General features: G+C 39.5%; 122 protein-coding genes, 2 rRNA genes and 1 pseudogene (2 of these 125 only partly in view). 52 read left to right on the top strand and 73 right to left on the bottom strand.

The genetic code is table 11. The features are described 5' to 3' along the window. Window positions 1-46 carry the end of a transcription elongation factor GreB gene (gene greB, locus INP94_RS03760; protein ID WP_005697419.1) on the top strand. 431 nt of this gene lie to the left of the window's left edge, so only the last 46 of its 477 coding nucleotides appear in the window; its start codon lies beyond the left edge, outside the window; the stop codon is at window positions 44-46. 67 nt (window positions 47-113) lie between these two features. Here the strand turns inward: greB and INP94_RS03755 are convergent, their stop codons facing one another. The 6 genes from INP94_RS03755 to trpS form a co-directional block, all read right to left on the bottom strand. Continuing rightward, window positions 114-2,879, bottom strand: a complete 2,766-nt coding sequence (locus INP94_RS03755; protein ID WP_197544067.1) for an autotransporter outer membrane beta-barrel domain-containing protein — start codon at window positions 2,877-2,879, stop codon at window positions 114-116. A gap of 421 nt (window positions 2,880-3,300) precedes the next feature. Beyond that, entirely contained in the window at window positions 3,301-4,017 is a 717-nt protein-coding gene (deoD, locus tag INP94_RS03750) for a purine-nucleoside phosphorylase (RefSeq protein ID WP_197544066.1), read from the bottom strand. A 128-nt stretch (window positions 4,018-4,145) separates the two neighbouring features. Continuing rightward, entirely contained in the window at window positions 4,146-5,393 is a 1,248-nt protein-coding gene (locus INP94_RS03745) for a NupC/NupG family nucleoside CNT transporter (RefSeq protein ID WP_197544065.1), read from the bottom strand. A 106-nt stretch (window positions 5,394-5,499) separates the two neighbouring features. Further along, the gene (locus tag INP94_RS03740; RefSeq protein ID WP_197544064.1) at window positions 5,500-6,288 is read right to left on the bottom strand and encodes a 4Fe-4S cluster-binding domain-containing protein; all 789 of its coding nucleotides are present in this window, start codon (window positions 6,286-6,288) and stop codon (window positions 5,500-5,502) included. Window positions 6,289-6,320: 32 nt separating this feature from the next. Then, entirely contained in the window at window positions 6,321-6,611 is a 291-nt protein-coding gene (locus tag INP94_RS03735) for a YfcZ/YiiS family protein (RefSeq protein WP_049385111.1), read from the bottom strand. Between the two features lie 55 nt (window positions 6,612-6,666). After that, window positions 6,667-7,671 (bottom strand): tryptophan--tRNA ligase, encoded by a 1,005-nt coding sequence (gene trpS / locus INP94_RS03730; RefSeq protein ID WP_049367590.1) that lies wholly within the window; start codon window positions 7,669-7,671, stop codon window positions 6,667-6,669. Window positions 7,672-7,811: 140 nt separating this feature from the next. Between trpS and hflD the strand changes: the two genes are divergently transcribed. Both hflD and purB read left to right on the top strand, forming a co-directional pair. Continuing rightward, window positions 7,812-8,435 (top strand): high frequency lysogenization protein HflD, encoded by a 624-nt coding sequence (gene hflD, locus INP94_RS03725; RefSeq protein WP_005694773.1) that lies wholly within the window; start codon window positions 7,812-7,814, stop codon window positions 8,433-8,435. 16 nt (window positions 8,436-8,451) lie between these two features. Further along, the gene (gene purB / locus INP94_RS03720; RefSeq protein ID WP_197544063.1) at window positions 8,452-9,819 is read left to right on the top strand and encodes an adenylosuccinate lyase; all 1,368 of its coding nucleotides are present in this window, start codon (window positions 8,452-8,454) and stop codon (window positions 9,817-9,819) included. Between the two features lie 101 nt (window positions 9,820-9,920). On the opposite strand, the gene INP94_RS03715 is transcribed toward purB, so the two are convergent. Then, window positions 9,921-10,334, bottom strand: coding sequence for a PACE efflux transporter (locus INP94_RS03715; protein ID WP_197544062.1), 414 nt, complete (start codon window positions 10,332-10,334; stop codon window positions 9,921-9,923). A 61-nt stretch (window positions 10,335-10,395) separates the two neighbouring features. Then, a complete protein-coding gene (locus INP94_RS03710; RefSeq protein ID WP_197544061.1) occupies window positions 10,396-11,451 on the bottom strand; it encodes an extracellular solute-binding protein in 1,056 nt (351 codons plus the stop codon). Window positions 11,452-11,609: 158 nt separating this feature from the next. On the opposite strand from INP94_RS03710, the gene INP94_RS03705 reads away from it, so the two are divergent. Further along, window positions 11,610-12,905, top strand: a complete 1,296-nt coding sequence (locus INP94_RS03705) for an NAD(P)/FAD-dependent oxidoreductase (protein ID WP_197544060.1) — start codon at window positions 11,610-11,612, stop codon at window positions 12,903-12,905. Between the two features lie 52 nt (window positions 12,906-12,957). Here the strand turns inward: INP94_RS03705 and asnC are convergent, their stop codons facing one another. Next, complete coding sequence (gene asnC / locus INP94_RS03700; RefSeq protein WP_005694780.1) at window positions 12,958-13,410, bottom strand: transcriptional regulator AsnC; 453 nt, start codon at window positions 13,408-13,410, stop codon at window positions 12,958-12,960. A 156-nt stretch (window positions 13,411-13,566) separates the two neighbouring features. Between asnC and asnA the strand changes: the two genes are divergently transcribed. Next, window positions 13,567-14,559, top strand: a complete 993-nt coding sequence (gene asnA, locus INP94_RS03695; protein ID WP_197544059.1) for an aspartate--ammonia ligase — start codon at window positions 13,567-13,569, stop codon at window positions 14,557-14,559. A gap of 64 nt (window positions 14,560-14,623) precedes the next feature. Here asnA and INP94_RS03690 read toward each other — a convergent pair whose 3' ends face one another. From INP94_RS03690 to glpA, 4 genes are all read right to left on the bottom strand, one after another. Beyond that, on the bottom strand, window positions 14,624-15,715 hold the full coding sequence (locus INP94_RS03690; RefSeq protein ID WP_197544058.1) for a YdcF family protein: 1,092 nt from the start codon (window positions 15,713-15,715) through the stop codon (window positions 14,624-14,626). Window positions 15,716-15,785: 70 nt separating this feature from the next. Then, a complete protein-coding gene (gene glpC / locus INP94_RS03685; RefSeq protein ID WP_197544057.1) occupies window positions 15,786-17,063 on the bottom strand; it encodes an anaerobic glycerol-3-phosphate dehydrogenase subunit GlpC in 1,278 nt (425 codons plus the stop codon). A 9-nt stretch (window positions 17,064-17,072) separates the two neighbouring features. Then, on the bottom strand, window positions 17,073-18,362 hold the full coding sequence (gene glpB, locus INP94_RS03680; RefSeq protein ID WP_197544056.1) for a glycerol-3-phosphate dehydrogenase subunit GlpB: 1,290 nt from the start codon (window positions 18,360-18,362) through the stop codon (window positions 17,073-17,075). Further along, on the bottom strand, window positions 18,352-20,043 hold the full coding sequence (gene glpA / locus INP94_RS03675; protein WP_197544264.1) for an anaerobic glycerol-3-phosphate dehydrogenase subunit A: 1,692 nt from the start codon (window positions 20,041-20,043) through the stop codon (window positions 18,352-18,354). The genes glpB and glpA overlap by 11 nt, the downstream gene beginning before the upstream one ends. A gap of 291 nt (window positions 20,044-20,334) precedes the next feature. Here glpA and glpT point away from each other — a divergent pair, with 291 nt between their 5' ends. From glpT to glpQ, 3 genes are all read left to right on the top strand, one after another. Beyond that, entirely contained in the window at window positions 20,335-21,777 is a 1,443-nt protein-coding gene (glpT, locus tag INP94_RS03670; protein ID WP_049371945.1) for a glycerol-3-phosphate transporter, read from the top strand. A 93-nt stretch (window positions 21,778-21,870) separates the two neighbouring features. Further along, window positions 21,871-22,782: a hypothetical protein gene (locus INP94_RS03665; RefSeq protein WP_197544055.1), complete on the top strand. Its 912-nt coding sequence runs from the start codon at window positions 21,871-21,873 to the stop codon at window positions 22,780-22,782. Window positions 22,783-22,799: 17 nt separating this feature from the next. Next, entirely contained in the window at window positions 22,800-23,885 is a 1,086-nt protein-coding gene (gene glpQ, locus INP94_RS03660; RefSeq protein WP_065286233.1) for a glycerophosphodiester phosphodiesterase, read from the top strand. 180 nt (window positions 23,886-24,065) lie between these two features. Here glpQ and INP94_RS03655 read toward each other — a convergent pair whose 3' ends face one another. The 4 genes from INP94_RS03655 to purL all read right to left on the bottom strand — a co-directional run bounded on the left by INP94_RS03655 (window position 24,066) and on the right by purL (window position 31,648). Beyond that, complete coding sequence (locus INP94_RS03655) at window positions 24,066-25,229, bottom strand: hypothetical protein (RefSeq protein ID WP_111406965.1); 1,164 nt, start codon at window positions 25,227-25,229, stop codon at window positions 24,066-24,068. A 225-nt stretch (window positions 25,230-25,454) separates the two neighbouring features. Beyond that, entirely contained in the window at window positions 25,455-26,084 is a 630-nt protein-coding gene (locus tag INP94_RS03650; protein WP_111406966.1) for a YkgB family protein, read from the bottom strand. Between the two features lie 573 nt (window positions 26,085-26,657). After that, window positions 26,658-27,689 carry a Clp protease/crotonase-like domain-containing protein gene (locus tag INP94_RS03645; protein ID WP_197544054.1) on the bottom strand — a complete coding sequence of 344 codons (1,032 nt, stop codon included), beginning with the start codon at window positions 27,687-27,689 and terminating at the stop codon, window positions 26,658-26,660. Between the two features lie 65 nt (window positions 27,690-27,754). Continuing rightward, window positions 27,755-31,648: a phosphoribosylformylglycinamidine synthase gene (gene purL, locus INP94_RS03640; protein ID WP_197544053.1), complete on the bottom strand. Its 3,894-nt coding sequence runs from the start codon at window positions 31,646-31,648 to the stop codon at window positions 27,755-27,757. Between the two features lie 174 nt (window positions 31,649-31,822). On the opposite strand from purL, the gene INP94_RS03635 reads away from it, so the two are divergent. The 4 genes from INP94_RS03635 to INP94_RS03620 all read left to right on the top strand — a co-directional run bounded on the left by INP94_RS03635 (window position 31,823) and on the right by INP94_RS03620 (window position 36,196). Then, window positions 31,823-32,623 carry a class I SAM-dependent methyltransferase gene (locus tag INP94_RS03635; RefSeq protein WP_197544052.1) on the top strand — a complete coding sequence of 267 codons (801 nt, stop codon included), beginning with the start codon at window positions 31,823-31,825 and terminating at the stop codon, window positions 32,621-32,623. 135 nt (window positions 32,624-32,758) lie between these two features. After that, entirely contained in the window at window positions 32,759-33,556 is a 798-nt protein-coding gene (locus INP94_RS03630) for a Slam-dependent surface lipoprotein (RefSeq protein ID WP_197544051.1), read from the top strand. 226 nt (window positions 33,557-33,782) lie between these two features. After that, on the top strand, window positions 33,783-34,697 hold the full coding sequence (locus INP94_RS03625; protein ID WP_197544050.1) for a transferrin-binding protein-like solute binding protein: 915 nt from the start codon (window positions 33,783-33,785) through the stop codon (window positions 34,695-34,697). A 65-nt stretch (window positions 34,698-34,762) separates the two neighbouring features. Further along, the gene (locus tag INP94_RS03620; RefSeq protein WP_197544049.1) at window positions 34,763-36,196 is read left to right on the top strand and encodes a surface lipoprotein assembly modifier; all 1,434 of its coding nucleotides are present in this window, start codon (window positions 34,763-34,765) and stop codon (window positions 36,194-36,196) included. A 108-nt stretch (window positions 36,197-36,304) separates the two neighbouring features. Here the strand turns inward: INP94_RS03620 and proS are convergent, their stop codons facing one another. From proS to truD, 6 genes are all read right to left on the bottom strand, one after another. After that, a complete protein-coding gene (gene proS, locus INP94_RS03615; RefSeq protein WP_197544048.1) occupies window positions 36,305-38,020 on the bottom strand; it encodes a proline--tRNA ligase in 1,716 nt (571 codons plus the stop codon). A 95-nt stretch (window positions 38,021-38,115) separates the two neighbouring features. Beyond that, on the bottom strand, window positions 38,116-39,351 hold the full coding sequence (gene nlpD / locus INP94_RS03610; RefSeq protein ID WP_197544047.1) for a murein hydrolase activator NlpD: 1,236 nt from the start codon (window positions 39,349-39,351) through the stop codon (window positions 38,116-38,118). Window positions 39,352-39,374: 23 nt separating this feature from the next. Further along, window positions 39,375-39,563: a hypothetical protein gene (locus INP94_RS03605; protein ID WP_049380765.1), complete on the bottom strand. Its 189-nt coding sequence runs from the start codon at window positions 39,561-39,563 to the stop codon at window positions 39,375-39,377. Window positions 39,564-39,579: 16 nt separating this feature from the next. Further along, window positions 39,580-40,155, bottom strand: a complete 576-nt coding sequence (locus INP94_RS03600; protein ID WP_049376021.1) for a YqaA family protein — start codon at window positions 40,153-40,155, stop codon at window positions 39,580-39,582. A gap of 51 nt (window positions 40,156-40,206) precedes the next feature. Continuing rightward, a complete protein-coding gene (surE, locus tag INP94_RS03595; protein ID WP_049364714.1) occupies window positions 40,207-40,947 on the bottom strand; it encodes a 5'/3'-nucleotidase SurE in 741 nt (246 codons plus the stop codon). After that, window positions 40,947-41,969 (bottom strand): tRNA pseudouridine(13) synthase TruD, encoded by a 1,023-nt coding sequence (truD, locus tag INP94_RS03590; RefSeq protein ID WP_197544046.1) that lies wholly within the window; start codon window positions 41,967-41,969, stop codon window positions 40,947-40,949. The genes surE and truD overlap by 1 nt, the downstream gene beginning before the upstream one ends. A gap of 205 nt (window positions 41,970-42,174) precedes the next feature. Here truD and rraB point away from each other — a divergent pair, with 205 nt between their 5' ends. The 3 genes from rraB to slyD all read left to right on the top strand — a co-directional run bounded on the left by rraB (window position 42,175) and on the right by slyD (window position 44,062). Continuing rightward, window positions 42,175-42,603, top strand: coding sequence for a ribonuclease E inhibitor RraB (gene rraB / locus INP94_RS03585; RefSeq protein ID WP_049363970.1), 429 nt, complete (start codon window positions 42,175-42,177; stop codon window positions 42,601-42,603). A gap of 62 nt (window positions 42,604-42,665) precedes the next feature. Next, window positions 42,666-43,379, top strand: a complete 714-nt coding sequence (locus INP94_RS03580; RefSeq protein ID WP_049373058.1) for an SIMPL domain-containing protein — start codon at window positions 42,666-42,668, stop codon at window positions 43,377-43,379. Window positions 43,380-43,423: 44 nt separating this feature from the next. Further along, complete coding sequence (gene slyD / locus INP94_RS03575) at window positions 43,424-44,062, top strand: peptidylprolyl isomerase (RefSeq protein WP_197544045.1); 639 nt, start codon at window positions 43,424-43,426, stop codon at window positions 44,060-44,062. A 71-nt stretch (window positions 44,063-44,133) separates the two neighbouring features. Here the strand turns inward: slyD and INP94_RS03570 are convergent, their stop codons facing one another. After that, window positions 44,134-44,466 (bottom strand): winged helix-turn-helix transcriptional regulator, encoded by a 333-nt coding sequence (locus INP94_RS03570; protein WP_197544044.1) that lies wholly within the window; start codon window positions 44,464-44,466, stop codon window positions 44,134-44,136. A 137-nt stretch (window positions 44,467-44,603) separates the two neighbouring features. Here INP94_RS03570 and INP94_RS03565 point away from each other — a divergent pair, with 137 nt between their 5' ends. Both INP94_RS03565 and INP94_RS10925 read left to right on the top strand, forming a co-directional pair. Then, window positions 44,604-45,413 carry an amidohydrolase family protein gene (locus tag INP94_RS03565; protein ID WP_111387094.1) on the top strand — a complete coding sequence of 270 codons (810 nt, stop codon included), beginning with the start codon at window positions 44,604-44,606 and terminating at the stop codon, window positions 45,411-45,413. A gap of 79 nt (window positions 45,414-45,492) precedes the next feature. Next, window positions 45,493-45,894, top strand: a complete 402-nt coding sequence (locus INP94_RS10925) for a transposase (RefSeq protein ID WP_197544263.1) — start codon at window positions 45,493-45,495, stop codon at window positions 45,892-45,894. Between the two features lie 183 nt (window positions 45,895-46,077). Here the strand turns inward: INP94_RS10925 and hslU are convergent, their stop codons facing one another. Further along, window positions 46,078-47,412, bottom strand: coding sequence for an ATP-dependent protease ATPase subunit HslU (gene hslU, locus INP94_RS03555; protein ID WP_197544043.1), 1,335 nt, complete (start codon window positions 47,410-47,412; stop codon window positions 46,078-46,080). 9 nt (window positions 47,413-47,421) lie between these two features. Continuing rightward, entirely contained in the window at window positions 47,422-47,952 is a 531-nt protein-coding gene (gene hslV, locus INP94_RS03550; protein ID WP_005695137.1) for an ATP-dependent protease subunit HslV, read from the bottom strand. A gap of 219 nt (window positions 47,953-48,171) precedes the next feature. On the opposite strand from hslV, the gene aphA reads away from it, so the two are divergent. The 4 genes from aphA (at window position 48,172) to INP94_RS03530 (ending at window position 52,283) form a co-directional block, all read left to right on the top strand. Beyond that, complete coding sequence (aphA, locus tag INP94_RS03545; RefSeq protein WP_014064597.1) at window positions 48,172-48,879, top strand: acid phosphatase AphA; 708 nt, start codon at window positions 48,172-48,174, stop codon at window positions 48,877-48,879. 118 nt (window positions 48,880-48,997) lie between these two features. Next, entirely contained in the window at window positions 48,998-50,608 is a 1,611-nt protein-coding gene (locus tag INP94_RS03540; RefSeq protein WP_197544042.1) for a DNA recombination protein RmuC, read from the top strand. 82 nt (window positions 50,609-50,690) lie between these two features. Further along, entirely contained in the window at window positions 50,691-51,248 is a 558-nt protein-coding gene (locus INP94_RS03535; RefSeq protein ID WP_197544041.1) for a TIGR00645 family protein, read from the top strand. 216 nt (window positions 51,249-51,464) lie between these two features. Continuing rightward, window positions 51,465-52,283, top strand: a complete 819-nt coding sequence (locus INP94_RS03530) for a DUF4189 domain-containing protein (RefSeq protein WP_232087416.1) — start codon at window positions 51,465-51,467, stop codon at window positions 52,281-52,283. A gap of 49 nt (window positions 52,284-52,332) precedes the next feature. Here the strand turns inward: INP94_RS03530 and hslR are convergent, their stop codons facing one another. Beyond that, a complete protein-coding gene (gene hslR / locus INP94_RS03525; RefSeq protein WP_049368084.1) occupies window positions 52,333-52,728 on the bottom strand; it encodes a ribosome-associated heat shock protein Hsp15 in 396 nt (131 codons plus the stop codon). 64 nt (window positions 52,729-52,792) lie between these two features. On the opposite strand from hslR, the gene nudE reads away from it, so the two are divergent. From nudE to INP94_RS03445, 16 genes are all read left to right on the top strand, one after another. Next, window positions 52,793-53,341: an ADP compounds hydrolase NudE gene (nudE, locus tag INP94_RS03520; RefSeq protein ID WP_070776250.1), complete on the top strand. Its 549-nt coding sequence runs from the start codon at window positions 52,793-52,795 to the stop codon at window positions 53,339-53,341. A 114-nt stretch (window positions 53,342-53,455) separates the two neighbouring features. Beyond that, on the top strand, window positions 53,456-55,456 hold the full coding sequence (locus INP94_RS03515; protein ID WP_197544039.1) for an OPT family oligopeptide transporter: 2,001 nt from the start codon (window positions 53,456-53,458) through the stop codon (window positions 55,454-55,456). Between the two features lie 50 nt (window positions 55,457-55,506). After that, a complete protein-coding gene (locus INP94_RS03510; protein ID WP_197544038.1) occupies window positions 55,507-55,911 on the top strand; it encodes an HI_0559 family membrane protein in 405 nt (134 codons plus the stop codon). 9 nt (window positions 55,912-55,920) lie between these two features. After that, window positions 55,921-56,727, top strand: coding sequence for a 3'(2'),5'-bisphosphate nucleotidase CysQ (gene cysQ / locus INP94_RS03505; RefSeq protein ID WP_197544037.1), 807 nt, complete (start codon window positions 55,921-55,923; stop codon window positions 56,725-56,727). A gap of 72 nt (window positions 56,728-56,799) precedes the next feature. After that, window positions 56,800-58,281 carry a glucose-6-phosphate dehydrogenase gene (gene zwf, locus INP94_RS03500; RefSeq protein WP_049369898.1) on the top strand — a complete coding sequence of 494 codons (1,482 nt, stop codon included), beginning with the start codon at window positions 56,800-56,802 and terminating at the stop codon, window positions 58,279-58,281. Between the two features lie 65 nt (window positions 58,282-58,346). Further along, entirely contained in the window at window positions 58,347-59,045 is a 699-nt protein-coding gene (gene pgl, locus INP94_RS03495; protein WP_197544036.1) for a 6-phosphogluconolactonase, read from the top strand. A gap of 27 nt (window positions 59,046-59,072) precedes the next feature. After that, entirely contained in the window at window positions 59,073-60,101 is a 1,029-nt protein-coding gene (locus INP94_RS03490) for a DUF1176 domain-containing protein (protein WP_197544035.1), read from the top strand. A gap of 71 nt (window positions 60,102-60,172) precedes the next feature. After that, window positions 60,173-61,228 carry a DUF1176 domain-containing protein gene (locus INP94_RS03485; RefSeq protein ID WP_197544034.1) on the top strand — a complete coding sequence of 352 codons (1,056 nt, stop codon included), beginning with the start codon at window positions 60,173-60,175 and terminating at the stop codon, window positions 61,226-61,228. A 70-nt stretch (window positions 61,229-61,298) separates the two neighbouring features. Further along, window positions 61,299-62,333: a DUF1176 domain-containing protein gene (locus INP94_RS03480; RefSeq protein WP_197544033.1), complete on the top strand. Its 1,035-nt coding sequence runs from the start codon at window positions 61,299-61,301 to the stop codon at window positions 62,331-62,333. 71 nt (window positions 62,334-62,404) lie between these two features. Continuing rightward, on the top strand, window positions 62,405-63,427 hold the full coding sequence (locus tag INP94_RS03475) for a DUF1176 domain-containing protein (RefSeq protein ID WP_197544032.1): 1,023 nt from the start codon (window positions 62,405-62,407) through the stop codon (window positions 63,425-63,427). Between the two features lie 72 nt (window positions 63,428-63,499). Beyond that, window positions 63,500-64,558 carry a DUF1176 domain-containing protein gene (locus tag INP94_RS03470; RefSeq protein ID WP_197544031.1) on the top strand — a complete coding sequence of 353 codons (1,059 nt, stop codon included), beginning with the start codon at window positions 63,500-63,502 and terminating at the stop codon, window positions 64,556-64,558. Between the two features lie 35 nt (window positions 64,559-64,593). Then, a complete protein-coding gene (locus tag INP94_RS03465) occupies window positions 64,594-64,986 on the top strand; it encodes a GNAT family N-acetyltransferase (RefSeq protein WP_197544030.1) in 393 nt (130 codons plus the stop codon). A 66-nt stretch (window positions 64,987-65,052) separates the two neighbouring features. Continuing rightward, window positions 65,053-65,385 carry an avidin-fold protein gene (locus tag INP94_RS03460; RefSeq protein ID WP_197544029.1) on the top strand — a complete coding sequence of 111 codons (333 nt, stop codon included), beginning with the start codon at window positions 65,053-65,055 and terminating at the stop codon, window positions 65,383-65,385. 98 nt (window positions 65,386-65,483) lie between these two features. After that, window positions 65,484-66,938, top strand: coding sequence for a decarboxylating NADP(+)-dependent phosphogluconate dehydrogenase (gene gnd / locus INP94_RS03455; protein WP_197544028.1), 1,455 nt, complete (start codon window positions 65,484-65,486; stop codon window positions 66,936-66,938). A gap of 79 nt (window positions 66,939-67,017) precedes the next feature. Further along, window positions 67,018-67,338 carry a DUF4298 domain-containing protein gene (locus tag INP94_RS03450; protein WP_197544027.1) on the top strand — a complete coding sequence of 107 codons (321 nt, stop codon included), beginning with the start codon at window positions 67,018-67,020 and terminating at the stop codon, window positions 67,336-67,338. A 121-nt stretch (window positions 67,339-67,459) separates the two neighbouring features. Continuing rightward, a complete protein-coding gene (locus INP94_RS03445) occupies window positions 67,460-67,663 on the top strand; it encodes a YMGG-like glycine zipper-containing protein (RefSeq protein ID WP_005695111.1) in 204 nt (67 codons plus the stop codon). 38 nt (window positions 67,664-67,701) lie between these two features. Here INP94_RS03445 and srmB read toward each other — a convergent pair whose 3' ends face one another. Continuing rightward, the gene (srmB, locus tag INP94_RS03440) at window positions 67,702-69,033 is read right to left on the bottom strand and encodes an ATP-dependent RNA helicase SrmB (protein ID WP_197544026.1); all 1,332 of its coding nucleotides are present in this window, start codon (window positions 69,031-69,033) and stop codon (window positions 67,702-67,704) included. 70 nt (window positions 69,034-69,103) lie between these two features. On the opposite strand from srmB, the gene INP94_RS03435 reads away from it, so the two are divergent. Continuing rightward, complete coding sequence (locus tag INP94_RS03435; protein WP_197544025.1) at window positions 69,104-69,802, top strand: tRNA1(Val) (adenine(37)-N6)-methyltransferase; 699 nt, start codon at window positions 69,104-69,106, stop codon at window positions 69,800-69,802. A gap of 34 nt (window positions 69,803-69,836) precedes the next feature. Here INP94_RS03435 and pnuC read toward each other — a convergent pair whose 3' ends face one another. Further along, window positions 69,837-70,520, bottom strand: coding sequence for a nicotinamide riboside transporter PnuC (gene pnuC, locus INP94_RS03430; RefSeq protein WP_111327773.1), 684 nt, complete (start codon window positions 70,518-70,520; stop codon window positions 69,837-69,839). Window positions 70,521-70,719: 199 nt separating this feature from the next. Between pnuC and rapA the strand changes: the two genes are divergently transcribed. Then, on the top strand, window positions 70,720-73,482 hold the full coding sequence (gene rapA, locus INP94_RS03425; protein WP_197544262.1) for an RNA polymerase-associated protein RapA: 2,763 nt from the start codon (window positions 70,720-70,722) through the stop codon (window positions 73,480-73,482). 1 nt (window position 73,483) lies between these two features. After that, entirely contained in the window at window positions 73,484-74,143 is a 660-nt protein-coding gene (rluA, locus tag INP94_RS03420) for a bifunctional tRNA pseudouridine(32) synthase/23S rRNA pseudouridine(746) synthase RluA (RefSeq protein WP_197544024.1), read from the top strand. Window positions 74,144-74,200: 57 nt separating this feature from the next. On the opposite strand, the gene rplQ is transcribed toward rluA, so the two are convergent. From rplQ to ftsY, 31 genes are all read right to left on the bottom strand, one after another. Then, window positions 74,201-74,584 carry a 50S ribosomal protein L17 gene (gene rplQ, locus INP94_RS03415; RefSeq protein WP_005695104.1) on the bottom strand — a complete coding sequence of 128 codons (384 nt, stop codon included), beginning with the start codon at window positions 74,582-74,584 and terminating at the stop codon, window positions 74,201-74,203. A gap of 40 nt (window positions 74,585-74,624) precedes the next feature. Then, window positions 74,625-75,614, bottom strand: a complete 990-nt coding sequence (locus INP94_RS03410; protein ID WP_005695102.1) for a DNA-directed RNA polymerase subunit alpha — start codon at window positions 75,612-75,614, stop codon at window positions 74,625-74,627. Window positions 75,615-75,645: 31 nt separating this feature from the next. Then, window positions 75,646-76,266 carry a 30S ribosomal protein S4 gene (rpsD, locus tag INP94_RS03405; protein WP_197544023.1) on the bottom strand — a complete coding sequence of 207 codons (621 nt, stop codon included), beginning with the start codon at window positions 76,264-76,266 and terminating at the stop codon, window positions 75,646-75,648. A 29-nt stretch (window positions 76,267-76,295) separates the two neighbouring features. Then, window positions 76,296-76,685: a 30S ribosomal protein S11 gene (gene rpsK, locus INP94_RS03400; protein WP_005543603.1), complete on the bottom strand. Its 390-nt coding sequence runs from the start codon at window positions 76,683-76,685 to the stop codon at window positions 76,296-76,298. 16 nt (window positions 76,686-76,701) lie between these two features. Further along, window positions 76,702-77,058, bottom strand: coding sequence for a 30S ribosomal protein S13 (gene rpsM / locus INP94_RS03395; protein WP_005548758.1), 357 nt, complete (start codon window positions 77,056-77,058; stop codon window positions 76,702-76,704). Between the two features lie 141 nt (window positions 77,059-77,199). Then, window positions 77,200-77,313: a 50S ribosomal protein L36 gene (gene rpmJ, locus INP94_RS03390; protein ID WP_005625868.1), complete on the bottom strand. Its 114-nt coding sequence runs from the start codon at window positions 77,311-77,313 to the stop codon at window positions 77,200-77,202. Window positions 77,314-77,341: 28 nt separating this feature from the next. Beyond that, window positions 77,342-78,667, bottom strand: coding sequence for a preprotein translocase subunit SecY (gene secY, locus INP94_RS03385; protein WP_005695101.1), 1,326 nt, complete (start codon window positions 78,665-78,667; stop codon window positions 77,342-77,344). Window positions 78,668-78,674: 7 nt separating this feature from the next. Then, window positions 78,675-79,109, bottom strand: a complete 435-nt coding sequence (gene rplO / locus INP94_RS03380) for a 50S ribosomal protein L15 (protein WP_197542667.1) — start codon at window positions 79,107-79,109, stop codon at window positions 78,675-78,677. A 3-nt stretch (window positions 79,110-79,112) separates the two neighbouring features. After that, a complete protein-coding gene (gene rpmD / locus INP94_RS03375; protein ID WP_005543631.1) occupies window positions 79,113-79,292 on the bottom strand; it encodes a 50S ribosomal protein L30 in 180 nt (59 codons plus the stop codon). Between the two features lie 6 nt (window positions 79,293-79,298). Continuing rightward, a complete protein-coding gene (rpsE, locus tag INP94_RS03370; RefSeq protein WP_005695098.1) occupies window positions 79,299-79,799 on the bottom strand; it encodes a 30S ribosomal protein S5 in 501 nt (166 codons plus the stop codon). Window positions 79,800-79,813: 14 nt separating this feature from the next. Continuing rightward, window positions 79,814-80,167 (bottom strand): 50S ribosomal protein L18, encoded by a 354-nt coding sequence (gene rplR, locus INP94_RS03365; RefSeq protein WP_005695097.1) that lies wholly within the window; start codon window positions 80,165-80,167, stop codon window positions 79,814-79,816. Window positions 80,168-80,180: 13 nt separating this feature from the next. Beyond that, window positions 80,181-80,714: a 50S ribosomal protein L6 gene (rplF, locus tag INP94_RS03360; RefSeq protein WP_197544022.1), complete on the bottom strand. Its 534-nt coding sequence runs from the start codon at window positions 80,712-80,714 to the stop codon at window positions 80,181-80,183. Between the two features lie 15 nt (window positions 80,715-80,729). Next, complete coding sequence (rpsH, locus tag INP94_RS03355; RefSeq protein ID WP_005625877.1) at window positions 80,730-81,122, bottom strand: 30S ribosomal protein S8; 393 nt, start codon at window positions 81,120-81,122, stop codon at window positions 80,730-80,732. Between the two features lie 36 nt (window positions 81,123-81,158). Next, window positions 81,159-81,464: a 30S ribosomal protein S14 gene (rpsN, locus tag INP94_RS03350; RefSeq protein ID WP_005695094.1), complete on the bottom strand. Its 306-nt coding sequence runs from the start codon at window positions 81,462-81,464 to the stop codon at window positions 81,159-81,161. A gap of 11 nt (window positions 81,465-81,475) precedes the next feature. Then, window positions 81,476-82,015, bottom strand: a complete 540-nt coding sequence (gene rplE / locus INP94_RS03345; protein ID WP_005695093.1) for a 50S ribosomal protein L5 — start codon at window positions 82,013-82,015, stop codon at window positions 81,476-81,478. Window positions 82,016-82,032: 17 nt separating this feature from the next. Beyond that, window positions 82,033-82,344 carry a 50S ribosomal protein L24 gene (rplX, locus tag INP94_RS03340; protein WP_005695092.1) on the bottom strand — a complete coding sequence of 104 codons (312 nt, stop codon included), beginning with the start codon at window positions 82,342-82,344 and terminating at the stop codon, window positions 82,033-82,035. A 13-nt stretch (window positions 82,345-82,357) separates the two neighbouring features. Next, entirely contained in the window at window positions 82,358-82,729 is a 372-nt protein-coding gene (gene rplN / locus INP94_RS03335; protein WP_005619403.1) for a 50S ribosomal protein L14, read from the bottom strand. 239 nt (window positions 82,730-82,968) lie between these two features. After that, the gene (gene rpsQ, locus INP94_RS03330; RefSeq protein ID WP_005695091.1) at window positions 82,969-83,226 is read right to left on the bottom strand and encodes a 30S ribosomal protein S17; all 258 of its coding nucleotides are present in this window, start codon (window positions 83,224-83,226) and stop codon (window positions 82,969-82,971) included. After that, window positions 83,226-83,417, bottom strand: coding sequence for a 50S ribosomal protein L29 (gene rpmC / locus INP94_RS03325; protein WP_049369912.1), 192 nt, complete (start codon window positions 83,415-83,417; stop codon window positions 83,226-83,228). Before rpmC ends, rpsQ begins: the two co-directional genes overlap by 1 nt. Further along, window positions 83,417-83,827, bottom strand: coding sequence for a 50S ribosomal protein L16 (gene rplP / locus INP94_RS03320; RefSeq protein WP_005695088.1), 411 nt, complete (start codon window positions 83,825-83,827; stop codon window positions 83,417-83,419). The genes rpmC and rplP overlap by 1 nt, the downstream gene beginning before the upstream one ends. Before the next feature lie 13 nt (window positions 83,828-83,840). Continuing rightward, entirely contained in the window at window positions 83,841-84,548 is a 708-nt protein-coding gene (gene rpsC, locus INP94_RS03315; RefSeq protein ID WP_005640982.1) for a 30S ribosomal protein S3, read from the bottom strand. Window positions 84,549-84,565: 17 nt separating this feature from the next. Beyond that, window positions 84,566-84,898 carry a 50S ribosomal protein L22 gene (rplV, locus tag INP94_RS03310; RefSeq protein WP_005625897.1) on the bottom strand — a complete coding sequence of 111 codons (333 nt, stop codon included), beginning with the start codon at window positions 84,896-84,898 and terminating at the stop codon, window positions 84,566-84,568. Window positions 84,899-84,909: 11 nt separating this feature from the next. Further along, on the bottom strand, window positions 84,910-85,185 hold the full coding sequence (gene rpsS / locus INP94_RS03305) for a 30S ribosomal protein S19 (RefSeq protein ID WP_005539416.1): 276 nt from the start codon (window positions 85,183-85,185) through the stop codon (window positions 84,910-84,912). Between the two features lie 24 nt (window positions 85,186-85,209). After that, window positions 85,210-86,031, bottom strand: coding sequence for a 50S ribosomal protein L2 (rplB, locus tag INP94_RS03300; protein WP_005640979.1), 822 nt, complete (start codon window positions 86,029-86,031; stop codon window positions 85,210-85,212). Window positions 86,032-86,048: 17 nt separating this feature from the next. Continuing rightward, window positions 86,049-86,348: a 50S ribosomal protein L23 gene (rplW, locus tag INP94_RS03295; RefSeq protein WP_005632756.1), complete on the bottom strand. Its 300-nt coding sequence runs from the start codon at window positions 86,346-86,348 to the stop codon at window positions 86,049-86,051. Further along, window positions 86,345-86,947, bottom strand: a complete 603-nt coding sequence (gene rplD / locus INP94_RS03290; protein WP_005695085.1) for a 50S ribosomal protein L4 — start codon at window positions 86,945-86,947, stop codon at window positions 86,345-86,347. The genes rplW and rplD overlap by 4 nt, the downstream gene beginning before the upstream one ends. A gap of 15 nt (window positions 86,948-86,962) precedes the next feature. Next, window positions 86,963-87,589 carry a 50S ribosomal protein L3 gene (gene rplC / locus INP94_RS03285; RefSeq protein ID WP_005632753.1) on the bottom strand — a complete coding sequence of 209 codons (627 nt, stop codon included), beginning with the start codon at window positions 87,587-87,589 and terminating at the stop codon, window positions 86,963-86,965. Between the two features lie 16 nt (window positions 87,590-87,605). Then, a complete protein-coding gene (gene rpsJ, locus INP94_RS03280) occupies window positions 87,606-87,917 on the bottom strand; it encodes a 30S ribosomal protein S10 (protein WP_001181005.1) in 312 nt (103 codons plus the stop codon). A 328-nt stretch (window positions 87,918-88,245) separates the two neighbouring features. Beyond that, window positions 88,246-89,178 carry a permease-like cell division protein FtsX gene (gene ftsX / locus INP94_RS03275; protein ID WP_193451550.1) on the bottom strand — a complete coding sequence of 311 codons (933 nt, stop codon included), beginning with the start codon at window positions 89,176-89,178 and terminating at the stop codon, window positions 88,246-88,248. A gap of 9 nt (window positions 89,179-89,187) precedes the next feature. Continuing rightward, a complete protein-coding gene (ftsE, locus tag INP94_RS03270) occupies window positions 89,188-89,844 on the bottom strand; it encodes a cell division ATP-binding protein FtsE (RefSeq protein ID WP_049364690.1) in 657 nt (218 codons plus the stop codon). Between the two features lie 14 nt (window positions 89,845-89,858). Next, complete coding sequence (gene ftsY / locus INP94_RS03265; RefSeq protein WP_197544021.1) at window positions 89,859-91,316, bottom strand: signal recognition particle-docking protein FtsY; 1,458 nt, start codon at window positions 91,314-91,316, stop codon at window positions 89,859-89,861. A 98-nt stretch (window positions 91,317-91,414) separates the two neighbouring features. Between ftsY and rsmD the strand changes: the two genes are divergently transcribed. Together rsmD and trmL are read left to right on the top strand one after the other, a co-directional pair. Continuing rightward, window positions 91,415-91,999 (top strand): 16S rRNA (guanine(966)-N(2))-methyltransferase RsmD, encoded by a 585-nt coding sequence (rsmD, locus tag INP94_RS03260; protein ID WP_197544020.1) that lies wholly within the window; start codon window positions 91,415-91,417, stop codon window positions 91,997-91,999. Between the two features lie 9 nt (window positions 92,000-92,008). After that, entirely contained in the window at window positions 92,009-92,485 is a 477-nt protein-coding gene (trmL, locus tag INP94_RS03255) for a tRNA (uridine(34)/cytosine(34)/5-carboxymethylaminomethyluridine(34)-2'-O)-methyltransferase TrmL (protein WP_005695079.1), read from the top strand. A gap of 424 nt (window positions 92,486-92,909) precedes the next feature. Here trmL and INP94_RS03250 read toward each other — a convergent pair whose 3' ends face one another. Then, window positions 92,910-93,665, bottom strand: coding sequence for a DeoR/GlpR family transcriptional regulator (locus INP94_RS03250; protein WP_049373094.1), 756 nt, complete (start codon window positions 93,663-93,665; stop codon window positions 92,910-92,912). A gap of 21 nt (window positions 93,666-93,686) precedes the next feature. Beyond that, window positions 93,687-94,262 (bottom strand): rhomboid family intramembrane serine protease, encoded by a 576-nt coding sequence (locus tag INP94_RS03245; protein WP_197544261.1) that lies wholly within the window; start codon window positions 94,260-94,262, stop codon window positions 93,687-93,689. Window positions 94,263-94,358: 96 nt separating this feature from the next. Between INP94_RS03245 and INP94_RS03240 the strand changes: the two genes are divergently transcribed. The 5 genes and pseudogenes from INP94_RS03240 (at window position 94,359) to galT (ending at window position 98,885) form a co-directional block, all read left to right on the top strand. After that, on the top strand, window positions 94,359-94,676 hold the full coding sequence (locus tag INP94_RS03240; RefSeq protein ID WP_197544019.1) for a DUF5389 domain-containing protein: 318 nt from the start codon (window positions 94,359-94,361) through the stop codon (window positions 94,674-94,676). A gap of 312 nt (window positions 94,677-94,988) precedes the next feature. After that, complete coding sequence (locus INP94_RS03235; protein ID WP_005695075.1) at window positions 94,989-95,810, top strand: MBL fold metallo-hydrolase; 822 nt, start codon at window positions 94,989-94,991, stop codon at window positions 95,808-95,810. 16 nt (window positions 95,811-95,826) lie between these two features. Further along, the gene (locus INP94_RS03230) at window positions 95,827-97,029 is read left to right on the top strand and encodes an MFS transporter (protein WP_070712534.1); all 1,203 of its coding nucleotides are present in this window, start codon (window positions 95,827-95,829) and stop codon (window positions 97,027-97,029) included. 42 nt (window positions 97,030-97,071) lie between these two features. After that, window positions 97,072-97,791, top strand: coding sequence for an MgtC/SapB family protein (locus INP94_RS03225; RefSeq protein ID WP_197544018.1), 720 nt, complete (start codon window positions 97,072-97,074; stop codon window positions 97,789-97,791). Between the two features lie 44 nt (window positions 97,792-97,835). Further along, window positions 97,836-98,885 (top strand): annotated as a pseudogene (gene galT, locus INP94_RS03220) (galactose-1-phosphate uridylyltransferase). 2 nt (window positions 98,886-98,887) lie between these two features. On the opposite strand, the gene INP94_RS03215 reads toward galT, so the two are convergent. Next, complete coding sequence (locus INP94_RS03215; RefSeq protein ID WP_049357233.1) at window positions 98,888-100,948, bottom strand: LacI family DNA-binding transcriptional regulator; 2,061 nt, start codon at window positions 100,946-100,948, stop codon at window positions 98,888-98,890. A 357-nt stretch (window positions 100,949-101,305) separates the two neighbouring features. Then, the gene (gene pgdx, locus INP94_RS03210) at window positions 101,306-102,031 is read right to left on the bottom strand and encodes a hybrid peroxiredoxin PGdx (protein ID WP_070582851.1); all 726 of its coding nucleotides are present in this window, start codon (window positions 102,029-102,031) and stop codon (window positions 101,306-101,308) included. A 131-nt stretch (window positions 102,032-102,162) separates the two neighbouring features. On the opposite strand from pgdx, the gene oxyR reads away from it, so the two are divergent. Both oxyR and fabR read left to right on the top strand, forming a co-directional pair. After that, a complete protein-coding gene (gene oxyR, locus INP94_RS03205) occupies window positions 102,163-103,068 on the top strand; it encodes a DNA-binding transcriptional regulator OxyR (protein WP_197544017.1) in 906 nt (301 codons plus the stop codon). Between the two features lie 25 nt (window positions 103,069-103,093). After that, window positions 103,094-103,717 carry an HTH-type transcriptional repressor FabR gene (gene fabR, locus INP94_RS03200; protein WP_014064558.1) on the top strand — a complete coding sequence of 208 codons (624 nt, stop codon included), beginning with the start codon at window positions 103,094-103,096 and terminating at the stop codon, window positions 103,715-103,717. A 67-nt stretch (window positions 103,718-103,784) separates the two neighbouring features. On the opposite strand, the gene INP94_RS03195 is transcribed toward fabR, so the two are convergent. Then, complete coding sequence (locus tag INP94_RS03195; protein WP_111387053.1) at window positions 103,785-104,603, bottom strand: 5'-nucleotidase, lipoprotein e(P4) family; 819 nt, start codon at window positions 104,601-104,603, stop codon at window positions 103,785-103,787. A 250-nt stretch (window positions 104,604-104,853) separates the two neighbouring features. On the opposite strand from INP94_RS03195, the gene ftsB reads away from it, so the two are divergent. Genes ftsB through ispF form a run of 3 tightly spaced genes read left to right on the top strand, consistent with a single transcriptional unit; the run spans window position 104,854 to window position 106,288 of the window. Further along, the gene (gene ftsB, locus INP94_RS03190) at window positions 104,854-105,132 is read left to right on the top strand and encodes a cell division protein FtsB (RefSeq protein WP_197544016.1); all 279 of its coding nucleotides are present in this window, start codon (window positions 104,854-104,856) and stop codon (window positions 105,130-105,132) included. Then, window positions 105,132-105,815, top strand: coding sequence for a 2-C-methyl-D-erythritol 4-phosphate cytidylyltransferase (ispD, locus tag INP94_RS03185; RefSeq protein ID WP_197544015.1), 684 nt, complete (start codon window positions 105,132-105,134; stop codon window positions 105,813-105,815). Before ftsB ends, ispD begins: the two co-directional genes overlap by 1 nt. Next, window positions 105,812-106,288 (top strand): 2-C-methyl-D-erythritol 2,4-cyclodiphosphate synthase, encoded by a 477-nt coding sequence (gene ispF / locus INP94_RS03180; protein ID WP_049369923.1) that lies wholly within the window; start codon window positions 105,812-105,814, stop codon window positions 106,286-106,288. The genes ispD and ispF overlap by 4 nt, the downstream gene beginning before the upstream one ends. 58 nt (window positions 106,289-106,346) lie before the next feature. Here the strand turns inward: ispF and mscL are convergent, their stop codons facing one another. The 8 genes from mscL to INP94_RS03140 all read right to left on the bottom strand — a co-directional run. Then, window positions 106,347-106,733, bottom strand: coding sequence for a large-conductance mechanosensitive channel protein MscL (gene mscL, locus INP94_RS03175; protein WP_049364681.1), 387 nt, complete (start codon window positions 106,731-106,733; stop codon window positions 106,347-106,349). A 78-nt stretch (window positions 106,734-106,811) separates the two neighbouring features. Then, window positions 106,812-108,188, bottom strand: a complete 1,377-nt coding sequence (gene trkA, locus INP94_RS03170; protein ID WP_197544014.1) for a Trk system potassium transporter TrkA — start codon at window positions 108,186-108,188, stop codon at window positions 106,812-106,814. Beyond that, window positions 108,185-109,000, bottom strand: a complete 816-nt coding sequence (locus INP94_RS03165) for a glycosyltransferase family A protein (RefSeq protein WP_197544013.1) — start codon at window positions 108,998-109,000, stop codon at window positions 108,185-108,187. Before INP94_RS03165 ends, trkA begins: the two co-directional genes overlap by 4 nt. Beyond that, a complete protein-coding gene (gene rsmB / locus INP94_RS03160) occupies window positions 109,001-110,338 on the bottom strand; it encodes a 16S rRNA (cytosine(967)-C(5))-methyltransferase RsmB (protein WP_197544012.1) in 1,338 nt (445 codons plus the stop codon). Next, a complete protein-coding gene (fmt, locus tag INP94_RS03155; protein WP_049371304.1) occupies window positions 110,338-111,294 on the bottom strand; it encodes a methionyl-tRNA formyltransferase in 957 nt (318 codons plus the stop codon). The genes rsmB and fmt overlap by 1 nt, the downstream gene beginning before the upstream one ends. A 59-nt stretch (window positions 111,295-111,353) precedes the next feature. Then, on the bottom strand, window positions 111,354-111,863 hold the full coding sequence (gene def, locus INP94_RS03150) for a peptide deformylase (RefSeq protein WP_005698874.1): 510 nt from the start codon (window positions 111,861-111,863) through the stop codon (window positions 111,354-111,356). 124 nt (window positions 111,864-111,987) lie between these two features. Continuing rightward, window positions 111,988-112,103 (bottom strand): 5S ribosomal RNA (gene rrf / locus INP94_RS03145). A gap of 143 nt (window positions 112,104-112,246) precedes the next feature. After that, window positions 112,247-114,550: ribosomal RNA gene (locus tag INP94_RS03140) — 23S ribosomal RNA — on the bottom strand; it runs 594 nt beyond the window's last position.

The following is a 114,550-nucleotide window of genomic DNA, read 5'->3' as shown; positions in this document are numbered from 1 at the left end:
TGGTAAAGTGGTGCTCTATGTGAACCGAATTTGGTATGAAAAATAGCGAAAGCGAAATAGAAAAAACAAAAGAGCGGTCAAAATTGACCGCTCTTTTTTCAAGCATTTCAAGATTAGAATGTCATACCAAAACGAATGCCTAAACCTTTTTGACGACCAGCATAGCCTTGTAAGGTTGTATTAAATTGTTTACCTGTAAGTTTATAATCTACCCCAGCTTCCGCAATAGTTGTACCACCTTTCATTGTTGGCGTTGGTAATGCATAACCTTGGTATTGTGCACGTACATCACCATTCCACTCACGTTCATAAGCCACACCAAAGTGCATACCTAAATTGTTTAAATTATGGTTATACTGCACACCCACGCGACCACGTTTAGAGCGAACTGATGAGAAATGGTAAGTTTCACCAGAACTTAACTTCGCTTCATCACCTGAAGTATGTGAATAAAAATATTTCACATAGGTGTCTAAGGAGTTATTCTCACCTAACTGCCACACTTTACCAAAACCGACATGGCTAGCAAGATAATTTGCATTGCTCTTATATCTTACACCTGTACCATTTGCGTGAACGAAGTCATCACTACGATAATCATTCCATACGCGTCCTGCACGTAAACTTACTTGTGCATATAGGCCATTATTCCATAAGTAATTGCTAAATACATTTGCACCAAGATTCCAGGCTTTACCTTTACCTTTTGTACCGTCATCTAAATGAGTTGTATAATGGCTATAGCCATATTCAGCCGCTACACCATATAACCAATTGCCAGAAACACTCGGTTTATTCCAAGCATAGCCTGCATCCAATGTAACCCCTTTCAAGTTAACATAACTTCCAGTCGTAATATCACGATCAGTTGCACCAGCCTGAACAAACCCGCTTTCATTTGCACCAGTTTGGTTTAAATTAGCGTCTTGATACAACGAATTCAAACCTCCAGCAAGATAACTTGCCCCATTATTAACTAACGCAGGTGCAACTAAACGACCTTGTACTAATGATTTAGTTTTTGGATTTACTGTTGTAATTGATGCTGTATCTGTATTCACCACTGGATTATTTGTTGTTGCCGTTGTATTGGTATTTACAACCGGTTTAGTTGCTGTTTCTGTTGTATTGGTATTCACAACTGGTTTAGTTGGAGTTCCCGTTGTATTGTTATTCTCAACCGGTTTAGTGGTTGTATCTGTAACTGGCGTAGTATTTTGTTGATTATTACGTTTAAAGGTAAGATCTAGATTTTTATTGTCTTCTGTCAGCGCAATACTCGCTAAATCATGCGTTAAAGTAATGCCTTGATACACATTTCCTTTACCACTCCAGTATAATCCGTCTTTAGCTTTAATCAAATGTACCACATCACCAGAATGTAAATTCGCATTGCCTGGCACATAAGCATTCATTGTTGTATTACCTAGATCAAGATACAACGTAGAAAGATTTAGAGCCGTATCGTTATGACGAACATTTTCAGGTAAATAGAAATTGATGGTATCGAAATTTAACACTTCCTCAGCTGTCAGTTTATTCATTTCAATACCTTCTCTGGCTGTACCTAAATTAAGTACATTACCTTTTGAATTAAAGCTAGTGCCACCTACGATATTTTTATCTACGGTTCCGGCAAAAAGCGTCACTGTGTTATTGCTAGACTCACTTTGTGCTGAACCTCCGCCAACACCGCCAATATGAAAGCCTTTATCTAGCACTATTGTGTTATTGTTTGCCGTTGTTAATGCATTACCACCAATAATAATACCCGCTACTTTAGCATTCTTACCTATCAGTACCGTGTTATTATGTGCATTCCCCTCACCAGCAACCGCAGAATAAGCATCACCACCTGTCACAAAATTAGCTACTAAATTTTTACCAACTTGAACGGTATTATTCAATACATTACCCGATGCTGAACGTGCACCATAAATCTCCCCCGCTACCGCATCTGCTCCAATTGTTACGGAATTATTGGCAACTTTTGAACTTTCCCACCCTTCAGCACCACTTACAAATACGGTATGACTGCGCTCTCCAATAGTTACTCTGTTATCAGTGGCCACATTATTTTTGCTAAAAACCGCATTGGCAACCCCTCCATATATCCAGGCTATTTGAGCATCATCACCAATATGAACAATATTTGAGTTTGCTTCTTGACTCATGAAATCAGACTTCACAGAAGCCCCGCCCCCCTCAACAATACCACCATTAGCGAGTGAAACTTCACGCCCAACTTTAACACCATTACCAATAATGACTTCATTAAAAGAAGAGGTTTTTCCACCGTCACCACCACTTACCGAAGAAGTGATATTAGAAAGGTCACCAATATGCACGCTATTACTCGATGCACTCACGTTATTCGCAACTGATTTATTATAGGAGCCTCCTGAGCCGCCAATCACACTACCAATAACAGTGGTATTTGTACCAATACGAACAGCATTAAAATCTGAGTGAGATTCAATTGATGTACCGCCCCGAACACCACCGCCATTTCTGCCCGTACCGATTTGAGCATTATTCCCAATTACTACTTCATTATGATTCGCTTCTTTTTCGCTCGTAAAACCACCATAAACGCTTGATGTCACATTCGCACCATGCGCTATATTTACACGGTTATTATTTGCGGTGCCATCTGCAAATCCACCAAAAACAGCACCGTCATTTTTTTGATTTAAACCAACTGAAGCAGAACAACCATTTGCGTTTTCAACCTTAATAAGAGAAGTGTTGTGACAACCGTAGAGATCTTCGGCTTGAGCTGATGTGGAAAATATCCCCATAAGGATACAAGTTAGAGCGGTTAATTTAACCTTTAATGCCCCACCACCCAAAGAGGTGTTTTTGTTTTGAATATGCATAGTTCACCTTAAATATGAAGTTAATAAAATACCGTTATATAAAGCCAGTCATTGAGTACTACATTCACTAGAATTAAAAAACGAATAATAAACAAGACAATCACTAAAAATATCTCACAGAATACTTTATCAAATCAGTCAGACTTTATCAACATAAAAAAGAAAAGATAGAGACAAAATAGAAATAAAAATCAAGAAAACCCGAAGAAAAAATAAAATACCTCAATAAAACAATGATTAATAAGAATAATAAAAGTTAAAAATCATCTCTAATACACAATCAAAATAACAAAATATATTTCCTTACTATCTTTAAGGAAATAAATCAAATAAGATTTATGCATAATAAACTTAAGAAAGTTTGTCAAAAAAAAGAGCAGTCAAAATTGACCGCTCTTTTTTATTCTATCAATCGGATAAATTATGCTTTATCACCAATTAATACAGACTCTAACGCAATTTCAATCATATCATTGAAGGTTAATTGACGTTCTTCCGCAGTAGTTTGTTCGTGTGTACGAATATGGTCTGAAACGGTACAGATACAAAGTGCTTTTGCACCATATTCTGCTGCCACACCATAGATACCAGCCGCTTCCATTTCTACGCCTAAGATGCCGTATTTTTCCATCACATCAAACATTTCAAAATCTGGTGTGTAGAAGAGGTCTGCAGAGAAAAGATTCCCTACGCGAACAAGCTTACCTTTTTCTTTCGCTGCTTGAACCGCTGCTTGTGCCATATCAAAATCAGCAATCGCTGCAAAATCGTTATCTTTGAAACGGATACGGTTTACTTTTGAATCGGTACATGCACCAAGACCAATGATAACATCACGTACTTTAACGTCCATACGTACGGCACCACAAGAACCAACACGGATGATTTTTTTCACCCCGTATTCAGTAATTAATTCTTTCGCATAAATTGAGCAAGATGGGATACCCATACCGTGACCCATAACAGAGATACGACGACCTTTATAAGTACCGGTATAACCCAACATATTGCGAACGTTAGTCACTTCTTTCGCATCTTCTAAGAATGTTTCAGCAATATATTTTGCACGAAGCGGATCGCCTGGCATTAATACAACATCTGCAAATGCGCCTTCAGGAGCATTAATATGTGGAGTCATTGTTTTTTCCTCTTGTTGATAAATAAAAAATCATTTAAGCAAACGTTTTCGCCTGCTTTAAAATACAACACCACGAACGATTCGTGGTGTTGAGAGATAAAGTGCGGTCAAAATTCACCACATTTTAATTACATTGCTACGCCGCTTAACTCGATGAATAAACCTGCGATAGTCGCACTCATTAAGTTAGCTAATGTACCTGCGACAACTGCTTTTAAACCTAAGCGAGCCACATCACCACGACGATTTGGTGCCATACCACCGATACCGCCGATTAAGATTGCGATAGAGCTGAAGTTAGCGAAACCACATAATGCGAAAGTAATGATGGCTTTAGTTTTTTCACTTAATACAACTGCTGTATCTGGTTGTAAGTATTTCGCGAACTCTAAGTACCCCACGAATTCGTTCACCGCTAATTTCATACCAATCATTTGACCCGCAATTGCAGATTCATCCCAAGATACACCAATTAAATACGCTAATGGTTTGAAGATCCAACCAAAGATTGATTGTAATGTTAAATCACCGTAACCGAACCAGCCGCCTACGCCACCTAAGATACCGTTAATTAAAGCGATTAAACCCACGAATGCGATTAACATCGCACCTACGTTTAACGCTAATTGCATACCTGCACTCGCACCACCTGCCATTGCTTCAAGCACGTTGGTTGGTTTTTCGCTATCATCCGTTTCAGGTTGTTTATCGTTAAATTGTTCAGTTTGTGGGAATAAAATTTTCGCAAATAATAAACCTGCTGGTGCAGCCATGAAAGATGCTGCGATTAAGTAAGTCAATGGTACGCCCATTCCTGCATAACCTGCCATTACTGAACCCGCGATAGAAGCTGTACCACCCGCCATAATAGCGAACAATTCAGATTGGGTCATATTTTTAATGTAAGGGCGAACCACTAAAGGTGCTTCAGTTTGACCAACGAAGATATTCGCGGCTGCAGACATTGATTCTGCTTTAGATGTACCTAACGCAGCTTGCAATGCACCACCAATCACTTTGATGACCACTTGCATGATGCCTAAATAGTAAAGCACCGAAATTAAACCAGAGAAAAAGACGATGATTGGTAACACTTTCACCGCAAAGATAAAGCCGGCATTTGAAGGATCTGCTAAGCCACCAAAGACGAAGTTAATCCCTTCATTACCATAAGCGATAACATTTGATACACCATTTGCTGTCGCTTGTAATGCATAACGACCAAACGGCACATACAAAATAAGGGCCGCAAATCCGATTTGGATCGCCAAAGCCCCTAATACAGTACGTAAATTAATCGCCTTACGATTATTTGAAAATAATACGGCAATGACCAGTAATACGACAATGCCTAAAACGCTACCTAAAATACCCATTTTTTTCCCCTAGGTTGGTTAGATAAGTAAGTGAATAAAATTGTCCTATTCTACTTGTTTTTCGGTAAAAAGTCGGAATATTTTTACTACTTTTTGGCATGTTTGCTTATAAAATGGTCACAATTTTGGTCAGACCACAAGATTTCGCATAGTTTTCAAGTGCTTGGGTCTGTTCAACAGTTGGGACATAAGGCGTGAGTCCTTCGGCGTCTCGTGCACCTTTTGTGTGCATTCGGATAATTTTGAACAACACATCCGGATAGTCTTTCAATAAGGACGCGACTTTTTCCACCAACTGTTCTGCATCAAAAAAATTTGCCACATAAACTAACCGCACTTCTTCCACTTTATTTAATGGCAATAATTGCGCCAAGTTCTTCAAATTGCGATCTAAATTTTCTTGTTTGATATGTTGATGAGTAGGAATAATGTTTTGAGGGACAATGCCTTGCCGATTTTGCCTATCAAAGCACAAACTTTGCAAGCCAAGCCCTTCTCCTTTCAGGTCAAAGAGAAATTTGTCTGTGACATCAATTAAAGGACGAATTGCGTCAAATTCAAAGAAACCACTGCTATCTAAATAGCAAGTTAGCCCTTCCTCACGTAGTTTTTGAAACAATGGAACGAGCTTTTTATGATGAATGGTGGGTTCACCGCCAGAAACGGTTACGCCACGAATGAAAGGAACTGCATCCATTACTTGCTCATACAAATACTGCAGGCTGACTTGATGAGCGCCTTCTGCATAACGAGGAATGGTTTCTGGATTATGGCAATAAAGACAGTTTAACTTACAACCTTGTAAGAAAATACTGGTACGATTCCCCTGCCCTTCTACATTAGAAAAAGGAATAATACGATGCAGGGGAACATAAATATCAGAAAGTGCGGTCACAAATAGCGCTTTTTTCTAGAGTAAGTTATCACTTACACAAGCTTCATTTGGAAAATCACTAATTCCGCTTGGCAGCAGAATGTGAAAACCGCTTTAAGTACATATCCCTCTTCAACCTGTTGAATTTCAGATTGAATTTGGCAAGGTTCACTTTCTACATCACGTGCTTTTAATGTGAAATATTCCAATGCGCCTTCTGCATCTTGACGAGTCGCGTAAAACTGTTCGATAGGGAAACTACAATCACTGTTATCAAACAATGATTTCATATCGAAAGTATTACAGCCTACACATTCAATAGGTTTTTCTGTTTGAATGGCCATCTTTTTCTCCTTATCTAAAAAAGCCGTGATATAACACGGCTTATTAAGTTTAAAATTATTTTGCAGCGACAAAGCCGACGGCTTCGTACACTTTGGCAAGGGTTTCTTTCGCTCTTGCACGGGCTTTTTCTGCACCTTGACGTAAAATCTCGTCTAAAAGTGCTTCATCGTTACGATATTGATAGAAACGTTCTTGTAAACCCGCAAGTAAGTTTGACACTTCGTCAGCCACCGCTGTTTTTAAGTGTCCATACATTTTGCCTTCAAATTCTTTTTCAAGGTCTGCCACAGATTTATCCGTTACTGCAGAAAGGATATCTAATAAGTTAGACACGCCCGCTTTGTTTTTCACGTCATAACGAACAACAGGCGGTTCATCAGAGTCTGTCACCGCGCGTTTGATTTTTTTCGCTACCGATTTAGGATCTTCAAGCAAGGTCACCACGTTATTGCGGTTATCATCTGATTTAGACATTTTTTTATCAGGATCTTGCAAAGACATAATACGCGCACCTGCTTTGCCTAAGAAAATTTCAGGAATCGTGAAAATATCACCATAAAGCGCATTAAAACGAGCGGCAATATCACGGGTGATTTCTAAATGTTGTTTTTGGTCATCCCCTACCGGCACGCTTTTCGCTTGGTAAAGTAAGATATCTGCTGCCATTAAAACCGGATAATCAAATAAACCCACGTTAATATTTTCAGCATAACGTGCTGATTTATCTTTAAATTGAGTCATACGGCTCATTTCACCAAAATAGGTGTAACAGTTTAACACCCAGCTTAGTTGAGTATGCTCTGGTACATGAGATTGCACAAAGATCGTGCTTTTATTCGGATCAATGCCACAAGCCAAGTAAAGGGCGAGCACATCAAGAGTCGCTTTGCGAAGTGCTACAGGGTCTTGACGTACCGTGATGGCATGTAAATCCACCACACAGAAAATACACTCATAATCTTCTTGCATTTTCACCCAGTTGCGAAGTGCACCTAAATAATTCCCGATAGTTAATTCGCCGGAAGGCTGCACGCCACTGAATACAATTGGTTTTGTCATTGGTTATCCTTTTATTCTGTAAACTGAATTGGCGCTATGATAACAAAAGATAGGGCGTTTTTTAATGATTGAGTTCAAAACAATGTGTAAAAATGCTATATTACGCCAAAAATTTCTGCAGCTCACAATTTATAATCCCAATGAAAAATTATAATGATATGGCTCTGGCACTTGCCGGTGTTTGTCAATCAGTCTTATTAATCAGTCAATTAGCACAAAAAGGCGAAGTTGATAACCAAGATGCATTCCAAACGACCATTCATTCTCTTCTCATTACTCAACCTGAAGATACATTAGCCGTATTTGGCGGTGATGTTCAACATCTTAAAGTGGGATTAAACACGCTTATTGAGCAACTCACCCAATTAAACGACAAAAATTTATTAAACTACTGGGGCAGCTTGTTAGCGTTAGAGAGCAAATTAAACAAACAACCTGAAATCAAACAAGAACTTGGCCGCCGTATTGCCCGTTTACCGGAACAACTTGCTTATCACGACAATCAATTTGATGATGAGATGTTTTCTATCATGGCAAACATTTATGTCGATACGATTAGCCCTTTAGGCAAACGCATCCACATTATTGGTTCGGCATATCATTTGCAGCAACAAAGCGTGCAAGACAAAATTCGTGCGTGTTTACTTGCCGGCATTCGTTCTGCCGTTTTGTGGCGTCAAGTCGGCGGCAGCAAATGGCAACTGTTGTTTCATCGTAAAAAATTAGTGCAAGCGGCACGACAACTCTACTTAACTTTAAATTAATCCTTGGAGAACTCTTATGCAACTTTCCGCATTAACCGCTCTTTCCCCGATTGACGGTCGTTATCAAGATAAAGCCACCGCATTACGTGGTATTTTCAGTGAATTTGGCTTGCTCAAATTCCGTGTCACCGTGGAAGTACGTTGGTTACAAAAATTGGCGGCGACCGCTGAAATCCAAGAAGTTTCTTCTTTGTCCAAAGAAGCAAACGATTACCTTAATAAAATTGTGGAAGAATTCAGTCTTCAAGATGCTGAACGTATCAAAGAAATTGAACGCACTACGAATCATGACGTAAAAGCAGTTGAGTATTTCTTAAAAGAAAAAAGTGAAGTTTTACCAGAATTAGCCAAAGTCTCTGAATTTATTCACTTTGCTTGTACCTCGGAAGATATTAACAACCTTTCTCACGCCTTAATGTTAAAAACAGCACGTGAAGAAGTAATCTTACCGGAATGGCAAAAACTGATTGATGAAATCACTCGTTTAGCAAACGAATACAAAACCATCCCATTACTTTCTCGTACACATGGTCAACCTGCCTCTCCTAGTACTGTAGGTAAAGAAATGGCAAACGTGGTTTACCGTTTAAAACGCCAATTCAAACAACTCCAACAAAATGAAATCTTGGGTAAAATCAACGGTGCTGTGGGTAACTACAATGCGCATTTATCAGCTTATCCAAATATTAACTGGCATAAATTCAGTGAAGAATTCGTCACTTCATTAGGTTTAGATTGGAACCCATACACTACTCAAATTGAGCCACATGATTACATTGCTGAATACTTTGATGCCGTGGTTCGTTTTAATACCATCATCATCGACTTCGATCGTGACTTATGGGGTTACATTGCGTTAAATCACTTTAAACAGCGCACTATTGCAGGTGAAATTGGTTCATCTACCATGCCACATAAAGTAAATCCTATCGATTTCGAAAACTCAGAAGGCAACTTAGGTTTAGCCAATGCGGTGATGACTCACCTAGGTCAAAAATTACCAATTTCTCGCTGGCAACGTGACTTAACCGACTCCACTGTATTACGTAACTTAGGTGTGGGTTTAGGTTATTGCTTAATTGCATATGCCGCAACGCGTAAAGGTATCAGCAAATTAGAAGTGAACGAACAACATCTCCGTGATGAACTCAACCAAAACTGGGAAGTTTTAGCTGAGCCAATTCAAACCGTGATGCGTCGCTATGGTATTGAAAAACCATACGAAAAATTAAAAGAGCTGACTCGTGGTAAACGTGTTGATGAAAAAGCAATGCGTGAATTCATCGAAAAACTGGATATCCCAGCCGATGAAAAAGCACGTTTACAACAACTCACTCCTGCAACCTATATTGGTGCAGCCATTGAGTTAGTGGAAAAACTTTAATAAAGAAAAGGGCAGCTTTTCATGCCCTAAAAAATCAAAGTGCGGTCAAAAACATCTTAGATTTTGACCGCACTTTTTTATTTCTTCTCTTACCTATTGCATCATTCACGCTTAATAAACAGTAATCGCGCGTGATCATACACCCAATTAAAAATAAAGGTATAAACGGTCACCATCACCGTTAAGCTGAAATCCATCATAAAAGCTGTAATCCAATCCACTTTTAAAAAGTAAGCAATGATCGGCACGGTGAAAATAAGCAAACCGCCCTCAAATGAAATGGCATGTAAAGTACGAAATATCACACCACGCTTTTCTCGCGGGCCCGTGAAAATTTTATCGAGGAAATAATTAAAGATCATATTCCATAGCATGGCGGTTAAGGAAACCAGTACCATGGACCCAAAGAGAATAGAAACACTTTCTTCTGTAAAGAAATACAAAGCAAAAACAGAAAGCAACACAACCGTGGTTTCAAACAAGATTGCGTGAAAAAGTCGCTCAAGAAAACTCATTTGTCATCCTTTACAAAGCAAAAGTGCGGTCAAATTCACCGCACTTTTCATCAATATTTGATTAATTGGTTTTTAATTTATTCCAATATTTTTCGTAAATATCAACCGCTTCACCCACATCACCTTGCATAATGCCTTTTTCAATGTTTTCAGCAGATGGGAACAAGGTTGGATTATTCGCCATTTCAGGTGAAAGTAACGCTTTCACACCTTCGTTTGGCATAGAGAAGCCCATTTTTTCAACCACTAATTTCGCATTTTCAGGGCGAAGTAAGAAGTCGATAAATTTATAAGCGCCCTCTGTATTTTTCGCACCTTTTGGAATCGCGTAGTTATCCATCCAGAAAATCGCGCCTTCTTTTGGGTACACAAATTGGATACTTGGATTTTCTTTGTGTGCTAAATAAGCTGAACCATTCCATAACATACCGATAGAAGCTTCACCTTGAACAAACGGCACTTCTGGCGAATCAGAGTTAAAGGTCACCACATTTGGTAACAATTTCACTAAGCGCTCATAAGCCGCTTTAATGTCTTCTTCATTCTTAGTGTTCGGTGATTTACCATCTAAAAGTAATGCAATGTGGAACACTTCACGCGCATCACTGGTTAATAACACTTTACCTTTAAATTCCGGATTCCAAAAATCAGCCCAACTCGTAATTTTGCTTGGGTCAATATCATCCGCATTTACGCCGATACCAGTTAAGCCATAAACGTAAGGCAGAGAATATTTGTTATTTGGGTCAAATTCCTTGTTTAATAAATTTGCTGGAATTTGTTTAAAATTACTTAATTTGCTGTGATCAAGCTCTTGTAACATGTCTTCTTTCGCCATTTTGTTGACGTAATAGCTTGATGGGAAAACTAAATCATAACCACTACCTGTACTAGAGGTCAGCTTCAATTTAGCATACATTTCTTCATTACTTTCAAATGTTGAATAAATCACTTCAATGCCGGTTTCTTTGGTAAATTCCGCAACCAAATTAGATGGCACATAGTCAGTCCAGTTATAAACATAAAGTTTTTCAGCAGCAAATGCCGCAGAGGTTGCGACGAATGCGACCGCAGACAGACAAAGTGATTTAATGTATTGAACAGCATTTTTTTTCAATTTATTGACCTCCTCAGGACAATCAAAATAAACCTAAGCAATCGTTTACTTATGTAAACTCGAAGGAGTATAGCACCTTTTTTGCAAAAGGTTTGACATATTTTCCCATCAGGGTAAGATTTCGCTTATCTCTATTTTATGTTAATCAGTCATCAACTATGCTCGAATTTGCTCATCAAGAACACGTCAAATCTTATTATCTCGATAGTCGAAATCAAACCTTTGAACTGCCGCCACTCACTCAGCAAGAAGAAGCGGATGTTTGTGTCATCGGTGCGGGCTTCTTTGGTTTATCCGCCGCCCTTGAATTAGCAGAAAAAGGCAAAAAAGTGATTGTTCTAGAAGGTGCGAGAGTTGGATTTGGCGCATCTGGTAGAAGTGGCGGTCAAGCCATCAACGGTTTTGAAGAAGGCATTGATGAATATATTGCTCAAGTAGGCTTTGATAAAGCGAAGCAACTTTGGGATATGTCACTCGAAGCCATTGATATTATTGATGAACGCATTGCGAAATATGGCATTCAATGCGATTGGAAAAAAGGTTATGCCACATTGGCGTTAAATGAACGTCGTATGGACGATCTCATTGAAATGGAAAAAGCCAGCCACGCAACTTTTGGCTATGACAAAATGCAACTTTGGGATAAAGCCAAACTGAAACAACATCTAGGCAGCGATATTTATGTAGGCGGGTTATACGATAGCAATTCTGGTCACCTACACCCATTAAATTATTGCTTAGGTTTAGCAAAAGCCTGCTTGGATTTAGGCGTACAGATTTACGAACAATCGCCCGTTGTGGATTTAATAGAAAAATCAGGTTGCATTGAAGTCAAAACCGATAAAAGTGCGGTCATTTCTCAAGATGTTATTTTAGCCACCAACGCTTATATTGATGCGCTACCAAAATCCATTCATCGAGGCATTAATCGTAAAATTTTGCCAGTAGAAAGCTTTATTATTGCAACCGAACCTTTAGATCAAGCCACGGCTGATTCAGTAATCAATAATGGTATGTCTGTTTGTGATAACAATATCTTGCTCGATTACTATCGTTTGAGTGCAGATAACCGCCTATTATTCGGCAGTGACTCAAGCTCCGAAAAAGATATGGTGCAAATTATGCGCCGCAATATGCTGCATGTTTTCCCACAATTAGAAAATGTCAAAATTGATTATGGTTGGGCAGGACCGATTGATATGACAATGAACGCTACCCCACATTTCGGGCGTATCTCACCGCATATTTATTTTGCGCAGGGCTATTCTGGTCATGGTGTCGCACTAACCGGGCTTGCGGGACGTATTATTGCCGAAGCAATTTTAGGCAATGACGAACGTTTGAGAATTTTTGAAGGATTGAAAGTGCCTTCGTTTTACGGTGGAAAATCCCTCAAAAACTTAGCCACCAAGATCGGCGTACTCTATTACAAATTCCTCGATCGTTATCGTTAATCAAAAAAAGCAAAGGCGTGTATCAAACACGCCTGTATTGTTTCGATGACATTTAAGGTTTAATGTCTCGTAAAATAGGATTTTGCATGGAAATCAAGGTTTCCGTTGATTGAATTTCATCAATTAACTGGATCTTAGTCGCCAACACGGAATGTAATTCAGCAATGGTGTGTGTCATCACTTTGATAAAAATAGAATAATTTCCCGTGGTATAATAGGCTTCCACCACTTCATCAAAGGTCTCTAGCTTTTTAATCACTTTTTCGTAATCTTTTGCGCTTTTCAAAATAATGCCAATAAAGCAGCACACATCATAACCCAGTTTACGCTCATCAATAATCGCTTTTGTGCCTTCAATCAGACCAGACTGACGCATTTTCTCTACGCGAACATGAATCGTACCTGGGCTCACGCCAAAGTTTTTGGCCATCTCTGCATAAGGTGTACGCGCATCTTTAGTCAGCACACGGAGAATTTGGCGATCAAGTGTATCGATATTGTTCATAAAACACTCCTTATTAGATCTTTTTCAAAATATCTTCTTTATTTTTGATAATATTCAACATTTAAAACAATGTAAAGAAATTACTTGAAATAATTTGTCATTTTATTGAATAATGCTCAACAAATCTTACCAGTTATTATAAAAAGAAGGATAAATATGAAAAAGACGTTTATTTTACAACAACAAGAAATTAGCTTTGTGAAGAACACCTTTACTCAAAACTTGATTGAACAACTTGGCATTATCGAAGTACAAGGTCCAATCCTTAGTGAAGTTGGCAACGGTATGCAAGATAACTTATCAGGCATTGAGAAAGCGGTTCAAGTAAACGTGAAATGTATCCCAAATGCGGTTTATGAAGTGGTTCACTCATTAGCTAAATGGAAACGCCATACTCTCGCACGTTTCCATTTCAAAGAAGGTGAAGGCTTATTTGTTCATATGAAAGCATTACGTCCAGATGAAGATTCATTGGATCAAACTCACTCAGTTTATGTAGACCAATGGGACTGGGAAAAAGTGATTCCTGAAGGTCGCCGTAACTTTGCTTATTTAAAAGAAACGGTACGTTCTATCTATCGTGCAATCCGTTTAACTGAATTAGCCGTAGAAGCTCGCTTTGACATTCCATCAAGCTTACCGAAAGAAATCACCTTCGTTCACAGCGAAGATTTAGTGAAACGCTACCCGGATTTAAGCAGTAAAGAACGTGAAAACGCCATTTGTAAAGAATATGGCGCCGTGTTCTTAATTGGTATCGGTGGCAAATTGTCAGATGGTAAACCACATGATGGTCGTGCACCAGACTACGATGACTGGACAACTGAATCAGAAAACGGCTACAAAGGTTTAAACGGCGATATTTTGGTGTGGAACTCTGAGTTAGGTAAAGCGTTTGAGCTTTCTTCAATGGGTATTCGTGTAGATGAATCTGCATTACGTTTACAAGTTGGTTTAACCGGTGATGAAGATCGCTTAAAAATGGATTGGCACCAAGATTTATTAAACGGCAAATTACCTCTCACTATCGGTGGTGGTATCGGTCAATCTCGTATGGCAATGCTTTTACTTCATAAAAAACACATTGGTGAAGTGCAATCAAGCGTATGGCCAAAAGAAATGTTAGAACAATATCAACATATTCTTTAATCGAAAGAGAAAATAAAAAAGTGCGGTGAAATTTCACCGCACTTTTGTTTTTTGGAAAGATTAATTAATCTTGCAATGGCCCGCAGTTAAACATTGGCAATCCCATGGTTTTTAAGCTGTCACGATAAATACCCAGCAAGTCTTTCTCCGTAATTTTTTGTAACTGATCTAACGGTTTATCTAATGCGGCGACCGTTTCAATCACAAGACCTTGTGGACCGGATTCTTGTGTAGCAATTTCAAATAATGCTTGTCCACGACGAACATGGCTACCTGAGCTAATCAACACGGCATGTTTGATTTTGTGTTTCGCTAAAGAGTAACGAGAGAAAAGCGCATTTTCGACTGTTGAACGTGCATAGTTGTCCGAATAAATACGGCTTGCATCCACGCCTTTCTCAATTAACCATTGCTTCATTAAATCCCCTTCGGTTTTATTGTTTTGCGGTACTCCGCCTGTCACAATAATTAACGTATCTGGATTTTGATTTGCAATTTCTAAGGTTTTTTCTAAACGTTGCACTAAAATATCATGCATGCTGCCATCTGGATTTAAAGCGTATCCCAACGTAATAATCGCCGATTGCGCCGGTAACTTGGTTTCGAGTTTATCGGTAATTGGCTGGTTAGCCGCTTTATCAATCACCGCAAAAACTTTTTCTAATTTGCTCGCACTTTCAGGTGAAAGTTGTTTTAAGCGTTCTAAATGTTTTGTCGCTTCCGCTTGGTTGCCTTTAAAACGATTCCATGCAGCCAAGTAAGTATGAGCTTTCACATCATCTGGCGCCACATCAAGCACTTTTTGATAAAGCTCAATGGCTTTATCGGTATTGCCGTTATAAATATTAGCATTCGCTGCACCAAACAAAAAATCCACACGATAAGGCTCAAGCTTATACGCTTCTAATAAAAGATCCGCAATACGCTCCATATTGGAAGGAAGTTTCGCGGTAAAACCTGCATTTGAAACACGAGCGGGCGAGTTTTGGATTTTCACCGCTTGTTCAAGCAACTCATCCACAACCTGTCTTTGAGTAAGAAGTTGTTGATAATTTAATTGAGGCTCAAGTACTTTCACTTCTGCCGTGCTGGCGAAGCTGTTTACTGCAAGAGATGAAAGCACAGCAAGTAAAGAAACCTTGAAGATTTTTTGCATAATAGATTCTCCATATTGGATTGAATAACAAAAAGAGCGGTCACTTTTTTATCAGTTTCCGCTCTTTTCACTAAGCTTGATTCATCGACATACACAATAACGTCAATGGATGGATACAAGTCACATTAGATGACATATCGATCTGCCATTTACAAGTTTGGCATTCAGAGATCACGTAATCAAATCCGCCAGCATTGATGTTATCGAATAAGTTTTTACCGATAGATTGGGAAACCTCGTAGTTTTCTTCTTTGAAACCGTATGTTCCTGCAATACCACAACATTGTGATGGTAACATCACCACTTCTAAACCTGGAATTTGTTTTAACACTTCCAAGGTGTATGGTGCCCACCCCGCTTTATCTACGTGACACGCAGTGTGATAAGCCACTCGCAATTTCAATGGTTTAAGCGGTAAGGTTTTACCTTCTTTAAAGAGTTGATATAAGAATGGTGTCACCATGTGGATATGCGGACGAACTTTCGCATTATCGATACCTAAAATATGATGATATTCATCACGTAAATTTAAGGCACAACTTGATGCTTCACTGATCACATCCAAGCCATTTTCATCCACCATTTTGCCAATGTAATCGGTGTTAAATTGCGCAATTTTTTTCGCACGTTCAGGGAATTGGTTGACACTTAATGGCAAGCCGCAGCATTTTTCTTTTTCCAATAACACCACGCCAATGTCCATGGCATTAAACACTTGAATAAATTCTTTACCCAACTGTGGATTATTGTAGTTCACATAACAACCGTGATAATACGCCACTTTGCGTTCGAATTTTTGTTGGCTTTCCAACATTTTTTTCATATACCAGCTGCGGAACGTACCAAAGGAATATTTCGGTAACGTACGATGACGGCTGATTTTTAACGCTTTTTCCAACACAAATTTTGTCGCTTTCAAACCAGTGATGGTATTCACAATCGGCGCAAGCGGTGTATTAAGTGAACCCATAATATCGGTGTTACTTAAAATCGCATCACGTAATTTTTGCACAGCCGGTTTATGTTGTTGAGCAAGGTATTTGTTTCTTGCGCGAACGATAATGTCACCAATTTTTACATCAGACGGACACGCAATTTCACAACGTTTACAGTTAGTACAGTATTTCAATGCTTCATCATAAAGCTCGGCTGATTTTAAGCGTAAACGCTCACCATCCGGGCCCGATTGTTTTGGACCTGGATAGTTTGGATTTTGACGCGAAACCGGACATACCGCTGTACACGCCGTACATTTAATACAGCTCTCAAAGCTTTCATCAAAGACATGATGATGTTGTGGTGCATTAAGGGATTGTTTTGCATTTTCAATTAATTGTTGAATGTTCATAACGCCTCCTTAATGTGTGTTGTGAAGAATTTCATCAGCAACAGCAAGCGCTGTTACCACTGCCACGCCTGAACCACAACCAAGTTCTAATGCATTGAAACCACCAATCACATTACCCACCGCATATAAATTCGTTAAAAATTGACCGCTCTTTTGTACTTGGCATTGCGCATTAATCGCCACGCCTGCAGATTGATACGGTTGTGGATTTGAGAAACGGTGATCAGTCCAAGTAAAACGATCCGTATCGTTAAAGCCTTCCACACCGATGATGTCAGAATGGAATACAGGCTCGTAGATTTTATCGAATTCAGAGACTAAACCTTTACTGAAGAAACTGCCGGAAGCTAAGACAAAATGCTCAGCTGTAATTTCTTCCTCTTCGTGCAAACGAGTTTGAATAGCGCGAACTTTGTTGCCATGAAAATGCGCTTTTAATGCGCTATCACCATTCATCATGAGTCCGCCTAATTTCTCAAAACGATGACGTAATTGAATACGTTGACGCATACCTAATAAAGAAGGCGGTAAAGTTGGCAATTCAAATAATGGCAAGCCCGTTGCTTTACGAAGTGACTCCATAAACTCTTGATTTTCTAAGCCGAAACATGCTGGCAAGAAAATGGCTTCAGTGCCTTTCGCAGCTTCTTTCATTTCAGCTACAAGATCATCAAATTTCAGTTTATATTCTAAAACTTGAGCAATGTTTACACTGCGGAACTCACGAGAGTTTGCACGTAACTGATCTAATTCAGGGATATTTAAAAAGCCGGTTTTCACTTCACAATATGCAAATTGTGGATTGAGCGTAAGGTTATCTGCCAATAATTCTGGTTGGAAATCGTGATAGCCTTCAATGCCTAAAACCGCAATTTTTTTATAAGGGAATGGGGTTTCGCCTTGCACGGTTGGCACACTATTTGGTGAAAGCCATGCACCGCGTAAGCTACCTAAACCCGTCACACGAAGATGATTTTCTGCGGTTGAACCAATTAAATCTAAATTTAACGATTCCGCTAATTTCTCGAAATCTTGCGCTTTCGCTAATACACGTTCAGCACCCATAATGCTATAAGGGTGTTGTGGTAATTGAGCTGCAAGTGCGGTCAAATTTTCAGGAATATTTTTAACAAACGCACCATTTGGTAAACGGCTTAATAAATCTAATGAGCCGGATGCAAAATCAATCGCTGCTTGGCCGTTATTGATAATGACACAACGTTTGCCTTGTTCTTGTAGGGCGATGCCGCAAGTTAAACCTGCAAGACCGCCACCAATAATCACTACATCAAAATTCATTGTTATCCGTCCCTTGCTGTTTGTCAGTTTCAAGCGGTTGAACATCATTTAAGCCCAACACACTGCCATACATCCATGAAGTAAATTCTGCTTCACGAATCGCTTCACCCCATGCAATAGGCTCAATACCGCGCCAACGCTCTTCCATGAAAGCGGTTAATTGAGTGGTCGATTGACGAGGTGTTGCCACTTCAAAACGGTTCATTAAACCCGCTGCACGACATGCGCAAAGCTCAGCTTGGCAAGTCCCCATACCTACACGAGTACGGCGACGTAAATCCACTAAGTTATTCACATTTAATTCATCAACGGCATAACGTACTTCACCCGCTGTCACGGCTTCACATTCGCACACCATTGAACGGTCGAGACGTTCTTTATCTAATAAACGAGTGGCGCGAGAACCATGACGATACACGGCTGAATAACGAATCGTACTTGGAAGTGAAATGACTTTCTGATTGGTTTCTGCGCGGCTTTCAGTTGAACCCGGTAATGGACGCTCAGCAGTTGTACAACGTGCGGTTTTGTTGAGTTTTTTACAAACCAGATCCGTTGCCCATTCAGCCATTAAGCGATAAGTCATTAATTTACCGCCAGTGATCGTGATAAAGCCGTCTAAACCATCACGCTCTGCGTGGTCAAGTAACACGATACCACGACTCACATTACGACCAGATGGGTCATCATCAGACGCCACTAACGGACGTACACCGGCATAAGCACGTAATACACGAGTATGACGCAAGCTTGGCGCGAGTTTTTCACCTTCACGGAATAAGATATCTACTTCTTCTGGGGTGACTTCCATATTATCGATTTGATCGTAAGGAATACGGCTAGAGGTTGTACCGATAACACAAATGGTATCCCCTGGCACAAGAATGTCCGCATCCGCCGGTTTACGGCAACGGTTAATCACCATTTTGTTGATACGGTGCCCCATGACAAGTAATGCACCTTTTGCCGGGAACATTTTGATTTTGAGATCCGCATATTCTGCGATACCTTGCCCCCAAATACCACCTGCATTGACGACTAATGGCGCAAAGAATTTACGGTTTACGCGATTTTTGTGATCGTAAACATCCACACCGATTACTTTGCCACCTTCGCGAATTAAGCTTTTCACTTCGCAATAAGTGAACATTTTCGCGCCATTTTCGGTGGCATCCATCACGTTAGAAGCCGTTAAACGGAAAGGGTCGATTGAACCATCTGGCACCACAACGGCCCCCACTAAATCAGGGTTTACTGATGGTTCCATAATTTGGGCAAGTTTAGGATCAATGGCGACAGCTTCAATACCGGATTGGGTACAACTTTCGATGAAGGTTTTTTGATAATCAAGGGAATCTTCAGGTAAGGTAATAAATAAACCTTCCGTTTCATCCACACAGTGACGAGCGATATTGCGCAGAATTTTATTTTCTTTAATACATTCTTCTGCTGATTCCTGATCGTTTACGGCATAACGCGCACCACTATGTAACAAACCATGGTTACGGCCTGTTGCGCCTGTCGCAATATCACGACGCTCTAATAAAATACAGTTAATTCCACGCAATGCACAGTCACGAGCAATCCCCGCACCTGTCGCACCACCACCAATGATAATCACATCCGTCGAGATAGGGGAAAAATCTCCCACATCACGATACATATTAGGCGATAATCCCATTGTTACCCCCAAAGCCAAAATATTAATAAAAAGAAACGTAAAAACTGTTACAAATTCCATGGCTATTGTATGGGAGAGCGGTTAAATTCACAACATTCTGAGCGAAAAAGAAAGCTGTTTTGTGAGATAGATCACACAATTTTCGAATTCGCTCATTTGTTAAAAAATATTTTGTGAAATGCATCACATTTTTGAATTATTTCTCTTTTTAATTTCTATTTTTATTTTATCATGCACGCTATCCCCATCATGGGGGTGGACTCATAATTAAAATGATTTTGGAGAGAAATTATGTTTGGACCATTTAAACCCGCTCCGCATATTGCGGAACTTCCAGCGGAGAAAATTGATTCCACGTATAAACGCTTACGTTGGCAAGTGTTTGCAGGGATCTTCTTTGGTTATGCCGCTTACTATTTTGTACGTGCAAACTTTGACTTGGCACAACCCGGTTTAATTCAACAGGGCTTGTACACAAAAGCGCAACTAGGTGTTATCGGCTCAGCGGCTGGTCTTGCCTACGGTTTATCTAAGTTCGTAATGGCAGGTATGTCTGACCGTTCGAACCCTCGCGTATTCTTACCATTTGGTTTATTGCTTTCTGGTCTTTGTATGACCATGATGGGTTTATTCCCATGGGCAACCTCTGGCGTTGCCATCATGTGGGTAATGATCTTCTTAAATGGTTGGTTCCAAGGTATGGGGTGGCCTCCATGTGGTCGTACAATGGTACACTGGTGGTCTAAATCAGAACGCGGTACTATCGTATCTATCTGGAATACCGCGCACAACATCGGTGGTATGATGCCAGGTGCAATGGTGCTATTAGCAAGTGCCGTCTTCTTCAGCACTCATGGTGTCGAAGCACAAGCAAAAGATATTTGGCAACAATCCCTCTACTATCCGGGTATTGCTGCAATGATCTGTGCAATTCCAGTTTACTTCGTGATGCGTGATACTCCACAATCTTGTGGTTTACCATCAATCGAAAAATGGCGTAATGACTACCCAGATGACTATAACGAAAAAACTTACGAAAACGATTTAAGCACAAAAGAAATCTTCGTCACTTATGTATTGAAAAACAAATTGTTATGGTACATCGCGATTGCTAACGTATTCGTATACTTAATCCGCTACGGCGTATTGAAATGGTCTCCGGTTTACTTAAGTGAAGTCAAACACTTCAACATCAAAGGTACCGCATGGGCTTACACAATCTATGAATTAGCAGCAGTTCCAGGTACATTATTATGTGGTTGGGTATCAGATAAAGTCTTCAAAGGTAAACGTGGTTTAACCGGTTTCATCTTCATGATCTTAACTACCGCAGCAGTTGTAGCATACTGGATGAACCCAGCTACACCTGAAGCAGAGCTTGCAAACTATGCAGCTTGGTATGAAAACCCATATCAATTAACTGACTTCATCTTAATGACCTTAATCGGTTTCTTAATCTACGGTCCTGTAATGTTAATCGGCTTACATGCTCTTGAGCTAGCACCGAAAAAAGCAGCAGGTACAGCAGCAGGTTTCACCGGTTTATTCGGTTACTTAGGTGGTACTGTTTCAGCATCAGCTGTTATCGGTTGGGCAGCACAACACTACGGCTGGGACGGCGGTTTCTACGTTATGATCGGCGGTGGTATCTTAGCGGTGTTATTACTCTTCATCGTAATGGTTGAAGAAGGTAAACATAAAGCTAAATTAGGCGATACCTACGGTACTAAATAATCTATAAATTAAAGGCGACAGGCGAAGGCTTGCCGCCTTTTTTATTACAAAAACAACTGAATTTTTAACCGCACTTTAAAAGGAGATAATGTGATGAAATTGAATAAATTAACCATTATGTTAGGCGCGGCAGTTATGACAAATGCAGCATTCGCAAATCAAACTTGTGAAGCGCCCTATCGTTCAGCACTCCCCGCTTATACTTATAAATTAGACAAAGTACTCGAAGTCAACGGACGTCAAGGGATTACCACTGATGGTAAATATTTATACGTATCGGGTAGTAAAACGCTCGCCAAATACGATATGGATGGAAAACTGATTAAAGAAAATAAAGATCCTTTTGTCGGCTATCAAAAAGAAGCTAATCACATTGGCGACATTGATATCTACAACAATGAACTTTATGTTTCTTCCGAATGGTTTGATGCTGGCGTAGGTAAAAATATTCAAATTGCGATTCACGATCCTGAAACCCTCGCATTAAAAAGATCAGTTGATTTTAATCCTGAGTCAGGTCAAGTCGAAGTTTCCGGCATCACCGTAGATACCGTTCACAATTCAGTTTGGATGGCATCTTGGGTCGGTGAAGAAAGTGGCCGTTATTTATATGAATATGATCTTTCAACCGGTAAATATAAACGTAAAGTACATTTACAACCTGTTCCACAATGGATTCAAGGGGTTTATGCCTATAACGGTGATCTCTACGTCACATCTGATGATGGCACGGCGGATGAAAAAGAACCCGATCATATTTATCGTGTAGAAATTTCAGATAAAAATAATGAAGCTCGCGTTGTTTTAGAAAAAACATTGAATGACATTCGAGATGTCGGCGAAGTCGAAGGCTTGAATGTGAATCCGAAAACGAAACAACTGCTTGTCCATGCAAACCGAGGCAAACAAATTGTGTTAGGGATGCCAAAAGGATTTTATCCAGGATATGACCGTGAAATTAGTGAAATCTATTTTTACGACATGAAACCAAGATGTAATAAGTAAATCAAGGAGAACACACCATGAAACTCAAAACTTTAGCGCTTTCTTTATTAGCTGCAGGCGTACTTGCAGGATGTAGCGCACACTCTTCTGTGGACACGATGAAATCAGACAAAATTATCATTGCTCACCGTGGTGCAAGTGGTTACTTACCAGAGCATACACTTGAGTCTAAGGCGCTTGCATTTGCACAACACGCAGACTACTTAGAACAAGACTTAGCGATGACAAAAGACGGCCGTTTAGTGGTTATCCATGACCACTTCTTAGATGGTTTAACTGATGTCGCGAAAAAATTCCCAAATCGTCATCGTAAAGATGGTCGTTACTACGTAATCGACTTCACCTTAAAAGAAATTCAAAGTTTAGAAATGACTGAAAACTTTGAAACCAAAGACGGCAAACAAACTCAAGTATATCCAGGCCGTTTCCCGCTTTGGAAATCGCATTTCAGAATTCACACTTTTGAAGATGAAATCGAATTCATCCAAGGTTTAGAAAAATCGACTGGTAAAAAAGTGGGTATCTATCCTGAAATCAAAGCACCTTGGTTCCACCACCAAAATGGCAAAGACATTGCAGTTGAAACCCTTAAAGTGTTGAAAAAATACGGTTACGACAAGAAATCTGACATGGTTTACTTACAAACCTTCGACTTCAATGAGTTAAAACGAATCAAAAACGAATTGCTACCAAAAATGGGCATGGATTTAAAACTTGTTCAATTAGTGGCATACACCGACTGGCATGAAACTGAAGAAAAAGATGCAAAAGGCAAATGGGTGAACTACGATTACGATTGGATGTTCAAACCAGGTGCAATGGCAGAAGTGGTGAAATATGCTGACGGCGTTGGCCCAGGTTGGTACATGTTAGTGGATAAAGAAAAATCTAAACCAGGTAACATCGTATACACCCCATTAGTGAAAGAACTCGCACAATACAAAGTGGAATTACACCCATACACCGTGCGTAAAGATGCGTTACCTGAATTCTTCACTGACGTAAATCAAATGTACGATGCGTTATTGAATAAATCTGGTGCAACCGGGGTATTCACCGACTTCCCAGACACTGGCGTTGAGTTTTTGAAAAAACAAAAATAATACGTAAGTAAAAGTAATAAAAAGAGCGGTCAAAATTCGTTGTGATTTTTGACCGCTTTTTTAACATTTATATTATAAATATTCTAAAATAGAAACGTCTTCCATCTTATAAAATTACTATTCTCTGATACTAAGTTTAAATCCTCTGAAAAAATCAACTACTATAAAATTTTATGGTCATTATTTTTTATTATTTTCAGTCTTTTTGCTATTATTAACTTTTTTACTATCATTGGCTTTTTTACTATCATTGGCTTTTTTACTGAGATCAGCTTTTTTATAGTTCTTAGGAAAACCTCTTTTCATAAATTTAATATCTTCAGATGTAAAACTCAAACATCTAGAGAAATCTAATTTTTGATCATTCAACTTCTGATTATCTTCCTTTTCAAAATCATGCGGGCAGATAACTCTCACATTCCCTACATTCAGAATAAGATATCCATGAATATAAGTATAAGTTCTTTTATTAATAGTATTCACATATTTTTCGAATTTATTACGTTCTATTAACTCTAGAAAATCTCCATTTTTCAAAAGATATCCTCCGCTTTCTGATGGGCTTTGTGCAACACCAATAGGCTTTAATATCATTCTTTGTAATTTGAATTCATCTCCTATCATAGATAGACAGATAAATAATGCAACATAAAATAAAAAAGAACCCCATAAATATTTAACTATATCAATATCTAGATTAAAAAAAATTAAATTCCCAGCAATTAAAAATATTAAATATAAAATGACCAACCAAAAAAATACAGAAGTGCTATTGTTTGACATTTCAATAAATATATATGTTGGAATAATAAAGAATGAAGAAGATATAAAATAACAAAAAAAATATAAAACTATAAAACTAAATTTTTTTGAAAATAATTCACTTATTTCTGATGAATAAATCAACAACCTAATTAAAACAAAGGAAACTGCAAACAAAATATAACCATAAAGCACATTATCCAGAACGTTAGAATATAAAAGCATAAAAGATAAAAAAGACGATATTATAATAGGATGAGCTGTGATGTACAAAAATTTTTTAGATCTTAAAAAATTTGCAAAATCAGATTTATCAGATTTATCTGATAATAATACCTTAATAATTAAAGATGGCAAATTCAAAGCAGTAAATAACATTACAAAAAAAAATGGAATAGATAATACCCCATGAGAAGAAAAACTTGCTTGCGAAAAAATATACAATTTATCTATAGTTCTCAAATACATCCAAATAAATATAAAGCCTAGAATAGATAGAATAATAGCCAGGCTAGACAAATTTCCAAAAATAAGTTTTAATACATCTTCTTTTTTAGTGTTAGATTTACAATTATTAGACATGATATTAATTTATTAGCAATTATAGCGACAACCAGTTCCAAGCCATTCTGATTAGCAGAGGAGGTTGTAATCAAATTTTTAGGTGCGTGAGTTCTGTATATCCTTCATCATGACGATATAACTATCAGTATATAAATATTATCACTGCTTATTTACTACTAAGTTTTTTATATCTTAGTAAAAAAGCTTGCCGTTTATCCCAGCAAGCCTTTTAAAATCTAGCTATTACGCAAATTGTTTTTTATTATTTAAATAGCGTTTCGCACACTCTGCTGCAGCAACTAAGCCACCTGCCATCATAATAATATCTTTAATCACGAGTCGGCCAGCACCTGAGAGATATGGGAAGCCATAATTAGGTGTTGGGAAGTCCCCACCTAAATTCGGCACCCAGGTTTCTGGCGTAAATATCAGGAAGGACAGCGTGACTATCGACATACCAAACGTGAGTAAGCCTCCAAATAGCCCTAGTGTTGGTGACCAAATGCCTGCTAATACTAAAATACCAATTGTCACAATGATTGCGCCAATAATATAAGAAGCGGTATAGGTGCCATTGGCTTTATGCCATTCAATATTTTTTGCGACCATTTTGCCTTCAGGGTTTTTATATAAGGTATATTCTTTCACTAAAACACCCTTATCATTTGTCACTTCATTTGCACCGTTTTTGTAAAGGAAGCTTAAGAAAGGACTATTTGACACAAAGTGTGCGATACCATCTGCCTCATATTGGCAAACTTTTAAACCTCCAATCCAAACCATCACGACACAAATCGCAATGCGGATAAAGTTAATAAATTGACGTTGCAATGGCGCAACGATATTAGCTAGCAATGTAACTAATGCACTCATTTAGAACTCCTCATATAGTTCAATTGATATTACGAGCATAATGCCCAAGAATTTTTATATAAATTATTTACAATATTACTCTCTAATATTGTTGGCATTTTTTTATTACTCAGGTTTACGCAATAAAAAAGAGATACCAATTTGGTAGTATCTCTTATTTTTGATTAATTTTCTGTGAGCAATCTCACATTATTTGAAATTCACTCTCGCATTTCTAAAAATTCGCATCCAAGAACCATCTTTACACAATCTCATGAGCGGCATGAGGTTTCCCCGTAGAGAATACATATTTGGAACATGGAATATCACGACAATTACATTATTAAATACTATTAATCCCTTCCTTGTTATGAAGTTCTTTATATCTTAATAACAAAAAGCTTGCTGTTTATCCCAGCAAGCGCCTGTAACTAAAATGAAAAAGCACAAGCGTGGACGCTTGCGCTATCATGGGTGTGCCTAAATTCAGAGCATAAAAAAGCACGCATCAGGAGACGTGCGCTATCATAGAATACGTTGACAACAATATGTTATTGTAATTGTTGAGGGGCTTTAAAAACACGTTGTAAAATCTCAATTTCTTTTTGTGCGTTTACGTTTTGTAGACGATTTAACTCCTGAAGAATCTGTTTGTTCTTTTCTACTATCTGTTGTTGAGCATTCATCATACTTAGTTCCTGAATTATATTGGTCAACATTTCCATCTTCACTTTTTTCATTGAATTGTTCGGTATTTCCATTTTTTTCTCCTTGTTCCTCCAAATCTGAAATCTCACTTGAATCAGCTTGTACTATATGTTTTAGAACTATTGGATTCCCACCTAAGAGATTAAAGTCTGCACAGTAAGGTAAAACATCTTTTAAAAGAGTGCATAGTCTATCACAAGGCTTATAAACATTGTTAAATAATTTTTCAGCTTCTTTCCGGTCAATAACAAAACCATGAGATGGATATCCGGCAATTAGTGTTGATAATGCATTATCTTTTAATATCTTCGTCATCTCATTGAGTAACTCACCATATTTTTGGGCAATGCCAATAGCTCGTTGGTGTTCTCCTATTTTTATAGGATCAATTTGATTAGCTATTGGCTCAATAACAGAATGAACTAACTTTGCGGCAATATCAGCAGAAAGCCTTGTACTTACTCCGCTTCCAAAGCGAATAGCTGGTAAGTATTGGGAAAATTGTTCCATTACTCTGTTCTCAAGGAAGTTTATTGCTTTAAATATATCTAACCCTGAGCTTTGCTCCCCCATCTCGTCTGTTTTACGTAATTGAATATCTAAAGGCCCCAACTCTCCTTCGTTACCAATTATTATATTATTTGCGGCTATAGCCGTTAAAGTCCCCGAGCTTTTGCATAAACTTGGAGCAAATAAGGTTACGTTTCCTTCATAATAATGTTGCAAACATCGACCAATTCTATATCCTGCATCAGGATCTCCTCCAAAAGTCGACAAACATAGTAATACTTTTGTTTTTTTCTGCTCTATTGGTATACCTAAGACTCGCTTAGATAGCTCGGAGTAGCCTTGTCTATTAATTGATCCAATATAAATAAAAACGTCCGTTTCACTTTCATTAAATTGAAATATGTCCATTAGGTAATATCCTCACTGCATTCTTACTTTAGTGTAACTATAAAACTATTTTAGAAATGTATAAATTACTTAAAATTTACCCTCGCATTCCTAAATACACGCATCCAAGCCCCATCTTCGCCCCATTCTTCCGGATGCCATGAATTGCTCACGGTGCGGAAGACGCGTTCCGGATGTGGCATCATGACGGCAACGCGACCGTCCGTGTTGGAAAGGGCAGTGATGCCGAGGGCAGAGCCGTTTGGGTTTGCCGGGTACATTTCTGTCGGGGTGAGGTTATTGTCGATGTATTGTGCCACAATCAAGTTTTGTTCTTGAAGTGCGGTCAAATTTTCAGGTGTTTTGAATTCTACGCGACCTTCACCGTGAGAAACCGCAATCGGCATATGTGAACCAGCCATGCCTTTAAACCACAATGAGTTGGTGTCATTGATTTTCACCATCGCAGCACGCGCTTCAAAACGTTCTGATTTATTACGCACGAAACGTGGCCAGTTTTCTGCACCAGGAATAATTTCCGCAAGGGTGGAGATAAATTGGCAACCATTACATACACCTAATGAAAGAGTGTTTTCATTGGCGAAGAATTGGCTGAATTGATCGCGTAATTGCGGGTTGAATAAAATGGATTTCGCCCAGCCGCCACCAGCGCCTAATACGTCACCGTAAGAGAAGCCACCACAGGCCACCATCGCATTGAAGTCGTTTAAGTTGTAACGACCAGTCATTAAATCGCTCATGTGAACATCAATCGCCGCAAAGCCTGCACGGTCAAAAGCGGCTGCCATTTCAACGTGGCTGTTTACGCCTTGTTCACGTAATACGGCCACTTTTGGTTTCACGCCTTTGCTGATGTACGGCGCGGCAATATCTTCATTCACATCATAGGTTAAATGAGCGGATAAACCTTTGTTGTCTATTGCTTTTTTCACTTCAAATTCTTGGTCAGCACATTCTGGGTTATCACGTAAGCGTTGCATTTGGTGAGTGAGTTCTGCCCAAATACCGCGTAATTCAGAGCGTTTTTCGCTTAATAGTTTTTTGCTGCCTCGAGTGATTTCAAAACGATCTTCTGTACTTACAGAACCGAGTTCATAAGTTAAGCCAAGCAAATCATGGGCTTTTAATACCTCACGTACGGCGCTTAATTCACTTTCTGATACTTGGATTACCGCACCTAATTCTTCATTGAATAACACGGCTAAATCATTGTCGCCTAAGGCTGAAATATCCACATCTACGCCACAGTTACCCGCAAATGCCATTTCTGCAAGCGTAGTAATTAAACCACCGTCTGAACGGTCGTGGTAAGCCAATAATTTACGCTCTGCTACTAATGCTTGCATTGCATCGAAGAAGTTTTTCAGTTTAGCTACGTTCACCACATCGGCAGGTTTATCACCTAATTGTTTATACACTTGCGCAAGTGCGGTCGCGCCTAAGCGATTTTTTCTTTCACCTAAATCAATCAACAATAAACGGCTTGCGCCTTTGTCTGTGCGTAATTGAGGTGTCACGGTTTTGCGGACATCTTCCACGCGGGCAAAAGATGAAATCACTAGAGAAAGCGGAGCTGTTACTGATTTCTTCTCACCATTTTCTTCCCAAGTGGTTTTCATCGACATGGAGTCTTTACCTACTGGAATGGTAATGCCTAATGCAGGACAAAGCTCTTCGCCCACCGCTTTCACCGCTTCATATAACCCGGCATCTTCACCACCATGACCCGCTGCAGACATCCAGTTTGCAGAAAGTTTGATGCGTTTAATATCGCCGATATTGGTACCTGCAATGTTGGTAATGGATTCTACTACCGCTAAACGTGCAGAAGCACCAAAGTCTAATAATGCCACTGGCGCACGTTCGCCCATTGCCATGGCTTCACCGTGATAGCTGTCTAATGACGCGGTGGTAACAGCCACATCAGATACCGGAATTTGCCATGGACCGACCATTTGATCACGTGCCACCATACCGGTTACCGAGCGGTCGCCAATGGTGATTAAGAACGTTTTTTCTGCCACCACCGGTAAACGTAATACGCGATGGAAAGCTTCTTTTAATTGAATATTTTCTGTTGCAAGCGGTCGATTTTCGACAGTTTTTGACGAAACCTCGCGCGTCATTTTCGGGGTTTTGCCCAATAACACATTCATTGGTAAATCAATTGGATTATTGTCGAAATGACTATCGTGCAAGGTTAAATGTTTTTCTTCCGTTGCCTCACCAATGACCGCAAATGGCGCACGCTCACGTTCACAAAGTGCGGTAAATAATTCGAGTTTTTCTGGTGCAACGGCTAATACATAACGTTCTTGCGATTCGTTACACCAAATTTCTAATGGCGACATGCCTTTTTCATCACAAAGAATTGAGCGTAAATCAAATTTACCGCCACGTTCACCATCGTGCACCAATTCAGGCATGGCGTTGGATAAACCACCCGCACCCACATCGTGAATAAAGAGAATTGGGTTTTCTTCGCCTAATTGCCAGCAGCGATCAATCACCTCTTGGCAGCGGCGTTCCATTTCTGGGTTTTCGCGTTGCACAGAGGCAAAATCTAAATCTTCTTTTGATTTACCGCTGTCCATCGAAGACGCTGCCCCACCGCCTAAACCGATATTCATGGCAGGGCCGCCCAATACGATCAATTTCGCACCCACTGGAATTTCACCTTTTTGAACGTGTTCGCCACGAATATTACCGATACCACCTGCTAACATAATCGGTTTGTGATAACCTCGCACTTCTTCACCATTGAAGCTATTGACTTTCTCTTCATAGGTACGGAAATAGCCTAATAACGCAGGACGACCAAACTCGTTGTTAAATGCTGCGCCACCTAATGGGCCTTCGATCATAATATCTAAGGCTGAAGCAATACGGTTTGGTTTAGAAAGTGGATTTTCCCAAGGTTGTTCAAAGTTTGGAATGACAAGGTTTGATACGGAGAAACCGGTTAAACCTGCTTTTGGTTTTGCACCACGACCGGTTGCGCCCTCATCACGAATCTCACCGCCTGAACCTGTCGCAGCACCAGGGAATGGTGAAATTGCGGTTGGGTGGTTATGGGTTTCCACTTTCATTAAGATATGTGCATCTTCATTGTGATAGCGATATTGCCCATCTTGATCCGCAAAGAAACGGCCGACTTTTGAGCCTTCCATTACTGCAGCATTATCTTTATAGGCTGAAAGCACGAAATCAGGGGTTTTCTCAAAGGTATTTTTAATCATTTTAAACAGGGATTTATCCTGTTTTTTGCCGTCGATAATCCAATCTGCATTAAAGATTTTATGACGACAGTGCTCAGAGTTAGCTTGCGCGAACATATAAAGTTCAATATCGTGCGGATTGCGCCCTAATTGGGTGAAGTTTTCCACCAAATAATCAATTTCATCTTCTGCCAGCGCCAAACCTAATTCTACGTTAGCAGTCACCAAAGCTTCACGTCCACCTTTTAAAATATCCACAGTTTTAAATGGTTTCGGATCTTGATGACGGAATAAGATCTCTGCATCTTCAGGACGACGCACCACCGTTTCCATCATTCTGTCGTGTAAAAGTGCGGTCAATTTTTCTGTTGTTTTTTCATCAAGCGGTTGGCTTAACTCAAAATAATACGCCAAACCACGCTCAATACGCTCCACTTCACTTAAACCACAGTTATGCGCAATATCGGTCGCTTTAGAAGACCAAGAAGAAATCGTGCCAACGCGTGGAATCACGATAAAAGTTTCGCCTTTGGCATCGTGTTCTGCCAAGGTTGGGCCATAATGTAACAACGCTTTTAACTTAGCTTCCTGCTCGCTAACAAGCGGTCGATTTAATTCCACAAAATGCAGATATTCCGCATAAACCGATTTTACCGGTAATTGATTTTGTTGGAATTTTTGCATTAAGCCTTGAATACGGAATTCAGAAAGGGCGGGTGAGCCACGAAAAGTTTGAAACATACGGGTACCTTTGAGTTGTGTTTGAGGTAAAAATCGCGGGCTATTATAAAGGAAAAACACCAAAACGAAAACGTTTGCGTCAATCATTTTCAAATGATTTTCAGTGGGAGAAAGCATATAATCAGCAAGCAATTCAAAACAATCTGAAAACTAACCGCACTTTGGGGCGTCACTATGATCATCAACGACATCAATTTCAACGATCTCTATCAACAACATCTAAAATCCTGTAATCACTATAATCTTCCACCAACAAAGTGGGATAAAAAAGCCCCTAAAATGGCTGAGAATTTAGTGGGCAAACCAAGTCGTTATAATGAAACGTTACTCAAAGCCATGAATGTGCAACCTGATGAAACCGTATTAGATATCGGCTGTGGCCCTGGAACGTTTGTTATTCCTTTAGCCCAACAATGCCAAGCCGTGTATGCCCTCGATTACAGCCAAGGCATGTTAGAGATGGTTCAGCAATATAAAGAAAAGCATCAACTGAATAATATTACGCTTCTACATAAATCATGGTCGGATAACTGGGATGATGTGCCTCAAGCCGATGTAATACTCGCCTCTCGCTCGACGCTTGTGGATGATTTGGATGACATGATTGAAAAACTGCAAAGCAAGGCGAAAAAACGCGTCTTTTTAACCTCGGTGACACAACGCCATTTTCTTGATGAAGGCGTATTTGAAGCCATTGGCCGTGATGACGTTGGCTTCCCAACTTATATTTATTTAGTCAATCGTCTCTACCAAAAAGGCATTCACGCGAATGTGAGTTTTATTGAAACCGAATCCGGTCATTTCCAAGGCGAAACCTTTGAGGATTTATTAAATTCTGTGGAATTTTCTCTCGGCAATCTCACCGAAAAAGAAAAACAAGACTTAGCTCAATTCTATCAACAAAAACAAATAAATAATGAACCGATAAAGCACGGACAACGCAAATGGGCGTTGATTTGGTGGGAGGTTGAATAAAAAATAAATATTGTAATTTATTTTTGAATTAAAATACTTAACCTTATAAAATCAACTGACTTTATAGACAGGCTAAACTTGAAATGGTAGCCTCTAAGTTGTTTTACTTCTACTTTTTAAATAAGGAATATTATTATGCTCTCTTTAAATCATGTTTTTAAATTTGGTACCACTATATTAACCGCTTTAGTATTATCTGCTTGTGGTAGTAGCGGTGGTGGCGGTGATAATCAAGATAGCTCACCCGTAAATAACAATGAATTAAATCAATCAAATACTCTTGTTAATAACAATGTAGTTCAACAACAAGCCAATAAAAAAACAGGTACTGCATTTATCGATGATAATGGTTCCTTTCGTCGGGTAACAATCAATGGCTATAATACAACGAGCATCAATGTTGAGGGAATCAATCTAGAAATTGGATTTCCAAACATTTCAGCGGGGGGGTGGACTAAGACTACTGCCAATGACAGACGTATAGATGTATGCTGTGGACGTTATTCTGATATTCGTTTCGGTATTAACGATAGCTTAGATGACAATGGCAAATTTTATTTATTCTATAACGGTAACCCAACTCTTAATATGCCAACAAGCGGTAGCGCTTCTTATTCTGGTCAATCTATCCTTGCAATAGATATCACTGAATCGGATGAGGACGACTACCATATTGGTAACTCTCAATTTAGTGTTGATTTTGGTAATAAATCATTAAGCGGTTCATTAGGTATCAACGACATTCAATATGTAAATATTAATGCCTCTATTTCAGGTAACAGTTTTAATGGATATGCAAATACCTCTTTATTACCATCGTCAGTAGCAAGTGTAGAAGGTAAGTTTTATGGAGAACAAGCAAAACAACTTGCTGGTTTAGCCGAAGCTAATGATAACAATTGGGCTGCTGCATTTGGCGCACAAAAACAATAATGAGTTTTAACCCTGATATGATAAAGCAAGCCTTATGCTTGCTTTGTTTCCCTTTTGACATGACTAATAAATTTACAAAAATATAACTTAAATAATATTGTAATTTATCTCACAATTAATACACTTATAAATAACTTTATAGACAAATTAAAATTGAAATGATAGTCTTCGCAGGATATCTTCTAAAAGGTATTTTACTTCTACTGTTTAAATAAGGAATATTAGTATGTCTTCTTTAAATCATGTTTTAAAATTTGGTACAACTGCATTAGCAGCTTTAGTATTATCAGCATGTGGTAGCAGCGGTGGTGGTAGTGATGCCCCAGATGTTCCAGCTTCAACCAATCCGACTAAGCAAAGTCAGCCAAGCACTACTGCCAATAATACGACTCAGCAACCAAATACTACTACATCTACAAACAATCAGACAGCATCAAGCCAATCTACTCCAGCTGAAAATGTGGCTAAACCATCAACCCCTAATGCTCAGAGTGGTAATACTAATCGAGCACTCACAGATAAACATGCTAGCTTCATCATACCTAAAAAAGGTGGAACTATTCAAACAGCATCCATTTCTGGCAATCCAAATCTTTATGTGCTAGATGTTGAAGGTAAAAGTATTAATATAATTCCTGAAGGGATGGGGGCTGGAAAGGTTCTCAACATCACTGCCAACAATATTACCCGCATAGTTAACGGTTCATTATATAAAAATGTACGTTGGGGATTAATTACAGAGGATGGCTTAAATAATTATTACTTAGTCTCTTACGGTATCAATCCTACAACCGACATGCCAACTAGCGGTAGCGCTACCTATGTTGGACAAGGTGTACACGGTTATGCAGATAGTGGTTCAGCTATTGATACGTATCGCTTAAGTAACGCAAAATTTAATGTAAATTTTGCTGATAAGTCATTTGAAGGCTCTATTACTCCAGATGATGGAAAAGCATTTGGCAATATCAACGAGGTTAAACTTTCTGCGAAAATTGATGGTAACCAATTTAACGGTAAAACTGCTGAAGGTACAGAAGCTGTAGGTCGTTTCTACGGAAATAACGCTAGTGAGTTAGCTGGTAGCTATGTAAATGAAAAAGCCTCTTACCTTGGCGTATTCGGTGCTAAAAAACAATAATTAATTTTAATCCTAATATGAATAAAGCAAGCCTTGAGCTTGCTTTATTTCTCTTTTGATAACAAATGAAATTTACAAAAACTTTTTTATATACAGTATTAAGCATGATATGTGCTCAGTGGGCAAATGCCGAGGTAGCACAATCGAAAAATGACACCTTAGACAAAAATATTCAGGTTGCTGCACCAAAGCTTCAAGCACCTGCGATCCAACCGAAGACAAATAATGAAGGCTCAGTCTCGATGACTAAAGAAGAGCTAGCTCGTCATCCTGATTTAATCGTACGTGGAATGATTCCTTCTGTCTTACAAAATAACGAGGAAGCTGTTTCACTTTTATTACCTTTATATCGAGAACTCCCTAAAAAGGATCCTGTGCTATTGAGCTGGGCTGAAGCTATTGATGCCCGTCATAAAGGCAACTATAGTGAGGCTGCGCAACGTTATCGTACCCTATTCACCCAATACTCTGATAGTTTGCCATTACGTTATCAACTTGCTCAAGCGCTCTTTTTAAATAACGATAATGAAGCAGCAAAAGATCAGTTCCAAAAATTACGTGCGGAGCAAATGACGCCTGAAATGGCTGCCATTATTGATCAATATTTATCTGCATTAAATCAACGCGATCAATGGAAATTTTATGGTGGTGTAAGTTTCCTCAATGAAAGCAATATCAACAATGCGCCCAGAGCAGGTACTCATATTGGTAACTGGCAAGCTTGGCGCAAAGAAAGTGCACAAGGGCTTTCTTATTCATTAGGCGTTGAGAAAAAATGGTCTCTCGCAAATAACTTTTTCACCAAATTAGGCTTTGATGGACAAGGTAAATACTACTGGAATAACAAAAAATATAACGAATTAAATGCGCGTTTAGGTTGGGGATTAGGTTATCAAACTTCTCACCTAGAACTATCCTTAACACCATTTACCGAGAAACGTTGGTATAGTGGTGGCTCAAGTGGTAGCGATGCACTCAAACAATACTCTAAAAACTCAGGCGTACGTTTTGATATTAGTTACTGGCTTAATCCTCGTTGGCAAATTTCATCTGCTTTGGAATATGGCGAACAACGCTATGATTGGCGAAAACATTTAAACGGCAACAATTATTTATTTTCCAACACATTACTCTATGTTCCGAAAAGCGGACAACATTGGTTTGCTGGGGTAGATTATTCTCGTGAAAATACTCGAGACAAAGATAACGCCTACCAACGAGCAGGTGGACGCCTTGGTTGGGGACAAGAATGGCCATGGGGAATATCAAGCCGAGTCACGCTTTCATATGCTAAACGTCATTATCAAGCGGCTGATTTCTTTAACATTCGTCAGAAAAATAGAGAATATGCTTCAACGTTAACATTATGGCATCGCGATCTCTATTTCTGGGGAATTACGCCTAAGATTACATGGTCTTATCAAAAAGTGAAAAGTAATCATCCTTTCTATGGTTACGATAAAAATCGTGTATTCTTAGAAATGAGTAAAACATTTTAACCACAAAAAACGGTTGCTGAGACAAACTCAACAACCGTTTTGTTTATTATAAATTAAATACATCCTTGGCATAGCCATTAAAGCTATGCCATGAATTTTAACTTTTGGCTAAGCTTTAATTTGCCCTTTCAAGAAATCTAACAACTGATCTTTTGCAATCATTTGTTTTTCACCGGTGCGGCGATTTTTGTATTCGATTTCGCCGTTTGCGAGATTTTTCTCACCAATCACCACCATGTGTGGGACACCGATAAGTTCCATGTCCGCAAACATCACACCTGGGCGTTCTTTGCGGTCATCAAAGATCACTTCAACGCCTTGTGCTTGTAAAGTGCGGTACAATTCTTCCGCATATTGTTTAACGCTTTCAGATTTGTGCATATTCATTGGCACGACAGCTACGGTGAATGGCGCAATTTCATCTGTTGGCCATACAATACCGCGCTCGTCAAAATGCTGTTCAATCGCTGCCGCGACCACACGCGTTACACCAATACCGTAACATCCCATGGTTACGACCATTGGACGACCATCTTCACCTTGAACAGTCGCATTCATCGCTTCTGAGTATTTTTTACCTAATTGGAAAATGTGGCCTACTTCGATACCACGTTTAATCAATAAGGTACCTTTACCATCTGGGCTTGGGTCACCTTCAACTACGTTACGAATATCCGCCACTTTTGGTAACGCTACATCACGCTCCCAGTTGATATTGAAGTAATGTTTACCATCAATGTTTGCCCCCGCACTGAAATCAGACACTAATGCCACTGAACGGTCAACAATCACAGGAATATTGAGATTAACAGGGCCTAATGAACCGACACCCGCACCAATTTTAGCTTTGATAACAGCTTCATCCGCAAACTCAAATGGTGAAGCCACTTCTGGTAATTTTTCTGCTTTAATTTCATTTAATTCATGGTCACCACGAATCACTAATGCCACTAACGGTTGATCTTCGCTTGCACCTTTTACAATCAAGGTTTTAACCGTTTTCTCAATTGGCAAATTGAATTGTTCCACCAACTCTGCAATTGTTTTTGCATTTGGCGTATCAACTAATTCCATCGCTTTCGTTGGTGCGGCGCGCTCACCAATTGCCACCGCTTCCGCTAATTCAATGTTTGCAGCGTAATCAGATTCCGTAGAGAAAATCACATCATCTTCACCGCTGTTTGCTAACACTTGGAATTCATGTGATGCACTACCACCGATAGAACCGGTATCCGCTTGTACGGCACGGAAATCTAAACCTAAGCGATTGAAAATATTGCTATAAGTCTGGTACATCACATCATAAGTTTGTTGTAAGCTCGCATGATCCGCATGGAAAGAATACGCATCTTTCATGATAAATTCACGTGAACGCATGACACCGAAACGAGGACGCACTTCATCACGGAATTTGGTCTGAATTTGGTATAAATTGATCGGAAGTTGCTTGTATGATGACACTTCGCGACGAACTAAATCCGTAATCACTTCTTCATGTGTTGGACCTAATACAAAGTTACGGTTTCCGCGATCCTCAAAACGAAGTAATTCTGGACCATATTGTTCCCAACGACCTGATTCTTCCCATAATTCTGCTGGTTGCACGACTGGCATTTTGATTTCAAGTGCACCGCTTTTATCCATTTCTTCACGAATGATTTTTTCTACTTTACGGAGCACACGCCAGCCTGTTGGCATCCAGTTATAAAGACCTGAAGCAAGAGGGCGAATCATCCCCGCACGAAGCATTAATTGATGGCTTACAATGGCCGCTTCAGCCGGAGTTTCTTTTAATGTTGAGAATAAATATTGACTTGTACGCATTGAATTAACCTTAGATTCTAAGCATTGAGAAAAAATTGGTGAGAGTATAACAAAAAGTGCGGTCATTTTTAACCGCACTTTTTTCTGAGAAAAGATTATCTTCTCGGTAAGTATCTAACTGGATCGACAGATTTACCTTTATAACGGATCTCAAAGTGAAGTTTCACAGCATTGGTTCCAGTGCTACCCATTTTCGCAATCTCTTGACCCGCTTTCACTTCTTGTTGATCGCTCACAAGGATCTTGTCGTTGTGTGCATAAGCACTTAAGAAATCATCATTATGTTTGATGATGATTAAGTTACCGTAGCCACGTAATGCGTTACCCGCATACACAACACGACCGCTCGCGGCAGCTTTAACCGCTTGTCCGCGAGAACCGCTGATATCGATCCCTTTGTTACCTCCATCGGTATTAGAGAAGCCTTGGATCACATTGCCTTGGGTTGGCCATTGCCATGCCACATTCGATGCCACTGGTGCCACAACGTTCGCATTAACTGGTGTATTGTTTGTGGTTTCCACTTGTGTTGTCGTCGTTGTCACTGGCGTACTCGGTGTATTGTTGGTAAACGCTGGGGTTGATGTACCACCAGTTGCGACACCAGCTTTAATTGGACCAATTACCGTACCATCAGAGCCAATTTGCGTACCATTCGCACCTGGTGTATAAGTCACTTCTGGTTCAGCTGGAGCTGTTGGTGCAGTTGGTGCCGTCGTTTTCACTGGTACAGTCGTGGTAACCGTTTTAGTTGAACAATTTGAAATTTTTAACGTTTGGCCCACACTTAAGCTATAAGGCTCTTTCATATTGTTCATGCTCGCTAAATCTTTCACGTCCATACCGGTCAAGTAAGCGATTAGGAACATGGTATCGCCTTTGTTTACTTTATAGGTATTTCCTTTGTATGAACCTTTTTGAATTTGGCTGTAATCCGGCGCATTGGTATTTGGATTACGCGGCACGTTGATTGCGCCAGAGCTGGTGCAATCTGAAACCGTTTTGGTTACGGTTTTAGTCTGTGGTTGAACCGGTGCTGGAGCTGGCGTTGGTTTAGGCTGTGCTGCAGCAGGTTGTTGAACCGGTTGATAAGTTGGTTGAAAACTTGGTTGTGGTGTTTGAGTGCCCGTTGGCACGCTATTGCCCATTGTACTTGGCATGGTATTTTGTTGGATTTCTGGCTGCCATGTACCGCTCGAATTATTATCAACAGGCTGCATTACGCCCGGAGAAAGTGTGCCATCTACATTTTCAATTGGCGCAGGGCTATTTGAACTACAAGCTGTTAAAATAGCGATACTCACAGGGAGCAATAAAAACGATTTTTTCATTTATTCTTCCTTTAACATTAAATTTATTTCATTTGATTTGGCATCGAATTCTTTTCAATTTCCGGCATAAAGCTACCACCGGCAACCGCTCCCGTTCCTTCTACGGGTTGCATAATACCATTAGGTAATGCGTCGGGATCTTGTTTTTGTGGTTCTCCTGCACAAGCTGAAATCAGCAATGCACTCGAGATAATTAAGAGTAATTTATTCATAAAAAAGGTCATCCTGTTATTTTAAAATAAGATAAGCAATCACAGCCAGAGCGACCACACTCCAACCAATGATTTCAATAGATTTACGTAATTTCGCGGCGAATTTCTCTCCGCCCCATGCGGCCAGTTTTGCGACTAAAATGAAACGAGCAAAACGCGATACAAATGCGGTAATCACAAATGGAATAAACGCCATTTGCATCACACCGGCACAAATCGTGAAAACTTTATAAGGAATAGGACTAAAACCGGCAACAAAGACCACTAACACGCCCCATTCTTTAAACCACGCCATGGCCTGTTCCCAAGCAGCTTGGTAGCCCCATTGTTGAATATAACCTTGAACCCAATCAAAGGCATAGTAACCAATAGCATAACCAATCATTCCACCGACAACCGAAGCAATCGTAGTATAAAGTGCAAAACGAAATGCACTTTTCGGTTTTGACATTGACATCGGAATCAACATCACATCCGGTGGAACAGGGAAAAAAATGGCCTCAATAAAACTCACAAAGGATAACCAAAACACGGCAAAGCGATGTTTTGACCATTGCATTGTTTTATCATACATCGCACCAAAAATATTCATTCACTTATCCTTTATTGCTTCAATAGGGAAAATTCGTTTCAAAACGGCACATTATTCACTTTCCAGCCAATCTTGTAAAGCAGCAATTGACTGATGAGCAGTAAGATCCGCTTGAATTGGCGTAATGGCAACATAACCATTTTTTACCGCATGGAAATCTGTACCTTCACCATCATATTCTGGCAAGCCTGACGGGCCAATCCAATAAATATTTTCGCCACGAGGATCTTCTTGTTTAATCACTTCTGCAGCGGATGAGCGATAACCTAAATGACAGACTTTGATGCCTTTAAGCTCTTCGTAAGGCAAATCTGGCACATTGATATTGATCACTTCGCGTTTATTCAATAATTGAGGATGTAATTTCGGAATCAAATCACACACCACGCGAGCCGCTGTTTCATAATGCAAACGGCCATCTAAAGATACCGCAATAGCTGGCAACCCTAAATGTCGGCCTTCCAATGCTGCAGCCAAAGTACCTGAATAAATCGTATCATCACCCATGTTACAACCTGCATTAATACCCGATACCACAAGATCCACTTGTCCAGATAAAAAACCGTTCAATGCCAAATGCACACAATCAGCCGGTGTGCCATTCACGCAATAATCACCACTGTCTAAATGACGCGGACGAAGCGGCTCAACAAGCGTTAATGAGCTTGATGCTGCGCTACGATTACGATCGGGTGCAACGATCACCACATCGGCAATTTTGCGTAATTCTTTTGCTAAAACTTGAATCCCTTCGGCGTGAAAACCGTCATCATTGCTGACTAAAATTCGCATTATTCTTCTTCCTTTATATTCACTAACTCTCGCACCAATGCAGTGGCATAGCTCCCCGCAGGCAAATAAAATGAGAGCTTCAATCCTTCTTCAACAAACGTCCAATGAAAATCTTTTGCCTGCATTAATAAAGGACGGCGAGCGGCTTTCATTCTTTCTTGTTTCATTAATTCTTGAAAAACCTGATGTTCCAAAACCACTTGATTTTCGACCGCACTTGCGGATAAATTTTGTTCGCCAATTAAAGGCGCAGTGAGCAAAATATCTTGTTCGTTCAAACGTTGCTGTAAGACCACTAAATCTTCATTTTCATCAGCCTTGAACCAACTGTGCGATCCGTTTAATTGCACAATATCGTCTCTTAGAACCTGATCTGCCACATTTTGTTCAATTCGTTCTGCTACAACTAAATTAAAAATTTCGCTGCGAGCTGCTGAAAGATAAAAACTGCGTTTTTTACGATCTTTGACCTTAATCTCCCCTTTCGCCCAACGAATCGCTTGAGTCAGATTATGACCATCACGCCCAAAACGTTGTTCAGTGAAGTAGTTAGGGAAACCGTATTTCGCCACAAAATTTAAGCGTTCGTTTAACTCATCACTTTCTTTTGCACCACGCAATAAAATCTCGAAGGTATTTCCTTGAAGACTACCGGTACGAATTTTACGATTGTGGCGAGTAACGTCTAAAATCTCGACACCTTCCAATTGAAATTGACTAAAATCTGGCGTTTCCTTACCCGGCATTTGCAAACAAAACCATTGCTCTGTAATGCCATGACGATCTTTCAAACCTGCATACCCCATATTTCGATCAGAAATACCCGCAAACTTGGCAAGTTTTTCGCCCACAAACAACGTATTACAATCCGTTTTACGAATTTTTACCGCCACAAATTCGCCTTCGCCTGACATTTCATAGCCAAGATCTTCTTTAACAATAAAATCAGCGAACTCTTGCTTTAAAAGTGCGGTTGATTTTGGCGGTGTTTTTAAGGTGAAATAAGGGAGATGTTTGACCATTTTTTTCGTTCTAAAATAAGAAAGCCCAACTTTTTCGCTGCAATAAATAGCGTGATCAGCTGGGCATGTTAAGCACAATTTATCCGCGCAGAATTTTAACCTTTCCGCCCCCTCAAGGCAAACTGAAATGAGCATAAATTTTTAGCGACATTTTCATTTTTATCCCCTACAATGACCGCACTTTTTCTGACAAAAGGAATGCCTTATGACGAACTTTAACGAACTACAAGAAGAAACCCGTGAAATCATTACGGATTTATTAAATGATGGCAGCGATCCGGATGCCCTTTATATTATCGAACATCACATCGCTCATTATGATTTTGATACATTAGAAAAAATTGCTGTGGATGCTTTCAAAGCAGGCTATGAAGTGTCAGAAGCGGAAGAATTTGAAGATGAAAATGGCAAGGTCATTTTCTGTTTTGACATCATCAGTGAAGTAGAATTAAAACCTGAAATTATCGATGCACAACAAAAAGAAATTTTACCATTAGTGGAAAAATACAAAGGCATTTATGATGGCTGGGGCACGTATTTTGAAGATCCGAATGCAGAGGACGATGAATACGGCGATGACGGCGAATTTTTTGACGATGAAGATGTCGAAGACGACAACGAACGTTTACATTAATAATAACAAAGGGCGTATTAAACCGCCCTTAATTTTTATCTTACCCAAATAGGAATGAAACAATGAAACTCAAAACGCTTTCTTTAGCATTACTTGCCTTGCCTATCGCTTCTTTTGCAACAGAACCCGTATTTCATCAGTCAACGGATGTCAGCTTTAGTGTTGAAGCTGAAAGAGAGGTAGAACGAGATTTATTGCAAGTGTCCCTTTTTTACCAAGCGGAAGGCAATGATTTATCCGCACTCAATAAAACTATGGCGGAAAAAATGAATAAAGCCATTGAGTTGGCAAAAGCACAAAGTGCGGTTGAAATTAAAGATAATTCTCGCAATACCTGGATTCGCTATGACAATAAAGGCAAACAACAAGGCTGGATTGCGCGTGCAGAATTAACCTTAGAAAGTAAAGATTCTCAAGCATTATCAACATTAGTACATGAATTAGATGGCGTATTAGCCATTGATCGCGTAAGTGCCTCTGTTTCACGTGAGAAATTAAGTAGTTTAGAAAATGAATTAACCAAAGAGGCTTTAGCAAAAGTTAAAGATAAAGCCCTATTAATTCAAGAATCTTTGCAGATGAAAGGTTATCACACACAAAGCCTTGACGTGTCTTCTGCCAATGATTCCGCGAATGATTTTCGCCCTTATGCCGCAGGGGCTATGATGGCAAAAAGTTTCTCTTACTCGGATGAAAAAGATGAAACTTACACTCAAAGTGGCAAAGAGAAAATTAAAGTCAGTGTGAATGCGCGAATTGCATTGCTTAAAGAATAATTTTCTATACAATGAACGACGATTTTTTTAATAAGGAAAACACTATGAAAGTAGCAAAAAATACGGTTGTGAGTATCGCTTACCAAGTACGTACTCAAGACGGTGTATTAGTTGATGAAGCACCAGCAAATCAACCATTAGAATATTTACAAGGCCACAATAACTTAATCATTGGTCTTGAAAATGCCTTAGAAGGTAAAGAAGTTGGCGACAAATTTGAAGTGCGTGTTCAACCTGAAGAAGGCTACGGCGAATACAATGAAAACATGGTTCAACGTGTACCAAAAGATGTATTCCAAGGCGTTGATGAAGTGGTGGTTGGTATGCGTTTCTTAGCAGATACAGACATCGGCCCAGTTCCTGTTGTGATCACTGAAGTGGATGGCGATGAAGTGGTAGTTGATGGTAACCACATGTTAGCGGGTCAAGAATTACACTTCACTGTGGAAGTTGTTGGTACTCGTGAAGCAACATTAGAAGAAATTGCTCACGGTCACGTACATGGCGCACATGATCACCACCACCATCATGATGACGAAGATGGTCACGGTTGTGGTTGCGGCGGTCACGGTCATCACCACCATGATCACGATCATGGACACGGCGGTTGCTGTGGCGGTGGTCATAACCACGATCATGATCACGGACACGGTCATGGCGGCTGTGGTTGTGGCGGTCACTAATCTTAATCTAGAGATAAAAGTTGAGATGCTAAATTATATCAAGAATTAATAATTATGATAAAAGCCGCCTATTAAAGTCGGCTTTTTTTGTATGTCTTCCCCCAATTACATAATTCGGTCATAAGTGGAATCAGTGTTTTACCTGTATCTGTCATAGAATATTTAACTCTAATTGGCGATTCATCATATACAACTCTAGATACAATACCCGCTTCTTCTAGTGTACGTAATTGAGCCGTCAACACTTTTGTCGTTATATCTCCTAATAATCGTTGTAATTGATTAAAGTGAATTGACTCTCCCTTTAGTAAATAATACAGTATTTTTAACCTCCACTTACCGCTTAACAGATTTAAAGCAATCTCCATAGGACATTCTTGATTAATAGAATCTACTTTCGACAAAATACTACCCTCTTTTACACCTACTATACTAAAGGATACGTAGTATAGAGAAAGTGCCTTCTTGTTATATATCATAATAAAGCGTACAGTTATTACTATAATATATTTAGTAATAAAATAATAGGAGATGAATAACAATGGTTATAGATAGTCACGAACACCTAATATTGCCAACCGAAAATCAAATAGAGTTGATGGATCAATCAAAAATTGATAAAGCTATTCTATTTACTACAACTCCTCATCCCGAACAGGCTCATTCTTTACAGGAATTAAAACAACAAATTTCTATGCTAAATTCCGTGTTAAATGGAAATATAAATGCGAAAGAAAAGAAAAGACTATATGAAAATAATATAAAAGATTTAACCACAGCAATGAATTATTACCCTGATAGATTTCTAGGTTTTGGAAATATACCATTAGGTATGACATCATTCGATATAGAATTATGGATTGACAAACAAATATGTAGAAATCACTTAATGGGGCTTGGAGAATTTACACCTAGTACTATTGCTCAAATACAACAAATAGGGGACATTATGAAAATAGTATGCTCCAATAGAATATATCCCCTCTGGATACATACATTTCTACCAGTAACAAAAGAAATGATATTTTCACTTGTAGATTTATGTAAAAAATTCCCTACAGTGCCAATCATTTTTGGTCATTTAGGCGGTACTAATTGGATGGAATTAATTGAATTAGCAAAAACAGTACCTAATATATATTTAGATTTATCAGCACAATTTACATCTATAGCAACAAAAATGGCATTATTAGAATTGCCTGAAAGATGCTTATTTAGTTCTGATGCACCATATGGTGACCCCTTTCTCTATCGACAAATGATAGAATATCTAAGTCCATCAAAGACAATCACAAATCTAGTATTAGGAGAAAATATTATGGAATTGCTTACCAAATTAAATCTACTGTAATATGTCTGTTTGATTAAATTAATTCCTATGTTACTTTTTACGGTTCCCCAGTGAACATCGTTTTACTCGTGCATTTGCTATATCGATATTCGTAGAATACTGTGCAGTTCAGCACGTTCCTATCAACCCTCGCTGTGGTCTTCGTAAAGAATGCCAGCCATATGCCAAAATATGGAATGCATCTAATCCTAAACAAATTGAAACGAATCCAGCATATGATGCATTATTGGCAGATAACCAAAAGCGATTAATAAGTGCTGAAGGCATACAATTACGGACTAAACGTTCCATACAAGTGGAAGGTACCTTCGGTGTACTTAAAGAGGACTTTCAATTTAAACGATTTAACCATCGCGGTAAAGATAATGTTCATAAAATGCTCTATATTCGAGCGATGAGATTTAATCTTGCAAAATTACATAACAGAATACAATCTGGCCGAATTAACAAGACCTTATTCGAGATTAAAGAAGTAGCTTAAATCCAAAAAATTTTAATCTGACTAGGGCTTATTTAAGTGCGCCTAAAAATGAAAAATACCAAGAGCTTTAAAGAACGTATTACTTTAAAAGCCTTGGTATTTTCTATATTTTAAAGGGACTGCAACTAGAATGCGGTTTCACAGCATTCTGTTACAGCCCCTTTTTCTTTATCTAAACTTTCATTACAGAATGAATCGACTTAAATCTTCATTCTCGATCACTTCGCCTAATGCCTCAATCACATAGGCCGCATCAATATTCACGGTTTGTCCGTTCATATCGCTCGCATCAAATGAGATTTTATCCATTAAACGTTCCATAACGGTATGTAAACGTCTTGCTCCGATATTCTCTGTTTTCTCATTCACACGGAAAGCTGCTTCAGCAATTTTCTTAATCGCATCTTGTGTAAACTCAATGCTCACGCCTTCTGTTGCCATGAGGGCTTTATATTGCTCTGTTAAAGACGCATTTGGCTCAGTTAGAATACGCTCAAAATCCTCTGCTGTTAATGCTGATAATTCAACACGAATCGGCAAACGACCTTGCAACTCTGGGATTAAATCCGATGGACGCGCCACTTGGAATGCACCCGATGCAATAAAGAGAATATGATCAGTTTTCACCATCCCATGTTTAGTATTCACCGTTGAACCTTCCACTAATGGCAATAAGTCACGTTGCACACCTTCACGAGAAACATCCGCACCACTGTATTCGCCTTTTTTACAGATCTTGTCGATCTCATCAATAAACACGATACCATTTTGCTCAACTGCATCGATGGCTTTTTGTTTCAATTCTTCAGGATTGATCAATTTTGCTGCTTCATCGTCAATTAAGGTTTTTAATGCATCCTTAATTTTCATTTTGCGTTTTTTAGTTTTATCCGAACCTAAACTTTGGAACATGGATTGCAACTGATTAGTCATTTCTTCCATGCCTGGAGGTGCCATGATTTCTACGCCCATTGAAACGCCCGCAGACACATCAATTTCGATTTCTTTATCGTCTAATTGACCTTCACGTAATTTTTTACGGAACGCTTGGCGAGTGCTGCTGTTGGTATCGTGGTTTTCGACTTCACCCCATTGATTTTTCGGTGGTGGTAGTAATGCATCTAAAATACGATCTTCCGCCGCATCTTCGGCTTTCGCACGATTTTTCGCAATTTCTTGTTGGCGAACCAATTTCATCGCACTGTCCGTTAAATCCCGGATAATGGAATCCACTTCTTTCCCCACATAGCCCACTTCGGTGAACTTGGTTGCTTCCACTTTAATGAATGGCGCATTGGCTAATTTTGCAAGACGACGTGCAATCTCGGTTTTACCCACACCCGTTGGCCCAATCATTAAAATATTTTTAGGGGTGACTTCATGGCGAAGTAGTTCTTGCAACTGCATTCTTCTCCAACGGTTACGTAATGCGATCGCAACCGCTCTTTTCGCCTCTTTTTGGCCGATAATATGTTGATCTAATTCGGAAACAATTTCACGAGGGGTCATTTCAGACATAATTTTTCCTTATTTATTCGGTAATTCTTCGATAGTGAAATTTGTATTGGTAAACACGCAAATATCACCGGCAATTTTTAAAGATTTTTCCACAATTTCACGAGCTGATAAATCAGTATTCTCCACCAACGCACGGGCTGCCGATAATGCATAATTACCGCCAGAACCAATGGCTAAAATCTGATCGGCCTCTGGTTGCACCACATCACCAATACCGGTAATGATTAAACTTTCTTTTTCATCCGCCACAATCAACATTGCTTCTAATTTGCGTAACGCTCGATCAGTTCGCCAATCTTTGGCTAATTCTACAGCGGCTTTTAACAAATGCCCTTGATGCATTTCTAATTTACGCTCAAATAATTCAAATAAGGTGAACGCATCGGCTGTACCACCTGCAAAACCGGCTAAAACTTTGCCATTATATAAACGGCGTACTTTACGGGCATTCCCTTTCATAACGGTGTTGCCTAATGAAACCTGTCCATCGCCTCCAACAACCACTTGGCCATTACGACGTACGCTTACAATTGTTGTCATTCTTTTATCCTTCTTTTAAGAAAAGTTATTCGTTATATGGCGTTCAATTCAGCCAAATTCAAGGGGTAATTTTTCTTTGATGCTTTATTAAACAACCATCTCAAAAAAATGTGACAAAGATCACTTTTTTAAATAGCAAACGATTGCTATTATTTCACACCCATATTTTAAAAGGATATGATTTGTTACAAGTAAAACAAACTACTTAATGAGGAAAACATGAAAAATTTACTTAAACTTTCTGCCATTGCAATTTTAGCGGCAAGCGCAGTCTCTACTTTTGCATCAAACAAAGAACCTTACACTGAACAAGGTACGAATGCTCGTGAAATGACAGAGCAAAAACCGATTCACTGGATCTCTGTTGAACAATTGAAAAAGGAATTGGAAGGCAAAGCACCCATTAATGTGAGCTTCGACATTGACGATACTGTACTTTTCAGTAGTCCTTGTTTCTATCACGGCCAAGAAAAATACTCCCCAGGTAAAAATGATTACTTAAAAAATCAAGATTTCTGGAATGAAGTGAATGCAGGTTGTGACCAATATTCCATTCCAAAACAAATTGCGGTGGATTTAATTAATATGCACCAAGCACGTGGTGACCAAATTTATTTTATTACCGGTCGTACAGCTGGCGATAAAGATGGTGTGACACCTGTGCTACAAAAAGCCTTTAATATTAAAGACATGCACCCTGTAGAATTCATGGGCGGTCGCAAACTTCCAACTAAATATAACAAAACACCGGGTATTATTGAGCACAAAGTGAGTATTCACTATGGTGACAGTGATGATGATATTCTAGCAGCAAAAGAAGCGGGTATTCGTGGTATTCGTTTAATGCGTGCAGCAAACTCAACTTACCAACCGATGCCAACCCTTGGTGGCTACGGTGAAGAAGTATTGATTAACTCAAACTACTAATCTTCCTAAAAAGTGCGGTTATTTTTGACTGCACTTTCTTTGTCTAGTGAAAATCCTCTTAATTTTTAAAAAGTTTCTGGGAATATGCTAAAATTTTTGCGTTTCTAGGAGCCTATTTATGTCAGAACTCACGTCTAATCAATATTTAATCATCATTGCCGTACTGCTTTTTATTAGCATTGTGATGCTTTTTCTATTAAGCCGCAGCAAACGAGATACGCAAGAATTACAACAAGACCTCAATAAAACTATCGGCGATTACAATCAATTAGCTGAGCGTTTTGATTCCTTAAGTGTGGCCAAAAATCAGCTAGAACAGCAAGCTGTTAAAGTACAAACCCATTCAGAAGGCTTGCAAACTCGCCTTAATGAACGTGATGAAAAAATCCAATATTTAGAAAAAGAATTGGATGAAGAACAACTTCGTCACGATCAAATTGGCGGGCAAATCACCGCGTTAAAAGAACGCTTTGGAATAGCATCTGCACAAGCCGAAAGCTTGCAAGATCAATTACAACAAGCGCAAGAAAATCTACTTAGAAAAGAACAAGAGCAGCAAAAAACGCAGGAAAAATTGACCGCACTTTCACAAGAATTAACGGAGTTGAAAACCACCCTTTCCGAAAAAGAAAAACATTTTGCTGAACAGCAACAGCATATTGAGCAATCCAAACAACAGCTAGGCGTGGAATTCCAAAATCTGGCCAACCGCATTTTGGAAGAAAAAAGCCAATCCTTTAATCAAACCAATCAAACCGCATTGGAAACCTTGTTGAAGCCTTTCCGTGAACAAATCGAAGGCTTTCAAAAACGAGTCAATGAAATCCATTCGGAATCGGTGAAAGGCAATGCGGGTTTAGAAGCGGAAATCAAAAAGGTGTTGGAAATTGGCTTAAATATGTCGCAAGAAGCCAATAATTTAACTTCGGCTTTAAAAGGTGAAAAGAAAACCCTAGGTAACTGGGGAGAGGTACAACTTGAGCGCGCGCTTCAGTTGGCAGGCTTGATTGAAAACGTGCATTACAGTGCACAGGCCCATTTTAAAGATGAACAAGGCGGTCGAAACTATCCTGATTTTGTGCTAAATCTGCCCGATGAGAAAAACATCATCATTGATAGCAAAATGTCATTGAATGCTTACGAAAGTGCGGTCAATTCTGAGGATGAATTCGAACGTGAGCGTTTACTAAGGGAGCATATTAAAGCCCTGAAAAATCACATTGATGACTTGCACCGCAAGGATTACAGCAATTTGATTGGCATGCGCAGTCCTAATTTTGTCTTGATGTTCATTGCCGTAGAACCGGCTTATATTGAAGCCTTAAAATTAGACCCAAGTCTGTTTAATTATGGCTATGAGAAAAATGTGATTATGGTTTCGCACACGACCCTTATGCCAATTTTGCGTACTGTGGCGAATTTATGGCGTATCGAACGAGGCAATGCTGAGGCTAAAGAAATCGCGGAAAAAGCAGGTGAAATTTACAACCAGATTTGCTTGGTGGCAGAACGCTTAAACAAACTGGGCAACACCCTTTCCACTGTGAGCAATCAATACAACAGCACTGTCACTGCCCTTGTGGGACAACAAGGTTTAGTGGGGAAAGTGGAACGCTTTAAAGATTTGTCAGCGAAAGCTAACAAGAGCATGCCAAACGTTGAATTGCTCAATAATGACGTGGATTTAACGCGCCTATCTCTTATCACTACCGAGAACGGGGTAAAATAAAGCATACCTGTTGAATTTTTCTTTAAAAGAGGCTATTTTCTTGCCGCTTTTTTATTTGAATTTTTTATTTGTGGGGAATTTTATGGCGACAGAACAAAAAGAAATCACGGATCCATGTGCAAAATATAACGAACAAACCAGTTTTCTAAGCAAAACAATTTTTGCAAGCCGTTGGTTACAAGTGCCTATTTACTTAGGTTTAATTGTCGTGCAAGGCATCTATGCCTACAAGTTTATGAAAAACTTGTGGTATCTCATCACCAATGTTAATGAAATGGATGCAGACACCATTATGCTCGCCGTCCTCAATCTCATTGATGTGGTGATGATTGCGAACTTATTGGTGATGGTGACATTAGGCGGATACGAGATTTTTGTTTCAAAACTTCGTACAAAAAACCATCCTGATCAACCTGAATGGATGAGCCATGTGAATGCGACTGTGCTGAAAGTGAAACTTTCTATGTCAATTATCAGCATTTCCTCGATTCACTTATTGCAAACCTTTGTGAATGCCTCAAAAATTCCTGAAAAAACGATTATGTGGGAAGTGATTATTCATTTTTCTTTCTTGATTTCAGCGATTGCGATGGCTTATACCGACAAAATTCTCTACAGTACAAGCCACAAAAACCATTAATACACAAAGTGCGGTCAAAATTGACCGCACTTTTTTATTTAAACCTATAAAAATATTCACTTTATACTTACAATAAAATTTGATAACCTGAGTAAATCACTATATTATTTTCACGTACCTTTATCTTTTAATAAGGAAATATATCTCATGTTATCTCATAAGATTAAGCTAATTTGTCTCGCGGCATTCACGCTCTTTTTAACAAGTTGTTCAACAATGTATAACCCATTAGACACCTTATACTGGCATGGTAAAGAAGACTATGAGTTTTTTGCTCGAAAACGTTTACCTGATGAGTCTTATCAATGCTTTAAAGATAATGAAAAAAGTTATATTCACGCTTATCGACTTGCTCTTTATGATTTACAAACCTATGAAGTTGGCCGAAACGCTAGAACAATCTTTCTGACAACAGAAAAAGTCTATACTGGTGGCCATACATGGACTTATGTATTTACGGATGCAAACCATAAAATCACATCTATTAGAGATGCCACCGGGTTTGGTGACATTGAAAAAGAATTTGGTTGTGGTGAATATCAAGAAGCAGTAAAAATTGCTACGCCAGAAGAACTAAAAAAACGCAAAATTAAACCTAGATTATGGGCAGCTATTGCTCGCTCTCCAGAAATTAATAAAATGATGTGGGCTTCAGATGCTGCCTATAGTACGCTTGAACAGGCGAAACAAGATGCACTAAAACAGTGTCAAGAGTATGGTGGTAAAGACTGCCAATTAGCGATTGGTATAAGTAATATGTGTCTAGGACTAGCTAGTGGTAGAGATAGTAGCGGTTTGAGAGATTACTTCGGAAATAGCATCATTCCTGAGCACGCTAAAGAAATGGCGGTTGAAAATTGCCAAGCAAAAGGAGGCTCATCTTGTGAACCAAGCCCAGCGCCGTCACTTTGTGCCTTACCGTGCGATATGCTTAAAGATAAAACTTGTAACTTCGATAGCCCTCAGGTCATTATGCCAGGAATTAAAGGCGGGAAACCATTTAACGTAGCATTAGATGGTAATGTGCTTAAATAGTAAATAATATTTTCGAAAGTGCGGTCAAATTTGACCGCACTTTTGTCTTCTAAAACTCATCTTGGTGTTTAAATTTCAATAAATCTCGACGTTCTTTTTTATTTGGACGACGATCAGGATGCGGCATTGAAAGGGCATTATTTTTTCTTGCCCACGCCATTTCCTCGCGTTTTTTCACACTCTGCGCCGTTTCTTGGTAAAGCAATTGGGCCTCAGGGGCGCCACGACGTTGATCGCTCAAAGCTATCACTTCAATTTCTTTTTCATCATTGCCTTGACGGAGTTTAATCATCGCCCCAATTTCTACATTTTTACTCACTTTAGCACGCTGACCATTGTAATGGACTTTTCCCCCTTCAATCATCGCTTTCGCAATGCTACGGGTTTTATAAAAACGCGCCGCCCAAAGCCATTTATCTAACCGTACTTCGTTATTTTCAGCCATAACTCTTCCTATTTCTCTCACTTTGCGTATGATGAGCTAATAATAAGATAATAGGGCTAATATCATGAAAAAACAACTTCCACACATTCTCTCCCTTTCTACGGTGGCAAAATCCCGCTTGTTTGAAATTCAAGCTGTTGAACTCAAATTCTCCAATGGAATTGACCGCACTTATGAACGTTTCCGCCCTTTCAATCGAGATTCTGTGATGGTAATTGCGATTGATGGTGAAGATTTACTCCTCATTCGTGAATACGCGGTCGGAACAGAACAATATGAGTTAGGCTTTGTAAAAGGTGGAATGGATATGGGAGAAACGCCCGAACAAAGTGCAAATCGAGAATTGCAGGAAGAAATTGGTTTTGGCGCAAAAAAATGGACATTTTTACGTACCATGAAAATCAATCCACAAATTATGGGACATAAAATGCACGTGTTATTAGGTGAAGATCTGTATCCAAATCAACTAGAAGGCGATGAGCCTGAACCATTAGAAATCGTGCGTTATCCGTTATCTCAACTCGATACGCTTTTAGTCAGTGATGAATTTAATGAAGCCAGAAACCTAGCTGCACTTTATTCTTTACGAGATTTTTTGAAAAAACGTAAATAAATCGAATAAATTTAGATAAATTCTAATCGCAAGCGATTAACTTTAAATAAAACTTGCATAAATATTCTTTTTTTGAGAATGTATCGCCATTTTTCAAAATAAACAGGAAAATTTATGTCGCATGATAATTTAAAAGAATTGACCTTCCGAGGAATGTTCCTTGGCGCGTTAATTACAGTGATCTTCACTGCATCTAACGTTTATTTAGGTCTTAAAGTGGGGATGACATTTGCCTCCTCTATTCCAGCTGCCGTAATCTCTATGGCAATTTTAAAATTCTTCAAGGATTCCAGTATCTTAGAAAATAACATGGTGCAAACCCAAGCTTCATCAGCGGGGACATTATCTTCTGTTATTTTCGTGCTTCCAGGCCTATTAATGATGGGTTACTGGCAAGAATTTCCATTTTGGCAAACTGTGCTTATCTGTGCCGCTGGTGGTACTCTAGGCGTACTATTTACCATTCCATTACGTCGTGCAATGGTAGTAAACAGCGACTTACCTTACCCTGAAGGTGTGGCAGCGGCTGAAATCTTAAAAGCGGGCAACAATAGCGAAAGCGACAGTGGTGTAAAAGATATTGCTTACGGCGGTATTTTTGCAGGAACCGTTGCATTCTTCACCAACGCATTACGTGTCATGTCTGACAGCGCAAGTGCATGGTTCTCTAACGGCAAAGCCGTTTTCCAATTACCGATGGGTTTCTCTCTTGCCTTAGTGGGTGCGGGTTACTTAATTGGTATCGTAGGCGGTCTTGCGATGTTATTCGGGACATTCCTCGCTTGGGGTGTGGCTGTACCTTATTTCACCGCAACTGGGGATATGCCGACCGATGCGTCAATCGTGAGCTATGCCATGACTGAATGGAAAACCAAAGTACGCTTTATTGGTGTCGGGACTATCGGTATCGCGGCGATTTGGACATTATTAATCCTTCTCAAACCAATGATCGAAGGGATGATTCATTCTTTCCGTATGTTAAAAGGTTCCCAAGAGGAATCAGAACATCGTATTGATATCGACTTATCACCAAAAACCATCATTTACATTTTATTGGCGACTGTCGTGTTAATCGTGATTTCCTTATATCACTTTGTGGCAGCAGCACCTATTTCTGCTGAACTTGCCGTATTATTAGTGGTGGTTTGTACGCTACTCGCGGTGTTAATCGGCTTCTTCGTTGCAGCCGCATCGGGTTATATGGCTGGACTTGTAGGCTCATCTTCTAGCCCTATTTCTGGTATCGGGATCATTTCTGTTATCGTGATTTCACTTGTTTTAGTAACCATTGGTAAAAGCAGTGGTTTATTTGAAACGGCTGACGGTCAAAAATTCTTAACGGCATTGACCTTATTCACGGCATCTATCGTTTTAACCACCGCGACTATTTCAAACGATAACTTACAAGACTTAAAAACCGGTCTTCTAGTTGAAGCCACCCCTTGGAGACAACAGGTTGCATTAATTATCGGTTGTTTCGTGGGTGCATTAGTGATTGCACCAGTATTAGAAATTTTATACCACGCTTATGGTTTCACTGGCGCATTACCACGCCCAGATATGGATCCTGCACAAGCACTTTCTGCACCACAAGCCACCATTATGACCACCATTTCTAAAGGTATTTTTACGAACCAATTAGAATGGACTTATATTTTAAGTGGTGTGGGCTTAGGTATTGTGTTGATTATTGTAGATGCATTTATGCGTAAAACCAGTAACAGTCGCTTTGCCTTACCGGTATTAGCCGTCGGGATTGGTATCTACCTTCCACCATCAATCAATATGCCGGTTGTAGTCGGTGCGGTGATGGCATGGCTTCTCACACGCAATATTAAGAGCTACGCAAAACGCACTAACGATACAGAAGTGGAGAAAAAAGCAGAACGTTTCGGCACACTCTTCGCGGCAGGTTTAATTGTGGGTGAAAGCTTAATGGGCGTTATCTTAGCCTTTATTATTGCAGCATCTGTGACTTCGGGTGGTTCAGAAGCGCCATTAGCCTTAGCGTTAGAAAACTGGGATAATATTGGCGAGTTACTTGGTCTTGCCGTATTTATCTTTGGTATCTTTATTTTCGTTTCTCGTGTATTACGTGCGAAGAAATCGAAATAATGGATTTAAATAGGCTGTCCTCGGATAGCCTATTTTTCTAGGAGCTTAAGGTGTCAACGCAATCTCCTTATCTAAAGGCAATGATTATCTTCCCACTGATTACTCAGTTGATAGGTAGCGTTATTGCTTATGCCATTTTTGGCCTAGACTACTGCAAAGAAGGTAACGTCGATGCGGCATTATTTGGTTTCTTTCTTACATTCTGGCCACTTACCGTGCCAGCGATAATCAACGCTTACTTTGCTAAATACCGCGGCTATCTACGTCATCAGTGGAATAAAATCCTCATTTTTTCATTCATCATTCTTTTTTGTTATTGGAGTATCGGCAATCTTCTCATCGCACAAAATACCCAATATCTGACTGACCGTGTATTATTCGTCTTAGAGGGCTCTGCCATCCTAGCAATCTATACGACAATTTGCCTCTCCTTGTTATTACCGAAATCAAAGTAGGAAATAAACATGCAATTATCTCAATCTCTTCTCGATCAAGTCCGCACACTCGCTAATGAAGCGGGAAAACATTTAACTCATTTTTACCAACAGAATGTGATAATACAAACTAAATCGGATAACACCCCCGTTACGGAAGCCGATTTATTTGTCAGCCAATTTTTAATCGAAAAACTGACCGCACTTTTCCCTGACATTCCTGTTCTTTCAGAGGAAAACTGCAATATCCCCTTTAAACAACGCCAAACTTGGCAAACTTATTGGTTAATCGATCCCCTTGATGGCACGCAGCAATTTATTGATCGCACCGATCAATTCTCCGTATTGATTACACTCGTGCAAGACCACCAACCTGTGCTAGGCGTGATTCACTTCCCTATTTTGAATATCACCTATTACGCCATGAAAGGTTTCGGCGCATTCAAACAGAGTGATAAAGAGATAACACGCTTACAGCCAAGAAAAATTGATCTTACAAAACCGTTAAAAATCGCCGTAGGCGCCACCACCTCACAAGAAAAAGTGCGGTCGATTTTGGCGAAGAATTTGGCATGTGAATTTACGGTGGTGGGTTCGAGTAGTTTGAAAAGTGGTTTGGTTGCAGAAGGAATTGTTGATTGCTATGTTCGCCTCGGCAAAACCGGTGAATGGGATACGGCAGGCGCTGAAATTTTATTAGCTGAAATCAATGGGATGATTTTCGATCCGCACTATCAGCCGCTCACCTATAATCAGCGTGAAAGTTTAATTAATCCACCCTTTGTGATGGTGTCAGATAATACACAAAATTGGGCATCTGTCTTTCAATTTAATTGATTGGTTCGATTGGTAAAGTGCAGTAATATATTGCATTATTTAAAAACACTACTCGGAACAATAAGGAATAATATGCAAACAAATAATAATTGTATCGTAATTTTTGGTGCTTCTGGTGATTTAACGCACCGTAAACTCATTCCAGCACTTTATAATCTCTTCAAATTTGGTCGTTTAAACAAATTTTCTGTATTAGGTGTCGCGCGTTCAGAATTAAACGATGAGACTTTCCGTGAAAAAATGCGTGAAGCGTTACTTGAAACAGAAGAAACCACTCCAGAAACGCTAGACGCTTTTTGTAGTCATCTCTATTACCAAGCGGTAAACACATCTGATGCTGCGGATTACGGTAAATTAGTCCCACGTTTAGAAGAATTACATACTAAATATCAAACAAATGGCAACACCCTTTACTATATGTCCACGCCACCAAGCTTATATGGTGTAATTCCAGAATGCCTCGCGGCCCATGGTTTAAACGAAGAAAAAGACGGTTGGAAACGTATTATTGTCGAAAAACCTTTTGGTTACGATGAAAAAACAGCACAAGAACTCGACGTCCAAATTCATCGTTTCTTTGAAGAACATCAGATCTATCGTATCGATCATTATCTTGGTAAAGAAACCGTACAAAACTTGCTTGTTTTGCGCTTCTCGAATGGCTTATTCGAACCACTTTGGAACCGTAATTACATTGATTATGTCGAAATTACGGGTGCCGAAGCCATTGGTGTAGAAGAACGTGGTGGCTATTATGATGGTTCTGGCGCAATGCGTGACATGTTCCAAAACCACTTATTACAAGTTTTAGCCATGGTTGCCATGGAACCACCCGCAATCATCAATGCGAACTCAATGCGTGATGAAGTGGCCAAAGTCATGCATTCTTTACGTCCATTAACGCAAGATGACGTTGAGCACAACTTAGTGCTTGGTCAATATACTGCAGCGGAAATTGATGGCAAAGAAGTTAAAGGCTATTTACAGGAAAAAGGCGTTCCAGCTAACTCTCGCACTGAAACCTTTATGGCATTACGTTGCGAAATCGAAAACTGGCGTTGGGCTGGCGTACCTTTCTATGTGCGTACAGGTAAACGCTTACCGGCACGTGTGACAGAAATTGTGATTCATTTCAAAACTACACCACATCCGGTATTCAGTCAAAATGCGCCTGAGAATAAATTGATCATCCGTATTCAACCTGATGAAGCCATTTCAATGCGCTTTGGTTTGAAAAAACCAGGTGCGGGCTTTGAAGCCAAAGAAGTCTCAATGGATTTCCGTTATGCCGATTTAGCCGATGAGCAAGTGCTCACGGCTTATGAACGCTTATTGCTTGATGCGATGAAGGGCGATGCCACACTCTTTGCGCGTACGGATGCGGTGCACGCTGCATGGAAATTTGTGCAACCGATTTTGGATTACAAAGAAGCTGGTGGTCGAATCTACGAATATGAAGCGGGCACTTGGGGACCGATTGCAGCCGAAAAACTCATTGCGAAAAGTGGTCGCGTATGGCGTAAACCAAGCGGTAAAATGAAGAAAAAGGTTTAGTCATCAATATCTCGCCTTCTTCAATAAATAGAAGAAGGCTTATCACCGAATAGAGAGAAACAAACATGAACACCATCACCTTCCCAACGGCTCAACACGCTGTTGAAAAGATCGCCCAAGAATTTGTGATTTATAGCCAATTAAATCACCCTGTGCATATTTCTCTTTCTGGCGGTTCAACGCCTAAGCTGTTATTCAAAACTTTAGCCAAAGCGCCTTATACCGAACAAATCAACTGGAGAAATCTGCATTTTTGGTGGGGTGATGATCGCATGGTTCCGCCAACAGATTCAGAAAGCAACTACGGTGAAGTGCAAAAACGCTTATTTGATCATATTCAAATTCCCGCAGAAAATATCCACCGAATTCGTGGCGAAAATGAACCGCACTTTGAGTTAAAACGTTTCGAAGAAGAATTAAGTGCGGTCATTCCAAACGGTGTTTTTGATTGGATCATTTTAGGTATGGGGACTGACGGTCATACCGCTTCTCTCTTCCCACATCAAACTAATTTTAATGATGAAAACCTAGCTGTCATTGCCAAACACCCTGAAAGTGGTCAAATTCGCATTTCTAAAACAGCCAAACTCATTGAACAAGCCAAACGCATTACCTATTTAGTCACTGGCGAAAGCAAAGCAGACATTTTAAAAGAAATCCAAACGACTCCTGCAGAGAATCTGCCTTATCCCGCAGCAAAAATTAAAGCAAAAAATGGCGTGACGGAATGGTATTTGGATAAAGCGGCGGCAGCATTATTGTAATACGCCCATCAAAAAAGGAACTTCGAGATGAAAAAAGTATTGTTATTGACGTTATTGCCAGTAGCTGCAATGGCTACCTCAATCAAAGGTATGGGAAACTACCAAGATTGGGATTTAGTGTGTGATAACACGGGCACTTGTCGTATGGCGGGTTATCAGGATGAAAGTAGTGACCCAGTCTCTATTTTATTTACTCGTGCGGCAGGCGAAAATGCTGTAGTGGAAGGAAAGTTCACTATTTTACCATTTGGTGAAGCCGACCGTGATGTACAAGTCGGTCAAGACATTGAAATTTGGTTAAATGGTAAATCATTAGGCAAAGTCAAGCATATTTCTGACGACGCGCCAGATAAGCTGACTGAAGAGCAAACCAAAGCATTACTTAGCGGATTGAAAAAAGAGAGCGAAATTCGTCTAACCTATGGGAAAACCACGCTTAAAGTGTCAGACAAAGGCGCAGCGGCAGCCATGCTCAAAATGGATGAATTCCAACAACGATTAAATACCCCTTCCGCACTCATCAGCCAAGGTCAAGAGAAACATGCAGTATTAGCGCCAAAAGTTAAACCCAAAATTGATGCTGTTAGTGTGAAGAACCGCAAAACAATAGAATTAAAACTCGGTGAAAAACAATACGATAACGTGCTCGCACTGTTACGTAAAGCTCACGATGGCTGCGTTGATGAAGACTTAGAAAGCCAAGATATAACGATTTATCCGTTAACGCATAATAAGGTATTAGCTGAAGCGCTTTGTTTCAAAGGCGCTTATCAAAGCACCAACTACTATGCTGTACTCGATGACAAACTGAGCAAAGTAGAACAAGTCTTAGCGGAGCAGTACAACGAAGCAGGCTATGATGAAAAACAAGGTTATGCGTTTGTAAGAGGTTCTTACAAAGGTCGAGCATTAGGTGATTGTTTGGCTGGGCAAGACGCAGTATGGAATGGCAAAATCTTTATCCGTACTTCAGAGTGGACAACAGGCTCTTGTAAAGGGCTTCCCGGAGGTACGTGGCAGTTACCTATTTTTGTTAGTCACGTCATCGTCAAATAAACAAACAACGCTTACTACAAGCGGTTAGATTTGACGAATTTTTTGCAAATCTTCTTTTAGGAATTGATAACATGAAAAAACTTCTTCTTCTCTCATTATTACCACTCACCGCAATGGCAACACCAATTAAAGGTTTTTTTGAAATCTATCAAGATTGGGATTTAATTTGTGATAATACCGGCACTTGTAATATGGCGGGTTATCAAGAAGAAAGAGATGGCTCTGAGCATCCTGTTTCGATTTTATTTACTCGAAGTGCGGGAGAGCAAGCACCTGTGACGGCGCAATTAGCATTATTACCCGATGAACTGAGTAATAAAACGGCTGAAATTATCTTAAATGGTCAATCACTCGGTGCAATCCAAAATATCTCAGAAGAGGGAATTGTAAAATTAAGTGAAAAACAAACAACAGAATTACTCACGGCGCTAAAAGGAAACGCAAGTATTGAAGTGGTGTTTGGTGAGTTTAAGGAGAAAGTCTCTGATAAGGGCGCGGCGGCAGCCATGCTCAAAATGGATGAATTTCAACAACGTTTAAATACGCCTTCCGCACTTATTCGTCAAGGCAAAGAAAAACATGCGGTATTAGCGCCACAGGCTGCACAAAAAATTGAGGCAGTAAGTGTGAATAACCGCCAAACCACGGAACTAAAACGCGGTGAAAAACAATTTGATGCAGTATTAGCTTTATTACGTAAAAGTAATAGGACGAATAAAAACTCAGAAAATTACTGTTATGCACTTCATAAAGATGATGTATGGAATGAACAAATTACACTTTACCCGCTAACGAAAGGAAAAGTGCTAGCTGAAGCGATTTGTCTTGCTGGAGCCTATCAATCCACTTATTACTATGCCGTATTAGACGAAAAATTAACCAAAATTGAACAAGTGCTAGCAAACCAGTATAACTATGCTGATTATGATAAAAACACTCATGTTTTAAAGGTAGAAGGATCATTTAAAGGGCGTGGTCTTGGAGATTGTTGGTCTGGGCAAGAAGCTGTTTGGAATGGCAAAACCTTTATCCGTACTGAAGAACATACCTCTGGCTCTTGCAAAGGGTTTGCGGGTGGAGCTTGGAGCGGATTGCCGATTTTTGTGAGCGAGATGAACGTTAAATAAAAACCGCTGCCCACTTGTAAGCGGGCAGATTTCTTCTATTTTTGCAAATCTTCTTTTAGGAATTGATAACATGAAAAAAGTTATTCTTCTCTCATTATTACCATTTACTGCAATGGCAGCTTCAACATCAATCAAAGGTATTGGAAACTACCAAGATTGGGATTTAGTATGTGATAACACGGGCACTTGTCGTATAGCAGGTTATCAGGATGAAAGTAGTGACCCAGTCTCTATTTTATTTACTCGTGCGGCAGGCGAAAATGCTGCAGTGGAAGGCAAGTTCACTATTTTACCATTCGGAGAAGCCGACCGTGATGTTCAAGTCGGTCAAGACATTGAAATTTGGTTAAATGGTAAATCATTAGGCAAAGTCAAGCATATTTCTGACGACGCGCCAGATAAGCTGACTGAAGAGCAAACCAAAGCATTACTTAGCGGATTGAAAAAAGAGAGCGAAATTCGTCTAACCTATGGGAAAACCACGCTTAAAGTGTCAGACAAAGGCGCAGCGGCAGCCATGCTCAAAATGGATGAATTCCAACAACGATTAAATACCCCTTCCGCACTCATCAGCCAAGGTCAAGAGAAACATGCAGTATTAGCGCCAAAAGTTAAACCCAAAATTGATGCTGTTAGTGTGAAGAACCGCAAAACAATAGAATTAAAACTCGGTGAAAAACAATACGATAACGTGCTCGCACTGTTACGTAAAGCTCACGATGGCTGCGTTGATGAAGACTTAGAAAGCCAAGATATAACGATTTATCCGTTAACGCATAATAAGGTATTAGCTGAAGCGCTTTGTTTCAAAGGCGCTTATCAAAGCACCAACTACTATGCTGTACTCGATGACAAACTGAGCAAAGTAGAACAAGTCTTAGCGGAGCAGTACAACGAAGCAGGCTATGATGAAAAACAAGGTTATGCGTTTGTAAGAGGTTCTTACAAAGGTCGAGCATTAGGTGATTGTTTGGCTGGGCAAGACGCAGTATGGAATGGCAAAATCTTTATCCGTACTTCAGAGTGGACAACAGGCTCTTGTAAAGGGCTTCCCGGAGGTACGTGGCAGTTACCTATTTTTGTTAGTCACGTCATCGTCAAATAAACAAACAACGCTTACTACAAGCGGTTAGATTTGACGAATTTTTTGCAAATCTTCTTTTAGGAATTGATAACATGAAAAAACTTCTTCTTCTCTCATTATTACCACTCACCGCAATGGCAACACCAATTAAAGGTTTTTTTGAAATCTATCAAGATTGGGATTTAATTTGTGATAATACCGGCACTTGTAATATGGCGGGTTATCAAGAAGAAAGAGATGGCTCTGAGCATCCTGTTTCGATTTTATTTACTCGAAGTGCGGGTGAGCAAGCACCTGTGAGCGCACAGTTGGCATTATTACCTGAAGATGTGGGTAATAAAACGGCTGAAATTATCTTAAATGGTCAATCAATCGGTGCAATCCAAAACATCTCAGAAGAGGGAATTGCAAAATTAAGTGAAAAACAAACAACAGAATTACTCACGGCGCTAAAAGGTAATGCAGATATTGAAGTGGTGTTTGGTGAGTTCAAGGAAAAAGTATCTGATAAAGGTGCAGCCGCTGCGATGCTTAAAATGGATGAATTTCAGCAACGTTTAAATACGCCTTCGGCACTCATTCGCCAAGGTCAAGAAAAACATGCGGTATTAGCGCCAAAAGCTGAATCCAAAATTGATGCTGTTAGCGTGAACAACCGCAAAACAATAGAATTAAAACGCGGTGAAAAACAATTTAATCATGTTCTAGCACTGTTACGTAAAGCCCACGATGGCTGCGTTGATGAAGACTTAGAAAGCCAAGATATAACGCTTTATCCCTTAACACAAAACAAGGTATTAGCTGAAGCACTCTGTGCCAGAGCCGCTTATCAATACACTAATTACTATGCTGTACTCGATGACAAACTGAGCAAAGTAGAACAAGTGTTGGCGGATCAGTACAACGAAGCAGGCTATGATGAAAAACAAGGTTATGCGTTTGTAAGAGGCATTTACAAGGGGCGAGTAATAGGTGATTGCTGGAACAGTGAAGATGCAGTATGGAATGGCAAAATTTTTATCCGCACTTCAGAGTGGACAACGGGATCTTGTAAAGGTTTTACTGGTGGCGCATGGCAGTTACCGATTTTCGTCAGCGATATCATCGTAAAATAAATCAACAACACGTGCTTACAAGCGCTTAGATTTGACGAACTTTTTGCAAATCTTCTTTTAGGAATTTATAACATGAAAAAAGTTATTCTTCTCTCACTATTACCACTCACTGCAATAGCTGCGCCATCGTTAAAAGGGTTTGAAAAGACTTATCAAGACTGGGATTTGATTTGTGATAATACCGGCACTTGTAATATGGCAGGTTATCAAGATGGTTCAGATTTGGTTTCACTTTTATTTAGGCGAGAAGCTGGTGAAAAAGCAGCAGTAAAATCTTCTTTAGCAATATCGGTAAATAATGAGCGCGATAAAGGTCAGCCTGTAGAAATTATGATCAATGGCAAATTACTCAGTGTCGTACCTAAAATGATCGATATTGACTCTAATGATAAACAAATCGCTGCACTCGATGATAAACAAACAGCTGCGTTATTAACTGCTTTAAAAGATAATGCCAATATTGAATTCATTTCTGGTCAATTTAAAGGCAAATTGTCGAATGAAGGGGCAAAAGCCGCGATGCTTAAGATGGATGAATTTCAACAGCGTTTAAATACGCCATCAGCGTTAATTCGTAAGGGACAAGAGAAACATGCGGTATTAGCACCACAAGCCGCACCCAAAATTCAAGTTGCCTATATTAAAAACCCTAGCAAAACAGAATTAAAACGAGGCGAAAAACAATTTGATGCTGTATTAGCATTATTGCGTAAAAGTGCTGATAGTAGTGCAATTGATTACTGTTTGTCTCTTCATGATGATTCTGAACAGAAGACAATTACACTTTATTCACTTACGCAGGGAAAAGTGTTAGCTGAGGCAGTGTGTATCAGTGGTAGTGCAGCTTACACCGGCTATTATGCGGTTATGGACAATAAATTGAGCAAAGTAGAACAAGTATTGGAAGATCAATACACCTTTGCATATTATGATGAGAAGCTTAATGCTTTAATTGTAGAAGGATCATATAAATCTAGTGGCCTTGCTGAGAGCTGGTATGGCTACGAAGCAGCATGGAATGGCAAAACTTTCATCACTACAGCGGAACATACTTCTGGTTCTAGTAAAGGCTTTATTGGTGGAGCATGGGGCGGATTGCCGACTTTTGTGAGTCATAGAACGGTTAAATAATTTATCTATTTAACCTTTAAAACCTGGAGTAACAAATGATTGACTATAAAATTAATGAACCGATTTCAGTTAAACAATTTATTGGATTGTTAAATAAAACAACATTAGGCGCCCGCCGTCCGTTAGAGGATGAAAAACGTGTCGCAGCAATGTTGCACTATGCGAATTTATTAATCACCGCTTGGGATGGTGAACGCTTAGTGGGTGTAGCACGTTCCGTGACAGATTTTGCCTACTGCTGTTATTTATCTGATTTAGCGGTTGATGAACAATATCAAAAACAAGGTATCGGCTTGCAGTTAATTGAACACACTAAACAAGCCTTACATCCACAAGCCAAAATTGTGCTTTTATCAGCCCCACAAGCAGTGGATTATTATCCGCATATTGGATTTACGCAGCATATGAGTGCGTGGACGAAGAGTTAATCTATTAGCATTGTACGGACTAAAGTTAAATTAAAATATAGATACATCAGATGAGGAGTGACTTTAATGTTGAATTTAGATAATAAAAAATTTGTTGCTGTTGAAAACACCGCAAATGGTGAGGTCAGTAGCCAAACAGAATTTCATTATCACCAACAAGGCAACATGATTTGGGCCGAATATGGTGGCGGTGAAATTTTAAAAGGCTTTTTAATTGGAAAATGGATTGACGAGATTCAAATTGAATTTACGTATCAACATTTAAATCAATCCCTAGAAAATCGTTTGGGGCGTTGCTGTACAACATTTTCTTTAGAAGAAAGTAAACTCGTCGGTCATGAAAAATGGCAGTGGCTAGACACGTTAGAGCAAGGTAGCTCTTTAATTAGAGAAATTTAAAAGAAGTTTTGCTATAGAATATCTGAAACAAGCTTCTTATACTTTACAATAAATACTAAATGATAGGTGCATCTGTACCTCACAAACAGGAGAAAACAATGTCAGTAAAAGGCGACATCGGTGTTATCGGCTTAGCCGTAATGGGGCAAAACCTCATTTTAAATATGAACGATCATGGCTTTAAAGTTGTGGCATATAACCGTACCACTTCAAAAGTGGATGAATTTTTACAAGGCGCGGCAAAAGGCACCAATATTATCGGCGCATACTCTTTAGAAGATTTAGCTTCTAAATTAGAAAAACCACGTAAAGTGATGTTAATGGTGCGTGCGGGTGATGTAGTGGATCAATTCATTGAGGCATTATTACCGCACTTAGAAGAAGGCGACATTATTATTGATGGTGGTAACTCAAACTATCCTGATACTAACCGTCGTGTTAAAGCATTGGCTGAAAAAGGCATTCGCTTTATCGGTTCGGGGGTTTCGGGCGGTGAAGAAGGTGCGCGTCATGGACCATCTATCATGCCAGGTGGTAATCACGAAGCATGGCCATATGTTAAACCTATCTTCCAAGCGATCTCTGCTAAAACCGAACAAGGTGAACCTTGCTGTGACTGGGTTGGTGGCGAAGGTGCTGGCCACTTTGTAAAAATGGTTCATAACGGTATCGAATATGGCGATATGCAATTAATCTGTGAAGCTTACCAATTCTTAAAAGAAGGTTTAGGCTTAAGCTATGAAGAAATGCAAGCTATCTTCGCAGAATGGAAAAAAACTGAACTTGATAGCTACTTAATCGATATCACGACCGATATTCTTGGTTATAAAGATGCTGATGGTGAGCCATTAGTTGAAAAAATCTTAGATACAGCTGGCCAAAAAGGGACAGGTAAATGGACGGGTATCAATGCACTAGATTTCGGTATTCCATTAACCTTAATCACTGAATCCGTCTTTGCTCGTTGCGTATCTTCCTTTAAAGATCAACGTGTTGCCGCTAACCAATTATTTGATAAAACAATTCAACCTGTTGAAGGCGATAAAAAAGTGTGGATTGAAGCGGTACGTAAAGCCTTATTGGCGTCTAAAATCATTTCTTACGCACAAGGCTTTATGCTGATTCGTGAAGCCTCTGAACAATTTGGCTGGAACATCAACTACGGTGCAACAGCGTTATTATGGCGTGAAGGTTGTATTATCCGTAGCCGTTTCTTAGGTAATATTCGTGATGCATATGAAGCAAATCCAGATTTAATCTTCTTAGGTTCAGATAGCTATTTCAAAGGCATTTTAGAAAACGCATTAAGCGACTGGCGTAAAGTGGTGGCAAAATCGATCGAAGTGGGTATCCCAATGCCTTGTATGGCATCAGCTATTACGTTCTTAGATGGCTATACTTCAGCACGTTTACCGGCAAACTTATTGCAAGCACAACGTGACTACTTCGGTGCACATACTTATGAGCGTACCGACAAACCACGTGGTGAATTCTTCCACACCAACTGGACAGGTCGTGGCGGTAACACCGCATCTACCACTTATGATGTGTAAGTCTAAAAACGCATGATAAACTCACCGCACTTTGTTCGCATAAAGTGCGGTTTATTTTTACCTTACTTTGGAGAAACCTATGTTATCTCAATCACGCTTAGATAAAATTTCAGAAATGGAAAACCTTCTCAATGAAGCGAAAAGTTTCTTAGCCGAAGCGGAACAATTTCTTGAAAAATGGCAGGCCTTCTTACCTAAAATGAAAATATTAGAACACTATTATTTTGATGGTGACTGGCGAGACGATTATCAAGCTTATGAGGACGGTAAGATCCCAGAGGATATGCCTTGTGGTGTATTAAGTGAAGATTTAGTGTTTAATGCGAGTACGGGACATCATAGTTTGGCAATTGAATATTTGAAAGTCGTTGCGAAAGTATTAGATCAAACGAAAGATTAATACATCTGGTTGTTTAAAAAATCATCGAAAAAGCATATTTCTGAACTTTCATTCATCTCTGTTTGTCTTACGGATTACTATCATGATAGATAGTTTTATATGTTAAACACGGAGAGATCCTATGAAATTAATTGGAAAATCACTTGTTATCGCGATGACTGTTATTTCTCTTGCTGCATGTGGGAATATGAGTCGCACTCAAAAAAATACAACAGCTGGCGCGGCTATCGGTGGCGCAGCAGGCTATATGATTGGCGGTAATGCCGCAACGACATTAGGTGGTGCCGCATTAGGTGGCCTAATCGGTAGCCAAGTTCATAAATAGTCAAAAAAATAACCGCACTTAATGAGTGCGGCTATTTTTTATTGTTTCTCTGCCGCTTTTTCTGCGCTTGGTTTACGGCGTTTACCAATGTTTTTCGTATCTTTATGACGAAGTTTGATTTTCTTCTTCACCTCTGACTTTTTCTTTTCTTCACGCTTTTCTTTAATACGTGCTTTTTGCTTTTTAGACATGGATTTTACTTCCCCATCTTTCGGTGGTTTAGTACGAGGTTCTAGCCCTTCTAAAATACGTGCTTTCAAAAGCTCTTCCGTATAGCGTTTAATTTTACCGAGTAATTTGTAATCATGGGCTTCCACAAAAGAAACGGCGGTGCCTTTTTTCCCTGCTCGAGCCGTACGACCAATACGATGTAAATATGTATCTGCACTGTAAGGTAAATCGAAGTTCATGATGTGTGTGACATCATCAATATCAATCCCGCGAGCAGCCACATCAGTAGCCACTAACACAGTAACAACACCTGATTTTAATTTATCAATGGCGTTATTACGTTGCGTTTGCGCCATATCGCCTTCTAGATAAGTAGAGCGAATGCCACGTTTACGCAAGGTTTCAGACAGCTCACGTACATCTTCGCGACGACGGACAAACACAATACCACGGCTCACTTTCTCAGTTTCGATAAAACGTGCAAGCAACTTAATTTTATGTTCATTACTATCGGCGTGATAATACCACTGGTTGATTTTCTTACGCTCGCGACGGCTTGGCTCGGCATCGATTTTTACGGGGTCATTCAATAAACGTTCTGCGAAATCAACTAATAACTCCCCTTCTAATGTGGCTGAGAAAAGGAGGGTTTGTTTACGCCAACGCGTTTCAGCAGCAATTTTCTCTGCATCTTGGCCAAAGCCCATTTGCAACATGCGATCTGCTTCATCAAAAATCAGCATTTCTACTGCGCGACAATCAAAGTTTTCTTCTTTGATGTATTGCAATAAACGCCCCGGTGTTGCCACCACGATATCCTGATTTGAATTAAACACTTCCCCATGATTTTGATACGCCACACCGCCAGTAATGGTTGCAATCTTCAAATGAGTGAATTGCGCCAACTCTTCCGCTTGCTCTGCAACCTGCATTGCTAACTCACGGGTTGGCGTTAAAATTAAAATACGAGGTGCCCCTGGTTTACGACGCGGATAATCCAATAAATGCTGAATTGCTGGTAATAAAAATGCAGCAGTTTTGCCTGTACCTGTTGGTGCAGAACCGAGCACATCACGCTCTTCCATGGCAGCAGGAATCGCTTCTAATTGAATGGCAGTTGGGCGGGTGTAGCCTTTCTTTTCTAAGGCTTTTAATAATTCGGGGGACAGGTCGAATTCTTCAAATGGGGATAAATTCATTATTTTGCATTAATTTGTTAAAATTGGGGCTGATTATACCTGAAAGTGCGGTCATTTTCCGCAAGATTTTATGAGCAGCTTTACCTTCAAACAATTCCATATTAATCAACAACATTGTGCAATGAAAGTCGGCACAGATGGCATTTTACTGGGTGCTTGGGCGGATGTGTCTGATTGTCAGCGTATTTTTGATATGGGAACTGGCACAGGCTTGGTTGCACTAATGCTCGCCCAACGAAGTCATGAGCATTGCCAAATTGAAGCCGTAGAACTTGATCCCCTTGCAGCACAACAAGCACAAGAAAACTTCCAGGCTTCGCCATGGCACAATCGTCTTCATTTAACACGCCAAGACGTGCAAACTTATTGCCAACAAACAGCGCATCAATTTGATTTAATTGTGGCTAATCCGCCTTATTTTACACAAGGCGTTGAATGTAAAAATGATGAGCGTGCTCTTGCCCGTTATGTTCAACAAAGTCATTTAGATTGGTTAAATTGGGCGTCGAGTTGTTTATCCGAAAAAGGGAAGATCAGTTTTGTCTTGCCTTATGAGGCGGGGAAAACATTGATAAATTCAACCGCACTTTATTGCATTAAGCAGACTGATGTCATTACAAAAATAGGAAAAACACCACAACGGATGTTACTCACATTTAGCCGAAAGCATTTACCACAGGTAAAAGATAGCTTGGTGATTTATGACGAAAACAATCAGTACACCGAAGCATTTATTGCGTTGACGAAGGCATTTTATTTAAAAATGTAAGGGCATATTACTATGCCCTTTTTTATTGATGTGATTAGTGGCTTTCCACTTTGACGAGTTTCGTCCAGTTGTAATAACCATATAATGAGTTAAGTAAGTAAGCACTATACATTAAATACATCGCTGGCTGCCCTTGCCAAAGCAAAATGGAAAGCACATTTAAGACAATCCATAATAACCATTGCTCACGATAACGCAAAATCATCAATAATTGCGCCGCTACAGTGATAATTGTGGTTAAACCATCTAGCGTTGTAGAACTCCCACCCGCTGCTTTTAGAGCCTGTACAAAACAAAGAGTACCAATCGCAACACTCACAAGCAAAATTGCCCAACCTTTTGGAGTCAAGGCTTTGGCAATCACACTTTCACCACCATCATCGTTTTGCATGTTTTGTTTCCACATGAAATACCCGATAAATTGTGATGGGATATATACATAGAGCGCAGTATTCATTTCACCAAGAAAATTGCTTCCCCAGGAGACATAAAAATAGGTATAAGCAAAAATAAGCCCAAAGAAATAGTTACTAATTTTTCCTTTACTCACAAATACCACACAGAGAATACCTGCAATCCCCGAAATCATGCCTAATGGGCTATCCGGCATAAGAACATAAGCAATAATTTGTGCTGCAAGGAAAATAACTACCCATGCCACTTCAAAAGGCTTCCAACCAGATAAAAATTCTTCTTTAAGTCGTTCTGTCCAATTCATGGAACACTCCTATTTTATGAAAAAGTACGTCATTTTTACACCGCACTTTTTTAAAGTAAAGCTTAGGTGACATTTAATTTAATTATTGTGAGAAAAATCACACTTTATTTTTCACACTTTTAGATGCCCATGCCTTGCTTTCCCTTATAATCAGACTACAATATCGCCCCATTTTAAGAGATTCATTAAGAGGAAGATGATGTCATTTGCAATCGGTCAACGTTGGATTAGTGAAACAGAAAATAGCCTCGGATTAGGGATGATTACAGCCTTAGATTTTCGCTCGGTTACCCTTCACTTTCCTGCCACAGATGAAACCCGAATTTATGCGGTGGCGCAAGCACCATTAACCCGAATTGCATTGAATAAAGGTGAACAACTTCATCACCAAACAGGTTGGCAAGGTGAAGTCCTTGATGTTCAAGAAATGAATGGTCTCTTATTTTATTTGGTCAAAAATGCGCAAGGCGAAGACATTATCGTCAATGAAAAAGAACTTTCTCCGATAATTTCTTTTAGCCAAGCGAAAGATCGCCTCTTTTCATCACAGATTGATCGTAGTGAACATTTTGCGTTGCGCTATCAAACACTTCTGCATCAACAAGCTCAATTTCAATCGCCTTTGCGTGGCTTACGAGGCAATCGTACAGGATTAATTCCTCATCAGCTTCATATTGCGCAAGAGGTAGGAAATCGTATCAATCCTCGCGTGCTCTTAGCAGATGAAGTAGGGTTAGGTAAAACTATTGAAGCAGGGATGATTTTGCAGAACCAGCTTTTTGCTGAAAAAGTACAACGTGTTTTAATTATTGTACCGGAAACCTTGCAACATCAATGGCTTGTCGAAATGCTTCGTCGTTTTAATTTACATTTTTCATTATTTGATGAAGAACGTTGTGAAGATTTTGCCGAACAAGCCATCAATCCATTTAGCACGGAAAGCTTAATTATATGTGCATTAGATTGGTTGAAAGCTCACCCTCATCGCGTACAACAAGCTATTGAAGCTGAATTTGACTGCTTAATTGTCGATGAAGCACATCATTTGGCTTGGTCAGAAAATGCGCCGAGTGCTGCTTATTTATTAGTAGAGCAATTAGCTAACGCTATTCCGTCTGTTTTATTACTCACTGCAACGCCTGAACAACTAGGTTTGGAAAGCCATTTTGCACGCTTGCGCTTGCTTGATCCTGAGCGTTTTTATGATTACCAAGCCTTCTTAAAAGAACAGGAAAATTATCAACCTGTTGCGGATGCCGTGCAATCTTTACTCTCAGAGAAGCCGCTAAGTGCGGTCGAAAAAAATCATATTTCTGATTTACTTCATGAGCAGGATGTCGAACCATTATTTAAAGCCTTAGCCTGTCATAATGACGACGAAAAGCAAGCGGCACGACAAGAACTCATTCAAAATCTCATCGACCGACATGGCACAAGCCGTATTTTATTTCGCAATACACGCCAAGGTGTAAAAGGCTTCCCGCATCGGGTTTACCATCAAATAACGATTGATGCGGCTGAAGTAGATGAAAAAATTCATTGGTTAATTGATTTTTTAAAATCACACCGAAATGAAAAAATCTTAGTCATTTGTAAAACAGCACAAACGGCAATTCAACTTGAGCAAATTTTACGAGAAAAAGAAGCCATTCGCAGTGTCGTTTTCCATGAAAGAATGTCGATTATTGAACGAGATCGCGCAGCGGCTTATTTTGCAGACACTGATAATGGCGCACAAGTTTTACTGAGTTCTAGCATTGGTTCTGAAGGACGAAACTTCCAATTTGCTTGTCATCTCGTACTCTTCGATTTACCAGAGAATCCTGACTTACTTGAGCAATGTATTGGCCGTTTAGATCGTATTGGGCAAACACGAGACGTACAAATTTATGTACCTTGCCTCGTAAACTCTGCGCAGCAAGATTTAGCACGTTGGTATCATGAAGGTTTAAATGCCTTTGAACAAACTTGTCCGATTGGTATGGCATTGTTTGAACAATATGAAGCTTTATTAAAAGTGCGGTCAGAAAATAAAGCAGATTTTGAGCAACTCATCCTCCAAACGCAAAAACAAGCAAAAGCATTACGTTTAACCTTAGAGAAAGGGCGTGATCGTTTGTTAGAGTTAAATTCTAATGGTGGCGAAAAGGCACAACGACTTGCGGCAGAAATTGCTCAAACAGATAATTCGCCACAATTAGTCGATTTTGCACTAAATTTATTTGATATTATTGGTGTAGAACAAGATGATTTAGGTGAAAACAGCATTGTTATCACACCAACGGGCACCATGCTTGTTCCTGATTTTCCAGGACTAAAAGAAGAAGGTGTTACAGTAACCTTTGACCGACAACTTGCCCTTGCGCGTGAAGAATTAGAATTTCTTACCTGGGATCACCCAATGATACGCCAAGGCATTGATTTAATCGCTTCTGGTGACATTGGCAAAGCATCGATGGCATTATTAGTCAATAAACAGCTACCTGCTGGCACGCTGCTGGTTGAATTAATTTATATGATTGAAAGCCAATCACCAAAAGGTTTGCAACTGAATCGTTTTCTTCCGCCTACGCCTGTTCGCTTATTGCTGGATAGCAAAGGAAACGATCTAGCCGGACAAGTTAATTTTGATACATTGCAAAATAAACTTAAGCCGCTAGGTAAAGATATTGCGAATAAAATGGTTAAAATGGCTCGTCCAAATATTGAGCAATTAATTAAACTAGGCGATCACAAAATAACTGAAATCGCACAAGCTAAAATTCAAGAAGCCAGTAAATTAGCAGATCAAACATTGAGCACTGAAATCAATCGACTTATAGCCTTGAAAGCAGTAAATAAAAATATTCGCCAGGTGGAAATTGATGTATTAGAAAAACAACGTTTAGTTTCTCTAGAAGAATTAAGTAAAGCAAGCTGGCGACTAGATAGCCTTCGGGTAATAGTGACAAACAAGGAATAATATGGCACTTATTGAATACCATCCCCCTTTAGAACCGTATTTAGATATTATCTATCAAGATAATCATATCTGCGTGGTAAACAAGCCAAGCGGTTTACTTTCAGTCCCTGGCAATCAGCCAGAATACTATGACAGTGCTATGAGCCGGGTGAAAGAGAAATTTGGATTTTGTGAACCCGCACACCGTTTAGATATGGCCACAAGTGGGATTATTCTATTTGCATTAAGTAAAGCGGCAGATAAAGAGTTGAAACGTCAATTTCGTGAACGTGAGCCAAAGAAATATTATCAAGCTTTAGTATGGGGACACTTAGAACAAGATAATGGGGAAATTAATCTTCCAATGATTTGTGATTGGGAAAATCGCCCACGCCAACGCATCGATTTTGTTTTCGGCAAAAGAGCGGTCACGTTTTATGAAGTTTTAGAAAGATTACCGACTAACTGCACTCGAGTGAAACTGACACCAATCACAGGACGTTCACATCAACTACGTTTACATACACTCGCACTAGGACATCCTATTTTAGGTGACAAATTTTATTCTCACCCACAAGCTAAAGCGATGTCACCTCGCCTATGCTTACATGCAGAAGAACTTATGATTACGCACCCCATCACAGGTGAAAAAATGACATTTAGAGCTGAAGCTGAATTTTAGGAAAGCAAGATATAAAAAAGGCTCACTAATGTGAGCCTTTTATTTTATAACAAATTATTATTCCGCTGCTGCTTCTGCAACTTCTGGACGATCAACTAACTCAATGTATGCCATTGGAGCGTTGTCACCTGCACGGAAACCACATTTTAAAATACGGGTGTAACCACCTGCACGTTGAGCAAAACGTGGACCTAATTCATTGAATAATTTCGCAACAGTTTCGATGTTACGAGTACGAGCGAATGCTAAACGACGGTTTGCAACGCTATCTTCTTTTGCTAATGTAATTAACGGTTCAACTACACGACGTAATTCTTTAGCTTTTGGTAAAGTAGTCTTGATGATTTCATGACTAACTAAAGCACTTGCTAAGTTACGGAACATCGCTTGGCGATGGCTGCTATTACGGTTTAGTTGACGACCACTCTTACGATGGCGCATGATCTTATCCTTCTCAGAAAAATCTTAACCTATGACCAAACTAGTCTTCAGCAATACTTGCTGGTGGCCAATTCTCAAGGCGCATACCAAGTGACAAGCCACGTGAAGCGAGAACGTCTTTAATTTCAGTAAGAGATTTCTTACCAAGATTAGGCGTTTTTAATAACTCAACTTCTGTACGTTGTACTAAGTCACCGATATAGTGAATTGTTTCTGCTTTCAAACAGTTAGCAGAACGAACTGTCAACTCTAAGTCATCAACAGGACGTAATAAAATCGGATCAAATTCCGGTTTTTCTTCCTTGACTTCAGGTTGACGAACATCACGCAAATCAACGAATGCATCGAGTTGCTCTGCTAAAATTGTTGCTGCACGACGAATTGCTTCTTCCGGATCAATAGTCCCGTTAGTTTCTAACTCGATAACTAGTTTATCTAAGTCAGTACGTTGTTCAACACGTGCTGCTTCAACATTGTAAGCAATACGGTCAACCGGGCTATAACAAGCGTCTACTAATAAACGACCGATTGGACGATCTTCATTTTGTGAATGAGTACGAGCAGATGCAGGTACATAACCTCTACCACGTTGAACACGAATACGCATATTAATAGATGCGTTTTCGTCTGTTAAGTGACAGATTACATGTGATGGATTAACAATCTCAACATCACCATCGTGGGTGATATCTGCTGCAACAACAGGGCCAATTCCAGATTTATTTAATGTCAGAATAACATCATCTTTATTCTGTACTTTAACCGCTAGACCTTTAAGGTTTAAAAGAACTTCAAGAATATCTTCCTGAACACCTTCTTTACTACTATATTCATGCAATACGCCATCAATTTCTACTTCAGTTACAGCACAACCTGGCATTGAAGACAGAAGGATACGACGTAATGCATTCCCTAGAGTATGACCAAAGCCACGCTCTAACGGTTCTAAGATCACCTTAGCATGAGTAGAGCTAATTTGCTCGATATCTACTAAGCGTGGTTTTAAAAATTCTGTAACAGAACCCTGCATTTTATCCTCTCTTTGCTTTTAAGCTTAACTATTATTTAGAGTAAAGCTCAACGATCAGATGTTCGTTAATGTCTGCTGATAAATCAGAACGTTCAGGAACACGTTTGAACACACCTTCCATTTTCGCAGAATCAACTTCTAACCAAGTTGGTTTTTCTCTTTGTTCTGCTAATTCTAATGATGCTTTAATACGTGCTTGTTTTTTAGATTTCTCACGAACAGCAACAACATCATTTACAGAAACTTGGAAAGATGGGATATTTACAACACGACCATTTACGACAATCGCTTTGTGGCTCACTAATTGACGAGCTTCTGCGCGAGTTGCAGCAAATCCCATGCGATAAACAACGTTATCCAATCTACCTTCTAATAATACTAGTAAGTTTTCACCAGTATTACCTTTTAAACGGTTTGCTTCTTTATAGTAGTTACGGAATTGACGTTCTAAAATACCATAGATACGACGAACTTTTTGTTTTTCACGTAATTGACTACCATAGTCAGACAAACGCGGTCTACGAGCACCGTGTTGACCTGGTGCTGTATCAATTTTACATTTTGAATCAATCGCACGCACACCTGATTTAAGGAATAAATCAGTGCCTTCACGACGGCTGAGCTTGAGTTTAGGGCCCAAATATCTTGCCATTTTCTTTCTCCAACTATCCTATTACGCCATTAAACACGACGTTTTTTCGGTGGACGACAACCGTTATGAGGAATCGGAGTCACATCGGTGATGTTCGTGATACGGAAACCCGCTGCATTTAATGCACGGATTGTTGATTCACGACCCGGACCCGGACCTTTAACCATAACTTCCAAGTTCTTTAAGCCGAATTCTTTAACGATTTCAGCACAACGTTCAGCAGCAACTTGTGCAGCGAACGGGGTAGATTTACGAGAACCACGGAAACCTGAACCACCTGCTGTAGCCCAAGCTAAAGCATTACCTTGACGGTCAGTAATGGTAACGATTGTGTTATTGAAAGATGCGTGAATGTGTGCTACGCCATCTACAACTTGTTTTTTTACACGTTTACGTGCACGAACTGGTGTTTTAGCCATTCTTTATTTACCCCGACTATTTTTTGATCGGCTTACGTGGACCCTTACGGGTACGCGCATTAGTTTTAGTACGTTGACCACGTACCGGTAAACTACGACGATGACGTAAACCACGGTAACAACCTAAGTCTAAAAGACGTTTGATGTTTAGTGTTACTTCACGACGTAAGTCACCTTCAACGGTAAATTTACCAACTTCGTCACGCAGTTTGTCAATCTGCTCTTCAGACAATTCGCTGATCTTAACATCTTCAGCAATACCCGCTGCAGCACAAATGCTTTTAGAACGAGTTTTACCGATACCGTAAATTGCAGTTAAAGCGATTACAGCGTGTTTGTGATCAGGAATGTTAATGCCTGCAATACGGGCCACTATGCACTCCTATTATTTTAACTAATTTGGTATTCTGATCTTGAAAAGCCCGTTTTCAGGATACTCAAACAGAATACCAAGGACATAAATGAGTTGAGTAGTATAACTACTCAACCGGTTCTTTGCAAGAAGAAATGTTAATTAACCTTGACGTTGTTTATGTTTAGGGTCGCTGCATAATACGCGAACAACACCTTCACGTTTAACAATTTTACAGTTACGACACATCTTCTTAACGGAAGCACGAACTTTCATTGCTTATCCTTTTTACTTAAATGAACAATTACTGTCCAAAACCTTTAAGGTTTGCTTTTTTTAACGCAGATTCATATTGAGACGACATTAAGTGACTCTGAACTTGCACGATAAAATCCATAATTACAACAACAACGATTAATAAGGAAGTACCACCGAAGTAGAATTTAACATCCCATGCTGATGTCATAATGTAAGGGACTAAACATACGAACGTTACATAAAGACCGCCAATTAATGTTAAGCGAGTCATTACTTTATCGATGTAACGAGATGTTTGTTCACCTGGTCTAATTCCTGGGATAAATGCACCAGATTTTTTTAGATTATCTGCTGTATCACGTGGATTATATTGCATTGCAGTATAGAAGAAACTGAAGAAAATAATCGCTACCGCATAAACAAGGAGATATAGAGGTTGTCCTGGATTCAACAACATTGATAAGTCATTTAACCACTCAAACTTATCATTCTGACCAAACCACTGTGTCAATGTAGCAGGGAATAAAATAATGCTTGAAGCAAAAATTGCTGGCATTACGTTTGCCATATTAACTTTTAATGGTAAGTGAGTTGAATGACCACCTAAAATTTGACGTCCTTGTTGACGCTTAGCATATTCAACACGAATTCTACGTTGTCCACGTTCTACGAAGACAACAAAGTAAGTTACTGCAAAAACAATAGCAGCGATTAGTAAAAGAACTAAAGGATGCATTTGTCCTTGACGAGCTTGCTCAACTGTTTCGATGATTGCATGCGGCAATCCTGCAACAATACCACCAAAAACAAGAATTGAGATACCGTTACCAATACCTCTTTCAGTAATTTGCTCACCTAACCACATTAAGAACATGGTTCCGGTTACAAGACTCACTACTGCAGTGAAGTAAAAAGTAAAACCGATATTTGGCACTAACTGTGGCAACATATTCGGTAAACCGGTAGAAATTGCGATAGCTTGGATAGTAGCAAAAACCACCGTTGCATAACGAGTATACTTGGTGATTTTTCTTTGTCCTGCTGCGCCTTCTTTTTTCAATTCTGCTAAGGCAGGGGAAACCGTCGCAAGCAATTGCATCACGATAGATGCCGAGATATACGGCATAATACCTAATGCTAAAATTGATGCTCGGCTCAATGCACCACCAGAGAACATGTTTAACATATCAATGATGGTGCCTTTTTGTTGTTCAACTAATTGAGCTAGCACGGCGGCATCAATACCAGGAAGCGGAATAAAAGAACCAATACGATAAACGATAAGTGCACCTAATACAAAAAGCAATCTGCTTTTTAGTTCACCAGTACCACTATTAGTACTTCTGCTTTGATAACCTGGTTGTTTAGCCATTTGCTAATTATTCCTCAACTGAACCGCCAGCAGCTTCGATTGCTGCTTTTGCACCTTTAGTTACACGTAAACCACGAACAGTAACTGCAGATTTCACTTCACCAGCTAAGATAACTTTAGCGAATTGAATATCTTTAGTTAAAATGTTTGCAGCTTTTAATGCTTCTAAAGTGACAACATTCCCTTCAATTTTTGTTAATTCGTTTAAACGAACTTCAGCAGTTACTGCTGATTTCATTGAAGTGAAACCAAATTTTGGTAAACGACGGTATAATGGCATTTGGCCACCCTCAAAACCACGACGAACACCGCCGCCAGTACGAGATTTTTGACCTTTATGACCACGACCACCAGTTTTTCCTAAACCTGAACCAATACCACGACCAAGGCGTTTTGCACTGTGCTTAGCACCTTCAGCCGGAGATAGAGTATTTAAACGCATCTCTTACTCCTCCACTTTAACCATGTATGAAACTTGGTTAATCATACCACGTACTGCCGGAGTATCGATTAACTCAACAGTATGGTGCATATGGCGAAGACCAAGACCACGCAAGGTAGCTTTGTGCTTCGGTAAACGAGCAATTGAGCTACGAACTTGAGTTACTTTAATAGTTTTAGCCATTATCAATTACCCCAAAATTTCATCAACGGTTTTGCCACGTTTAGCAGCAACCATTTCTGGTGATTTCATATTTGCTAATGCATCAATAGTTGCACGAACAACGTTGATTGGGTTGGTTGAACCATACGCTTTAGAAAGAACGTTACGTACACCAGCAACTTCTAACACTGAACGCATTGCACCACCAGCGATGATACCTGTACCTTCGCTAGCTGGTTGCATAAATACGCGAGAACCAGTGTGAACACCTTTAACTGGGTGTTGTAATGTACCTTCATTTAAAGCGACATTAATCATATTGCGACGTGCTTTTTCCATCGCTTTTTGGATCGCTGCTGGAACTTCGCGAGCTTTACCATAACCAAAACCTACGCGACCGTTACCATCGCCTACTACTGTTAAAGCAGTAAAGCTCATAATACGACCACCTTTTACAGTTTTTGATACACGGTTCACTGCGATTAGCTTCTCTTGCAGTTCACCAGCTTGTTTTTCGATGTTTGACATCTCAATTTACCTCATTAGAACTGTAGACCAGCTTCACGTGCAGCGTCCGCTAAAGTTTGGACACGACCATGATATTTAAAACCGGAACGGTCAAAAGCAACGTCTTTAACGCCTTTTGCTAATGCGCGTTCAGCAACAAGTTTACCTACTACTGCTGCGGCATCTTTATTACCGGTATATTTAACTTGCTCACGAATTGCTTTTTCAACAGTTGAAGCAGCGGCAAGCACTTCTGAACCGTTTGGTGCAATAACTTGTGCGTAGATATGACGCGGAGTACGGTGAATAACTAGACGAGTTACACCTTGCTCTCTCATCATATGACGTGCACGAGCTGCACGACGGATACGAGCTGATTTCTTATCCATAGTGTTACCTTAATTATTTCTTCTTAGCCTCTTTCATACGTACTACTTCATCAGAGTAACGTACACCTTTACCTTTATAAGGTTCAGGACGGCGATAAGCGCGAATATCTGCTGCAACTTGACCAATTAACTGCTTGTCTGCACCTTTTAAAACGATTTCCGTTTGTGAAGGGCATTCTGCAGTAATACCTGCTGGTAAAGTGTGCTCCACAGGGTGAGAGAAACCTAAACTTAATGCAACTGCGTTGCCTTTAACTTGAGCTCTGTAACCAACACCCACTAGTTGTAATTTCTTAGTGAAGCCTTCAGTAACACCGATAACCATTGCATTAACTAATGCACGAGCTGTACCCGATTGAGCATTCGCTTCAACAAAACCTTCACGTGGAGTGAAAGTAAATTGACCATTATCTTGTTTAACTTCAACTGAGTGATGAATTGTGCGAGATAACTCGCCATTTTTTCCTTTTACTGTTAATAGCTGACCGTCGAGTTTAACTTCAACGCCGGCAGGAATATTAACAGGTGCCTTTGCAACACGAGACATTTTCCTACCCCTCTATTAAGCTACGTAACAGATGATCTCACCGCCTAAGCCCGCTTGACGAGCTGCACGGTCAGTCATAACACCTTTAGATGTAGAAATTACAGCAACACCTAAACCACCCATAACTTTTGGTAATTCGTCTTTACGTTTGTAAATACGAAGACCAGGACGGCTTACACGTTGGATGCTTTCTACAACCGGTTTGCCTTGGAAATATTTTAAAGTAATTTCCAATTCAGGTTTTGCACCTTCTAAAACTTTAACGCTTTCGATATAACCTTCAGCAGCTAATACGTTGGCAATTGCCACTTTTAGCTTGGAAGAAGGCATATTGATTGCAACTTTGTTCGCAGCTTGACCGTTACGAATACGGGTCAACATATCTGCGATTGGATCTTGCATACTCATTGTACTTTTTCTCCGATTCCAAAATAAAGTGGTATATTACCAGCTCGCTTTTCTAAGGCCTGGGATCTCACCGCGCATAGCAGCTTCACGAACCTTAATACGGCTTAAACCAAACTTACGTAAAACGCCGTGAGGACGTCCAGTTTGGCGGCAACGGTTACGTTGACGACTAGGGCTAGAATCACGTGGTAAAGTTTGTAATTTTAACACTGCATTCCAACGATCTTCGTCAGAGGCATTGACATCAGAAATGATTTTCTTTAATTCTGCACGTTTAGCGAAGAATTTTTCAGCCAATTTAACGCGTTTTACATCGCGTGCTTTCATTGATTGTTTTGCCATTATAACCTGCCTTATTTACGGAATGGGAAATTAAAGGCAGCAAGTAGTGCTTGACCTTCTTCATCATTCTTAGCAGTAGTTGTGATAGTGATATCTAAACCACGTACACGATCTACTTTATCGTAATCGATTTCAGGGAAGATGATTTGTTCACGCACACCCATGCTGTAGTTACCACGACCATCAAATGATTTCGCGCTTAAACCGCGGAAGTCACGAATACGTGGAACAGCAATTGTAATTAAACGTTCAAAGAACTCCCACATACGCTCACCGCGTAGTGTTACTTTACAACCGATTGGATATCCCTGACGGATTTTAAAGCCAGCAACAGATTTACGAGCTTTAGTTACTAAAGGTTTTTGACCGCTAATTGCTGCTAAGTCCGCTACTGCGTTGTCTAGCAATTTCTTATCGGTCAATGCTTCACCCACACCCATATTCAGGGTAATCTTTTCGATTCGTGGGACTTGCATGACAGATTTGTAGCCGAATTTATTTTTTAACTCGTTTACTACTTGATCTCTGTAGTAATCATGCAGTTTCGCCATCGCATTACTCCAGTTTGTTAGATAATTTCATTGTTAGATTTGAAGAAACGTACTTTTTTGCCGTCTTCGAATCTAAAACCTACACGGTCAGCTTTGTTTGTTTTTGGATTGAAAATCGCAACATTAGAAGCATCGATAGCCGCTTCTTTTTTCACTAAGCCACCAGCTTGTCCTAAAGCAGGAACTGGTTTTTCATGTTTAGTGATGATGTTGATACCTTCAACAAACACTTTACCGTTTGGTAACACTTTAGTTACCTTGCCACGCTTGCCTTTATCTTTACCGGCAAGTACGATTACTTCATCGTTTTGACGAATTTTTGCAGCCATTTCTCACTTCTCCTTACAGTACTTCTGGTGCCAAAGAAATGATCTTCATGAATTTCTCAGAACGAAGTTCACGAGTCACCGGTCCAAAAATACGAGTACCGATTGGTTGCTCTGTGTTATTGTTTAAAATTACACAAGCGTTACCATCGAAGCGAATGACTGATCCGTCTGGGCGACGAACACCCTTCTTGGTGCGCACAACAACTGCTTTTAATACATCACCTTTTTTAACTTTACCGCGTGGAATTGCTTCTTTCACAGTAACTTTGATGATATCACCAATAGCAGCATAACGACGGTGCGATCCACCTAGAACCTTGATACACATTACGCTGCGAGCACCTGAGTTATCGGCAACATCCAGCATAGTCTGTTCTTGGATCATATTTTATGCTCCGTTAAGTTAATAATACACCCTTGCGGGACGAACCTATCCATGCCTTATAAAGATATATGGCGGATAGGTGGCGGAGTTTACCAAAATCAAGCTAGAAACGCAATCAAAATTTTATGTTTAAATTAGCATATTTAAAGTGCGGTCAAATTTTCATGACTTTTTAGCAAGTCTTGGAAAGAAAAAAGCCAACGGTATAAACCATTGGCTTTTATTTTTTAACTTGTTAATTAAGCAATAACAGCTTTCTCAACAACACGAACTAAAGTCCAAGATTTGGTTTTAGAGAGAGGACGACATTCGCGAATCTCTACTACATCACCTAATTTGGCTTCGTTGTTCTCATCGTGTACGTGTAATTTAGTTGTACGACGGATAAATTTACCGTATAACGGGTGTTTTACCTTACGTTCAATAGCAACAACGAAAGATTTTTCCATTTTGTCGCTAACAACTTTACCTTGTACGCTACGAATTTTATCAGTCATTACTCACCCGCCTTCTCAGTTAAAATAGTCTTAATGCGTGCGATATCACGACGCACTTGTTTAGCCTGATGGGTTTGTTGAAGCTGACCGGTGGCTGTTTGCATACGCAATTTGAATTGTTCACCTAAAAGGTTCACTAATTCATTATTCAGCTCTTCAACACTTTTTGTACGTAAATCTTGAGCTTTCATTACATCACCGTCTTAGTTACGAAGGTAGTCTTGATTGGCAATTTAGCAGCTGCTAATGCAAATGCTTGTCTTGCGATCTCTTCTGACACACCATCCATTTCATAAAGTACTTTACCCGGTTGGATTAAGGCTACCCAGTACTCAACGTTACCTTTACCTTTACCCATACGGACTTCTAATGGTTTTTCAGTAATTGGTTTATCTGGGAAAACACGGATCCAGATTTTACCTTGACGTTTAACTGCACGTGTCATTGCACGACGAGCCGCTTCAATTTGACGAGCGGTTAAACGACCACGACCAACTGCTTTTAACCCGAATGTACCGAAGCTAACTTCAGTACCACCCGCGATACCACGGTTACGGCCTTTGTGAACTTTACGGAATTTTGTACGTTTTGGTTGCAACATTTAGCGTTTCTCCTTACTTACGACCTTTGCCACGCGGAGCCTTTTTAGGCTTGTCGGCAGGTTGTTGTTCTGATTGCGCAACTGCAGCCATTCCACCCAAAATTTCACCTTTGAAGATCCATACTTTAACGCCAATTACGCCGTATGTAGTATGAGCTTCTGCAGTGTTATAATCGATGTCCGCACGAAGAGTATGTAGAGGTACACGACCTTCACGATACCATTCAGAACGTGCGATTTCTGCACCACCTAAACGACCGCTAACTTCAACTTTGATACCTTTAGCACCTAAACGCATTGCGCTTTGTACCGCACGTTTCATAGCACGACGGAACATTACACGACGTTCTAATTGAGAAGCGATGCTGTCTGCAACTAATTTTGCATCTAATTCCGGTTTTTTCACTTCAGCAATGTTGATTTGAGCTGGAACGCCAGCGATTTGAGATACTGCGTTACGTAATTTTTCAACATCTTCACCTTTTTTACCGATAACGATACCAGGGCGAGCTGTGTGAATTGTTACACGAATACTTTTCGCTGGACGCTCAATAGTAATACGTGAAACCGAAGCGTTTGCTAATTCTTTAGTTAAGAATTTGCGTACTTTGAAGTCACCGTCAAGATTGTCGGCGAAATCTTGTGTATTCGCGAACCAAGTAGAGTTCCAAGGTTTTACAATACCTAGGCGAATACCATTTGGATTTACTTTTTGACCCATTGCTATTCCTCTACTTATTAACGATCTGACACAACCACAGTGATGTGGCTAGTACGTTTTAAAATACGATCTGCACGACCTTTAGCACGTGGCATAACACGTTTCATGCTAGGACCTTCGTCAACGAAGATTTTAGCAACTTTAAGATCATCGATATCTGCACCATCATTATGCTCTGCGTTAGCAATAGCAGACTCTAATACTTTTTTCACTAAAGCCGCAGCTTTTTTGTTAGTAAAAGTTAAGATTTCTAATGCTTGCGCAACTTTTTTACCACGAATTAAATCGGCAACTAAGCGAGCTTTTTGGGCAGAAGTGCGAGCGTAACGATGTTTTGCGATAGTTTCCATCTATTTACCTCTTATTTCTTAGCTTTCTTATCTGCCGCGTGACCGCGGTATGTACGAGTCGGTGCAAATTCACCTAATTTATGGCCGATCATTTCATCAGATACATAAACAGGAACGTGCTGACGACCATTATGGACTGCGATGGTCAATCCGATCATTGAAGGAATGATCATTGAACGACGGGACCAAGTTTTGATTGGTTTTTTATCCCCGCTTTCCACCGCCTTCTCTACCTTCTTCAACAAGTGTAGGTCAAGGAAAGGACCTTTCTTGAGAGAACGTGGCATGGCTTATCCTCTTATTAATTTAAATTATTTGCCACGACGACGTACGATATATTTATCAGTACGTTTGTTGTGACGAGTTTTCTTACCTTTAGTTTGAACGCCCCAAGGAGTTACTGGGTGTTTACCAAAGTTACGACCTTCACCACCACCGTGTGGGTGATCTACTGGGTTCATTGCAGTACCACGAACTGTAGGGCGAATGCCTCTCCAGCGGTTAGCACCAGCTTTACCCAATACGCGAAGCATATGTTCTGAGTTACCAACTTCACCGATTGTAGCAACACATTCAGCTAATACTTTACGCATTTCGCCTGAACGTAAACGTAAAGTTACGTAGTTGCCTTCACGAGCGATGATTTGTACATAAGCACCAGCAGAACGAGCGATTTGACCGCCTTTACCTGGTTTTAATTCAACGTTATGTACTGTTGAACCAACTGGGATATTACGCATTGGTAATGAGTTACCCACTTTAATTGGTGAGTTAACGCCAGATTGGATTTGATCGCCAACTGACAAACCTTTAGGTGCTAAGATATAACGGCGTTCACCATCTTTATAAAGCACTAAAGCAATGTTAGCTGAACGGTTTGGATCATATTCTAAACGTTCAACAACCGCTGGGATATCTAACTTGTTACGTTTGAAATCGATTAAACGGTAATGTTGTTTATGACCACCACCGATGTGGCGAGTGGTAATACGACCATAATTGTTACGACCACCAGTTTTAGATTTAGTATCTAGAAGAGGCGCGTAAGGTTTACCCTTGTATAATTCAGGGTTCACGATTTTAACAACGTGACGACGACCAGCGGAGGTCGGCTTACATTTAACGATAGCCATTCTCTAATTTCCTCCGATTACTCTGCACTGTCCACGAAGTCCAAGTTTTGGCCTTCGGCTAAAGTTACATAAGCTTTTTTCCAGTCGCTGCGACGACCCATTTTGTTACCACGGCGTTTAGTTTTACCTTTAACAACCACAGTACGAACTGAGTCAACTTTTACTTCAAATAATTGAGCAACAGCAGCAGCAATTTCAGCTTTGTTCGCATCTAAAGCAACTTTAAGTACAACAGTGTTAGATTTTTCAGCATTGTTAGTTGCTTTTTCAGAGATGTGCGGTGCACGTAGCACGCTTAGCAAACGTTCTTGACTCATGCTAGGATCTCCTCAATTTGTTTCACAGCGTCAACAGTAACAATCACTTTATCGAAAGCGATTAAGCTAACTGGATCGATACCTTGAACATCACGTACATCAACTTTATATAAGTTACGTGCCGCTAAGAATAGATTTTCATCTAAACTTGCTGTGATAATTAACGCATCTTCAACTGCTAAATCTTTTAATTTTTGTACTAATACTTTAGTTTTTGGTGCATCTAATTCGAATTTTTCAACAACAACCAAACGGTCTTGACGAACTAATTCAGAAAGAATGCTTTTGATAGCACCACGGTACATTTTCTTGTTCACTTTTTGGCTGTGATCTTGTGGTTTAGCCGCGAAGGTTGTACCACCAGAACGCCAGATTGGTGATTTGATATCACCAGAACGAGCACGACCTGTACCTTTTTGACGCCAAGGTTTTTTACCTGAACCAGACACTTCAGCACGAGTTTTTTGCGCACGAGTACCTTGACGAGCACCTGCTGCATAAGCAACAACAACTTGGTGAATCAAAGCTTCGTTAAACTCACGTCCGAAGGTAGTTTCAGAAACAGTTAGTGCGTTTGCACCTACAACTTGTAATTCCATCTCTATCTCCTAGACTTATGCTTTAACTGCCGGCTTAACGATAACATCGCCATTGATAGCACCAGGTACAGAACCTTTTACTAATAGCAATTTACGCTCAGCATCTACACGAACAACTTCAAGTGATTGAACGGTTACACGCTCAGCACCTAAATGTCCTGCCATTTTTTTACCTTTAAACACACGACCTGGAGTTTGGTTTTGACCAATAGAACCAAGTACACGATGTGATAAAGAGTTACCATGTGTAGCATCTTGAGTACGGAAGTTCCAACGTTTAACACCACCTTGGAAACCTTTACCTTTAGAAGTACCAGTAACATCTACTTTTTTAACATCTGCAAAGATGTCAACATTGATTTCTTGACCTAAAGTGAATTCTTCACCTTCAGTACGAAATTCCCATAAACCGCGACCAGCTTCAACACCTGCTTTCACGAAATGACCTGCTTCAGGTTTAGTTACACGATTCGCTTTTTTAGAACCAGTAGTAACTTGAACTGCAGTATAGCCATCATTTTCAAGAGTTTTAACTTGAGTTACGCGGTTGGCTTCGATTTCGATAACGGTAACTGGTACAGAAACACCGTCTTCATTGAAGATACGGGTCATACCAACTTTACGACCGACTAAACCAATCATTGTAATAACCTCTTAATTAACCTAGGCTGATCTGCACGTCCACGCCGGCAGCCAAATCTAAACGCATTAATGCATCAACAGTTTTTTCTGTTGGCTCTACGATATCTACTAAACGTTTGTGTGTACGAATTTCGTATTGGTCACGCGCGTCTTTGTTCACGTGTGGAGAAATCAACACGGTGAAACGCTCTTTACGAGTTGGTAAAGGGATTGGACCACGAACTTGTGCACCAGTACGTTTAGCTGTTTCTACGATCTCCGCAGTAGATTGATCGATCAAACGGTGATCGAAAGCTTTTAAGCGGATACGGATTCTTTGGTTCTGCATTAGACCAGAGCTCCAATAAATTTAGCTAATAACAAAACTGACACCATCACTCTTCTAACTTCAAAATAGAAAAGGAAGTGCAGCTGACCTATTTATAGTCTCCAAATCGGAAACATTGTTAGTATTACATATCGTAATACTCGTTTAATAAATGATTACATTAAACGGCTTTCAATATCCGAAAGCTCGTGGATAGTACACAAAAACACTTAATTATGCAAGCTTTTTGTTCAATTAATTTCCAAAAACAAAAAAGTGCGGCCATTTTTCGAATGTTTTTCATCTAAAAAACACCACAAAAAATGACCGCACTTTTATAAAATGAAATCTATAGCTTGTTATCTAACATTGCAATATGTCTTGTTGCGGCAATCCAAGCACCAACATAACCCATAATCAAGCAGCTTACTAATAAGAAGATTAGCTCACCAACACCTAATCCATTGAGCTCAAATGTAACCGCAAAGATATCCGTCACATATTTCACCGCTGACGTAAAGTAACCCACAATAAGACTACTAAACAATGCGGCGATCACACCCCCTAACACGGCATAAATCATACCAGTGTAAAGATAAGGACGAAGAATAAATTGATCCGTTGCACCTAATAGTTTCATCACATCAATACTTGCTCGGCTACTATAAACATCCGAGCGAATACTATTTCCGATAACCAGGAATACAGCTATTGTCATTAACACCGTGCAGAAAATTGCCACGTGTGCAAAAAGCCACGAAAGTGCGGTCAATTTTTCCATCCAATCATTATCTAGTCGAACTTCTTGCACGCCTTTAATTTTATTTAAATTTGCGCGTAGCTCAGCTCGTTTTTCTGATTCATTAAACGCTTTAGACGGTTTCACCATCACCACTGCCGGCAATGGGTTATCATCTAAAATTTCTAACTCTTCACCAAAACCAGACCAACTTTTAAATTCTTTCAAACTGTCTTGGCGAGAAACATAATTTAACGATTCCACACCTTCTTGCTGACGGATTTTTTCTACCACCAAGTTAGCATCTTCTTCACTTAAATTTTTATGTAAATAGATTGTGAGCTCACTTTCTGGATAAAATTGAGTTGTCGCTAAGTGTAAATTTTTCCATAACAAATAGCTCACCGTTGGAATCGTGAGAGATACGGCAATCACAAGAATTGTTAGTAATGTACCAAATTTACGTTTTACTAAATCGTTCAAAACAGAACGCAAAGTATAAGCAGTTTGCACGCCAAAAGAAGCATCAATACGTCTTGTCATTTTTTATCCTTAATAGCGTAAGTAGCCTTGTTCAAGCACAAGACATGGTTTTGGTTTTTGTTGAATTAAATTGATATCGTGTGTCGCAATTAACACCGTCATGCCTAAACGATTAAACTCTTCAAAAAGATTAAAAATCCCTAAGGAAAGTTCATCATCAAGGTTACCTGTAGGCTCATCCGCTAATAAAAGTTGCGGTTTATGTACGATTGCACGCGCGATATCTACGCGTTGTTGCTCACCACCTGAGATTTGTGGCGGCATATAATTCGCTTTACTACGTAAGCCCACACGATCTAATGCAACCAATGCTCGCGTATGCGCTTCTTTCGGATTCATGCCTGCAATAATCAATGGCAACGCCACATTTTCTGCCACGCTACGATCCGTTAATAAACGGTAATCTTGGTGAACCATGCCGATTTGACGACGTAAAAATGGGATTTCATACTTAGACAAACGCGTAATATCATGACCATTAAACCAAATATTACCAGCATTCGCCTTTTCCATTCCCATGATTAATTTAAGCAAGGTACTTTTACCCGCACCTGAATGACCAACAAGATAAGTCATACTTCCGACAGGAAGATGAAAATTCAAACCCTGCAAGGCCGGCTGAGTCGCACCGTGATAAGCTTTAGAGACATTTGAAAATCGAATCACTTTATTATTCCTTTTTATTCTTCATTTTCGTGAACAAACAATGCTTCAATAAATTCTTCTGCATTAAATTCGCGTAAATCTTCAATTTTTTCACCTACACCAATATAACGAATTGGTAAATTAAACTGATCTGCAATGGCGAAAATTACCCCACCTTTTGCTGTTCCGTCTAATTTGGTTAATGTAATACCCGTTAACCCAACCGCCTCATTAAAGAGTTTGGCTTGGCTAATTGCATTCTGTCCTGTACCCGCATCTAAGGTAAGCATGATTTCGTGCGGCGCGGTTTCATCGTATTTTCTCATGACACGAACAATCTTCTTCAATTCATCCATGAGATTATTTTTATTTTGTAAACGACCGGCCGTATCCGCAATTAAAATATCAATATTACGTGCCGCAGCAGATTGCATCGCATCAAAGATTACCGACGCAGAATCTGAACCCGTACTTTGTGCCACCACCGGAATATTGTTACGTTCACCCCATACTTGAAGTTGTTCTACTGCAGCAGCACGGAAAGTATCCCCTGCCGCTAACATGACTGATTTGCCTTCATTTTGGAATTTGCGAGCCAATTTACCAATTGTGGTCGTTTTACCGACACCGTTTACACCCACCATCAAAATAACATAAGGCTTTTTAGTTGTATCAATGACCAATGGTTTTGCAACTGGTTTTAGAATTTCTACCATTTCAACTTTAAGTTGTTGGTAAAGCAATTCCGCATCTTGTAACTGTTTACGACTTGCGTGATCCGTTAAATTCTTAATGATTTTATTCGTTGTTGGCACACCAATATCGGCAATTAAAAGCTGCTCTTCCAACTCTTCAAATAAATCATCGTCAATCTTTTTACCTAAAAAGAACGCACGGAAACCAGCACCAATATTTTGTTTAGTTTTGAGTAAGCCTTTAACTAAACGACTAAAAAAGCCACCTTCACTTGGTTTTTCTTGCGTTTCGGTATTAATATCGGAACGGAATTCATCTTTAACATCTTCAACAATTTCAGGCTCAATCTCAGCATCAACCACAGGAAGATCTTCAACGACATTATCTTGCTCAATAATGCTTTCTGTTGGTTCTTCCACAGGAAGTGCGGTAGAAATTTCTTCTGTTTTTTCTGTCTCTTCAGCCGTTGCCTCAATCACCGGTGAATCTAAAACTGGCTCAATATTGACCACACTTTCAGGTGAAATCACTTCTTCTACAACAGGTTCAATATGCGCAATAGCGGTATTCTCAGCTTTATCTTCTTGCAGTTGTTCCGCTAACTCCTGTAATTCTTCCTGTTCAACTTGTCCTAATTGAACGTTCTCGCTATTGTGAACAATCTCTTCCGTAGACGAAACATCGGCAGATTCAACAGATGACTCTTCAATAATTGGCTCAATTTTTTGTTCTTCTTGCTTTTTATTGCGACCAAAAAGAGAGGCCCAAAACCCGCCTTTTTTCTTTTCTTCTGACATAAATTCTTCTCTTAAACACAAATCTTTAAAAAATTCTGACTATTCTAGCAAAAAATCGTCTAAACTAAGCACAATTTTCACTAAAAATCTGTTTCTTTATGAAAAAAATGCAAGTTCAAAATGCCAAAGGCGAAGTTCGAATCATCGCAGGTCTTTGGCGTGGGCGAAAATTACCGGTTTTAAATGCGGAAGGTTTGCGCCCTACAGGTGATCGCGTGAAAGAAACCTTATTCAACTGGTTGATGCCTTACATTGTGGATAGCCATTGTCTTGATTGCTTTGCGGGTAGTGGCTCACTTGGTTTTGAAGCCCTTTCTCGCCAAGCGAAACAGGTGACGTTTTTAGAGTTAGATAAAAATGTGGCAAATCAATTAAAGAAAAATTTACAAACGCTAAAAACGACGACTGAACAAGCTCAAATAATCAATCAAAATAGCTTAGAATTTTTAAAACAAGCGCAAAATCAACCGCACTTTGATGTGGTATTTTTGGATCCACCTTTTCATTTTGGTTTAGCTGAACAAGCAATTGCCCTCTTAGAAGAAAAGAATTGGCTCTTACCTCATGCGTTGATTTATGTTGAAACAGAAAAAGACAAACCGCTTAGCGTGCCTAACAATTGGCAATTACTGAAAGAGAAAACTGCAGGTATGGTGAGTTATCGCCTGTATCAAAAAGATTAGGAAATTATTATGTTAGATATTGTGTTATACGAACCTGAAATTCCACAAAATACGGGAAATATTATTCGTCTTTGTGCGAACACTGGCTTTCGACTTCATTTAATCGAGCCGCTTGGCTTTACCTGGGATGATAAAAAATTACGTCGTTCTGGCTTGGATTATCATGAATTTGCTGAAATCAAAAAACATAAAACCTTTGAAGCCTTTTTAGAAAGCGAAAAACCGAAACGTCTTTTTGCACTCACCACTAAAGGCGGCCCTGCGCATAGCGAAGTGCAATTTGAATTAGGGGATTATTTAATGTTTGGCCCAGAAACCCGTGGTATTCCCATGTCTATTTTGGATAAAATGCCAATGGAACAAAAAATCCGTATCCCAATGACCGCAAATAGCCGCAGTATGAACTTATCTAACTCGGTAGCTGTTGCAGTTTATGAAGCTTGGCGACAACTTGGTTACGAAGGCGCGGTGAATTTAAATCGATAAAAACCAATAAAATAGCTGCTTCTTTTATACACAAAAATAAGCAGCTTTCTTTTTGCATTTAATTTGTGATCTCAATCACATATTTATAATTTTAAGATTCCCTTTTTACCAAAACAGCAGTATAAATAAATTACATTTAGAGAGGGATCTCGATGTACCCACTTGATCTATCAAGCTCTAGTCTTTCTTGACTCTTCAAGCAAACCTTCCCCGTTGTCCTAAATAAAGAATTGGCAGTCGAATGATTTGCCTTCCGTTTTTATCCCTAAAATTTAACAACTATTGCAGCAAAATTAGTTTCATCTCACATCAATAAGGAGGTTGTGTGAATGAAGTTAATTTTGAATTGGTCGAAACAGCAGTGGCTAAGCACGGATGCTTACAAAAAAAGTGCGGTCAATTTTGGCCGCACTTCCTATTTCTATCATTTGCAAATCACTAACTTTGTATTGCTATTTTCTAAATAATCTGCAATTTGTTTTGGCACATCATCGGTGAAAAGGTAATCCACATCTTTAAGCTCACCTAACCGTACAATCGCTTGTCGAGAGAATTTCGAATGGTCAGTTGCTAACAATGTTTGACGCGAGCTTTCTATAATAGCTCGCTTCACTTGAACTTCATGATAATCATAATCTAATAATGAACCATCAAGGTCGATCGCACTAATCCCGAGAATCCCAAAATCTAAACGGAATTGCGAAATAAAATTAACCGTTGCCTCACCAATAATGCCCCCATCCTTACGTAAGGAACCGCCCGCCATCGTAATATCAAAGGTTTCATTTTGGCGTAATAAATGAGCGGCATTGATATTATTCGTCACAATACGTAACCGTTCATGGTTTAATAAAGCACTTGCTACAGCTTCAGGCGTGGTACCAATATCAATAAATAAGGATGCACCGTTTGGAATACGTTTTGCCACTTCACGAGCAATGGCGCTTTTTTGGGAAGGGAAAAATTGTTTACGTTCAATATAATCAGAATTTTCTGCGGTAGAAGAAGGTGCTGCGCCACCATGATGGCGTCGAATTAAATCTTGTTCCGCAAGGATATTCAGATCGCGTCTAATGGTCTGTGGGCTGACTTCCAGTTCGATAACCAGCTCTTCTGTACTGGCATACCCTTTTAGCTTCACAAGCTCAATAATTTTCTGATGGCGTAATGATTGCTTCATATAAATGCCTATAAATTTGAATTAGCTAAACGATTTAGCCTTAATTTTACTCTGCAGAAATCCCCAAACCAATCCTAAGATAAAGCCTGAAATGTGGGCAGCGTTGCCTATATTAATACCAAACAACGGACTAATAAAGCCAAAGAGAAGACCTACCAGTAACATTGTAAAAAAACCTTCCGGTAAGTCAAAGCTATGCGGGTGCAATTTGTCCACCACCAACACATAACCTAACACCGCATATACGACGCCAGATAATCCGAAAAAGGCTGGACCGGTAAAGTAATTCTGTACAGCGCCACTCACTGCAGCAGACACTAAGACCAATAATAAAAAATGGAAAGAACCAAATCGGCGTTCAATCGCGCCACCAAATAACCAGAACCATGAAAGATTAAATAAAATATGGGGTACCGACAAATGAACAATAGCATGTGTGAAATAGCGCCATATTTCCTGATCTTCCCAAGAATAAGCCGGATAATGGAATAAATCCATCATTGGCTCTTCAAATCCAATATTCTGCAAGAGATAAATCACCGCGCAAAGTGCGGTCAAAATAAACGTGATTTTTTGTGCGCTCAATGTGCGTTTCAATACTTTTCTCTCTTCTGACGCATCAGTTTCACTATCAAATAAAGACGGCATTTGTTATATTCCTTTTTATTTTTCGTCAATCATATAAGGTTCATTATGAAAAAACAAACTATGCCGACAGGATTTAGCAGCTTCGCTTGGGGAATTGCGGCATTTTGTTTACCCATTTTACTGTGGCCTATGGCCTCTTTGCTTTCTACTGCTTTTGTGAAAAACCCTACACTGAGCGATTTTCAGATCGATCTTTTCTCGATTATTTTTTGGGTTTACCCCTTTGTTTTAGCTTTGATTGCACGTTTACTTTATAAGTTGCATCAGCACAAACCTAAACTTGCCGTAAAATTATTACTGCTAAGTGCGGTCATTTTCTACGTCGTTTTAATCTCGGTTTGCTACATTGGTTTTAACGCTTAAGAACATAACAATACAATAAACAATAAAAAGGGAGCTTTCGCTCCCTTTTAACTTATGTTCCTAATAATCAAAAATATAACTTAAAAACCCTGTAGATTTTAACTACACTTAACCGCTATACCCCCTTCCAGATATCATCAATAAATTATCTTTTAGTATAAATTAAACCAATCACATTTTATTACACTAACAGAAGATAAAAATATTTTGTGACAGCTATCACAAAACAAACATTCTTAGTTTGAAACGTTTCAATAAAAAGATCAATAATTAACCTAAAATATTAATACGTTTCAAAATAGGAGACCTGCAATGAAACTACACTTTCTTGGTACCGGTGCCTCAGAAGGCATTCCAAACCCTTATTGTAAATGTGAGTTATGCGAACAAGTTAGGAAAACAGGAGGACGTGATGTAAGAACTCGTTCTTCTGCAATTATTGATGATGAAATTCAAATCGATATTTCTCCTGAATTTTTTCATCAAGCCAATGTAAATCATATTGATGTAACAAAAATTAAAGATTTACTCATCACTCATACTCATCCTGATCATTTTAATGTAGGAGAACTACATAATCGTGTAAGAAATTTTGCATTCAATGTTGAACATCCTATGTACATATACGGTAGCGATAAAGCAATTAACGGCTGTTTAAATGGCATTGTTGATCTGACTCCAGATCGTTTTAATCTTTCTATTCTTATTCCATTTGTCACCATTACTACTAGCAGCGGTGCAAAAATTACTCCACTTATCGCTAATCATGAAAAATGGGAAATGTGCTATATCTATTTTATTGAGAAAAATGGCAAAACACTGCTATACGGACATGACTCTGGCTATTATGGAGATTTAACATGGAACTGGTTAGAAAATAAAAAAATCGATTTAATCGTATTGGAGTGTACATATGGCTATCGTCAAAATGACAAAACCAATAATCATATGAGTATTGAAACCGTAATCAATATGAAACAAAAATTCAAGGAGAACAATAATTTATCACAACAAACACAAATTCTAACATCTCATCATTCTCATAGTTGCGGGTTTGATTATCAAAGTTTGGTAGAAATTTTTAAACCTCACCAAATTGAAGTCGCCTATGATGGATTAATTAAAAATATTTAAATTAGGAGAACGGATCATGTTTAAAATTCCCCGTCTTTTCGTGATGATGTTTATGCAATATTTTGTGCAAGGTGCTTGGAATATGACTATCGGAGCTGTACTTGCTACCTACAATATGAAAGAAAGTATTGGAACAACTTATTCTTTACTGGGACTCGCAACAATTATTTCGCCATTATTTATTGGTATGATTGCCGATCGCTTCTTTGCTTCACAAAAAGTAATTTCAATTTTACACATCTTAAATGGCTTAGTTATGTTGCTACTACCTACTTATATTTTAGAAGGTAATGTCACAGCATTTTTATTCATTATTTTCATTGTTGGTTTGCTATACTATCCAACCACAGCACTCTCCAATAGCATTGCCTTTCACCATATTTCAGAACAAAAACTGTTCCCATATATCCGAGTATTCGGCAATATCGGTTTTATTGTAATTGGCCTCATTATGGGTTATTACAAGATTTTTGATAATGTGATTGTCTTTAAAGTAGCTGCAATTTCAGCAATTATTTGCGGACTATATTGCCTTACATTACCAAACACACCACCAACAGCTAAAGGTTCAAAATTAGATCTTCGTACTATTTTCTGCTTAGATGCTCTGTCTCTCTTTAAAGATCGCTATTTTACAATCTTTATGTTGGCAACATTTGTTCTCATGATTACCAAAACAGCTTATAGTGCCTATATTCCAGTCTATTTAAAAGTTTTGGATATGAACTCAGCCAATATGATGCAAATTGCTGTAGGTGCAGAAGTTCTATTTATGGTCTTACTAGTCAGCATGCTGAAAAAATTTGGTTTTAAAGTAGTAATCATGCTAGGTATTATCGGATGGGTTATCCGAATGTTTATTTTCTCTCATGCTGCTACTTCTGATGATTATTTCACATATATTCTTATTGGCTTATTATTACAAGGAGTTTGCTGGGACTTCTTCTTTACTGCAGGCGATGTATATGTGAATTCTAAAGCCCATGAAAGCATTAAAGCCCAAGCACAGGGGTTACGTTTTATAGTCTCTAATGGATTTGGTGTATTTATGGCATCCTCTGTTATCGGGGCAATTAATAATCATGTTGTCACCGAAAAAAGCATGCCACTTGCAGCTCCACAATGGTCTGAATTCTGGTTATACCCTGCCGTTGTCGCCTTAATTGTTGGAATTTTATTCTGGATCTTCTTTAAAGATACAGAAGAATTTAAAAAATAATAAAATGATAGGGTGCAACTTTGCACCCTTTTAGGAAAAGTTATGTGGCTTTCTTTAGACTTTTTACAACAAAATTTATCCGATATTTATCATCTATCTGCCTGGATAAAATTATTATTTGCTGCATTATTAGGAGGAATGATTGGATTTGAGCGAGAAAGTAAGCGAAAACCAGTGGGAATTAAAACTTGTATTATTATTGCAGTTACCACTTGCATTCTAACTACTGTATCCATTCATTCGGCCGAATATTACGCCTCTCTTTCTAACAATATCCGTACAGACCCAATGCGGCTTGCTGCTCAAGTGATTAGTGGTATTGGTTTCATTGGCTCAGGTGTTATATTACACAAAAGCGATGATGTTGTTTCAGGTATTACTACTGCGGCAATGATTTGGAGCTCCGCAGGCATTGGCATAACCATTGGTGCAGGATTCTATGGTGATGCCATTGCAGTAGCTTTAGTAATTTTACTCACATTAAAATACAGCCATTATTTAAAACTTATTGTACCTAAAAAGCAGACGAATAATCGAGCAACCATTATTTTAAAAGTATTAAACAATAATATAGAACGCGTAATTAATGACCTAGAAAATCACCAATGTGATATTGATAGCATTAACATTAAAGAGCAATCGCAAAATTGTACTATATTATCAATCTCAGCAAACCTTACTGATAGAAATTCTTATTTAGAAATTTATCAATATCTTAAAAATCTCCATGATATTCGTGATATTGAAATGAATTATACTTAATTCAAAAGCTATTCAGATTAATTATTTATAAAAGAGAATATATTATGAGTACATTTATTTTAACTGAACATCCACACCGTCGATTTAATCCTTTAAAAAATCAATGGGTTTTAGTCTCACCCCATCGTGCCAAACGACCATGGCAAGGGTAACAGGAAGAAGTCATTGATGATAATAAACCAAGCTATGATCCTGAATGCTATCTCTGTCCTGGTAATAAACGTATCACTGGCGAATTGAACCCAATATATACCAAACCTTTTGTGTTCAAAAATGACTTTTCTGCTTTACTTAGTGATACCCCCTCCCATGAAAAAAATGATGACCCTCTATTCAAAATTTCGACTACGCAAGGTGAAAGTAGAGTGATTTGCTTTTCACCTGATCACAGTAAAACACTGCCACAACTTACCATACCTGAAATCGAACTGATTATCCGAGTATGGCAAGAACAGGTTTATGAACTAAAACAACGTTATCAATGGGTTCAAATTTTTGAGAATAAAGGTGCAATAATGGGATGTTCAAATCCACACCCTCATGGTCAAATTTGGGCAAGTAATTTCTTACCAAATGAAATAATAATTGAAGATAAATACCAAGCAGAATACTATCAAAAATATGGAACACAATTATTACTTGATTATGTAAAACGTGAATTAGAAAAAAGTGAACGCATCGTAGCTGAAACTGAGGATTGGGTAGCCGTAGTCCCTTATTGGGCAACCTGGCCCTTTGAAACCTTATTACTTCCAAAATCGAAACAATTTAAATCGATTGAAGAATTAAACCAAACAGAACGTGAAGATTTAGCTCTTGTATTAAAAAAACTCACAACTCGTTACGATAATTTATTCAAGATAAGTTTTTCTTATTCTATGGGTTTCCACTTCGCCCCATTTAATAGTAAGGATAATTCTCATTGGCAGTTACACGCTCACTTCTATCCCCCACTTTTACGTTCAGCAACCATTCGTAAGTTTATGGTAGGCTACGAAATGCTGGCGGAAAATCAACGTGATCTAACGCCTGAACAAGCTGCTGAACTCTTGAATTCTGTAAGCGATACTAAACATTATAAAGAATATCTATAAAGCTAGATATTACGAAAAATATTCGCTATTTTTTCAACTGCAACATCTGTATTAAATTGATTATTAAGAAAAGCAAAAAGGATTAATCCGATTTGCTTTTCAATTTTCACCAAATCAATAGCATGACCTTTTGCATCCACATTTTCACGAACACCATTAAAATTTATTTTCTCAATTAGAGAAATCCAAGGAGACTGTCTAATCAATGCTTGATTCATTAATACATTTTTCCTTGCCGAAACACCACCAAGACGAACATAACGTTCATGTATTTCATCATTTAAAAACCATTCAAAAAACAACCGCACTTCTTCGTATTTTTCACATCCTTTCACTATTGCTAAACTTCCTCCACCAATAAGAGGCATATTTCCAGGCACTGGTGCACAACCAATTGAACTCGGCATATTGTGAGATAAATGAGAATAATGATTGGAATAAATCATTAACATTGCTGTTTCTTTTTTCTCAAAACATTCTACTGCCTTATCCCACCAACTGCCGTGTAACAATACCGCATTATCTTTTAACTCTGCTAAATTTTCTAAGACACGAAATGCAATTTCTCTACTAAATGCCGATACATCCTGTGCAAGAATTGGCTTGTTTGCTAACGAGTAATAACGAACTAAAAATTCAAGTGCTAGAATCTCAGGATTATCAATTAATGCTGTTCCATAACGAATAGGTGACTTAAGCATAAGATTATGGTCAAAAAAACGTGCAATACGATTAAACTCCTCGAATGTTCTTGGAGGCATTAAATCAGTCTTATATTGTTCATAAAAAAGCCGCTGCGTAATCATATCATCAAAAATGGCTTTATGATAAAATAGAACCTGAATGCTCGGATCAAATGGAATTGCATAGAGCTGGTCATTAACCAAACAAAATCGTTTAATCAAATTATTAGAATAGTGAGAAGCTAGTTCTTCTTGCTGAATAAAATTAAATGGTTGAAGATAACTGGCCAATAGCGGTAAACGCTCCATATCAAGACGCACAATATCATATTGTTTAGCTTGTTTTGGATTCGTCAAAACTTCGGAAATACTGACAAAAGGTACTGTATCAATCTGTACTTGAATACCTGTTTGCCGTTTAAAATGTGGGAGTATTTTCTTTAACGCCTCAATAGAAGGGCTCGATATTGCTAAAATACGCAATGAACTATGCAATATATCTGATTTTTTAAATAAAAACCCCTTATCTTGATAAAATAACTCAAGACATTCACCTTCTATAATATGAATAATGTTCCTAACAATAAAATCATAACTAATATAATAGGAAATGAACCTCTCATCATGACTAAATTGATGATTAATCGTATAAATTTTTGGAGGGGATTGATTACAAAAGTAAAATGCATTATAAATCTCTTCAGCATGCAAAATATTTAGCGTAACAATTGAAGAAAGATGCTCATCCTCAATAAATTTCACAACTTCAAATGGATGTTTTAAAAAACAATAAACTAATTCAACAGCTTCTTTTATTTTATACTTTTGATTTGAAACAATACCAATTCGCTTATCTCCATTTCCTTTAGCTTCCTTAACAACATTAGTTAGAATAGATTCATAATCAAGCCCAAGATAATATTTGGCATTTCTTATCTCTCTATAAAGAAAGATAATTTTAACTAATTCAATATCAAAATATTGCTTATATTCATTTGCATCAGGTAAACAAGATACAACAATCACAAATGTAGTATTCTCACCTGAAATTTTCTCGAGAAACAAACGCTCTTTACTTGGATTATTATCAGTTAAATAAAGATTTAATTGATAACCCTTCTGAGAAAAATGCCCTTCTAAAGATTCATAAAGTAAATAATATTCAGGTGATGAGATAGAAGGAAATATAACTGCAATCTGATTACTTCCGCCAGACTTTAAAAAACTAGCTTGAATATTTTTCTGATAACCCAGTTTTTTTATTGCATCGTTTACCAAATTAATTTTTTCCAAACTGACGTTATGCTTTTTGTTTAGCACATTGGAAACAGTACCTAACGACACTCCAGCTTCTTTCGCTATATCTTTTATCGTCGCCATAATTCTCTACTCCTGATTGTTTAACTTGTATTGTAGGGGATCAAGTCATAAAAATCATCAACGCTTTCAGAATTTGGATATGAATGAAATCTAAGTAGTACAAGTAGTACTTTCTGCTAAACACCTAATAAATATGATTTTGGCATGCCGTTTGCTCAACTATATAGTTATACAACTGAATAAAAAATATCGCTCAATATAACTGCACTTTTAAAGATTCTATGATAATTTCCTTCTACTAATATCATATAAAACTTATATCCTTATGATAAAAAACAAAAAAGGGAGCTTTCGCTCCCTTTTAAATTATGTTCCTAATAATCAAAAATATAAAAAAATTTCCTACCTAGCAATCAATTATGCAAAGTATTTTTCTAAATCGTCGCTACCGCCGATGTGTTTACCACCGATAAATACTTGTGGCACAGTTGCACGACCAGAAACCGCACGTACACTCACGATAGTTGCATCTTGACCTAATACGATTTCTTCAAAGCTTAAACCTTTATCACGTAAAAGTTGTTTTGCTTTCGCGCAATATGGACAGCCTGGTTTTGTGAAGATGGCGATTGATTCTTGCACTTGGAAATCTGGTGCAATGTATTTCAACATGGTATCGGCATCAGATACTTTAAACGGATCGCCTGGCTCATTTGGTTCAATAAACATTTTTTCCACTACGCCATTTTTCACGAGCATAGAATAACGCCAAGAACGTTTACCAAAACCTAAATCATCTTTTCCGACTAACATACCCATACCTTCAGTGAAAGTACCGTTGCCATCTGGAATAAATTTTACATTGTGTGCTTCTTCTGCTTCTTTCCAAGCATTCATTACGAAAGTATCGTTTACAGACACAACTAAAATATCATCTACGCCATGTTTTTTGAACACTGGTGCAAGCTCGTTATAACGTGGTAAGTGAGAAGATGAACAAGTTGGCGTGAACGCACCCGGTAATGAGAAAACAACAACTGTTTTGTTGTCGAATAATTCAGATGTAGTCACATCAACCCATTGATCACCTTGACGAGTACGAAATGTAACTTGTGGGACTTTTTTTCCTTCCATATTAGACATAATGTGTCTCCTCTGTTAGTTAAATGAATTTGCCTTAAAAACTTGATAGGCATTATAGAGAGTTTTGTGATATAGTCATAATCAATTAATTCTATCCTTTTAATTGACATATTCTATAAAGTGAGAACCCCATGAATATTCGTGATTTAGAATACTTAGTAGCCCTTTCCGAGTTTAAACATTTCCGTCGAGCGGCGGATTCTTGCAATGTTAGCCAACCCACTTTAAGTGGCCAAATCCGCAAACTCGAAGATGAGTTAGGCATTATTTTACTTGAACGTACGAGCCGTAAAGTACTCTTCACGCAATCGGGCATGTTACTTGTCGATCAAGCTCGCACTGTATTACGCGAAGTAAAATTACTCAAAGAAATGGCTAGCAATCAAGGTAAAGAAATGACGGGTCCATTACACATTGGACTCATCCCAACTGTTGGTCCTTATCTACTACCTTACATTGTACCAACATTGAAAGAAACTTTCCCTGATCTTGAAGTATTTCTTTACGAAGCTCAAACCCATCAATTATTAGAACAATTAGAAACGGGCCGCCTAGATTGTGCGATTGTCGCTCGCGTACCCGAAACTGAAGCGTTTATCGAAGTGCCTATTTTTGATGAAAAAATGTTACTCGCTGTATCCGACCAACATCCTTGGGCTTCAGAAAGTAAAATTGCCATGAATACCTTAAAAGGGCAAGAAATGCTTATGTTGGATGATGGGCATTGCTTACGTAATCAAGCACTCGATTATTGTTTTACGGCCGGTGCTAAAGAAGACTCTCACTTTCAAGCCACTAGCCTTGAAACGTTGCGTAATATGGTGGCAGCTAATGCAGGCATCACCTTTATGCCAGAACTTGCTGTATTAAATGAAGCCACACGTGCAGGTGTAAAATATATTCCTTGCCATTCGCCAGAACCGTCTCGTACTATTGCGCTTGTTTACCGCCCAGGTTCACCGTTACGTAATCGTTACGAACGCGTTGCAAATGCGGTCAGTGAACAAGTTAAATCGATTTTAGCGAATAAAAAATAATTTATCATAAGCTGAGGAAAATCCAATGGCTGGTGTTCGAGCAATTCAAAAAGAAAAAACCCGTCGAGCTTTAATTGACGCAGCATTCAATCAATTGAGTGCAGAAAAAAGCTTTTCTAATTTAAGCTTGCGTGAAGTTGCCCGTGAAGCGGGCATTGCACCAACTTCTTTCTATCGCCACTTTAGTGATATGGATGAGCTCGGATTAGAAATGGTAGATGAAGCAGGTTTAACCCTCCGTCAATTAATGCGCCAAGCGCGTAAACGTATTGATGCTGGCGGTAGTGTGATCCGCGTATCCGTGGAAACCTTTTTTGAATTTATCACTCACAGCACCAACGTGTTCCGTTTGCTCTTACGTGAAAGTTCGGGGACTTCTCAAGCTTTCCGTACCGCAGCTGCCCGCGAAATCAAACACTTTGTCGATGAATTGGCCGAATATATTGCGAAGAAAAATCACTACTCTCAATATGTCTCTTATGTTCAGGCAGAAGGCATGGTAACCATCGTATTCACGGCAGGCTCCAATGCCTTAGATATGACTAAGGCTGAACAAGATTTGCTAAAAGAGCGTGTTATCTTACAACTTCGTATGCTTGCCAAAGGTGGCGATTTCGCCGCGCATAAAGAAAAAATGATGCGAAAATAGACCGCACTTTTCGACTAAAACAAAACACCCGCATCTCTGCGGGTGTTGCTTTATTTAAAACAGGAGATTATTTACCATCCCAAGCTTTAATCGCATCTAAACGTGCTTTCACTTTGCTGCTTGAATCACCTTTGAAGTAATCTTTTGCTAAACCACCTTCAAAGCCACCGTAGTTCGGGTTAGGTAAAACGATGAATGTTTTACCAAATTTCGCTTTGTTTTGTGCAACGAAATCACGACGTTCTGCATTTTGTTTACCGTAGATCGCATCACCGAAGTCATCTAGGTTATCACCCACATAAACAACGATTTCATAACCTTGTTTTTCAATTTCTTCAAAACGTGCTGCTTTTGGTGATTTATCTTTTTTCAAGTAAAACGCTGAATCTTCAACACCATTAAAACCTAAACGTTTCATGTCATCAATCGTACCTGCTTTTTCATTGCTGTCTTTACGGTTAGACACATAGAACATTTTACCGCCGTGGGTATTTACATAGTTATTGAATTCTACTGCGCCTGGTACTACACCTGATTGACGAGCTTCTACCCAACGAGTCCAATCTTTACCATCAAATGGTTTATTGTTTTGAACTTGCCAGCCAGCATAAGGGCTGTTATCTAACATGGTTTCATCTAAGTCCACCACAACAGCTTTTTTCTTACCTTTTTTCACTTTAGCGTGATCAAATGCCACTTTTGCCGCATTGTATGCTTGGTAAGAAAGTGCTTGGTATTCGCCTGATTGTTGAATCCAGTTAAGACCTAATACCGCTTGTTGTTGAAGCTGTGCATCCGCTTCTGCACTCTTATCTTGAGTCGCACAACCAGTTAAAATAAATGCTGACATCGCTGCAATAGCGGTAAGTTTTAATGTTGTTTTCATTGATTGTTCCTTCTGTTAAAAAGTCATAATGACAGGTAAAAGTATAACAAGCCTATTTGGGCAGTGACTATGGCTTTATCAAACTTTATAACTATTTTGTGAGGCAGATCACATTTTTTATTTTTAAGTTATCCAACGAACCCAATGAAATCATTTCAAAAATCATCTTATTTTTAACCGCACTTTTTCATCGCATTTCGCTGTATTTCACGGTAAACTATCCCAAGTTTTCAGAAATAATAGGTAATTTATGCGTCTTTTCATTGGAATTTTAGTAGGTATTCTCGTGCTATTTCAGTACGATCTTTGGTTTGGTAAAAATGGCTATTTTGACTACAAAGATGTCGCCGCTCAAATCAAAGAGAATAAAGCAGAAAATGAAACACTCTCACAAAGAAATCAAATGATTTCAGCTGAAATTCAAGGGTTAACAAAAGGTTTTGAATCCATTGAAGAACGTGCACGCATGGGTCACGATATGGTCAAACCAAACGAGGTGTTCTATCACATCGTCAAAGAGCATAAATAATGAACCGTGAAATTATTGCCGTCATTCCTGCTGCGGGTGTTGGAAGCCGTATGCAGGCAAATAAACCTAAGCAATATCTGAAAATCCTAGACAAGACGATTCTGGAACATACACTCTCTGTCATTCTATCCCACCCTGCAATCAATCACGTTATTCTTGCAGTAGGAAAAAATGATCCCTATCTTTCTGAAATAACTTTATTTCCACACAAAAATATTACACTTATTGAAGGTGGTGAAACACGAGCAGAGTCTGTTCTCAATGGGCTGAAAGCGATTAAAAATGAGCAAGCTTGGGCATTGGTGCATGATGCAGCCAGACCTTGTTTAACCCATCAAGATTTAGATAAATTGCTCCAAATCGATGATGAACACGGCGCTATTTTGGCCATTCCAGCGGTCGATACGATTAAACGCGCGAATAAACAACAAGATATTATTAAAACAGAAGATCGCGCTGAACTTTGGCTTGCACAAACACCTCAATTTTTCCGTTGCGATCTATTAAGAAATGCACTTAAACAGGGGCTTTCTCAAGGCGCTAATATTACAGATGAAGCCTCTGCGATGGAACTCGCCGGATTTCAACCGCACTTGGTCGCGGGACGGAGCGATAATATAAAAGTAACACGTCCAGAAGATTTAGCTTTAGCCGAATTTTATTTAACAAGGAAAACTCTATGATACGAATTGGACATGGGTTTGATGTTCATGCCTTTGGTGAAGATCGACCTTTAATTATTGGTGGCGTTGAAGTGCCTTACCACACTGGGTTTATTGCCCATTCTGATGGTGATGTCGCCTTACATGCCTTAACGGATGCTTTATTAGGTGCAGTAGCATTAGGCGATATTGGTAAACTCTTCCCTGATACCGATATGCAATATAAAAATGCAGATAGCCGTGTTTTATTACGAGAAGCATTCCGCCAAGTACAAGCAAAAGGCTATAAGGTCGGTAATGTGGATGTAACCATTATTGCTCAAGCCCCTAAAATGCGTCCTCATATCGATGCAATGCGAGCGAAAATTGCAGAAGATTTACATTGTGATATTGAGCAAGTCAATGTGAAGGCAACTACAACAGAAAAACTTGGCTTTACAGGCCGAAGTGAAGGTATTGCTTGCGAGGCTGTCGCATTATTATTAAAAGCTTAAATTTTAGGTAAAAGAAAAGGTTGGTAAAATACCAACCTTTTTTATTTGGATTAAATTCTTATTGTTTTTTTAATAAATCGCGAATTTCAGTAAGTAATTCTTCTTGTGAAGGACCTTTTACTTCTTCTACTGGTTTTTTCACTTTGTTGATACCTTTGATCATCATGAAGATTGCAAATGCAATGATGATGAAATCAAAAACGTTTTGAATAAATACACCGTAGTTTAAGGTTACCGCTGGGGTTTCGCCTACAGCTTGAGCTAACGTGATTTTCAAATCTTTGAAATCCACGCCACCAGTTAAAATACCTAATACAGGCATTACTACGTCACCGACAAGTGAACTTACGATTTTACCAAAAGCACCACCGATGATCACACCGACTGCCATATCTACTACGTTGCCGCGCATTGCGAATTCGCGGAATTCTTTAAGAAAGCTCATAAAATTTCCTTTTGTGTTGGTTTAAAAAATTAAAAGAGTGCGTATTATAGGTTTTCAGATTAAAAAGTAAACTGTTATTTAAATAAAAAATGCACTTGGTTGGAATAATTTTTCAATTTCTGACACGGATTTCTTGTCATTAATATAAACAATCACATTATCGCCTTCTTCAATAACAACCTGACGACGAGCAATGATTACTTCATTTTTACGTAAAATTGCCGCAATCATCGCCCCTACAGGCAGCTTAAGATCACCAATGTGTCTTCCAACCACATTGGATGTTGTCGCATCGCCATGCACAACAAGTTCAATGGCTTCCGCGGTACCATGACGCAAAGAGGCCACATTTTTGATATCCCCTTTACGCACATGTCCTAATAACGCTGAGATTGTTGCTTGTTGTGGTGAAACTGCAATATCAATAGTTCCGCCTTGAATCAAATTGATATATGCCATACGTTGGATAAGCACCATGGCTTTTTTAGCCCCTAGGCGTTTTGCCAGTAACGCCGACATAATATTGGCTTCATCATCTGCACTTAGAGATAAAAAGACATCAACGCTCTCAATATGCTCTTCAAAAAGTAAATTTTGGTCAGAAGCATCACCATGGAAAACCAGGGTTTTAGAAAGTCTTTCAGCTAAAAATTTCGCTTTTTCTCCATCGCGCTCAATGAGTTTTACTTGATACTTATCTTCTAACTGTTTTGCCACACCTGAGGCAATATTCCCGCTGCCAACGATCATGATACGTTTGTAGGTTTTCTCAAGGCGTTGCAACTCACTCATCACTGCTTTAATGTGTTCTGTTGCACAAATAAAGGTAATTTCATCGCCTGCCTCAATAATGGTCGAGCCTTGCGGACGAATTAATCTATCATTACGTAAAATTGAAATGATACGGCAATCAATGTGCGGCATATGCTCTTTAAAAGCGGATAACGCATAACCTACTAAAGGACCACCGTAATAGGCTTTTACAACCACAATGCTAATTCGATTATTGGCAAAATGTGCCACTTGCAACGCGCCTGGATAAGCAATTAAACGCGTAATCTCATCCGTAACTAAATTTTCTGGTGAAATAAGATGATCGATGGGTACGTTTTCATTATTAAATAATTTATCTTTCTCACGCAAATATTCCGCATTACGAATACGCGCAATACGTGTTGGGGTATTGAAAAGGGTATATCCCAACTGGCAAGCAATCATATTAATTTCATCTGATGCTGTTACGGCAATCATCAAATCTGCATCAGCGGCGCCCGCATCACGTAAAACCTTGGGTGAAGAAGGGGAACCTTTAACTACGCGTAAATCATGCTTATCTTGCAAATTCTGCAAATGTTGAGATTCATTATCTACCAGTGTGATGTCGTTATCTTCACTCACTAAATTTGCCGCAAGTGTTGTGCCTACTTGCCCTGCACCTAAGATGATTATTTTCATTCTGTTCTCTCCACAACCAAAGGTCGGATGCCAATTTCAGCTGAATTTAGACCGCACTTTAATGCCTCAATACGGCGACAAATAGTCGATGTGACTTGTTCAGCTTCTGCCATTTTTTCGGCTGTAATCGCTGGATCTTGTTTACCAAATAACAGGCCATCGAGTAAACGCTCCGCATGCATGCCTTCACGACAAAAATGCAACACACCCACATCTTCAAATAAGGTCGCCACTTTTGCCGTTTTAGTGGTTGCAATGCCCAAGGCTCCATCTTCACCGCCGAGCTCTCGGAATAATTGATGTGTTGGAAATCCGCCACACGCTAAGAAAAAAGCTTTATTGAAAACGATATTTCCCCCGCAGGTCATGCGCATATATTGCCATGCCTGATCAAAATTAGGGTGTTCTGCATAACGTTGGGCTAAATTTATCGGCTTTAATGCTAATCTTACGACTGAAGTATCTGGCTGAAAATGAAAGGTTGCCGCAGCCACTTCCAATGCACCAGGTTCGTATGCATCATCCGCATCTAAAAATGCGACAAAATCGACCGCACTTTTAGCAGAGAGCATTGCGCCCCAATTTCGAGCCATTGCGACACCGCTATTTTTTGGCAATTGCTCGATAGAAATTCTGTTTGGATATTGCTCTGCAAGCTGTAAGGCTAATGCAAATGTATTATCTGTCGATGCATCATCAATCAGCCAAAGGTGACCAAGATTATTTTGCTGCAACACAGACTCTACTGCACGAACAAGTGTTTGTTCAGTGTTATAGCAAGGAATGACGACATCAATTAAAGGCAAATTCATTTAAGCTGACCATTTTCTCAATTTTGCATAATAGAACCCATCACCACCATTCTCTTGTGGCAGGAATTGGATTCCAATCGTATTTTCCGTTTGTTCAAACGGCAATGTCATTAATTCTGCATCGGGTGTTTCAGCTAAAAAATGCTGTATTTGCTGACTGTTCTCATCAGGAAGTACCGAGCAAGTCGCATAAAGCAAAATACCATTAGGTTTTAATTTTGCCCACAGCGCTTTTAGAATTTGTCCTTGCAAGGCAACCAATTGAGCAATATCCGTTTCTTGACGTAACCATTTAATATCTGGATGACGACGAATCACGCCCGTTGCTGAGCAAGGTGCATCTAATAAAATACGATCAAAGGATGCACCACTTAAACCTATTTCTGAGAGCCACTTTTCTGGCTCCGTCGCATCACCACAAACAACTGTCGCCTGCTGATTCAAACGAGTAAGATTTTCCTCGACACGTTTTAAGCGATGAGCCTCCACATCAAGCGCTATTACCTTCGCTTGTGGCGCCATCTCTAAAACATGTGTAGTCTTCCCACCGGGAGCCGCACAAGCATCTAAAATTAATTCACCATTTTGTGGCTCAAGCAATAAGACCGACCATTGCGCATTGAGATCCTGAACTGTCACTGCACCTTGTTCAAAATTCGGTAGTTTCGAGACAGAAAGTGGTTGTGCTAAACGCAAAGCATGTGGATTATCACATTCAAACGCTGCTATCTCTTGCTCTTCCAATAAAGTGCGGTAAGTTTTCGTGTTATTTTGCTGTTGATTGACCCGTAACCACATTGGTGGCTTTTGGTTATTCGCCTCAATAATTTCACGCCAATTCGGATAAGCTTTTTTGAGTTTATTCACAAACCATTCAGGATGAAGCGTTTGCCAATGCTTATCTACTACGGCAAGAATATCCTCTTGCTCCCGTAAGAAACGACGCAGTACACCATTAACCAAACCACGTAAACTATCTGATTTCAATGATTTTGTGGCGTTCACCACTTCATCTACCGCCGCATGAGCGGGCACGCGCATATAAAGTAATTGGTACAATCCCACCAATAGCAAGCAGTGCACGATGCGGGTTTTACCCTTCAATGGCTTATCTAATAATTTTTTTATAATATTTTCTAAACGAGGCAATACGCGACAAATACCAAAGGTGATTTCCTGTAATAAAGGTAAATCCTGTGGTTTTACCTGTGATTGTACTTCTGGAATCAACGTTGATAAGGACTTACCCTGATCTAAAACCTGCAAAATCACTTGAGCAGCGATAGCGCGTACCGAAAGTGCGGTCGATTTTCCCGTTTTTTTGCGTTGAAATACCATTAGTTTAGAACCTTACCAACTTGGAAACAATCAGCTCGACCATTGAGAAAATCTTGCACAGACATAGGTTTCTTGCCTGCGGGCTGAAGTTGCAATAAATTTAAAACGCCTTCTTTCGTGGCAATTTGGATACCTTTTTTATCGATACTTAAAATCGTCCCAGCTGGTTTATCTACATGTGGCAACACGGCAGCAGAATAAACTTTTAAGGTTTGTTCATTACCTTGTTCATCGGTTAATTGTAGAAAACTTATCGGCCAAGGATTAAACGCGCGAATATTACGTTCAAGCTGGGCTGCCGATAGCGACCAATCTAATTTAGCCTCTTCTTTGGAAAGTTTCTCTGCATAGTTACTTTGGCTATCATCTTGTTTTTCTGCAATAAATTTCCCTTCTTCCAAATGATCCAAAACATCAATCAATGCAGACGGCGCAATTTCAGCTAATTTATGGTAAAGCGAAGCAGAAGTTTCTTGTGCATCAATATCGCAATACACTTTGTGTAACATATCACCAGTATCTAAACCCACATCCATTTGCATAATCGTCACACCGGTTTGCTTATCACCAGCCCAGATAGCGCGCTGAATAGGTGCGGCGCCACGCCAACGAGGTAAGAGAGAGCCATGCACATTTAAACAACCTAAACGAGGCATATCCAACACTGCTTGAGGTAAAATCAAACCATAAGCAACAACAACCATTACATCAGCATTTAACGCTTTAAGCTCTGCTTGTGCTTCTTCTTTACGCAAGGATTTTGGTTGATAAACAGGAATTTGATGTTGTTCTGCTAATTGCTTTACAGGACTAGCCTGCAATTTTTTACCGCGACCAGCCGGTTTATCTGGCTGCGTATAAACAGCAATAATATTGTGATGAGAATTTAAAAGTGCAGCAAGATGTTGTGCTGCGAAGTCCGGCGTACCGGCAAAGATGATATTCAATGGTTTCATAATGTTCTACGTTATGGCGTTGATAGGAAAAGTGCGGTCATTTTATACCGCACTTTTGATTATTGTTTTGCAATTTGTTTTTTATATTTCACTAATTTTTCTTTGATACGTTGACGTTTCAACGGTGAAAGATAATCAACAAATAAAATACCGTTTAAATGATCGATTTCATGCTGAATACAGATCGCTAATAAACCATCTGCATCAAGCGTAAATTCTTTTCCATGACGATCTAACGCTTTTACCGTGACTTTTTCTTTACGGGGCACTAAGGCACGGAATCCAGGAATAGATAAACAACCTTCTTCAATACCTGTTTCACCTTCTGACGCTAAAATTTCTGGATTGATCAACACTAGCTGATTTTGTTTGTCTCCTTCAATATCAATCGTAATAATACGTTGCAAGATATCTACCTGTGGTGCAGCAAGGCCAATACCTTCTTCTTGATACATCGTATCAAACATATCATCTACAATTTTGCGAATGTCATCATTGACTTCTGCAACTGGCTCACAAACAATCTTTAGGTGATCATCTGGATAAATTAATACATTAAGTGCGGTCATATTTTCTCTTGTTTTATTAAAATTACGGCGGTGATTGTATCATAGAATCAACGCTTTGCTAAAATATTGAAAATATCCATAAACAAAAACCCCAAGCTATTCAGCTCGGGGTTCTACATTCAGTACCTGGCGGTGTCCTACTCTCACATGGGGAAGCCCCACACTACCATCGGCGCATCGGCGTTTCACTTCTGAGTTCGGTATGGGGTCAGGTGGGACCACCGCTCTATCGCCGCCAGGATTATTCCTTTAATAACTTTTCTCTACTCTGCTCTCACTATCTCTAGTGCTCACAACCAAACAAGCTGATTCAACTTCAAAACTTTCTCTTTCTTCTCTGAGTTTCTTCGTCTTACCCAACACCCAAAACCCTTGAGCGTTGTATAGTTAAGCCTCTCGGGCAATTAGTACATGTTAGCTCAACGGCTCGCACCGCTTACACACCATGCCTATCTACGTCTTAGTCTTAAACAACCCTTACTGTCTTAAAGACAGGGAGAACTCATCTCTTGGCAAGTTTCGTGCTTAGATGCTTTCAGCACTTATCTCTTCCGCACTTAGCTACCCGGCAATGCGTCTGGCGACACAACCGGAACACCAGTGGTGCGTCCACTCCGGTCCTCTCGTACTAGGAGCAGCCCCAATCAATTCTCCAACGCCCACGGCAGATAGGGACCGAACTGTCTCACGACGTTCTAAACCCAGCTCGCGTACCACTTTAAATGGCGAACAGCCATACCCTTGGGACCTACTTCAGCCCCAGGATGTGATGAGCCGACATCGAGGTGCCAAACACCGCCGTCGATATGAACTCTTGGGCGGTATCAGCCTGTTATCCCCGGAGTACCTTTTATCCGTTGAGCGATGGCCCTTCCATTCAGAACCACCGGATCACTATGACCTACTTTCGTACCTGCTCGACTTGTCTGTCTCGCAGTTAAGCTTGCTTATACCATTGCACTAACCTGACGATGTCCGACCGTCATTAGCAAACCTTCGTGCTCCTCCGTTACTCTTTGGGAGGAGACCGCCCCAGTCAAACTACCCACCAGACACTGTCCGAGACCACGTTTCGTAATCTTCGTTAGAACATCAAACGTTAAAGGGTGGTATTTCAAGGTCGACTCCAACAATACTGGCGTATCATCTTCATAGTCTCCCACCTATCCTACACATCAAAATTCAATGTTCAGTGTCAAGCTATAGTAAAGGTTCACGGGGTCTTTCCGTCTAGCCGCGGGTACACCGCATCTTCACGGCGATTTCAATTTCACTGAGTCTCGGGTGGAGACAGCCTGGCCATCATTATGCCATTCGTGCAGGTCGGAACTTACCCGACAAGGAATTTCGCTACCTTAGGACCGTTATAGTTACGGCCGCCGTTTACTGGGGCTTCGATCAGGAGCTTCTCTTTCGATTACACCATCAATTAACCTTCCAGCACCGGGCAGGCATCACACCCTATACGTCCACTTTCGTGTTTGCAGAGTGCTGTGTTTTTAATAAACAGTTGCAGCCAGCTGGTATCTTCGACCGGTTCAACCTTCGCCCGCGAGGGACTACAATCTACGCCGGCGCACCTTCTCCCGAAGTTACGGTGCTATTTTGCCTAGTTCCTTCACCCGAGTTCTCTCAAGCGCCTGAGTATTCTCTACCTGACCACCTGTGTCGGTTTTCAGTACGGTTTAGATAAACCTGAAGCTTAGTGGCTTTTCCTGGAAGTGTGGTATCGGTTACTTCAGCTCCGTAGAGCCTCGTCATCATCTCTCAGTGTTAAAGAAGTCCGGATTTGCCTAAACTTCTCACCTACCAACTTAAACGCACATATCCAACAGTGCGATAACCTAACCTGCTCCGTCCCCACATCGCAGTTTATCCAAGTACGGGAATATTAACCCGTTTCCCATCGACTACGCTTTTCAGCCTCGCCTTAGGGGCCGACTCACCCTGCCCCGATTAACGTTGGACAGGAACCCTTGGTCTTCCGGCGAACGGGTTTTTCACCCGTTTTATCGTTACTTATGTCAGCATTCGCACTTCTGATACGTCCAGCAAACCTCTCGATTCACCTTCATCCGCTTACAGAACGCTCCCCTACCCAACAGACTTACGTCTGATGCCGCAGCTTCGGTGCTATATTTGAGCCCCGTTACATCTTCCGCGCAGGCCGACTCGACTAGTGAGCTATTACGCTTTCTTTAAATGATGGCTGCTTCTAAGCCAACATCCTAGCTGTCTAAGCCTTCCCACTTCGTTTCCCACTTAATATAGACTTTGGGACCTTAGCTGGCGGTCTGGGTTGTTTCCCTCTCCACGACGGACGTTAGCACCCGCCGTGTGTCTCCTGAGTATCACTCTTCGGTATTCGTAGTTTGCATCGGGTTGGTAATCCGGGATGGACCCCTAGCCGAAACAGTGCTCTACCCCCGAAGGTGTCCGCTCAAGGCTCTACCTAAATAGATTTCGGGGAGAACCAGCTATCTCCCGGTTTGATTGGCCTTTCACCCCCAGCCACAAGTCATCCGCTAATTTTTCAACATTAGTCGGTTCGGTCCTCCAGTTAGTGTTACCCAACCTTCAACCTGCCCATGGCTAGATCACCGGGTTTCGGGTCTATACCTTGCAACTAGACGCCCAGTTAAGACTCGGTTTCCCTTCGGCTCCCCTATTCGGTTAACCTCGCTACA

The organism is Haemophilus parainfluenzae (assembly GCF_014931395.1).
Classification (GTDB): Bacteria; Pseudomonadota; Gammaproteobacteria; order Enterobacterales; family Pasteurellaceae; genus Haemophilus_D.
This window is presented reverse-complemented; position numbering and strand designations above follow the sequence as displayed.

What these genes read in the sequence shown, in the direction of transcription:
- INP94_RS03755 (WP_197544067.1), bottom strand. Translation starts at nt 2,879, where the DNA reads ATGCATATTCAAAACAAAAACACCTCTTTGGGTGGTGGGGCATTAAAG.
- deoD (WP_197544066.1), bottom strand. Translation starts at nt 4,017, where the DNA reads ATGACTCCACATATTAATGCTCCTGAAGGCGCATTTGCAGATGTTGTA.
- INP94_RS03745 (WP_197544065.1), bottom strand. Translation starts at nt 5,393, where the DNA reads ATGGGTATTTTAGGTAGCGTTTTAGGCATTGTCGTATTACTGGTCATT.
- INP94_RS03735 (WP_049385111.1), bottom strand. Translation starts at nt 6,611, where the DNA reads ATGGCCATTCAAACAGAAAAACCTATTGAATGTGTAGGCTGTAATACT.
- trpS (WP_049367590.1), bottom strand. Translation starts at nt 7,671, where the DNA reads ATGACAAAACCAATTGTATTCAGTGGCGTGCAGCCTTCCGGCGAATTA.
- hflD (WP_005694773.1), top strand. Translation starts at nt 7,812, where the DNA reads ATGAAAAATTATAATGATATGGCTCTGGCACTTGCCGGTGTTTGTCAA.
- purB (WP_197544063.1), top strand. Translation starts at nt 8,452, where the DNA reads ATGCAACTTTCCGCATTAACCGCTCTTTCCCCGATTGACGGTCGTTAT.
- INP94_RS03715 (WP_197544062.1), bottom strand. Translation starts at nt 10,334, where the DNA reads ATGAGTTTTCTTGAGCGACTTTTTCACGCAATCTTGTTTGAAACCACG.
- INP94_RS03705 (WP_197544060.1), top strand. Translation starts at nt 11,610, where the DNA reads ATGCTCGAATTTGCTCATCAAGAACACGTCAAATCTTATTATCTCGAT.
- asnC (WP_005694780.1), bottom strand. Translation starts at nt 13,410, where the DNA reads ATGAACAATATCGATACACTTGATCGCCAAATTCTCCGTGTGCTGACT.
- asnA (WP_197544059.1), top strand. Translation starts at nt 13,567, where the DNA reads ATGAAAAAGACGTTTATTTTACAACAACAAGAAATTAGCTTTGTGAAG.
- INP94_RS03690 (WP_197544058.1), bottom strand. Translation starts at nt 15,715, where the DNA reads ATGCAAAAAATCTTCAAGGTTTCTTTACTTGCTGTGCTTTCATCTCTT.
- glpC (WP_197544057.1), bottom strand. Translation starts at nt 17,063, where the DNA reads ATGAACATTCAACAATTAATTGAAAATGCAAAACAATCCCTTAATGCA.
- glpB (WP_197544056.1), bottom strand. Translation starts at nt 18,362, where the DNA reads ATGAATTTTGATGTAGTGATTATTGGTGGCGGTCTTGCAGGTTTAACT.
- glpA (WP_197544264.1), bottom strand. Translation starts at nt 20,043, where the DNA reads ATGGGATTATCGCCTAATATGTATCGTGATGTGGGAGATTTTTCCCCT.
- glpT (WP_049371945.1), top strand. Translation starts at nt 20,335, where the DNA reads ATGTTTGGACCATTTAAACCCGCTCCGCATATTGCGGAACTTCCAGCG.
- INP94_RS03665 (WP_197544055.1), top strand. Translation starts at nt 21,871, where the DNA reads ATGAAATTGAATAAATTAACCATTATGTTAGGCGCGGCAGTTATGACA.
- glpQ (WP_065286233.1), top strand. Translation starts at nt 22,800, where the DNA reads ATGAAACTCAAAACTTTAGCGCTTTCTTTATTAGCTGCAGGCGTACTT.
- INP94_RS03655 (WP_111406965.1), bottom strand. Translation starts at nt 25,229, where the DNA reads ATGTCTAATAATTGTAAATCTAACACTAAAAAAGAAGATGTATTAAAA.
- INP94_RS03650 (WP_111406966.1), bottom strand. Translation starts at nt 26,084, where the DNA reads ATGAGTGCATTAGTTACATTGCTAGCTAATATCGTTGCGCCATTGCAA.
- INP94_RS03645 (WP_197544054.1), bottom strand. Translation starts at nt 27,689, where the DNA reads ATGGACATATTTCAATTTAATGAAAGTGAAACGGACGTTTTTATTTAT.
- purL (WP_197544053.1), bottom strand. Translation starts at nt 31,648, where the DNA reads ATGTTTCAAACTTTTCGTGGCTCACCCGCCCTTTCTGAATTCCGTATT.
- INP94_RS03635 (WP_197544052.1), top strand. Translation starts at nt 31,823, where the DNA reads ATGATCATCAACGACATCAATTTCAACGATCTCTATCAACAACATCTA.
- INP94_RS03630 (WP_197544051.1), top strand. Translation starts at nt 32,759, where the DNA reads ATGCTCTCTTTAAATCATGTTTTTAAATTTGGTACCACTATATTAACC.
- INP94_RS03625 (WP_197544050.1), top strand. Translation starts at nt 33,783, where the DNA reads ATGTCTTCTTTAAATCATGTTTTAAAATTTGGTACAACTGCATTAGCA.
- INP94_RS03620 (WP_197544049.1), top strand. Translation starts at nt 34,763, where the DNA reads ATGAAATTTACAAAAACTTTTTTATATACAGTATTAAGCATGATATGT.
- proS (WP_197544048.1), bottom strand. Translation starts at nt 38,020, where the DNA reads ATGCGTACAAGTCAATATTTATTCTCAACATTAAAAGAAACTCCGGCT.
- nlpD (WP_197544047.1), bottom strand. Translation starts at nt 39,351, where the DNA reads ATGAAAAAATCGTTTTTATTGCTCCCTGTGAGTATCGCTATTTTAACA.
- INP94_RS03605 (WP_049380765.1), bottom strand. Translation starts at nt 39,563, where the DNA reads ATGAATAAATTACTCTTAATTATCTCGAGTGCATTGCTGATTTCAGCT.
- INP94_RS03600 (WP_049376021.1), bottom strand. Translation starts at nt 40,155, where the DNA reads ATGAATATTTTTGGTGCGATGTATGATAAAACAATGCAATGGTCAAAA.
- surE (WP_049364714.1), bottom strand. Translation starts at nt 40,947, where the DNA reads ATGCGAATTTTAGTCAGCAATGATGACGGTTTTCACGCCGAAGGGATT.
- truD (WP_197544046.1), bottom strand. Translation starts at nt 41,969, where the DNA reads ATGGTCAAACATCTCCCTTATTTCACCTTAAAAACACCGCCAAAATCA.
- rraB (WP_049363970.1), top strand. Translation starts at nt 42,175, where the DNA reads ATGACGAACTTTAACGAACTACAAGAAGAAACCCGTGAAATCATTACG.
- INP94_RS03580 (WP_049373058.1), top strand. Translation starts at nt 42,666, where the DNA reads ATGAAACTCAAAACGCTTTCTTTAGCATTACTTGCCTTGCCTATCGCT.
- slyD (WP_197544045.1), top strand. Translation starts at nt 43,424, where the DNA reads ATGAAAGTAGCAAAAAATACGGTTGTGAGTATCGCTTACCAAGTACGT.
- INP94_RS03565 (WP_111387094.1), top strand. Translation starts at nt 44,604, where the DNA reads ATGGTTATAGATAGTCACGAACACCTAATATTGCCAACCGAAAATCAA.
- hslU (WP_197544043.1), bottom strand. Translation starts at nt 47,412, where the DNA reads ATGTCTGAAATGACCCCTCGTGAAATTGTTTCCGAATTAGATCAACAT.
- hslV (WP_005695137.1), bottom strand. Translation starts at nt 47,952, where the DNA reads ATGACAACAATTGTAAGCGTACGTCGTAATGGCCAAGTGGTTGTTGGA.
- aphA (WP_014064597.1), top strand. Translation starts at nt 48,172, where the DNA reads ATGAAAAATTTACTTAAACTTTCTGCCATTGCAATTTTAGCGGCAAGC.
- INP94_RS03540 (WP_197544042.1), top strand. Translation starts at nt 48,998, where the DNA reads ATGTCAGAACTCACGTCTAATCAATATTTAATCATCATTGCCGTACTG.
- INP94_RS03535 (WP_197544041.1), top strand. Translation starts at nt 50,691, where the DNA reads ATGGCGACAGAACAAAAAGAAATCACGGATCCATGTGCAAAATATAAC.
- INP94_RS03530 (WP_232087416.1), top strand. Translation starts at nt 51,465, where the DNA reads ATGTATAACCCATTAGACACCTTATACTGGCATGGTAAAGAAGACTAT.
- hslR (WP_049368084.1), bottom strand. Translation starts at nt 52,728, where the DNA reads ATGGCTGAAAATAACGAAGTACGGTTAGATAAATGGCTTTGGGCGGCG.
- nudE (WP_070776250.1), top strand. Translation starts at nt 52,793, where the DNA reads ATGAAAAAACAACTTCCACACATTCTCTCCCTTTCTACGGTGGCAAAA.
- INP94_RS03515 (WP_197544039.1), top strand. Translation starts at nt 53,456, where the DNA reads ATGTCGCATGATAATTTAAAAGAATTGACCTTCCGAGGAATGTTCCTT.
- cysQ (WP_197544037.1), top strand. Translation starts at nt 55,921, where the DNA reads ATGCAATTATCTCAATCTCTTCTCGATCAAGTCCGCACACTCGCTAAT.
- zwf (WP_049369898.1), top strand. Translation starts at nt 56,800, where the DNA reads ATGCAAACAAATAATAATTGTATCGTAATTTTTGGTGCTTCTGGTGAT.
- pgl (WP_197544036.1), top strand. Translation starts at nt 58,347, where the DNA reads ATGAACACCATCACCTTCCCAACGGCTCAACACGCTGTTGAAAAGATC.
- INP94_RS03490 (WP_197544035.1), top strand. Translation starts at nt 59,073, where the DNA reads ATGAAAAAAGTATTGTTATTGACGTTATTGCCAGTAGCTGCAATGGCT.
- INP94_RS03485 (WP_197544034.1), top strand. Translation starts at nt 60,173, where the DNA reads ATGAAAAAACTTCTTCTTCTCTCATTATTACCACTCACCGCAATGGCA.
- INP94_RS03480 (WP_197544033.1), top strand. Translation starts at nt 61,299, where the DNA reads ATGAAAAAAGTTATTCTTCTCTCATTATTACCATTTACTGCAATGGCA.
- INP94_RS03475 (WP_197544032.1), top strand. Translation starts at nt 62,405, where the DNA reads ATGAAAAAACTTCTTCTTCTCTCATTATTACCACTCACCGCAATGGCA.
- INP94_RS03470 (WP_197544031.1), top strand. Translation starts at nt 63,500, where the DNA reads ATGAAAAAAGTTATTCTTCTCTCACTATTACCACTCACTGCAATAGCT.
- INP94_RS03465 (WP_197544030.1), top strand. Translation starts at nt 64,594, where the DNA reads ATGATTGACTATAAAATTAATGAACCGATTTCAGTTAAACAATTTATT.
- INP94_RS03460 (WP_197544029.1), top strand. Translation starts at nt 65,053, where the DNA reads ATGTTGAATTTAGATAATAAAAAATTTGTTGCTGTTGAAAACACCGCA.
- gnd (WP_197544028.1), top strand. Translation starts at nt 65,484, where the DNA reads ATGTCAGTAAAAGGCGACATCGGTGTTATCGGCTTAGCCGTAATGGGG.
- INP94_RS03450 (WP_197544027.1), top strand. Translation starts at nt 67,018, where the DNA reads ATGTTATCTCAATCACGCTTAGATAAAATTTCAGAAATGGAAAACCTT.
- INP94_RS03445 (WP_005695111.1), top strand. Translation starts at nt 67,460, where the DNA reads ATGAAATTAATTGGAAAATCACTTGTTATCGCGATGACTGTTATTTCT.
- srmB (WP_197544026.1), bottom strand. Translation starts at nt 69,033, where the DNA reads ATGAATTTATCCCCATTTGAAGAATTCGACCTGTCCCCCGAATTATTA.
- INP94_RS03435 (WP_197544025.1), top strand. Translation starts at nt 69,104, where the DNA reads ATGAGCAGCTTTACCTTCAAACAATTCCATATTAATCAACAACATTGT.
- pnuC (WP_111327773.1), bottom strand. Translation starts at nt 70,520, where the DNA reads ATGAATTGGACAGAACGACTTAAAGAAGAATTTTTATCTGGTTGGAAG.
- rapA (WP_197544262.1), top strand. Translation starts at nt 70,720, where the DNA reads ATGTCATTTGCAATCGGTCAACGTTGGATTAGTGAAACAGAAAATAGC.
- rluA (WP_197544024.1), top strand. Translation starts at nt 73,484, where the DNA reads ATGGCACTTATTGAATACCATCCCCCTTTAGAACCGTATTTAGATATT.
- rplQ (WP_005695104.1), bottom strand. Translation starts at nt 74,584, where the DNA reads ATGCGCCATCGTAAGAGTGGTCGTCAACTAAACCGTAATAGCAGCCAT.
- INP94_RS03410 (WP_005695102.1), bottom strand. Translation starts at nt 75,614, where the DNA reads ATGCAGGGTTCTGTTACAGAATTTTTAAAACCACGCTTAGTAGATATC.
- rpsD (WP_197544023.1), bottom strand. Translation starts at nt 76,266, where the DNA reads ATGGCAAGATATTTGGGCCCTAAACTCAAGCTCAGCCGTCGTGAAGGC.
- rpsK (WP_005543603.1), bottom strand. Translation starts at nt 76,685, where the DNA reads ATGGCTAAAACACCAGTTCGTGCACGTAAACGTGTAAAAAAACAAGTT.
- rpmJ (WP_005625868.1), bottom strand. Translation starts at nt 77,313, where the DNA reads ATGAAAGTTCGTGCTTCCGTTAAGAAGATGTGTCGTAACTGTAAAATT.
- secY (WP_005695101.1), bottom strand. Translation starts at nt 78,667, where the DNA reads ATGGCTAAACAACCAGGTTATCAAAGCAGAAGTACTAATAGTGGTACT.
- rplO (WP_197542667.1), bottom strand. Translation starts at nt 79,109, where the DNA reads ATGCGTTTAAATACTCTATCTCCGGCTGAAGGTGCTAAGCACAGTGCA.
- rpmD (WP_005543631.1), bottom strand. Translation starts at nt 79,292, where the DNA reads ATGGCTAAAACTATTAAAGTAACTCAAGTTCGTAGCTCAATTGCTCGT.
- rpsE (WP_005695098.1), bottom strand. Translation starts at nt 79,799, where the DNA reads ATGTCAAACATCGAAAAACAAGCTGGTGAACTGCAAGAGAAGCTAATC.
- rplR (WP_005695097.1), bottom strand. Translation starts at nt 80,167, where the DNA reads ATGGATAAGAAATCAGCTCGTATCCGTCGTGCAGCTCGTGCACGTCAT.
- rplF (WP_197544022.1), bottom strand. Translation starts at nt 80,714, where the DNA reads ATGTCTCGTGTTGCAAAGGCACCTGTTAATATTCCTGCCGGCGTTGAA.
- rpsH (WP_005625877.1), bottom strand. Translation starts at nt 81,122, where the DNA reads ATGAGTATGCAAGATCCAATCGCAGATATGTTGACCCGTATTCGTAAC.
- rpsN (WP_005695094.1), bottom strand. Translation starts at nt 81,464, where the DNA reads ATGGCAAAACAATCAATGAAAGCACGCGATGTAAAACGCGTTAAATTG.
- rplE (WP_005695093.1), bottom strand. Translation starts at nt 82,015, where the DNA reads ATGGCGAAACTGCATGATTACTACAGAGATCAAGTAGTAAACGAGTTA.
- rplX (WP_005695092.1), bottom strand. Translation starts at nt 82,344, where the DNA reads ATGGCTGCAAAAATTCGTCAAAACGATGAAGTAATCGTACTTGCCGGT.
- rplN (WP_005619403.1), bottom strand. Translation starts at nt 82,729, where the DNA reads ATGATCCAAGAACAGACTATGCTGGATGTTGCCGATAACTCAGGTGCT.
- rpsQ (WP_005695091.1), bottom strand. Translation starts at nt 83,226, where the DNA reads ATGACTGATAAAATTCGTAGCGTACAAGGTAAAGTTGTTAGCGACAAA.
- rpmC (WP_049369912.1), bottom strand. Translation starts at nt 83,417, where the DNA reads ATGAAAGCTCAAGATTTACGTACAAAAAGTGTTGAAGAGCTGAATAAT.
- rplP (WP_005695088.1), bottom strand. Translation starts at nt 83,827, where the DNA reads ATGTTGCAACCAAAACGTACAAAATTCCGTAAAGTTCACAAAGGCCGT.
- rpsC (WP_005640982.1), bottom strand. Translation starts at nt 84,548, where the DNA reads ATGGGTCAAAAAGTAAATCCAAATGGTATTCGCCTAGGTATTGTAAAA.
- rplV (WP_005625897.1), bottom strand. Translation starts at nt 84,898, where the DNA reads ATGGAAACTATCGCAAAACATCGTTACGCTCGCACTTCTGCCCAAAAA.
- rpsS (WP_005539416.1), bottom strand. Translation starts at nt 85,185, where the DNA reads ATGCCACGTTCTCTCAAGAAAGGTCCTTTCCTTGACCTACACTTGTTG.
- rplB (WP_005640979.1), bottom strand. Translation starts at nt 86,031, where the DNA reads ATGGCTATCGTTAAATGTAAGCCGACCTCCGCTGGTCGTCGTCACGTT.
- rplW (WP_005632756.1), bottom strand. Translation starts at nt 86,348, where the DNA reads ATGAGTCAAGAACGTTTGCTAAGCGTGCTACGTGCACCGCACATCTCT.
- rplD (WP_005695085.1), bottom strand. Translation starts at nt 86,947, where the DNA reads ATGGAATTACAAGTTGTAGGTGCAAACGCACTAACTGTTTCTGAAACT.
- rplC (WP_005632753.1), bottom strand. Translation starts at nt 87,589, where the DNA reads ATGATTGGTTTAGTCGGTCGTAAAGTTGGTATGACCCGTATCTTCAAT.
- rpsJ (WP_001181005.1), bottom strand. Translation starts at nt 87,917, where the DNA reads ATGCAGAACCAAAGAATCCGTATCCGCTTAAAAGCTTTCGATCACCGT.
- ftsX (WP_193451550.1), bottom strand. Translation starts at nt 89,178, where the DNA reads ATGACAAGACGTATTGATGCTTCTTTTGGCGTGCAAACTGCTTATACT.
- ftsY (WP_197544021.1), bottom strand. Translation starts at nt 91,316, where the DNA reads ATGTCAGAAGAAAAGAAAAAAGGCGGGTTTTGGGCCTCTCTTTTTGGT.
- rsmD (WP_197544020.1), top strand. Translation starts at nt 91,415, where the DNA reads ATGAAAAAAATGCAAGTTCAAAATGCCAAAGGCGAAGTTCGAATCATC.
- trmL (WP_005695079.1), top strand. Translation starts at nt 92,009, where the DNA reads ATGTTAGATATTGTGTTATACGAACCTGAAATTCCACAAAATACGGGA.
- INP94_RS03250 (WP_049373094.1), bottom strand. Translation starts at nt 93,665, where the DNA reads ATGAAGCAATCATTACGCCATCAGAAAATTATTGAGCTTGTGAAGCTA.
- INP94_RS03240 (WP_197544019.1), top strand. Translation starts at nt 94,359, where the DNA reads ATGAAAAAACAAACTATGCCGACAGGATTTAGCAGCTTCGCTTGGGGA.
- INP94_RS03235 (WP_005695075.1), top strand. Translation starts at nt 94,989, where the DNA reads ATGAAACTACACTTTCTTGGTACCGGTGCCTCAGAAGGCATTCCAAAC.
- INP94_RS03230 (WP_070712534.1), top strand. Translation starts at nt 95,827, where the DNA reads ATGTTTAAAATTCCCCGTCTTTTCGTGATGATGTTTATGCAATATTTT.
- INP94_RS03225 (WP_197544018.1), top strand. Translation starts at nt 97,072, where the DNA reads ATGTGGCTTTCTTTAGACTTTTTACAACAAAATTTATCCGATATTTAT.
- INP94_RS03215 (WP_049357233.1), bottom strand. Translation starts at nt 100,948, where the DNA reads ATGGCGACGATAAAAGATATAGCGAAAGAAGCTGGAGTGTCGTTAGGT.
- pgdx (WP_070582851.1), bottom strand. Translation starts at nt 102,031, where the DNA reads ATGTCTAATATGGAAGGAAAAAAAGTCCCACAAGTTACATTTCGTACT.
- oxyR (WP_197544017.1), top strand. Translation starts at nt 102,163, where the DNA reads ATGAATATTCGTGATTTAGAATACTTAGTAGCCCTTTCCGAGTTTAAA.
- fabR (WP_014064558.1), top strand. Translation starts at nt 103,094, where the DNA reads ATGGCTGGTGTTCGAGCAATTCAAAAAGAAAAAACCCGTCGAGCTTTA.
- INP94_RS03195 (WP_111387053.1), bottom strand. Translation starts at nt 104,603, where the DNA reads ATGAAAACAACATTAAAACTTACCGCTATTGCAGCGATGTCAGCATTT.
- ftsB (WP_197544016.1), top strand. Translation starts at nt 104,854, where the DNA reads ATGCGTCTTTTCATTGGAATTTTAGTAGGTATTCTCGTGCTATTTCAG.
- ispD (WP_197544015.1), top strand. Translation starts at nt 105,132, where the DNA reads ATGAACCGTGAAATTATTGCCGTCATTCCTGCTGCGGGTGTTGGAAGC.
- ispF (WP_049369923.1), top strand. Translation starts at nt 105,812, where the DNA reads ATGATACGAATTGGACATGGGTTTGATGTTCATGCCTTTGGTGAAGAT.
- mscL (WP_049364681.1), bottom strand. Translation starts at nt 106,733, where the DNA reads ATGAGCTTTCTTAAAGAATTCCGCGAATTCGCAATGCGCGGCAACGTA.
- trkA (WP_197544014.1), bottom strand. Translation starts at nt 108,188, where the DNA reads ATGAAAATAATCATCTTAGGTGCAGGGCAAGTAGGCACAACACTTGCG.
- INP94_RS03165 (WP_197544013.1), bottom strand. Translation starts at nt 109,000, where the DNA reads ATGAATTTGCCTTTAATTGATGTCGTCATTCCTTGCTATAACACTGAA.
- rsmB (WP_197544012.1), bottom strand. Translation starts at nt 110,338, where the DNA reads ATGGTATTTCAACGCAAAAAAACGGGAAAATCGACCGCACTTTCGGTA.
- fmt (WP_049371304.1), bottom strand. Translation starts at nt 111,294, where the DNA reads ATGAAACCATTGAATATCATCTTTGCCGGTACGCCGGACTTCGCAGCA.
- def (WP_005698874.1), bottom strand. Translation starts at nt 111,863, where the DNA reads ATGACCGCACTTAATGTATTAATTTATCCAGATGATCACCTAAAGATT.